We start from the raw sequence: 115343 nt of genomic DNA, 5'->3' as shown, positions 1-115343 counted from the left end.
TCCCTTATTGGAATCGGTAATTCAAAAAGTCCACTTTGATCACGTGCAGCAAAAATAAAGGGATATTCTTGAGCGTACGTAACGCCCCAAGAATATCCCTTTTGTTGTTATCGTGTCAGTTGTATCGTCTCATTGAGTAACAACTCTCGCCGATTATCGTTGACCACTCGTTGCCGCTTCTGGCTGTCTGACGAATAAGGAGCAAAGTAAACTAATGAGAAATAAGCCGGCAAATATATGGTACACCGATAGGCTCCACTCTTGTTCAATTACAGCGATTGCTGTAATGGGGCCAAGGGATGCGCCAATAAACAAGATAAAGGTATACAGCGATGTTGCGAGTGCTCGTTTACTGCCGCCTAGCTCACCAATTAGAGCGATTAATGATGGAACGATGAGTGCAATGCCTGAAACAAAAAATACACTTACAACCGCATATGCAAGCTCCTGCTTCACAGAGCCTAGCAGTATTAAGCTCAGCACACTAGTTGCGAGTCCTGTCCGCAGAATGGCTGGCATTCCGAAGCGTCTGCATAGCCTTCCTGCAAAAGGACAGAGCAGCATCCCAACAATCCCTACCGCTCTTATCGTAACAATTTCAGAAAACTGGAGAGAAAACGGCGGCTCGCTGAGATGAAACTCGAGCGCGCTATATGTTCCGACAAAGCATAACAGCACGGTAATCGTTACGACGTAGCAAAGCAATAAGCTTCGATTGCTCAATAGTGAACCAGTTGCTTTCTGCTGTGCTCGAACGGATGCCTTGGGTGCCTCAGGTAAAAACATGACAAAGCATAGAGCCAGTAATGCATATAAGCAACCAAACACTAAAAATAAGCTTTCCCAGCCACTCCAATAGGTTAATACACTAGCAGACACTTGCCCAAAGATACCGGACATTAAAAATCCAGTACTTATAAATCCAATCACCGTTACTCTCTTAGAAGGTGGAAACATCTCACCCGCATACGTTAAAGCAACAGGAGAAAACGTCGAGGCAGTAGCACCCTGTAGGCAGCGAAGAAGCAGCAGCATAGCAAAGGAATCTGTGAAAAAGGTTAGCCCCGTAGCTAGGGCCAAGCCGATTAAGCCCGCCACCATAACACGTTTTCGACCGAGACGAGTCGATAATGGACCGTAAATTAAGCAGCCTATCGCAAAAAAGGCGGAGAAGGCTGTTCCTGCCCACGCTGCAGAACTAGTCGACACACTAAACTCCTGACTTAATACTTGGATGATTGGTACAGTAAAATATAGTGCCGATAGCACGAGCAGCGCACCACTAAACAAATTTGCCGTCATCAATCGATACGAACGTTGCTGCTGGCTCAATTCTCCAGCCTCCTTCTACTCATCTCGAAAGTTATCTATTGCTTCGATTCATACGGCAAATATGCTTCAGATCCTATTGCTGATACTACATATGTTTACGATGATACGTTGGATTCTATCGGTTTTCTACCCATTATATGATGCCGCTGCTCTAGTTATTATTAAGCGAACGCTTAAGATACGGGCATACCAGCTCACGGAAAAGCTCAAGCGGTGAACGGGCTTTGTATTTTTGGTTTCGTGTAGATACAATGACAGCCTCGCTGCTCGGAACGACAATAATAAATTGACCGCCATAGCCGCGAGCATAGAAGAATGGCAGACCATCCTGCTCATCGCACCACCAATGCCAGCCATAATATCCGTGCTCAGGTGCTTCGACTTGAATATAGGGAGATGTCGCTTGCTTGCAAAGCTCTGCAGGAATGATCTGCTTATCTTCCCAGCTGCCTTGCTGGAGAAATAAGCGTCCGAATTTCAACATGTCCATGGCTGTCAGCTCCATGCCATAACCACCTGTATAGTATCCTTCAGGATCCTGCTTCCAGCGGTATTCCTCTATGCCTAACGGCTGAAACAGCTTCTCCTCAGCAAGCTCAGCCAAGCTCCTTCCGCTCGCTCGTGTAATGATCGCGGATAAAAGCTGAGAGATGCCAGAATTATAGCTCCAGCTTGTCCCTGGCTCAGCGGTAAGCGGCTGATCGAGTGTATACTTAAGCCACTTATCCGTTCGCGTCATACGCGGGAAGTTATTGCTTCCTCCAAACTCATTCCAGCTGAAGCCAGCCGTTAGCGTTAAGACATGCTCTGCGGTAATGCGAAGCTTGCGCTCATCACTGCTATGCTTTAGCTCAGGAAACCACTCTACGATAGGGGTATGTATGCTAGGCAGCCAGCCTTCAGATAATCCGATACAGTAAAGCGATGAGACGATACTCTTTGTACAAGAATTAATAGGAAGCAGCTGCTCAGAGGCTTGCTCCTGTTGTTCATATTGGAACACAATCTTATTGTGATGCTCTATAATAAAGTTGGACACATGATTGCTATGTAAATGCTTCCTGATCTCATCCTTATTCATCCCTTCAACTCTCACCTCATATCCGTCCTTTATGCTTATTATTGTTATACATAACAATAGGGGATATGCGTTTAACACCACATATCCCCTATATTATGCTGCACAATAGCAGCTTTAGCTAGTCATCACTCTGATTACTGCATACAACCTTCGTCATAACCGCTAAGCTGCAATCATCGAAGGTTTTCATCCGTATTGATTTATTCAAATTTTGCAGCAATGCATCATTTACCGTTTCCTCGTCATGCTCCTCTAGCCAGCTCGCAACCGTTGCAAGTGCTGGTGATAGAAAATCATCCGCCTTACGATACATAGACGAGCTTGTGCCATCTGACATTAGAAAGTATGCACCTACCTGCTCACACTCTCCTGATCGAATACGAAGACGAACGAGTGCATCCTTGCTCGTTGTAAAGTAGGTCGAGTTAGCATATTCACCGTTGTCAGGGTGACTATGAATCGATAATCCCTCGTTTAGCTCAGCGATCAAGCCATCTCCAAGATGACCTGAAACGTAGCTTTTTCCGTCTGAGGCTACAAATAATAGAGTCGATGCAAGCTCTTGCTTCTCGCAGTCTAATTGCTCTGCAAGCTGCTGCAGCTCTTGCATTATGACGTCTAGCAGCTGCTCAGCAGCAGCTGTGGAATCCATCTCCTTGTAAGAGCTAAACTGCTTCAGCACATGATGACTAACGGTACGTACGACAGCTTCAGCACCGAGATGTGAAAGCTTTGCAGATCCCGCTCCATCTGCCAGCGCAATCACTTGAATCCCATTCTCCTGCAACGTATACGTCCGATCCTGGCATAACGTTTGCTCCTTTTCATGAGAGCGTCCAATCACATACGCCGAAGCAGCCTTCCATTCAAAAGTTTGCAATCTGTAATCACTCCGATCTATCTAAAGGGTAAGATCTGCCCACGGGTTAATTGGCAATGCCTTTACATCCTCACCAGGTGTGGATTGAGATTTCATCGTAATACTTTGGCTAAGCCATAAGAAGAATTCGTTAAAGTTAAGCCCCTTCAATTTAACTGGCGGCAGCTTTGGTGAAAATTGCTGAAGGGTTGGCATATGCGCCTCTGCACCAATTCCGATTGGGAAAATCGTTAGCTTATTGTTTTGAATCAGCTCAGATGTGCGACGTGCCGCACCCGTAATATCATCGGTTGGTGCGCCGTCTGTCATTAGCACTAGCCAAGGCTGATAGTAGTCAACGCCCAGGGAAGCGTATGTCTTTTTGCGTGCCTCGAGCACGTCGAGCGCAAGGTTTACTGCCTCGCCCATCGGTGTACGGCCCGTTGGTGTTAAGTTTGGTACGGTTTGATTTTCGATATTGGCAAATTCAACAACCTGCTGTACCGTTCCACCAAATGTAATAATCGAGATTTCCGCAGATAAAGATGCCATCTCATCTTCACGTACTTCATTAAAGAACAGCTGAACACCGCGGTTCAACTCATCAATTTTATCACCAGACATCGATCCGCTTGTATCCAATACTAGACATACAGGGACACGTGCAGAAGGGTTATCAATAAGATCCTGATCAAAAAGTTCTAAGTTTGCCATTATCAATCGACTCCTTATTTCTTAATTTTGCTTGCAATAAATTTAATACCTTGCATCAATAAGCCCGGTGGCTTAGGTGTGAATACAACGACCGGCGTAGATGAAGATGTATGTGCAGCATTGCCCGATGCCCCCATACGAGCTGAGCTTGACGATGCTGTACTTGATCTACTGTTGGCTCGCGCCCGCGCTTGCATTGCAGCACTTGTAGCGGATCGTGTGGTTGTTTTCGCAGCGGTATTCGTGCCAAATGAGCTGGTACGACGAGTGGTCGCTTGAGATTTCCCAGTTGCGGCGCTGCTTGTTGCCGCAGCTTCATCGCGCTGTACTCTTGTCAGCTTGTTTTTCATGAGACAAGCATTGCAAATATAAAATTTGCCCTGTGCATCCAGATCGTTTTTCTTCTCCTCGTGCATCACGAATTGAGAAGAGCACTGGTTACAAGTTACCTCTACCGCATTTTCCTCACTGACTTTGTTGGACATCGGCCAAATCTCATCATTGGAATGCCCGCGCTTAATGGCATACAAATAGCTCTCGAGCATTTGAATCCAATCATCCGTTGAGAAGCGTTTGTTCTCTGCAAAGGCCTGATAGAACTTTTCCTTCAGCTTGTACGTGAAATGGCTCCATATATAACGCCATACGCCATCTGGGGCATTCCCCTTAGAATCGCCAAACGGATACGGGAATTCCATATTCTTAATATTTTCCCCTGGGGTTCCACCGCCTTGCTGCGCGTAGGGTGGTTTACCCGGCATAAGCGTCATAAACACAAGCGTGGCAACGGCAAATTGCTCATGCTCGAACGTTCGTAAATATTCATGATATCGCATGCCTTGTGCTTCAGGAGGCGTAAAGTTGATCGTTCCAACCGGACAAGGATAATTGACAATTTGGTAGCTGTCGGTATCAACGAAATATACTTCGTTATAATCCTTAATCATGATGTTGAACGGGTTAATGTCACCGATAATAATGTTGCGATCATGCAAGTATTTAATTTTATCGAGAATCGTTAGTGCTAGCTCAACGAGATGCCCACGATTCCAATGCGGAAAGTTTTTCTCAAGCAGCTTTTTATGGAACATGCTTAGCTGCATAACTTTGCCGCTTGCTGCGCTCATCATATAGCCGATGCATTCACCCTTGCTGTTGTAGGCTAGTGATTGCGGCCAGCATATCCCTTCCTTATTGAAAGGTATATCGAGCATCAGCTTCAGCTTTTCATAGCGAGCCTTCGTCATTTTGGTATAGATCTTACATACCATACCGTTGCTGGTGAGGAAAACGCTGCCTTCTCCTCCCTTGCCGAGCTCCTTCATCAGCTGCAGCTCGCCGAAAGCATCCGTTCGCACAGACTCGCCCTCACTTGGGAAATGGGATACAGGCAGCTCTGTATCAAGACCTGTTTCTACCTTCGTGCCAAGCGGCAGCGCAACGATTTTCTCCTTAGGCTTACTGCTTTTTTCGCTACGTTCACTTTTATCGTTTCTGTCGCTTCTTTCGTTCCTGTCGCCTGCTTGTCCTTGGTGTGAGCTGTGTGAGCTCTGCATGCGTTTTTCGTGCTCCTTCACACCATAGTCCCAACGCATCAGCTTGCCGAAAATATCTATGTAAAATACTAAAATTGTATTGGTAGATTGTACTGAGCCTTGCTTATTTAAGTTTTCAACGTCTAGCGCAAAGTTACGATCCTGCGTAACCATCGCTAGCGGAAACTTTGTTCTGTACTTCATGAACATCGCGAGTATGGCTTGATCCTGAAACGGATCATCCGGATCCTGATATACTTCAATAATTTCATCTTTATGATATTGGTTTAAAAGTTGGGCAGTCTGTTTAGCCTGCTTCGATAGGGCTTCATCGCCATTTTTAATATGCTTAGTAACTTCCTCTACTACTTTTCCTGAGATACGAACTCTTTTTTCACTTTCCTTCAATGCTTGCGGCAACTGTTCAGTTATCCAATCATTAGCTTCAGGATATAACCACGTGGACGTGTCGATAAACACAATATATTTGTCTAGTAATGCTTTGAGCTCCATCAACTATTACTCTCCTTTTCTTATGAATAACGTAATACGATATTAAGGAGTTTGACCTGTTAGCACCGCAATCGCCTTGTCTTGAGCCTGCTGACTAACATGCTGCTGGTTTGCTTCGATTTCAAGCAGCATCTTCTTTAGTAGCTTCGCTCCTTTTTGAGAGGTTGAGAATACCGGCACATTAGCATTTGTTATTTTTACTTCTGCTTCTTTATTCGTAAAAAACACAATTCCTTTAATCCAAACTCCGAGCTGATGCTGCTTTAGCAGATTGGACAATTGAAAGATTTGCCCATCGAGCTGACGGATAGGATTGCGCACGCGATTGCTGTAGCGACCGCCTCGTCGGCCGATCTTATGCTGAACGAGCTCTAATGAAGTGCCGCTGCCAATGATCGTACCGTTCATATTTTTTGCTTCAACAACAAATATTCCAGCAGGTCCAACGATAATCGCATCATAATGGATCGCTCTGCCATCAACGTGCAGTTCGACATTCGTTACAACAGAATAAGCGTCTGGCAGTTTACGACATATGCGCTTCATCGTGCGCTCGCCTTGAACCCCAATCTTGAAGTTTTTCGCCTTTGAAATTTGATGCATGGCAAAAGCAATACAAATAGCCATAATAAAAAAGAAAAAGCCCTTCCAATCAATTAATAGAAATGACACTATAGCAGCAAATATTGCAACTTTCGCCTTATTCATAAATCGGTCGTAGTCCTTATGTATGCCGCTATATCCTTCTAAAACTTTAGCCAAGCTATCCCTTCCCTTCCATCTATGATGACATTTTACCTACGCCTATATAATTATACAGGAAATCTATTATTTTTATAGGAATTATTTTAATTAGTAGTTAGTAATCATTAAAATAATAATTATTAACACAAAAAAAGGAAGAAATAACACATATTATAAATGAAATATAATATATGTTTTCTTCCTTCTATTTAGTATGGAACACTTCTATATAGATTCACCAAATACAATTTTCCATTTTTCATCTAGTAGTTGCACTTTAAAGGGAAGGCTTTCAAGTGGAGTACGATCTTCTATGTAAAAATCAACATACACTACATAAGTTTGATCTTTAACTATCTCTTCAATTCTTCTAATTTTATAATCTTCCAAGACCTCTAATGCAATGTTTTCAGAAAAAGATTCAAGCGTATCCGCTTTGTTTGGATCTACATAATAAATATAATTAAAGGCTTTTTCACCCTCAAGATTTTTTACTGCATTTAAGTAATCTTGCATAGTAGCTTTTACAGGGTCACTTCCAGAACAAGCAGAAAGTACAAATACTAGTAGAATCATAATAGACAATATTTTTTTCATAGTTTTCCGTCCTCAGTAATTTAATTGTTGAAATGCATATAATACATACAATAATACAATTATATACATAATAACAAAAAAACGGAAGACTTTACGAAAGGGTTATTACTATTCTCACCTTGTCACCTATTTATCTAACCGTTTTGTAGAAAGGCTTAGAAAGGGATACAAGCTTCTCGTAAGAGGTGTAAACTCTTATCTATTAAACTATTTTGAATTAGTTTATTATATATTAGCCTCAAGACGACAAAAGACACCTACTCTTTGGTTGGAGTGGTGTCCTTCTCTTTATACAACAAGGGGCAAGTCTGCCCACTTATCTAATTAGGTTTAATACGTTCATTTTGAGCAAGTCTCGCGCCTATACCGAGTCTTTAAATATTAGTTCAAAAGTTCGACTTTCAGCGCTCCGCTTACCTTCTCTACGCTCGAACCTTCCTTCGTCAGGAGGTCGCTTTAGAGATGGTATGCTCCGCTGGAGTCTTTATAAGCAAGTTCGCACGTTCGTTTATTGGTACGTGCGCACCTATAATGTTTTCGTAGAAAACATGCATCGAAAGATTAACTCTTCGCTAGCGCTCATGATTCGACGTCGAATACGCTACAACGCCATTCTTCGTCATCGAAGCAAGACTTTTGAACATCCCATTTTAATTGTAAGTTCAAAAGTTTGGCTTTCAGCGCTCCGCTTACCTTCTCTACGCTTGAACCTTCCTTCGTCAGGAGGTCGCTTTAGAGATGGTAAGCTCCGCTGGTGTCTTTATAGAAAGCAAGGAGCGCAGCGTACAGTATGGGTACGTGTGCACCGCAGTTTTCGGTTGAACCCCAGATTCGACGCCGAATACGCTACAACGCAATTCTTCGTCATCGAAGCAAGACTTTTGAACATCCCATTTTAATTGTAAGTTCAAAAGTTCGGCTTTCAGCGCTCCGCTTACCTTCTCTACGCTCGAACCTTCCTTCGTCAGGAGGTCGCTTTAGAGATGGTAAGCTCCGCTGGTGTTCTTATAGAAAGCAAGGAGCGCAGCGTACGGTATTGGTACGTGCGCACCGCAGTTTTCGGTTGAACCCCATATTCGACGTTGAATAAGCTACAACGCAATTCTTCGTCATCAAAGTCGGACTTTTTAACCTACCTCTAAATGCGGACTTCGCCGCCTATGATTACTGACTGTATTGCAAACTCCCCATCAAGCAGCAATAGGTCCGCACGTTTGCCTACAGCAATGCTTCCATACTGCTGATCCAGCCCAATCACCTTTGCTGGATTCAGGCTCGCGATTCGGCTCGCTTCAACGACTGAGATTCCTAATTCACGAATTAAGAATTGAAAGCCTCGGATCATCGTTAACGTGCTGCCAGCTAAGCTGCCGCCCTCCTTTAACCGAGCAATATTGTCTGTTACGACAACAGGCAGCTCTCCAAGCATATACTCACCGTCCGGCATGCCAGCTGCGGACATCGCATCCGTTACGAGCACGATCCCGTCAACACCCTTTGCTAACAGCATAAGTTGAACCGCAACAGGATGCACATGCTCACCATCGGCAATAATTTCAGCGGTAATGCCCGGTGTCGTTAATACCGCACCTACTGTTCCAGGCTCACGGTGATGCAGGCCACGCATCGCATTAAACGTGTGAACAGCATGAGTTAAACCACTCTTCACTGCTTCTTGTACATCCGCATAGTGCGCATCCGTGTGACCTAGTGCAGCAACGATACCTGCTTCCGTCAACGCTTTAATATAGGCAGGTGCACCATTGATCTCTGGTGCCAATGTTTGCATTTTTATGATACCTGGATAATCCTTAACCCATGCTTCCAGCCATGGCAGCTGAGGCTCGATCATGTAGCTTTCGTTCTGTGCGCCCTTCCATTTCGGATTGACGAAAGGCCCTTCCAGATGAACGCCGACTAACTGAGCATACGGCATAGGTCGTTGCTGATACTGCTGAACCGCGTCAATCACAGCTGTTAGATGCTCATTAGCACCAGTTACCGTAGTAGCCAGCATCGCCGTCGTTCCGTTTTCCATATGGAAGCGTGTTATCGTATCAAGCTCTTCCTGCTTAGCAGTCATGAAGTCCTCGCCCGCTCCACCGTGAACATGTATGTCGATAAAGCCAGGAACGAGATACGCTCCGGCTCCATCAAGTTTAACTGTATCCTCCGGCAGCTCTGGGAGTTGATCCTCAGCTGAGCCTATCGCAATAATACAATCGTTCTGTACAACTACCCACCCAAGCTCTAGCACTGATTGCTCTTGAACGACTCGTACATTGTGTATGATGGTATGTGTCATGGGAGTAAGCTACCTGCTGCTTCATCAACGAGTACAACAAGATTTGGGTGAGTTTGCAGCAGCGAAGCTGGGCATTGTGTCGTAACTGGTCCTGTAAGCGCACGTTTCACGATTTCTGCTTTGTCTGCGCCCTTTACGACGAGCATAAGCATCTTAGCTTTTAGAATCGTACCTACGCCCATTGTAATCGCTTGGCTAGGAACCTCTTCTGTTTCCGTGAAGAAGCGTGCATTGGCTTGCTTCGTTTCTTCAGCAAGGTTAACGACATGTGTGCTGCTGGACAGCTCATCTTCTGGCTCATTGAATCCAATGTGACCGTTATGCCCTAGACCAAGCAGTTGAATATCAATTCGCCCTGCTGCTTCGATGCGCTCGTCATATTGACGGCATTCTTCTTCAAGCTGATCAGCTAAGCCAAAAGGAATATTTGTACGCTCAGCCGCGATATCGACATGATTGAACAAATTCTCTTTCATATAATGGCTGTAGCTTTGGTGGTGATCTGGTGAAAGACCAACATATTCATCCAGATTAAACGTCGTTACGCGGCTAAAGCTAACAAGCCCTTCATTATAATCCTTCACAAGCTCTTTATAAATGCCTATCGGCGTTCCACCTGTTGCTAATCCAAGCACCGCGGAAGGGTTTACCTGTACTGTAGAAGTAATAATACGAGCAGCAGCCTCATTAAGCTTTGCTTCAGAGTTAAACTTTAAAATATTCATGTCAATCTCCTCTCTTTTGTTTCACAAATCGTTTTACGTTTTGATACGAGCGTTCTAGACGTGGAACATACGTATCGAAGTACTCACTTACTAATCCAACAAATAAGATGTCTACTAAATGCAGTTGTGCCATTCTTGAAGCCATATCCCCGCGTCTCATCCCTGCTTCTGAGGATGATATAAATAGACTGATGTCCGCTATACTCGCTAATGTGCTTGCACCATGCTTCGTGACCGATATGGTTGTCGCTCCTTGCTCGGCTGCACTGCTAAGAGCGCTGATCGTTTCAATCGTTTCTCCCGAATAAGAGAAGCCGATCGCTACGTCACCTGGCATAAGAGATGCAGCAGAGGTTTGCTGCATATGCGGATCAGAAAATACAGCTGTTGATTTACCGATACGAATTAGCTTCTGATAGAAGTCATTCGCGACCACACCAGAGGTTGCAGTTCCATATAAATCGATGCGGTTCGCATGATGAAGTACATCTATCGTCTCTCTTAGCTTACCATAATCTAGAAGCTTTGTAGTATCAGATACAGATCGAAGGTGATTTGCCGTAATCGCAGCGACAATATGATCAAGAGATTGACCCGCTACAATATCCTGATAGGTACTGCCAGCAGGCTCCTCGACAAGCTCCATCGCCAGCCTCATCTTAAACTCACTAAAATTGTCCACCTGAAATGCTCTACAAAATCTTGAAATCGTAGCTGTGCTGCTCCCTGAGAGCCTTGCCAGCTCCGTAATTGTTAAATGTACCGCTTCTCTTGGATGCTGAAGAATATATTCTGCGAGCTTTCTCTCTTGAGGTGTTAAGCTACCAACACTATCTTTCATCGCTTGCATTAAACTCAAGTAGGCATCCTCCTTAGCGAGTTGCAGCGTCATCCATAAAGAATTGTCCTGCTGCTCCTAAAACTCCAATCTCTTTACCAAGCTCCGTTCTTCGAATCGTAACCTCTTTATACATGCTTGGCAAGCAGCGCTCCTCGACTATGCGCTTCGTCTCTTCATATAATCGATGCTCGGCGCTCATCACTCCACCACCAAAAATAATTTGTGATGGGTTAAATAAATGTATTAATGAAACTATTCCGTTGCCGAGATAAAAGGCAGCCTCGTCTATAATAGCACATGCCGCTTCGTCACCCCGATGTGCGGCATCCAGCACGGCTTTACTTGTCCAAGCATCGCCTTGCTCTGTTAGAGCTAACCGCTCATTCGCAATACGCGCAATTGCAGTACCAGAGCAATAATTTTCTAAACATCCTACGTTACCGCAGGAGCATGGCTCACCCTTGAGATCTATGGATATATGTCCGAATTCTCCTGCACTGTCTGAAGCACCCTTCACCAGTCGGCCCTCGCTCACAATTCCTGCGCCAATACCTGTGCTGACAGTAACATAGATTAAATCATTGATTTCTTTTTCTGTTCCCCATACATATTCGGCAACTGCAGCCAAATTAGCATCATTGCCTAGCTTAACAGGCACCTGGAAGCTTTGCTCAAGCTCTGTGCCAACATCAACATGATCCCATCCCAAATTGGATGCATATACAATCACCTTGCGAGCGGAGTCAATAACACCTGCTGTCGCAATGCCTATCCCAATCAGCTGTCCATCACTCGGCAGACTTTTTAATAAGGATGAAACGGATTCGCGAATCCGTTTCATCATATGATCAGAGCCAGTCTCGGGCATGGAGGGAAATTCGATTTTATCGAGTATGCTGCCTTTGGAATCGATAAGTGCTACAAGCGTTTTCGTACCTCCAATATCAATACCGACTGCACATGAATTCGTACTTTGTGTAGATATCACGGGCTGCAACCTCCTCTATAGGAAAATTATTTTCATAATTAGTTTACCAATTTAGATAATTATTTTCAACTCCGACTATTATCATTCCATATTTTCTACATTTGCATGCTATAATAGATAAAGATCTATAAAAGAATCGAGATGACAAAACAATATGTTCACTATGGCTATGTCCTATTTTCAAAAGCAATTTACAGGGAAAACAATGAATGCGAAGCAAATTTTTTCATTGATTATCCCTATTTTTATAGATTCAGCGTTCATCGTTCTAATCAGCATATTAAACACTGCCATGATCAGCTCTTCTGGTGTGGCGGCTGTCAGTGCGGTTAGTGTCGTTGACTCGCTGAATATTTTTATTGTCAGTGTATTTATTGCGATTGCAACAGGCGGTACTGTCATTGTTGCGCAATATTTTGGCGGCAGAAATCCGGAGCAGGCATCAAGAGCCGCATCACAAGCTATCTCGGCCATTGCTGTCATATCTATTTCCTTATGTATACTTATTATTTTGTTTCATTCTCAGCTGCTGCAGCTGCTGTTCGGCAGCGCTGATGCTGACGTGCTTGCAAACGCGAAGCTGTTTTTAATTGGCAGCAGTATTTCTTATCCGTTTTTTGCAATTTATCAATCGATCGTTGGTGTTTTGCGTGGTGTGTCTGAGACGAAGGCTTGTCTATTTCTATCTGTCATATTGAATTTAACATACTTTGTCTTGAATATCTTATTCATTACGGTGATGGATCTCGGCGTGCTGGGCCTTGCTATCTCATATATAGTCTCCCGTGTTCTTGGTGCCTCGATTGCAGTCTTTTACCTATTCAAAATGTGCCACACCTTAAACGTTAAGCTCAAGGATGTATTCAAGCCCCAATTAGCTTTGCTAAAAAAGATTATGTTTATTGGTTTGCCCTTTGCGGCGGAGCAGCTGTTCTTTAATGGTGGGAAGCTGCTTACACAAACGTTTATTGTCCAGCTTGGTACACTGTCTATTACAGTCAATGCGATCAGTAATTCTCTTTCTCTACTGTTTCAGGTTGGCGGCAGTACGTTAAGCGTAGCTATCGTCACTGTTGTTGGGCAGTGCATAGGACGTCGAGAGATTGATGACGCTCGTAAATTTATTCGTTCCTTCTTATGGATGTCGTGTGCTTTCTTCGTTGTGATTACAGCTGTCTTGCTCGCGATATTCCCTTCGCTAGTCGGACTATATAATCCACCTAGTGAGATTGTGCCTGATATATTCCAGCTCATTATTATAATTTCGGTTGCACAGCCGCTCTTCTGGTCGCTCAGCTTCATTCTGCCTTCGGCTATGCGTGCAGCTGGTGATTCAACCTTTATCTCCATCGTTTCATTGCTTACGATGTGGCTGTTCCGCGTCATTCTTGGTTATATTCTTGGCATTACATTGCAGTTTGGTCTCGTTGGTGTATGGATAGCGATGGTCGCTGAATGGGGAATTCGTGGGGCTGTGTTCTACATGCGCTTCAGAGGAGATAAGTGGTATCGGCATAAGCTTGTATAATGAAGCTTAGCTGTCAAAATAATATTAATCTGTGGATAGACAAATATAGAAACAATGCAAACAGTAAGATAAATAACCAACCGCTTACCTTTTTATTATTTTGGTATTCATGTATTCCCGTTACCAACATCGTTAAGCCTAAAGATAGAGTCATGTATGCTTGATATTCATAATCACCTGTTATTAATGAATATCCGGCTATTGCTATTGTAACTATTGAAAATAGAACCCGCAAAAATATTAACAAGGCTTATCTACCTCCTTGCACTAAACTTAACTTTGTTATTCTCATACTTCAGGCTGCAAGCTTTCAACCCTGAGCCTTGTTTCAACTTTAAGGAGGCATCTCCTCATCACGAATAAAAGATGAGGAGATGCCTCCTTGTTCATGAATGCTTACCTAGTGATATTGAAGCTATATTGACCAATCGGAATGCTGTTGCTCGAAATGTTACTTACATTACTTTACATTACTTGACTTTACATCACTAGCAGCCTCATAGCGCAATGCCAGGCCTGAAACTCTCCTCACAGCTGTACTGGCAGCTTTCCTTGAAACGGGATGCTGCCAACTAAAGCAAGGCTTAATGCTTGCAGCATCTGAGGTCTATTTTCATAGGCACATATATAGGTATCGCTGCTACTTAATAGTGAGCGATCATAAGGATTGCGCAGCGATATAAAAATGACTTTCGCCTTCTGCTGCTCAGACAGCTTAGACAGCAGCTGTACAATATGAACTTGACCTGATGAGGATGAGGCATTATACATGCCCATCACGATCTGACCAAAGCGCTCTTGCTTCAGCATATGCTCTACCTGTTCGAGCTCCTCTTGTGTCGGTTCTGTACCGATAACGAGCTCGACAGTAGACAGCCCGAGCTGATTAAGCTGCTTGCCTAGCGTTAGCTCCTGCTCGATTACCTCGTCAACCTGAGTAGACTCTCGCACCTCAGGCCATAGAACAAGCGTCTGCTCCGTTCTATCAAGCGGCAAATACTCCGCTTGATCCTGAACAAGTGTTACAGCCTGTTCCATCATACGCTGGCAGCGCTCGATCGACTCTGCTGCACCGATCGGGAGGAAATCGCTACTAGCCTTAGCCTGCTGCAGCTTATGCTGCTGCCTCTGCTTCATGCTCAGCATACGCTTAACGGATTCATTTAGACGCTCCTCGCTAATCTCACCTGCAAGCACTGCTTGCTCCAGCGCAGCATAAGCCTCAAGCTGTCGATCCAATCGATGGCTTACTAATATGAGGTCTGCTCCTGCCTTGAATGCTTCGACTGCTCCCTCTCCTACGCCTACACCTTCAGATATTGCCTTCATCTCTAAGCAATCTGTTACAATAACGCCTTCAAATCCAAGTTCCTCACGCAGCAGCTCTGTTAATACACGATGCGATAGCGTAGCTGGCTTACCACCAGGCTCTAAAGCTGGAAATTGAACATGTGCAGTCATAATTAGCTCGACTCCAGCTGCAACGGCAGCTTTGAAAGGGACAAGCTCGATTCGATGGAGCCGATCAAGCGAGTGCATGACAGCAGGCAGCTCCTCATGAGAATCAGCCGTCGTGTCACCATGACCAGGAAAATGCTTGGCACAGGCTGCTACACCCATCTCCTGATAGCCGTCTATCATCGACACACCGAGCTCGGCAACCTGCTCTGGCTGCTCGCCAAAGGATCGTATGCCGATGACAGGGTTAAGCGGATTATTGTTCACATCGAGCACAGGTGCAAAATTGATCGTTATGCCGAGCTGGGCAAGCTCCATGCCGGATATCTTTCCTGCATCATAGGTATACTTCGCACTCCCCGCTGCACCTAGCGTCATCTGACCGGGCATAACGGTAACGTCACGGTCAATCCGAGCGACCATTCCGCCCTCTTGATCGATCGCAATAGACAAAGGTATACTGTTCCATCGTGCAGACTGCTGCTGCAGCTCCTGAGACAACGCAATAATCTGCTCGCTATGTGATACATTACGCCTGAAATAAATGATATTGCCCAGCCTATAATCCCGCAGCAAGTCCTGTACATGCGGCGGCACATGATGTCCGTCAAAGCCAAACATAAAGATTTGGCCTAGCTTCTGCCTTAGCGTTAATTCACTCAGCTCACCATACATCAATCATCCCACACTCCCATTCTGCTCGCGATATTCCGAAGGGAGCATCCCCACTCTCTTCTGGAACACTTTATTAAAATATCTTCGCTCCGTATAACCAACAGACTTCGCTACATCGGAGATGCTCTTCTTCGTGATAGAAAGCAGCGATTTCGCTCGTTCAATGCGAGCCTGAGTTACAAATTCAATGAACGTCATGCCATATTGCTGCTTAAATATGGTGCTAAAGTAGCTCACACTAATGTTTAAATATTGCGCAACCTCCTCAGCAGCAATATCCTCTGACAAATGCGATTCGATAAAGTCCTTGGCAACATGAATCGATACCTGCGGACGCTTATTGGAATGCTCAGAAAAGGCCTTCTCGACCATATGAGTGATCAATAGCGTCAGCTCTCTCAGCTTACTTGTCGCGTTTAATTGTCGCCATACCTGCTTTTCCGTTGCAGATTGAATCGCCTCATAGCGGCGAAGCTCTCTGAGCATATAGACGATAATCGAATGAATGAGCATCTCCAGCTGCTGCAGCGATTGCATGGTGCGTACACGCAGCAGCTCATTCATACGCTTCAATGAGCTTCTAGCAGCAGCCTGATCCAGATGCTTAATGGCTGCAATGCATTGATCGGCACAGTGCCATATGTGCTGCTCATTGCTTTGGCGGGTGTCCTCTAGTTCCCTCACGATCACATATGGTTGATGTGCAAACGAAAGCTCCTTGCACATCGTATTCCATACAAGATATAGCTCCTCCGCCGTCATTGCTCGTTCATAGGCTGCGATCGCAAGCTCCTCTCTGCCATCCAGCGAACGGACAATTTGCTTCATCATCTGCTCTAGCTGACTACCATTCATATGCGGCAGCTTCCCTGCTAGCACTAAAGCCCAAAACCGATCTGCTACATGCAGCAGGTGCACTTGAGAATCAGCAGCATACGCTGCCATGCCTTCCTTCACACTGGCAAGCTGATCGCTTAATAGACTGTGCGATTGCTCGGCTTGTGGAAGCTCTAGCACAAACAGCGCTAGCCTGTTATCCGACAGCACAAGTCTATCAGTTGCCCCGGATTGTCCATCTCTATGAAAGCCACGGATATATTCAAGCAATGCTTTCTCATAGGCTATATGCTTCATGCGATGCTGCGTCTCTTCGGCAAATTGATTTTGCTGCAGCTTGTCACGAATGTGCTGCGCTGTTTTCTCAAACAGCTGTATAAGTGCGTCATAATCAATTGGCTTTAGCACATAATCCATTACCTGATACCGCAGTACAGAACGCGCATATTCAAATTCCTGATAGCCAGTGAGCATAATAACCTCTGCCTCTTGGTCAATCTGTCGCAGCTCCTGCAGAAACTCAATACCATCCATTACAGGCATTCTTATATCACAGAAAATGAGCTGGGGATGATGAGCGTAAATAAGCTCCAACGCCTGCACTCCATTTTTGGCCGTTCCGACAACTTCCACCCGTTGTTCATCCCATGGCAGCACCTGCTGCAAATTGCGTATAATATTGATCTCATCATCAATCAATATCGCCTTTAGTTTCACGAGCATCCCCATCCTTTCTTCTTGGTATTGTCATCTGAATAATGGTGCCAGAGTTTGGCGCGCTGCAAATCATGAGTCCGTAGGGCTTGCCATAACGCAATCGTATACGATCGGCCACATTTCTGACGCCGATACCTCTACGCTCGCCTCGCTCAGGCGAATTATCAAAGCTGACTTGATGCTCTGACAAATACGTGAACTTCTCCAATTGAGCTTGCGGTATACCTAATCCGTTATCCTCTATTCTAAAATATATATGCTGCTCGTCAGCCGTAACAGCAATGCGAATCAAGCCTAAATATTCAATCCCTTCGAAGCCATGCTGTATACAATTTTCTACAAGCGGCTGAAGCGACAGCTTCAACGTTAGCTCATGCTGCAGGGCATCAGACACGACAATCTCGTAATCGAACAGCTCCTCGAACCGATATTTTTGTATATCGAGATAGCTGCGAACGTGAGCAAGCTCCTGCTCAATCGTGATTTCCTCCTGCTGCTGAATGCTGATTCGCAAAATATTGCCTAGCTTCGAGACCATCTGACTTACTTTCTTTCCTTGGTTCTGAATGGCGAGTATATTGATGGACTCCAGCGTATTAAACAAAAAGTGTGGCTTAATCTGCGCCTGTAGTGCTGTCATCTCGGCAGCCCGCTTCCGCTCATGCTGCTCCTGCAGCTCGGTAATTAGCTGCTCCAGTCGATAGATAAGACGATTCGTTCCTCGCGTGAGCAGACCGATTTCATCGTTGCCGCGAACCTCAACCCGTGCTTGCAAATTACCCAGCTCCACCTCACGCATCACCTTAACAGAATCTATAATTGCCATCGTAATCCGACGGGCAAAATATATAATAAAGACGCAGGCAAGCAGCATGCACAAGCCAATAAGAGATGACACAGCAACAGCTATCCATCTAATTTCTCCAGCAATGACACTCCAAGGTGTGACGGCAATTAAACGCCAGCCTTCATAATTATCAAATGCTGTAACAGATACAATCGAGTCTACACCTTGAAAATCTGTGCGCAGGCTTGCATTACGCTCACCCGCATTCACTTCTAGCTCAGACATTAGCTCGCCTAGCTGTCTCTGCTCCAGCAGACCGTTGCTGTCGTACATAATGAGCCCATCCGCATTTACGATCATATACTTCGTAAACTCTTGCTTATAGCGGAAGTATCTAAAGATCGCCTCTAAATCTGAATTGCGAATTTGTACGAGTAATATCCCTTTGTTGTCTAAGGTATCAATATCCTTTACAACTCTTGCAAGCGTAAAGACCTGATCGTTGCCTGTTAGCTCTGTATGCTCATAAGGCCCTATCCATAGCGGAAGGCCATCCCGCTTGATGACCTCTTGATAGATCGGCAGCTCGATAAATTGCTCAAATGTGAGCGGGGCAAAGCTAGCCTTAGAGAACAGCTTATGCACGTTCTGCTGCTGCAGCGTATACATAAAGGCATAGCTTACAGAAGGATGATTGACAAGCAGCTCTCTAAAATTGCGCTGAATCGCATTCAGCTCTAAGTAATTGATTTGATCGAGCTCAGTGCTCTGCAAATTGTTCAACGCCTCCTGAATAGCACGGCTCGCGATGGTGCTGTCCGTTACGTTATTCATATCGTTAAACACTTGATCGACGCTGAGCAGCAAGGCGCGCAGCGTCAGCTCCGTAGCTTCGGAATAGCCAAGTGCAGTGCGATTCGAGATATACTCATAGGAGATCGTACCTAGCACGAGCAGCGGCAATATAATTAAGCCTACAAAAGCCATGACCAGCTTTTTTTGCAGAGACATACAGCTTCACAATCCCTTCCCTTAGCCCTTCACGCTGCCAGCTGTAACACCCTCTATAATTTTTTCCTGCAGGAAAGCATATAGAATAAGCACCGGTGTCACGCTGTATACAATACCTGTGCTAATGAGCGCATAGTTCGTCTGGAACGCATCACGGAAGCCAACCATCCCCGTTGGTAGCGTTTTCAACTCATCCTTGCTAATAAAGAAATTCGCTAGCAAATACTCATTCCAGGAGCCGAGAAAATTGACAATAAATACGGTAACGAGCGCCGGCAAAGTTAACGGCAGTATAATTTTATAGAATAATCGAAACGCACCCATACCGTCGACGATTGCCGCTTCTTCCAGCTCGCCTGGAATAGATTTCATAAATGCTGCGATAAGCAATACACTTACAGGCAAGGCGCCTGCTGTATACGGGAGAAACAGCGCCCAGTGCGTGTTCAGAATTCCCATATTCATCACGAGAATATACTGTGCAATAAACAGCACATTTCCCGGAATAAGCATGCCGATCAGTACGAATTGATAGATCACTTTACTGACCTTCATAAACCTCATCCGTGTTAATGCATACGCTGTAGCCGCTGATAGCAGAACACCTGTAAACGCTGACGTCGTTGCCAAATATATACTATTAAAAAAGTATACATTAATTTTCGCCTTCACCCAAGCATCGATGTAGTTTTGAAAATAAAAACTAGTAGGAAAAGCAAAGGGGCGCTCCGCAATCTCGATATTGCTTTCCTTTAATGAAGAAAACAATACAAACACAAACGGAAACATAACGACCGCCACGTAGATAAGTAGGATCATATGTGGTGATATTCGTTTTAATATTGTCATGGCCGTCTCACTCCTTCGTTCTTCCAAATGTTCCTTGATAGATTGCAGTTAGCAGTAACGCAAAGGCAAAGATGACTAGTGAGATTGAAGTGCCCAGCCCATAGTTCGGATTGACACCCATCGCTTCATTGACCAAATAGGAAGCCATAACCTCGGTTGCTCCAACCGGCCCGCCTTGCGTCATAACGAGTACGATATCGACCACACGCATCGCTCCTGCAATCGATAGCATCACAACGACAGAGATAATGGGCTTTATAAGCGGTACGGTTAAGTACCATGCACGCTGTATGCCTGAAGCGCCATCAATCTCCGCAGCTTCATTCATTTCCTTAGGCAGCGCTAATATGGCAGCAAGCACAAGCACGATATAAAAGCCCATCCACTGCCACGCATTGACGACAAGTACAGCAGGCAGCGCCCAAGCAGAATCAGCCAGCCAATAAATCGTATCTACTCCAAAAAGGGAGAGCAGCTTATTTACAGGACCGATGTTCGGATGAAGGACAAAGCCCCACAATATCCCGATAACTGAGGTCGATAATATCGAAGGGATGAACACCATTGTTTTGTATAGACGCTGCAGCCTCCGAACATTAGCTATTAATATCGCAAAGAATATAATGAGTGGTACTTGAACCACCACCGCAAAGGCAATGAACAGCATATTGTTGCCAATCGCGTGTATAAAATCAGAATCGCGGAATATCGCGATAAAATTATCAAAGCCAATAAACTTGTATTGCGATAAGCCGTTCCAATCCGTAAATGCATAAAAGGATGAGGTAACCATCGGATAAATAAAAAACAAGCAATACAGTACTAATGTCGGTACAACCATAATTAGATAAATCCAAGGATTGCGCAGCGTTTGCTTCATCTGTCTTCCCTCATTTCTTATTAAAATAGGGGAGGCTGCCTAGCATCGGCGACTCTCCCCCATTCAAAAGCTATTATTCCTCGCTCGCTTTATCCTGCACTGCCTGCATCTTGTCGCCGACTGACTGTGGTGTTTCTCTGCCAGCAATCAGCTTCAAAATTAGATCCTCGGATTCCTTGTAGACAGAGGATGGTACGGTGGAGTCAAAGTGAGAGAATGCGCCGCCAGATTCACTCATAATCGTAATGACCTTCTTAACGATTTTATCCTCCACTTGATTCATGGCATCACTAGACAGCTTAATGGAAGGCAGAATTCCATCCTCCAGCAAGCCTCTTAGCTGCATTTCATCACTGTACAGATTTTTGATAAAGGCTTTAATCGCAACAAGCTCCTGCTCCGTTAGATCTGAAGAAAAGCCGTAGCCATTACTGTAGTTACCATTAACGAAGGTTTGATCGCCAATGCCGCCATCAACCGCTGGCATCGTGAAGAAGCCGACCTTATTTGTTAATGCGCCTGCTTGAGCCTCATCACTAAATACTGAGGATCTCCAGCTTCCATCGAACATCATCCCTGCTTTGCCTGTGACAAACTCATTTAGCATATCCGCATATTCGAAGCCAAGCTCACCCTTGGTGAAATAGCCTTTTTCTACCCATTCCCCGTACTTTTCGAAGGCAGCCACTACTTCAGGGGAATTCCATGTCGCATCACCTGAGGCTAGCCCAGCGATGGAGTCAGGTCCTGCATAGCGACCAATTAGTGTATTGACGAGCATTAACGGCACCCATGCTCCTTTAGAGCCCATTGCAAAGGCTGTGTAGCCATTGTCTGTAAGCGTTTGCGCAGCATGCTCAAGTTCATCCCAAGTTTTTGGTTCAGTTAAGCCAAGTGAAGCGAACAGCTCTTCGTTATAGTAGAAGCCTTCTGTATTACCACCGATCGGAAGACCGTAAACCTTACCATCTAAAATAAATTGATCCAGATTCAAAAACTTATCACTGAGCCCAAGCTCTTCAATGATTGGAGTCAAATCAAGCAAACGACCCGCTGCACCATATTTTAGTGCATCGCCTTCACCGCCAAACAAATCAAAAATTTTCGGCGGGTTGCCTGCAGCCATCTCTGCTGGTAGCTTCGTAAAGCGGTTGACGCTATCCTCTACGCCTTCAAGCTCAAAGGTTAAGCCTGGTACTTCTGCTTCCGTCATAGCAACGACATCATCCAGTATCGCTTTACGGAATTTTTGTGCTTCTCCGATCTGGATGTGACGAAGTGAGACGGAGAATGGTTCTGCTGGTTGCTCTGTGTTTTCAGCTGTGGGCGTTGGTGAAGGTGTACTCGTGCTGTTCGTTCCCTCGGTTGCTGAGTTTCCATTGCTACCATTGTTCCCATTGCTTCCGTTGTTTCCACTACATGCTGTTAGCACGGTAGTTAATACAAGAACTAGCATTACGACTGTCATTAACGTTTTCTTCATAACTTGACCCCCTCATAATAATGGATTGTATCATGATCATTACTAATCCCTTCTTACAGCTAGATTATAGCAACGAATATAGAATGATATAAGAACGATATTTTTTAGGTTACGGGGGAATTTTCTTTGATTTGTTTGCTGCAAACATGGTGTTGGGCAAAGGAGCTATTGTAAGCCCGCTACAAACATAGTGTTGAAGGTAGAGTCGCTCTTTGAAGGTCGCTGCAAACATAGTGCTGGCAAAGGTGCTATTGTTGGCCCGCTACAAACATAGTGTTGGCAAAGGAGCTATTGTAAGCCCGCTACAAACATAGTGTTGTTTCAATTGCTGTTGTCCTCTGATTTCTTGAATTAGTATCAATGTCGAAATCAGAGGACAAAGGCAACCGCTGCGCTTTTACACAATCACTATGTTCTCCGCTCAAGCATGGATGCAATCTGGCAAAGTTGTAATTCAACACTAAGTTTTCCGCTTAGTCATGGGTGCTCTGTGGCAAGGTGTACTTTCAACACTATGTTTTCCGCTCTGCATGGATGCACTTTGGCTTGGTTGTCTTTCAACACGATGTTTTCAGCAGCTTGGTTGGCGGGGTGTTTGTAGGTATGAACTGTGGTTTAGTAGTGAAGAGATTGGCTTGAAGCATGATAAGTTTACTTAGGTTATAGTTCGGCTGCAAACATAGTGTTGGGCAAAGGAGCTCTTGTTGGCCCGCTACAAACATAGTGTTGGCAAAGGAGCTATTGTAAGCACGCTACAAACATAGTGTTGTTTCAATTGCTGTTGTTCACGGATTTCTTAATATACTTCTAAGGTAGAAATCCGTGAACAAAGGCAACCGCTGGCGCTTTTACACAATCACTATGTTCTCCGCTCGGTCATGGATGTACCCTGCATGTCTGTAGTTCAACACTATGTTTTTCGCTTAGTCATGGGTGCACTTTGGTTTGGCTGTCTTTCAACACTATGTTTGCAACAGATTGGTTGGGGGTGGACAATAAAAAGAGCAAATGCCTGACTGAGTTAGCCGTGGAATTTGCTCTTATCTCTTACTTATTTATATGCGAGTGATGTCCATTGTTGGTTGCTTACGCCGCTACCTTCGCTTATCTAGTTGCTCTTCAGGGGCAACTATTTCTTTTGTCGTTTGTTCACTTCAATTGTAATGAACTCCGGTAAGTAGTTAGGGGTGCAGCCTTTTGATACCATTTCATTTTTGTAAAGTCCTGTTTTCTCACCAAGCTCAATACAACGTGCACGATGCTCTTCATCATAGATGCCTATCCAGCCTGCAACAAAATTCATTGCCCATTGAACTTCCGGTTCTTCCTGCGCAATATTAGCTTCAATTGCTGATAGTAATTCTTTGGTATTATCTGGCGGTGTTTGTCCAGTCCATCTCAAGCGCGCTTGATAATACCAGAAAATTCTTCTTTGAAGTGCTGACGGGCTATTCTCCCATGATTCCATCAATGCAATTGTCTTTTTGTCTTTGGTAAGCTGATTAGCCATCAACCAATCCATTAAGTTATTTCGCTCATCAAAGGTGTGAATTTGCATATCCTGATCAAGCTTATCGAGCACATCTTGTGAAAGAAGTTTCTTATCCATAATTAGGATTGCTAATAGTCTTGGCATAAACTGTTCGGTGGACCAAAGCTCCATCGCTAGCTCATGATCTTTTTTAATGTCCTTTGCGATTTTTCGTATGTCGCCTAGCTTCGTTTTACTATCGATCTGAGACAGGATGTTTTCCGCTTTTGAAGAGCGTTCTATTGTTGTAGCTTTATGTTCATTCATGTTATACAACTCCTTCCTAGCAAAGATTCTTTCATTGCCTTACATAATTATCTCGTTTCTCGTTTAACGGCCAATATATCGGCATCTGCGCCGATATCACCGCGAAGCTTCTTTCTTGCTTCTACCGGTGTTCTTGCTAATATTGTTGCAACCTTTTGTTCACCTTTAACTTCATATGTTACGAGGAAGCATTGTTCACCGCATCTCATTTTATCTCTTCCTATCCCTCGATATACTGGGCGTGCAGCTCTTCAGCTATGCTCAGCATTTTAGCGTAAATGATTTCATGCGAAACAAACACGTAGATGTCTCCATCATAATATCGAAATGGAATTTGTGTTTCTCCAACCTGCCACATAAAAAACTCGCCTTCGATGGTCATCACTGTGCCATTTTGCCGAACAGAATATTGCTGCGTATATAAGAAATCATGTTGCTCTGCAAAAAAAGCTTTGCATTCTTCAAGAGATATCGCATTTTCCACATGATTTTCGTGTAGCTTTCTTGTAATTCGAAATCTTGTATTATTCATTATTTAACCCCATTTTTTAACCTTAGTGTACTTTTTGCTGCATATAACAAATTATATTATAGCATAGCAGATAATTTTATCCTGTCTAATGCCTCATTCAAAAAATGAATAGACATCCACTCCAACACGAAATATGATTAGACTAACCTTATCCTACAAGTGAAAAATAACTTTAAGGAGACCTTTATGATCCTAGTCCTTATGCTTTTGAGTTATTTAATCGGTTCTATTCCATTTGCCCTGATTGTCGGTAAGAAACTGTTTAATATTGATGTGCGTCAATACGGCAGTGGGAATTTGGGAGCAACCAATACATTACGAATTTTGGGTAAACGAGCAGGAATCGCCGTTATGATCGGAGATATTGCAAAAGGTGCTTTAGCAACCTCATTAGTCTATGTATTCGGATATGACATTCACCCCATCTACATCGGTATATTTGCTATTGTTGGTCATTGCTTCCCAATATTTGCTGGATTTAGAGGCGGGAAGGCGATGGCGACTACTGCGGGAGTTTTTATCGTTATTAATCCGTTAATGTGCTTAGTTGGCATCGTTTCTTTTTTTGGACTTATCTTTATTACCAAATACGTCGTCTTCGGTTCATTAGGCGGAGGTTTATCTATTTTTATTTATTCTTTATTCACTGACGATGTCACCCTTATGGTGATTACAGGCTGTTTATTTCCTTTTCTTCTGTTTTTGCATAGATCGAACATTAGGAATCTCTTAAATGGAATCGAGCCTAAAACAAATGATAAACGATTGAAAAGTGAGCGAATTTATAGGAAGAAGTAACATCTAAGTAGCTGCTACAAACAAAGTGATGTTCCCATTGCTGTTGTCCTTTCAAAAAAGTATGCTACAGGGGAGAAATTAGAGGACATAGCATTTGCTTTCGATGTATAGAGGGAGCAGAAAAAACCGCTTATGCCATGGCTGTAATAGACCTGGGATAAGCGGTTTTTGTTATTTAGATGAAAGCTATTAATCCGTGTAAGAGGTACAATCTCTTTCAAGGTCTCAGTTCAATTCTGACATCCTCACTATTAGTTAGTACCTAGCGACGATCATTTTCTTTCTTGTATAGAACTCTACGCCGTCTTTTCCGTTTGCATGCAGATCACCGTAGAAGGATTTCTTGTAGCCTGAGAATGGGAAGAATGCCATGGGCGCAGGTACGCCGACATTAATGCCTAGCATGCCCGCATCGATATGGTCACGGTAATGACGAATCGCTTTTGCGCTATTCGTATACAGTACACCACCATTTGCGAATTCAGATTGATTAGCTAGTGCGATTGCTTCATCCAGCGTGTCTACTCTCACGATTGACAGCACCGGTGCGAAAACCTCATCACGCCATATCTTCATTTCGCTCGTTACATGATCAAAGATGGTTGGACCAACAAAATAGCCTTTATCCAAGCTTTTAGCTCCTTCTCTTCCGTCCAGCAGCAATGACGCTCCTTCCTCCACTGCCCCATCGATGTAGCTAATGGTGCGCTCCTTATGGCTTTGTCGGATGACAGGACCTAAGAAATAATCTCCCTCGCTACCATCTCCAATTGATAGCTCCTTCGCCGTTGCTACGAGCCTATCAATTAATGACTCGGCGACTTCCCCAACTGCAACGACAACCGAGGTCGCCATGCAGCGCTCACCTGCCGAGCCGAAGGAGGCATTGATAATTTCCTTCACCGTCAGCTCAAGATCCGCATCAGGCAGCACGATGGAATGGTTTTTAGCACCAGCTAGTGCCTGTACTCTCTTGCCATGGGCTGCTGCTGTTTTATACACATATTCCGCAACTGGCTGTGAGCCTACAAAGGATATCGCACTAACATCTTCATGCTCCAGCAATTCATTAACGACATCATGTGAGCCATGCACGACATTGAATACGCCAGCTGGAAGTCCTGCCTGCTCTAGCAGCTCAGCAAGTCTGCATGCCAAGATCGGTGTTCTCTCTGACGGCTTCAGTACAAATGTGTTGCCACAGGCAATCGCAAGAGGGAACATCCAGCATGGTACCATCATTGGGAAGTTAAATGGCGCTATCCCGCCAACAACACCGATTGGATAGCGATACATCCCTGACTCCAGACCTGTTGCTATGTCAGGCAGCACGCTGCCCATCATCAGCGTTGGAGCTCCAGTCGCAAATTCTACACATTCAATCCCACGCTGTACTTCACCATATGCCTCACTGTAGCTTTTACCGTTTTCAATCGTAATGAGCTTCGCCAGCTCCTCCCAATGCTCAACGAGCAGCTGCTGGTACTTAAATAATATTTTTACCCTTTTCGGAACCGCTGTATTTTTCCACGATGGAAATGCTGCCTTAGCTGCTTGTATCGCCTGCTTTACCTCCACTCTTGTCGAGTGCGGCACGGATGCGATCACAGCACCTGTTGCGGGATTGGGCACGTCTTCTCTGTTTTCACTGCTTGATGCTATCCATTTGCCTCCGATATAGTTCTCGATTTGCTTTACTGACATCACTTTTGCTCCTCTCCGATTGAATCAATTAGAGACCTCTGCTTACTTAACTAATGCTCTCCGCTGGCTTTCGTTTCTCTTCCGTTTACTTTAGTACTTCTCCTTGATCCCCATGCTGCTTGATCAGCTCTGTAATTTGGTCAAAGGTAGGCATCGCATCAGAGCAGCTATGGCTCGCTACGACGATGGATGCTGCAGCTGCCCCCCATTGCTGACAGGTCGGGATAGACACTCCATTCATTAATCCATATATAAATGCCCCCGCGTACGAATCTCCCGCACCGAACGTCTTTACGACGTTAGCAGGATAGATGCGTCCCGTATATTGCTCGCCCTGTGACGTATAGACGACCGAGCCATCCCCGCCGTGCTTAATAACGACAAGTGCTGCGCCTTTATCCAGCCAACGATGGGCAATTTGCTCGTCGGACGCTTCACGACCAAGCATGAGCTCCATAAGCATAAATTCGTCACGACCACCGAAGATCACATCGCTTTTTTCAGCAATTAAACTCGCGTAGATCCCCGCTTCTTCCTTCGAGCTCCATGTATAGCCGCGGTAATCAATATCAAACATCACGACAACGCCGTTCTGCTTTGCAAGCTCGACAGCTTTAAGCGCAGCCTCGCGAGAAGGGCTTTTCGCTAGCGCTGTTCCCGAGATAAGCAGTGCCTTCGCTGATGAGATATACGCCTCGTTAATATCACCTGGCTCCAGCTTAAGATCGGCAACGTTATCGCGATACATAAGGATGCTGCAATCGGTTGGCGATTTAATTTCTGTAAAGGCGAGCCCCGTTACAGAGCCAGAGCGGTCAACGATTACATTTGACGTATCGATGGCATGCTGCTCGAGATAATGCTTAATAAATCTTCCATGCTGATCATCCGAGATTCGACCGATAAAGCCTGACTTTAAGCCTAGCTTGGCAGCAGCGATCGTAATATTCGCTGGAGAACCGCCAACGTATTTGGTAAAGGTAACGGTATCCTCCATCGGACGATGAATCTCATTCGCATTCAAATCTATACATAGCCGTCCTAACGCAATAAAATCCAGTGGTTTCGAAGCATTAAACTGAAGCATCTATTGATCCTCCTTTTGTTTTGTTGCTTGCCACGATTCAAAGATCCATTCATGGTCCTTATCGTTATAGAACTTCCACGTCCGGACAGGTCCAGCCATGACATTCAAGTAATAGCTCTCATAGCCGGGAGGCGCTCCGACCGGATGATAGCCCTTCGGAACGAGCACTACATCGTTGTTCTGCACGACAATCGTCTCATCAAGTGAGCGGTCATCGGTATATACTCGTTGGATGGCAAAGCCGTGCTCAGGTAATAGCTTGTGATAGTAGGTCTCTTCCAGCAATGATTGATTAGGAAGATCAAGCTCATCATGACGATGCGGCGGGTAGCTCGACCAATGCCCATCTGGCGTAAATACTTCAACTACGAGCAAGCTGTCTGCTTCCTTAGATTCAGGCAATATATTGTGAATCAGTCGCTCGGTATTGCCTTGCCCACGCAGCTCAACACCGACGTCCTCTGGTGTAATCAATCGAGCTTCATAGCTGCCACGGCCGGGCGCTTTGCAAAAAGCAAGCTCGGCCTCTGTTTCAGCAATGACCTCTATGTGATCTTGCGCAGGTACATATACGGTATAGGGCGGGATCTTCTCGAATACGCTCATACGCTTGCCAATGCTGCTCCAAGCTGCATCATTCGTTTTTACGGAAACGATCCCTGACAGTACAACAACAGCAACCTCATTGCTCTCAGTAAGCTGCTCCAGCTTCTGAGCTGCACGCAGCTTAATAACCTCAAAGCCCACGTACTTCCAGCCTGCCGATTCAGGCGTAACCTGAACGCTTAGACCCGTCTCTTCGTTAAGCTGAGATGGAACTCTTAACTTACTCATTCTGATATACCCCCTTTGCTTTTTTTTGAACTTACCCTTCCAATAAAGGTTCAATATTTCGGCTTTCAGGACCAAGAAGCTGGACCGCTAGTAGAAAACAAGTAGCGCAGCGTACGCTATTGGTACGTGAGCAACGCAGTTTTCGCTAGCGTTTCAGATTCGACGTCGACTATGCTACAGCGCAGAGCGTCGTCATCAAAGTCGGAATATTGAACTTACCTCTAATTGATTTCGTTCATGTGTATGACTTTTCCCTGTAGCAATGACTCCCTCGCCGCATAAGCGATACGCTCCGCCTCATAGCCGTCAACAACGGTGACAGGAGATGGAGCTCCGTTCATTATGCTTTGTATAAATTGTTCTACCTCGACCTCGTAGGATTCAATGTATCGATCAAGGAAAAAGTATTTCGGATGATCCGTTTCGATTGATTGCTCCGTACTAATTTTCACCGTTGTGGGCACATCGTTCTCTACACTGATGCTTCCCTTTTCCCCTAATACCTCGACACGCTGATCGTACCCGTAGGCTGCTTTGCGGCTATTGTCGATAACACCAAGCGCACCATTGGCAAAGCGCAGTGTAATAATGGCTGTATCAATATCACCAAGCTCTCCAATGCTCGGATCTACGAGCACTGCACCTTCAGCAAATACCGTCTCTACCTCACTGCCGCTTATATAACGTGCCATATCAAAATCATGAATGCTCATATCCATAAACATACCGCCAGATGCCTCAATATAGCTCGCAGGGGGAGGTGCTGGATCGCGTGAAGTAATTTTAATGATGTGCGGCTGTCCAATTTTGTTATTATCCATGAGCTGTCTTACTTTATAGAAATTATGATCAAAGCGACGATTGAAGCCTACCTGAAAGATGATGCCAGACTGCTGTACAAGCTCTAGCAGCTGCTTCGTATCTTGATAGTGAAAGCTGATTGGCTTCTCGCAAAAAATATGCTTGTTATGTGCAACGGCTGCCTTAATAATGTCGATATGTGTATTCGTTGGCGAGCATATAAAAATCGCTTTAACTCGCTCGTCCTGAATGAGCTCCATATAATTGTCCGTAACGATCGATAGGTTAAACGGTTCGCTCCACTTTAAAAGCTCCTTTGTAACCTGCACATCCGACACACCAATTAATTCAATGTTGCTGTGCTTTTTCATATGCTCGGCATGCAGCCTTCCAATTCTTCCTACGCCAACAATTCCAATTCCAATCTTCGTTGTCATACAACGACCTCACTTTGCCTCAGTGTCAATTGCTTTGATTGTTAACTGGGTATCTTCTATGCTGTCGTTAGTCCGATTGCTTTCAAATACGTCAGCGCTTGACGTGCGTATATAACCGGATCGGCTATCCCGGGGTCCTGCTCTGCTTCAATAATGATCCAGCCTTCATAGCCACGATCAAGCAATTGCTGAATGATAGGAGCAAAATCGATGCAGCCGTCACCCGGTACGGTGAATACACCATTCTGTACACCAGTTCTAAAGCGCAAACCTGACTGGATTAGCTCCGTCAGCTGGGCTTGGCGAATATCCTTCAGATGGATATAAGCAATCCGATCGTAATAACGGTTAAGCAGCTCGAGCGGATCGTAGCCGCCGTAATAGGCATGCCCAGTGTCGTACAACAGATGAACAAGCTCGGGATTGGTCGATGCCATAAGTCGATCGATCTGCTCTGGCTTTTCAATAACCGTTTCCCCGTGGTAGTGATAGATGAGCTTCATTCCCTTATCCTTGCAATATTGTCCAGCCTGATGCAGCCCATCGATAAGTGAAGCCCACTGCTCCTCAGACAACTCCTCGATGCTAACTTTGTTTTTCGTTAAGTCCTCGAACGTGTTGCCGCTCTCACAGGTTACGACATGCTTGCAGCCCATCTCCGCTAAAAAATCAACACGCTGCTTATACTTCTCAAGCTCATCGTCTTTTCTCGCTGGGTCGCTAAAATGTACCGAATTCCATTGCGAGCTCATTACCATGTTGTACTGTGCCAACAGCGCCTTAAGCGAGGCCGCATCTCTCGGAAATTTGCGACAAAACTCCGTACCAGCAAAGCCTAGCTGACTCATGTCTGACAGCACCTGCTCCGCGGTATAATGATCGCCTAACGATAAAATATCTTCATTGACCCAGTTAATTGCTGAAATTCCCAATGATATCGTCATATGAACCTCCCATTACAATGGTTTAATGTACTCCTGTGCTCCTTGCTAAGACTAGATGTGCTCTCAAAGTTGCTTGATGCGCTTCACATTGTCGGTATAGCTTTTATATGCGGATTGGACGGACGGCTGTGTGGACACCTCTGCAACGCCAACCTGCCACCACGATTGATAGCCTGATGTATTCGTGCCTGGCAATACTGGTATCGAAATAAGTGTTGTCTTCGTATGCTGTTTCGCCTGAGCTAATGCTTCTCTCAGCTCTTCCTTCGTCGTTGCCGTGTAGGCATGCGCTCCCATGCTTCTTGCGTGTGCTGCAAAGTCTATGGCTAGATACGCTCCATCAAGCTGACCATTATCTGCTCTTGCTCTAAATTCATTACCGAAGCTACCGCTCCCCTGCTCTCTCTGCAAGTTATGAATGCATTGATAACCGTGATTATCGAGCAGTAGAATTGTAATTTTCTTCTGTTCCTGCAAGCTGGTCAGCAGCTCAGAATGCAGCATTAAGTAGCTCCCATCCCCTACGAGTGCATAAACCTCCTGATCTGGCTGAGCGAGCTTCACACCGAAGGCACCGCTAACCTCATAGCCCATACAGGAAAAGCCATACTCCATGTGGTACGTTTTAGGCAATGTCGTTCTCCACATTCGGTGCAGATCACCAGGCATGCTACCCGCTGCACAGACAACAATCGCATCTTCGTCAATAAAACGATTAATCTCGCCCAGCACACTCGTCTGCACAAGTCCCGCTTCCGATTCAGCATCGTATAATCGATTAACCTCTGCATCCCAGGCCTGCTTTAAATGCTGCAGCCTCTCTGGTGCATGAGAGGAACGATAGGAAATCGCTTTCAATTCGGTTAGCAGCTGATCTAGAGCAAGCTTTGCATCCGCGATAATTCGATCACCGCTTGTTTTGTACGCATCGAGACTTGATACATTCACATTTAGAAATTTTACATTGGGATTCTTGAAGGCTGTTTTAGATGCTGTAGAAAAATCAGACAATCTTGTTCCGACTGCAATGATGAGATCTGCTTCTGCTGCGAGGAGGTTAGCTGGCTCCGTCCCTGTTACTCCAACACCGCCAAAGGACATGGGATGTAGCCAAGAGATTGCGCTCTTACCAGCCTGTGTCTCAGTGACTGGAATGTGACATTGCTCAGCTAGCTGTTGTAGTTCGGCAAGTGCACCCGAGTAATGAACGCCGCCGCCAGCAATAATGAGCGGATGCTTTGCTTCTGCTATAAGCTCTACTGCATCCTTGATCGCTGCTGGTGATGGCATTTGCCTCTCAATGCGGTGAACTCGCTTTTCGAAGAATGAAGCAGGGTAATCGTAGGCTTCACATTGCACATCCTGAGGGAGACTAAGTGTGACAGCACCCGTTTCTGCTGGATCAACTAGCACGCGCATTGCATGCAGAGCCGATGGTATGAGCTGCTCAGGTCTGCTGATTCGATCCCAAAACTTACTCACCGGTTTAAAGGCATCATTCGCGGATATCGTATAATCCATCGGGTATTCAATCTGCTGAAGTACAGGGTCCGGCAAACGACTAGCAAATATATCGCCAGGTAGCAGGAGGAGCGGAATCCGATTCACCGTAGCAACACCTGCTGCGGTAACCATATTTAATGCCCCGGGACCAATAGACGACGTGCAAGCGTAGGTTGCCAATCGGTTCTTCTGCTTGGCGAAGGCAATCGCTGCATGAGCCATGCCTTGCTCGTTCTTCCCCTGAATAAATGGTAGTCCTTCACGATTCTGCTCAAGCGCTTGACCAATTCCTGTTACGTTTCCATGCCCAAAAATACCGATAATGCCCTGAAAAAACTTGTGTTCGACTCCGTCAAGCTCAACATATTGCTGATCTAAAAACTGGATTAATGCCTGTGCCATCGTCAATCGTACCGTTTCCAATCGTAGCACCTCACATTCTTATTTAAGGGTAAAGTGGTTAAAGGGTAAACAAGGTTAAGCGCTTACCTTTAATGCGAATTATACTCGTATTGTAATAAATGTCAATATCAATCTGAACACAATCTTCGCTAAGAACTTTGACCATTATATAGCCACCAACATGAATTCCAACGAATGATTATAAGGCTGAGCTTCAATGTCCAAGCGAAAAAGGCCTCGCATCTGTTATGCGAAGCCTTTCTAATTTTTTCTCATGAAAATACATCCATTTGTCTGAATGTATGAAGTGAGTACCATTTCATAATTATTATAATTATAGATCATGTAAAATTCCGTTTTTTACATTTTTAGAGGCAACAACCTATTCTGAAATCTCACAAGTCGATTGCACAAGTCGATTGCCGTACGACTAAATCCGGCATAAGCACGACACGCTGTCTAAGCGATTCCTTGCTTTGGATTTGCTCGACTAGCAGTGCCACAGCTCGCTCTCCAATCTCCTTGATCGGCTGCGCGACAGTCGTTAGCGGCGGGTCAACAATGGTTGCTAATATCGTATTGTCATAGCCTACGATAGAGATGTCTTCAGGCACACGCAGTCCACTTTCTCTTACCGCTTGTATCGCACCGATCGCCAATATATCATTGCAGGCAAATACTGCTGTTGGTCGCTGTTCAAGCATAAGCAGCTGCTTCATTGCTGCTTTGCCACTATCAAGAGTATACCCACCTTCAATTACATAGCTCTCTGGAATAGCAATATCGGCCTCCTTCGCAGCATCGCTAGCCCCACGAAGCCTTTCCTTGCTTCCTAGCTCCGTTAAGTTTTCAACGATAACGGCTATACGCTGATGTCCTTGCTCCAGCAAATGCTGACCTGCCTGCATCCCGCCATAATAATCATCCACCATTACAGATGTGACGGGTACGGCGAAGAACTCACGAGCAATCATCACGAGCGGCACCTTTTCATTTAATATCTTCTTTACAATCACATTTTCCTTATCACGGGAAACCATAATAATGCCATCGACGCGCTTTTTCATAAAGAGCTGATAATACTCCTCTTCCTTGCTTGCATCATTATCGGTGCTGCACATAAACACATTGAAGCCATGCTTCCTTCCCTGATCCTCTATCGCTCTGGCGATCTCAGCAAAGTACGGATTGGCTAGATCCGGTAAGGTGAGACCAATCGTAAAGGTGCTTTTACCTGATAATGCTGATGCAACTGCACTTGGCTGATAATCAAGCTCCTCCATGATGCTCCAAACTTTTTTTCTTGTTTTATCGCTAATTCTTCCTGTGTTGTTTATGACCTTTGAAACCGTGGCAATGGACACGCCTGCTTTCTCCGCCACATCATAGATCGTTATCTTCATTCCGTTACTCCCCACAATCTAAAAGATAAATAGAATGCATAAGTAAAATTTAATTATTTCTATCACGAACAGGTAGCTCTCTTACTCTTATATTACCTCATCCTAGTAAAATATTGAAATTATGTATTGCATAACTTCAGGTTAACTTTTACAATAGAAGGGAAAACGCTTACCCTTTACTATATAGTACCATGTTTTTGTGCCTGTAACTAGAGAGGAAAGGTGCGTGACCGCATTGGAATTTGATGTGAAAGAAAGTGCTTATTATAGCTTTGGTTCAGAGGACAGCCGCGTCGTTGAGGTTGTCGCTAATCGTTATATTGGGGCTAACCCACCTCTTCCCTTTATCCATCGCGCTTTCTCCACTTCGGGTATTATGCAAAACAGTGAGGGCTTGTACCTTCTAGATTTTACGGAACGATATGCAGCAAGTCCGAACGGCTCATATGTTTATGCGATGGCGCTAGTGTGGAGTGATGAGGAGCGCTCGATTGATGCCGTAATGGAGCCGCTTGGCCCGATCTCACTATATCTAAACGAACAGAGGCTGTATCGCTCTACTGTCATCGAAGAGTTAAAGCCGAATGGAAGCGCTTCGATTCCACTGCTCTTCCGAAAGGGCTGGAACAGCCTCTTAATCGAAGCTCGAAAAACAGTTGCGGGCTTTGGCTGCCGCTTCGGTGCTGAGGAAGGAAAGGTCCGTATCCTTCAGGTGCTGTCCCCCTTCTCTAACCGCTTTGGCCAGGCTGGTTGGCTCTATTCCGAGCCTTGCTCACAGTCCATCTACGGTGAAGCTCAGCAGCACTTCCCAGCTTACACGGAGCATGAAAAGCAAACGGAGCTCACTTGGCATCCACGTTGTGAATGGTCAGAGCAGGAGCTGCTTCAACATCATATGGAGCGACTATTCGGGTATCAGCCCAATGCATCAGCCATTGCCAGAACAATGTTAGATGTCCCTAGCAACAGCACTGCTGTAACGATGAGCCTTCACACAGATGGGGCGACAACGATATGGATTGAGGAGCAGCTGGTATTCAGCTCGACTACAGCTGGCTCGTATACGGAGCAGCTGCAGCTTGCATCGAGCAAGCAGCTACAGCATGTTCAGGTATGGACAGCTAGTGGTGAGCAGCATTGGGGCTTTGAGCTTACCTTTCATATGAACGGCAAAGAGCTAATCTATACGCCTCCGATGCTTATTCATGGATATAGCGGAGCATGGATCTATGCTGGACCGTTAGCTGCCGACGCTATGTCAGCTCTAAGCAATGAATCATTCAATCCCAGTGCACTCATACAAGGGATGAACGGTAAACTGCTTTATTGGCAGCTCGATGCACCTAACTATGTTGTTCGACCTTTCTATGAGAACGCCATGCTAAGCAATAAATGGACCGTTGGTACGATGAGCAATTATGCTCGATGGGATTATCCGCTTGGCGTAACGATGTACGGTCTGCTGCGCAGCGGTAAGCTGCTTGGACGCGAGGATATGGTGCAATACGCATTGCAGCATATTTCTACATGTACAGACTGGTATGAGTATTCGCTTTGGGACTATGAGCAATATGGCTTCCCGTCTATTAACCATCAGCTTGTCCTAATCAAAATGCTCGATAACTGCGGTTCATTCGGTTCAGCTATGCTTGAAGCTTACAGTATTACAGGAGACGCAGGCTATGCGCGAATCGCAGACGTAATTGCTGATTTTATACTTCATAAGCTCGAAAGACGAGCAGATGGTGCATTTTATCGCTTATGCGAGGGTGAATACTCAGCAGACACGATGTGGGCCGACGACTTATATATGAGCACCCCATTTCTCATTCGCTACGCTGCGTTATTTCATAAACAAGCTGCATTAGATGAGGCTGCCAAGCAATTTATACTATATAAATCTTATCTGTTCATGGAAGATCAGCGATTGATGAGCCATGTATATGACTTCAAATATAACCGTGCGACTCGTGTACCTTGGGGACGTGGCAACGGCTGGGTGCTGTTCTCACTGTCTGAACTGCTAGAGCGACTCCCTACAGAGCATGCGTTATACGAGGAGCTTCTATCATTCTATCGAGAGTTTGTACAAGGAATTGTCTCCTATCAAAGTGACAACGGCCTATGGCATCAGGTCGTTAATGAGCCTACTAGCTACAAGGAGGCTTCCTGTACGGCGATGTTCGTATATGGCATTGCAAGAGGTCTTCGCTTTGGCTGGTTAGATGATGCTGTAGACTATAAAACGGTCGTATCGCACGGCTGGAATGCATTAACGAAATATGCGATTACCCGGCAGGGGCATGTGCATGGCGTGTGCAGCGGCTCCAGATATTCCTTCGCACCTGATTACTACATGTACGATCTCCGAACCGTAGTGAATGACAATCACGGGATTGGCATTATGATGCTAGCCGGCGTCGAGGTCGAGCTACTGCGTGCTTGATCATTTAATAAGGAGGGTGATTGCATGTGTTGTATACGGATGAGCTCATTGTAGCTTGGCTGGGTGAGTTTGAGTGGCTGTTTCGAATATTAGTCAGCTGTATACTTGGCTTTATCATTGGTCTAAACCGTACACATAAGCAAAAACCAGCTGGCGTTAAAACATACATGTATGTAGCTGCCGCCTCTACTTTAATTACAATCGTTTCAATTCAAAGTGTAACGCTATATGCTGGATTGCGTCAGCAAACGATGATGGATCCGATGCGTCTCGCCGCTCAGATCGTGACGGGTCTTGGCTTTATCGGTGCTGGTGTCATCCTTAAGGACGGTGTGAAAATTAGCGGTCTTACCTCAGCTGCCATGATTTTTTTTGCTGGTGGAGCAGGGATTGGAATCGGTGCAGGGTTCTATACAATCGTCATATTTGCCTTGCTTGTCACAACGTTGTTCTTAAAGCTTGGCGAATGGGTTGAAGGTCGTGAGCAGCAGCTTGAATATAAGCGCATGTACCGTGATGCTATACCTAAGCAGCACAATGGTTAAGTATCATTAGCCTTATCAATACGATGCAGATGGAGGATGAAAGGATGAAAAAGCAACTTATTATTTTTCTAGATAGTGGCGATACCATTATTGATGAGAGTACGGAGATACGTGATGAGAACGAAGTCGTGCTTACAGCGGATGTTATTCCTGGTGCCGACAAAATGGTTCAGGAGCTTCATGCTCGCGGGTTTACGTTAGCTATCGTAGCAGATGGATTGGCACAATCGTTCAAAAACATATTAACGCAAAACGGCGTATACGATTGCTTCACAACGTTAACCTACTCTGAGCAGGTTAGAATTTACAAGCCTAGTCCACGTATGTTTAAAGCAGCAATGGGTTCTCTTGACCTGGAGCCAGAGGATGTAAAGCGAATTATTATGGTTGGGAACAACCTAAGTCGTGACGTTAAAGGCGCCAATCAGCTTGGTATTACGAGTGTACATCTTAGCTGGACGCCGCGATATCCAAAAACGCCTGCCGACGTGCTTGAGACTCCAGACTACACAATCGAAACTCCAATGGAGCTCGTTGAGCTAGCTGAACGATTAAATGAACGACTGGAGCAGGGTCTGCCGATCAAGCCAGATAAGATCTAATATGTCCTTTCCTAGTTTATCGTTAATTTGACGGTAATCTATAGCTAATAAGCACAAAATGGCCTCCCTGCCACATACCTGGCTGAGAGGCCTGCTTCTTGTTATTAACGATGCTGCCATTATGCAATCATTGTATAAAGCGCAGCCTCCACTTCTTTCTTCACATCATCCTTGGAAGCACCGAGTGCAACCGAAAGCTCTGTAAACAATAAATCTTCGGCTGTTTTAAGATATTTCTGATCTGTGCCACCCATTTTTCGAAGCTCGCTCGTCACATTATTTTTTGAATAAATCACTTTAATGAGTTGAACGAGATCACGACAGTCATGGGTATTAAGCAGTGATTCATAAAACTGATGGGCGTGTACCTTTTTCGTATCTAGGCTAGGCATATCGTCTTGACCGATTGCCTGTATTAACTGAACAGCCTCTTCACGAGGAATAATAGGCCGCATAAATACTTTCGTATCTACAGGGCAATATATCACTTCTGTCCCGTGCACAGGCAACAATTTGTAGTAGCTCTTGCTTTCATCAGCAACAGGTATATCTGGCTTGCCTATCGCATCAACCTGACAGACGCCACTACTACCATATACAACATAATCTCCATGTTCAAACATTACAATCTCCTCCTGATTATGAAAAACATATTTAGCAGAATGAGGTTAGGTAAGGAACCAGAGCTTAAAAATAAATGTGATTTTTTTCACCATGTAGTATACTACCAACAGATTGAAACGGTCTTTTATTGCATCACAATTTGCTCATCATTCACTGCCATTAGCTACATTTGTTACTACCTATATATATTATACCATATATATGTCAAGTCTATTTTAAAGCATATTCACGACGGATGCGTTTCATGCGGCTTGCCTGCTTTTTTTCTATGTACACCCTCTTTTTTATTTGTGCTCCCACTTAATATGAGCGTTTAGTTATTATATATACAGCAAAACCTCTCCTCACTTAGTAGTGGGAGAGGCTTGAATCTTCTAATATCGTAATGGAGCTTCCTGTAGATCAGCTCGAGACTGTAAATATCGGAAGAATGCAGTTGCTGCTTCTGCACGCTGCACCTTTTTACTCGGCTGGAATTTCCCGTCTGCGTTAGCACTCATAATGTTGAGACCAACAACGATTGCTGCTTGACCTTTGTTCTTTATATGCTGTGAATCGTTGAATTTATCCGCAAAGATATGCTCGTGCTGTGCAAGCGTATTGTAGCCTAATGCACGTACAATGAGCTCTGCCATTTCTTCTCGTGTGACGGTTCCTTCCGGGTTAAAAGACCCATCCCCTATATCTATCAAATTTTGCTGGAGCGCATCTTCAACATAAGCGAAATATTCTGAACCGACACTGATATCCTTAAAGGAGCTCGAATTCTGTGCAGAAGAATCATTAGCGGTAGCATAGTATCGATTTCCGCCGTTTCTTGCGATGACGAGCATTTTAATTAACTCTCCACGCTTAATGAGCTCATTCGGCCTTACCTTTCCATCCACTACGTCAAGCGCTTTGTAAGCAACCATAAGCTCTAACTGACGCTGAGCCCAGTGCCCCTCGATGTCTAGCACCTGAGGACGCTCCAGCTGAGTCACTTCTCCCGTCTCCATATTCCGCCATTGTCCTGACACAGCATCGAGAAACACTCGCTCATCAAGTGGCTTCGCTTCAAGACGATAGACGAGGTTAACCGTGGATTCAATCGTTACTTTCTCAATAGAGTCACTATCGCCAGATGCAAGCATGACATTATACTTCTCAATTGGAATCGGCTGACCATCTAAGGAGTATTCACTCGCAACCTTATACGTTAGCTGTACCTGATAATAATCCATAAAGCGAGCTATGGCCTCAGATGTTGCAATCGTTTTAGGCGCTTGCTTCGAATAGTCGAACGGATGAATATTGGATTCAAATCCAGTAATTTCTCCTGTTTTTGCATCAATCGTTACATTAACATGATCATATTCAATGCTGGCTCCATGCACTTTATGAACGAAGCGAATATAGTAGCTAGATAGATCAGAGGCGCTCAGATTCTCATATTGCTTCGGATCGGGCTTAATGAGATGCAGCTCATGTGACAGCCACGGCAGCTGCTTTTTAATGGTTTCTTCAGCAGCCTTGGTCGCATCAGCTAATGCGAATAGCTCCTTGCCTTCAGGGGCATCACTGTTACGCCAATATAGATTATAGCTTTGCACCGCTCCGGTCTGTCCATCCACTGCCGCCCAGATCGATCCTGCTTCCTTCCCATCCTTCTTAACGTTCCAGCTAAAATTCCAGCTTGAGCTTAATTGTTCCGTTACATCATCTGTATATTCGTTATAGCTGGAATGATTCAGCTCAGCACCCTCAGGCAGCCCAAATGCAGATGTAACGAATTCGATCGCTTGCTCTTCTTTAATATTAGTCAGCTGAGGCTTGGAGGATAATGGCTTGTCAGTGACCGGCTTGTCAGACACTTCGCCTGCGTATCTATAGTGTCTATAGATCGCCTCATCCCACTTACTACCGGTAACTGCATGAATAGAAAAAGGAGCTAGCTCATAGGTTAGCGCGGGAATACGCTTACCATTCTCTCCAGCCGTCATTATATATTTTAATTCTGGGGTAGCGGTATCATGAAGCTTCTTCGTCGCTTGCTCTAGCGTTAAATAGCTCTCGACTCGTGGAAAAACAATGGTATCATCCCAGACGAAGTTGTACTCCACAACATAGCCTTCGCTGTCGACAACGACATCAATATAATTATCTAGAAATGGAAGTTCATTTACATAGCGGTCAAATCTGAAATGATGTCGTACATCGCCGGTTAGTGCTGGCAGCACAGCGGCGCCATAGCTTTCATTCAGCTTAACTTTCCCCGCATAATCAGCTGCAACCTCGGAGATAAACGCTTCGGCCACAGTTTCGGCTGCATCACGCTCTACTTTAAGCGGATAGCTCGGCTTTGTATCGACTGCAATATGGAAGCTGTAGTTGATGAGCTGACCATTGTCAGCATGAATGCCAACGTAAATACTCCCTGTCTGCTTGTTATTGACACGCTTAACAAAGCTCAATCCCCAAATATTGCGAATTCCTTTGATCAGTCGGTCCGAGGATAAATTCGCCCCTTGCAGCACGTATTCCTCTGGTATATTGACATACTTACGTGCCAGCTCCTCGGCTTTCGCCTTCGTTATGGATGCTGACTTTGCTTCATTGGATTGTGAGTCTTGAGCAGACGATGATGTGCTTTGACTTGCTTGTCCGGATGACGCTTGACTCATTAAGCTTTTCACTCCTTCTCCTGCAGTTTCAGCATATGCAGCTGAAGAAAGCATAGCTGTTAACATCGCTGCCGTTATGAGAATCGCTGATGCCTTACCAATTCTTTTCCTCACCTTATCAACCCCTTAATTGTCAATATCTTCATCTATTAGACTTATCTACCTTACAAAAGGTTGCATTAACAACAGCCATAAGACAGAAGTATGCAACGCATTACAGCAATATTTAGTCAGCTAGCGTTCCAAACATAGCAAGAAGCCTCATTGAAGTTGTCAATGAGGCTTCACTAATTCATATAGAGCTAATGCCGGTTTAATTCTTCAACCTGCTTCACAGGAGATATTCTCCAGTAAGCCATACCTACAAACAATATGCCACCTACCATATTGCCAAGCGTAACGGGTATCATATTGTGCAGCCAGCCTGCAAGATCAATAACCTCTGGATGATTCGGTAAAAACATCGCGACACTTAGCAAGGTCATGTTCGCTACGCTATGCTCATAGCCGCTTCCAATAAAGGCGAATAAGCACCACCAAATAGCGAACATCTTCGCTCCCTCGCTCTTCAGCCTCATACTCATCCAAACTGCAAGGCAGACTAACCAGTTACATAGAATACCTCGGAAAAATAAATCAGAGAATGGCAAGGTCATCTTTTTAGCTGCGGCTGTAAAGATCAAATGATCAGCAGTGATCGAGTTGAACAGCCCTGTTTGTCTAATTAAATACGCTAACATGATTGCGCCTAGCAGATTGCCAATAAATACGATAAGCCAATTCGTCCCTGTATCCTTAAGCGTAGTTTTGCGGGAGAGCGTACTGATGGTAAACACCATGTTATTGCCTGTAAACAGCTCTGCACCCGCTATAATGACTAAGGTCAATGCAATACCAAAGCTCGCTCCCATCACTAATGACTGGTAAGGGGAGCCCGCTTGTGCAAGCGGTGCTCCTATAGAAAATATGAGTATAATCCCAAGCCCCACATAAGCGCCTGCCAGCAGCGTGGAGATGAAATAGCCCAATTTATGCTGCTTCATATAATCGCGCTTCGCGGCTCCGGCTTCGGCGAGGGTTTGGACTGTTGGTCTATACATGCTAAGCCTCCTTCCAACGTTCGAGATGTTGTTTAAAAAGTCCGACTTTGATCACGATGTGTCACTGAATGTTAATCGACATCGAATCTTGAATTCAGCCAGGCCTTCGAATGCTCACGTACCCATTACGTACGCTGTGCTTCTCAGTCCTTAGCTTCATCCAACCTTCTCGGTGCTGAAAGCCGAACTTTTTAAACTTTGATTTTAGTAGTAGCTAAAAAAAGGTCGAAATGATCACGATGTATCACTGAATGTTTATTCGACATCGAATCTTGTACTCAGCCGGGCTTTCCGGTGCTCACGTACCCATTACGTACGCTGCGCTCCTCAGTTCGCTCATCGATTTTTGATTTCCTTCGGTGTTCCTTTGGAACAAGGTCGTCAATCAAAAACGTTTCGCGGGTCATAATTTCAAGCAAACGTAATTTTTAGAACTGAACGCTTATTCGACATCGAATCTTGAACTCAGCCGGGATTTCCGGTGCTCACGTACCAAATACGTACGCTGTGCTTCTCAGTTCGCTCATTGATTTTTGATTTCCTTCGGTGTTCCTTTGGAACAAGGTCGTCAATCAAAAACGATTCGCGGGTCATATTTTCGAACAAACGCAAGATGTATCACTGATTGTTTATTCAATGTCGAATAGTGAGTTTATAACAAGATATATACACTGTCGTCCTCGATCACTACCTCATAGGTTGCGACGCTGCCATCGTCTGGCTCCTGGACCTTGCCATCAATCAGAGAAACCTTATAATCACGCAGTGGACAATATACATAATCTCCAGATACGATGCCTTCGGCTAATGGCCCGTGACTGTGCGGGCATACGCCGCCAATTGCCCTTACACGATCATCAGATAGACGGAATACGGCAATTTTATTCTCATCGACAATGACTTCTCGGCCGATGCGCATCGGCAGCTCTTGCAGCTTAGCTACGAATACCTTTTGTTTTTGCTCGATCATCCTTACACTCTCCCTACCGTATAAAGCTCTTTTTCATTGTTTTCGTTGTTGCGAACCTCAGTCCATGGATCCTTGCGTTTACCAGCTACCGCTTCATCTAGCTCAGCGTTTAATGCTTGACGTTGAGCCGGATCTAGCAATATTGCTTTCACATGATCAAAGCCTAAACGCTCGATCCAAGGCGCTGTACGCTCTGCATATTCCCCTGTTTTACGGTAATATTGGAGCATAGCACCGCAAATATCGATAACCTCTTGCTCAGTTTCAACTGTTGTCAGCAGCTGTGCTTCCTTCACCTCTGTACCACCATTACCGCCAATATAGATTTGGAAGCCATTCTCTACGCCGATGACACCAAAGTCCTTCACTCCACTCTCTGCACAGCTACGTGGACAAGCAGATACACCCATTTTGAATTTATGCGGAGTATCGATATACTCGAAACGCTCCTCGAGCTTGATGCCGAGGCCCATAGAATCTTGCGTTCCAAATCTACAGAAGGCTGCACCGACGCATGTTTTTACGGAACGAACAGCTTTCGCATAAGCCGAAGCTGATGTCATATCTAGCTCTTCCCAGATATCAGGCAAGTCTTCTTTATTGACACCATACAAGCCGATTCGCTGGCTGCCTGTTACTTTTACAAGCGGTACATTATATTTCTCTGCCACCTGTGCAATTTTCAGCAGCTGTTGTGGTGTTGTCTGACCTCCACGCATTCTTGGTATAACTGAGAATTGACCGCTCTTCTGAATGTTGCCGTGCATCCGCTCATTGACGAAGCGAGATTCTTTTTCATCCTCATGTTCTTTAGGGAACGCGACATTAAGGTAGAAGTTTATAGCTGGGCGGCACTTCGAGCAGCCTTCCTCGTTCCGAAATTGCAGCTCCTTAAATACCTCTTTCGAGGTCATTAGGCCTTTCTCATGAATTTGCAATACGATCTCATCTCTAGTCAGATCAGTACAGCCGCAAATTCCTGTTGGTGCTTGAGCCACTTTATCGCCAAGGACATGAGCAAGCAGCTCACCAATATCTCCCTTACATTTACCACAAGAGTTACCAGCCTTCGTGCAGCGAGAAACCTCTGCAACAGATGTAAGTCCTTGCGTCTGAATGGCACCCACAATCGTTCCTTTGGTTACGCCATTACAGCCGCACACTGTATCCGCATCGTCCCAGTTCACTACACTATCGCTTACGCCTCCATCCTCTGCAGAAGCGAGCAACGTAACAGGATTCAGCTCAGAAATATCCTTCTTATCGCGCAGCATTTTATGATAGCGATTCTCTTCAGAAACATCCCCGTACAACACAATACCGACGATATGATTATCTTTAATGAATAGCTTTTTGTAGCTGTTTGCAAGCCCATTGAAAGCCTCGATGCTCTTTACCTCATCACTCTCACGAATGATTCCTGCAGAGAACAGATCACAGCCCGATACCTTCAGAGAGGTCGATACGGTGCTTCCTTTGTAGCCCTCGACAGGTCGATCCGTTAGTAGATCCGCAAGCACTTTCCCTTGCTCATACAATGGAGCAACGAGTCCATACACCATATTGTTATGCTGTGCACATTCCCCAACCGCATAAACATCAGCTGCACTTGTTTCCATAAAATCATTCACAACGATCCCGCGCTCGACCGTTAAGCCTGCATCCTTCGCAAGCTGCGTCACAGGGCGAATACCAACTGACATAATGACGACATCTGCTTCCAGCGTCGTCCCATCACTAAATTCAAGTCCTTCTACTCTCGTTGTGCCGATAATGCGCGTTGTTTTCTTCTCCATTAGAAACTGAATGCCTTGCTTCTCTAGATCCTTTTTCAGCAGGTTACCCGCAGGCTCATTCAATTGTGTTTCCATTAGCCATTTTTCCAAATGAATAACGGTAACCTCCATGCCTTGATCAACGAGACCTTTCGCAGCCTCAAGACCAAGCAAGCCACCGCCAATAACAGCAGCACGCTTATACTTTTTCGCTTGCTCAAGCATGAGAAGTGTATCATCGATCGTTCTGAAGCCGATAACCCCTTCGAGCTGTGAGCCTTCAATCGGTAATATAAAGGCACGTGAGCCTGTTGCAATAATACATTTATCATAAGCGAGCTTTAAGCCGCTTTCTGTCGTTACTTCTTTCCGTTCAGTATCCATCGCTACTGCTGGATCATGATTGACAAGCTTAATATTGTTCTCTTCATACCATTGCATCGGATTCGTAATGATTTCATCTACCGTCATTTTGTTTTGCAGCACGTTGGACAGCATAATCCGATTGTAGTTCGTATATTTTTCTTCACCGATAATGGTGATTTCATATTTTGAGGAGTCTCGCTCCAATATTTCCTCAATCGTTCTTACACCAGCCATCCCATTGCCAATAAGTAATAGTCTCTCTTTCATCATTGCGTACCTCCTATTAGTGAAAAATATCACTTACTTATTGTGAATCTTTTCACATTTCATGTTTTAATGATAGCATTCCTTTTTGCGTTCGTATATTAGGGAACTCCCTAATTGTTGATTATGACAAATCCCTATCCTGATGAAATAGAATTTGGTGCTAAAAGGTGCTAAAAGACTAGTTCTTTATACTAAATTAGTAAAAGTTCTTGACAGGAAAAAAATTTGCATAGCAAAATAACATAGACTAGAGAATCTATTGAGCAGATAGGATGATTCGACATGCTGAAACTACTAGGGAGAAGTCTGCAAGACTTTCGATCCTCTTATAAGAAACTACTTGTATTTGAATACTTTTTTATGCTGCTTACAAGCTTTGTCATTATTCCAGTCATCACCTTACTCTTTAATAGAATATTGATGGTAGTAGGATCAGGCTCCTTGCTCAATGGGGAAGTATACCGAATTGGCATGAGTTATGAGGGTGTGGCCGGGTTAGTTTTGATTGGTCTAGTCTCTTCCTTTGCCTTATTTATTGAGCTATGTGTAATTGTTATCATCGTCCAGCAAGCATACTTTAGCAAAGAAATTACGATTACTGATGCTTTGTTGACGACGCTGCGCAGAACACCGCGGCTGCTTGGATTTGGTTTTGTACAGTTATTGTTTTTTCTTCTTTTACTGATACCGTTTATTGATTCTCCATTTTCAGAATCATTTTATGCATTATTTAATCTACCTATCTTCTTCCAAAATCAAGTGATCGATGCTTCAACTACGATGACTTTTATATACGTCGCACTCGTTTTAATATTGTTGTATATTGTACTGCGCTGGGTGTTTGTGCTGCATTTTATTATGTTGGAGGGTAAGACCATTACGGAAGCCATTCGCAGCAGTCAGGCGTTGACGCGGGGAAGACGCTTGCGGCTGTTTGTCGCTCTGGCCTTGCTGAACGGAGCTGTAGTTGGGGGCAGCTTTTTCGTTATTACTACACTCTCTTATTTGCCGGTGTGGTTAAATATTGATATATTTAAAGCCTTCTCCAATCATTACTCCTTAACGCTATCGACAATTTTGACGTATATGTTCACGTTGCTAGTCATTCCTATTAATATCATCGTGTTGACCCGTTTATTTTATTATTTCGGCTACAGCCAAGGAAAGAAGCCGCAAGATATCGCCTATGTTTATCGCAGCAAGTTAGGTCGTTTGGAAAAACGATTCTTCGCTTCCTTGAAAAGGATAAATCGTCCACACTTATGGTTTGTAGTAATAGCCATTGTGTACCTAAGCTTAGCTCTTTATATCGGTTTCAGAGCGAATGACAATCTCGTTTATGCTAAATGGACTGTGGTGATTTCAGCACACCGAGGAGATACTGAACATGCGCCAGAAAATTCGTTGCCTTCCATTATCGATGCGATCGAAAAAGGCTATCAGTCCGTTGAGATTGATGTGCAAATGACAAAGGATGGAATTGCTGTGCTTCATCATGATCAAACTTTGCTACGCATGACGGGGACACCGGTACGAATCGCTGATCTTACATTTGAGGAATTAAGCAATTTTGTTATTGGCTATGATGCCAATATGGAGCCTGTCTATATTCCTACATTTACAGAAGCATTAGCGGTAGCTCAAGGGCGTACGAAGCTGTTGATTGATTTAAAGCCATATGGTCCAAGCGATGCTTTAGTCAATGAAATCGTTCGGCAGATTCAAGCCTTTGACATGGGCCAGGAGGTTTATATTCAGTCGTTCGATCAAAGCGCGCTGCTACAAATTCGCATGCTTGAGCCAAATATTAAAATCGGACAAGTGCTCTATTTTGCATTAGGTTCATTAAACACTTTGGATGTTGATTTTTATACGATTGAACAAACGATGCTAACTAAACAATTAGTCGAGGAGGCTCATGCGGCAGGCCGTGAGGTTTGGGTGTGGACTGTCAACAGCTCTAAAAATATGAAGGAAGTATTGAAATTCCGTATCGACGGCATGATTACCGATTATCCTGGACGCGCACAATCGATGATTGAATTGAATCTGTAACAAAAGTCGTCAATGTTAAGATAGTCCTCTGTATTGAAAAATACTCAATAAAGCTTAAGAGCCAGGTGGTCTGTATATATACAGACCACCTGGCTCTTATGTGTTCACTGTGCATTCACTTTTTGCATGAGCAACGAGATTACTTGTGCACTTTCAGCGCGAGTTACATTGGCGTTCGGCATAAACAATTGCTTGTCACGCCCCTGGACTAAGCCAAGCTGCTTTAAAGCAGCAACCTCGTGCTTGGCCCAGTCGCTGATCGTTTCCGCATCACTAAAAACATTAACCTCTTCTGTTGCAACGCTTAATCCCGTTTCATGTTCATATGCTCTGTAGAGCATAACCGCCATTTCTTGACGACACAAGCCTTCATCGGGAGCAAATGTGCTACTGCTTTTTCCACTTACTATGCCAGCATCAAAGGCTGCAGCAATAGCAGATGCATACCATTTCGTCTGCTCAACATCCTCGAAGGTCATCGGCTTTGTTGCTTTCCATGACAATGACCGCTCAAGCAAAGAGACAAATTCTGCTCTAGTTATGCTTTGCTCCGGTGCAAATGATGTTGCGTTCACACCGTGAATGATTTGCCTAGCTGACATCTTTTTAATGACTTGATAAGCCCAATGAGACTCACTAACGTCTTCGAACGATTTGTCATATATCATAACAGCGAATTTGCCGAGATGGTTTACTTTTGTAGTCGCCTTATCACGCTCATATGCTCCCATATACTCCAAACTTCCGTTATCTGTAATAGAGTAAATGCCGATCAGGTCCTGATAAGCATAATCAGCATCACTTGCACCAGTTAGCTTAATTGTAACAAGTTGTGCGAAGTTCTCAAGCTGCAATGCTGTTTCATCTGCCTTTACAATAGACAGTTTAAAATCATATATTTCCCCGAAGACAGAGATATCCGCTTGATGCATTCGTTCAGCACGTTTAATCAACTCTTGTTTTTGATCTGGAGTTAGCGTAATGATTTCTAACGAAATCTGTGCTTGATCGAGCTCATCATCCGCCACGAGCAGCTGTAGTTGCTTCAACACTTCTGCAGGAACTTCAACCTCTACATCCGAATGTTTAACCTTCAAAGCATTCTTGCCATCATTCGCTTTCATATTTACTGGAAACGCCAGTTTCTGCTCGCCCTCAGCCATCTCAAAGGACAGACTAATTGGATCAGTCGATTGGCTGGAGTTCTCTGGAATGGATGGATTGCTTGGATTATTAGGAGTCGTTGAATCTGCCTTCACTTGAACAGGTACATTGAAATCATCGACATTAATATGGCCAAAGCCCCCAGTAGCCTGATCAACTACTTTAATATAAAGCTCCTCACCGATATAAGGCGATGCATCCCATATTTTCCTCTGATATTCCTCATAATTGGTTGCAGTCGCTTTAAACAGCTCCTTGTCGTCTGCTGCTCGAACCAGCGCAACATACAAGCGCTCGATATCGCGTCCTCCACTGATTAGAAAGTCTATTTTTCCGTTGCCGCCAAGAACAAAGTTTTGTGATCTTAGCGTTCCTGTTAAGCTATCGCCACCTGCTGACTCGTTAAAGCCCCATAAATGATAGCCCCCCGGAATTTTGTGAGAAGGATTAAAATAAATCGTATCCCAGAAAAACTGTTGATTCGTTACATGTATATCCTGGAATGCTTCACCCTCTGCAATCCACCCTGTCAAATCTCCACTTGCAAAATCATGGTTAGGCAGCTCTGTAATATTAGTGAATTGTGTGTTATCCCAGTTTTCCGGGATATAAACAGGTGCGGCTGGCTCTCCCGTTAAAGCGTTCATCTCCCATACTTCCATTGACTTCACCGTAATATCATCATCGGCCCAGAACTGCAAGCCTAAAGAATCATAACGTCCTACATAGACACGTGTGGTCAACTTTTTCTTGTAGTTGGCAAAAGCTTCAATAACGGAGCGATCCAAATAAATGTGCAGCTTTAAATTCTCTCCGTCTAGCTCTACATAACCGCCTTGTATACCGTCGACTCGAACATCCGGATCAATGCTGCTCTTCGTACGATCTACATTAAAGCTTTGATCTGCTTTATCATAATAGATGAATGTCTCTTCTTGCCCATTTGCGGAACGACGAACTTTCAAGCCAAATTGTTGTGCATCGCCAGGATCAATTTCAGCAATAATCTCTAGCATGTCTCCCTGAACATTCTCGATTAAGCTATTAGCAGAATTAAGACTTTGATCCGTAAAATCTATGAGCTTGCTGCCACGAAGTCCGCTAAGCTCCTCAATTGGCTCAATTCGCAGCTCATCCTGTTCATCCAAGCTTAGGCTAACTGGCAAAGCCAAGTTGTGCGCCCAACCCGCTTCGTATTCAGCCTGTGGTGTTCTTACATTTTGCACCATTGAGAATACAACCGTTCTTCCATCTGGTGTAACAAGCCCGCTTTCTGCAGTTAAATATCCTTTGCCTACATCCAATGTTGTTGGAGCTTCCTGATCAGGAATAAATCTAAAGTTGTCACGATCCCATGTCCCGATCCAATAAAAAACCTCTACCTCTCTTAGCACATCATTGGCTGAAGGCACATGCTCGGGCTTTTCGTGAGGATTGATCATAAAAATATGCTTGCTATTTCCCTTACTGTCCGTGCCGAGCGGCAATAATACCGGCAGTTCCCATACAGTGCCAAGCTCTGGATATACGCTTCTGTCACTTACATAGAGCGGCCCCTTATACTCCCAATTGTACATATCATCCGATACATACACGAGAGCTGTACCACTGCTCATATCGGGTAGTCCTGAAGTGACAAGCTGATACCACTTGTCAACCTCCTCATCGTACCAAACGAATGGATCACGGAACTCGTTATGGATGCCGATTCCATTCTGCTCCGTTACGGGTACTGGATGCTTTACCCATTGCTGCAAATACGGATCAGATAAATCAGCAGGAGTGGCGACTGCTGTTCTCTGATTCGGTGATTCTGCATCATTGCCAGCAGTATAGAACAAGACCGGATTGCTGTTTCGATCATATGCGGCGCTTCCTGACCATACGCCATCTGGAACAAGCGTACCAGCTTCAGGTGCAAGCGCAGGTCTTACATTCTCCCAATGAACCATATCATCACTGACCCAATGTCCCCAGTGGATTTGATGCCAGAAAGGCCCTTGTGGATTATGCTGATAAAACAAATGATACTTCCCATTGTAGTAAATTGGTGCATGTGCTTCATTCATCCAGTTTTGCGGAGGAATAGCATGATATTGCGGACGATGCTGATCTCCGTCAAATACACTTGGATCCTCATCGATAGCATAATTGGGTATATCTGGGATCGTCCCGTTATGAAGCGCTTTCATAGCGGCGTATTCATTCCTTATCATTTCTGGTGCAAGCGCAGTATTGTGCAGCTTCACTTCGTCTATAAGCCCACTGAACATATTAAACGAGAATACTCCTGCCAGTTCAACCGGCTTATTATTTTTACCGATAATTAGGCTTTCAGTTGAAGGTGTTAGCGACATGCCGACAGGCGTCACTTGTGAGGCTACCTCCTCACCATTAAGATATAATGTAATACGTCCGTCATCTTTATCGAATGTAGCTACTACATAGTTCCACTTATACTTTTCCAGTGGATGATCATTCACCCATACTTGAATCCATTGTCCGCCAATGCCAACCTGCATGGACCATGCTCCGTGCCGATACATGCCTAACGCAAAGCCTTCTGCTTTATCTTGATTGGATTGGTTGACAATTGCCGACAGCTTGCCGCCGTCTCCCCACTCATAGCTGCGCGGTGAAACCCACGCTTCAATGGTTAATGCATCCCTTACAGGCACTACCTCGTCTGCATTGATCTCGATATAATTCGAATATCCATCGAACAGAAGAGCGCCACCCTTTACGCCGTATGAAGTCCAGCGCGGATCTTTGGCTGCCATATATCTTGCTTCATTGAATACATAGTTAACATCATGCTGCAGGTTGCTCACTTGCTCCATTGCTAGCATTCCAGATCCTTCATCAAGGTTAAGATAGGATACAACACCTAGATGATTCGCTTGAAAACCATCAACTGCAATGCTTGCAACTGCAGATTGATCGACAACTTTTATGTAAAGATTGTCATTGTAATACTTCTGCACATTCCAGGAGATATGCTCATTAGCGCTTACGTTTTCCGTCTTCATCAGCATAGTATCACTGCTCGCATCATAAAGTGCCACATAGGCATCCTGTGGATTTACTATATCCAAAATTGTGAACTGAATCATTCCACTACCTTGAAGCGTGAAGATACTTGAAGCAATCGAACCCCGCTGTTCTAAGTCTGATTGAGCGAAATAAGTTCCTGCTTTGAGAGCATGATCTTCATCTGTAACATGAAAAGCGTCGCCCGTTACTATCCAGCCTTGAAAATCTCCGCTTTCAAAGCTTCCATTAACCATTTCCGTTGGATTAATATTGCGCGCAATTATTCCATCTTCAGGAGCAATTTCATAGTAAGTTTGGAAATCATCAGAGAAAACCAAGCCCCAATCCGAGGTAGCATGGTCTACGATTTCCACATAAAGCGTTTTGCCTAGATGCTCTGACAGATCCGCCTTATACTGCACCATATTGGCTAGCTTCATGCCTTGTGCTGGATCTGGAAACCCTTGCTCGCTAAATTCATCATTGCCATAGCGTGCGATTACTTTCCCGCTGTCTGCTTCAACGATACGTACATACACTTGATCCTTTTGCTTACCACCACCCAGCCTGAACGTAATCCAGCCTGTTCCGCCTAGCTCGAAGCTGCTGGAGCGTAATATCCCTGTCGCGGATTCGTCATACCTCCAACCGTTTAGGTGATAGTTGCCTTCCTGATTGTACGGGATTTCCTCGGCCCACCATGTCGTCTCATCAGAAACGCTGTTCTCACCAAATGCACTGCCTTCAACAACCGACCAGCCCGTCAAATCTCCTGTTTCAAAGCCCGGATTGATCAGCTGATGGCGTGCAAAATCCGGCTTAATATCGATAGCAATAATGCCCTCAGGCGGCTCCGCCTCATGATACATATAGAGCGCATCCGCAAAAATCAAGCCCCAGTCTGAGGTAGCATTGTCGATGATTTCTAAGTAGAGCTTCTTCCCCAAATGCTCAGATAAATCGGCCTTATACTGTGTCAAATTGGCCAGCCGCATTCCGTTAGCGGGATCTGGGAAGCCAGAATCGCTAAAAGCTTGATTGCTGTATCTAGCAACCACTCGCCCTGTATCCGCTTCCAAAATATTGATGTATACTTTATCCGAATTTTTAGCTCCGCCAAGCTTAAAGCTGATCCAGCCGCTTCCACCAAGCTCAAAAGTACTGGAGCGGAGTATACCTGTTGCGGATTCATCATATCTCCAGCCGTTTAAATGATAAGTGCCCTCCTGGCTATAAGGGATCTGCTCCGCCCACCAGGTTGTTTCATCGGATACACTGTTCTCACCGAACGCACTGCCTTGCACAACTGTCCAGCCCGTCAAGTCCCCGCTTTCAAATCCGGGATTGATGATGTGATAAACACTTTCTGCCGTCTCTTCCAGCACTTCTTCCGTTAATTCTGTGGATACGGATAGATCTGTTTCAGAATACGCTGCAATTGAAGCTGTGGGAATAAACAGCTGAAATACTAAGGCCCCAATTACCGCCACTGTAAGCAAATTTCTTGCTTTACTCACTCTACTCATCCATGCTCCTCCTTCATATTTCTTCATTCAACAACAGAAGAACTCAAAAGTGAAACGTTTCCAAAATTTCTGACTATTTAATTTAGCGTTAAGTTTTTTTGGACATTTACTCCCGATACAACTGGCAAGGAGCGTATTAACGCTCCCTATACCAAAACCTTTGTACTTCCATATCGAGCGTTAACGGTGATTTTCCCATCACCCCAGAGCTCAAGTCCGCTCCTCGATTCTCACATCGCTAAATTGGCCGTGGCCTTGGCTGACGAACATACCAAGCTTCCCTCGTGGAATATCGTACATTCTAGCACTCATCGCAATGTCATTATTGATGTAAATTTCACAAATCGAGCCGTCAATCAACACTTTGATTTCGTAAGAACGATCTGGAATAAGCTCAATCGGACGCTCAAGCTCGACCTCGTAAGGGAATGTCTTTCCTCCCTCTTCCGACTGCATAATCTTTCCTCGAAAGGTAAGGCGATTCCGTTGCGGCTCTAGGGTAACGTAATAGGCCTCATCCAGCGTATCTTGCATGCGCAGCATAAACCCTACACCTTGCGTATATTCGGAGAATGAAACACTAGCCGAAATCTTACATTGATTAGGCAGTTCCTCTAGGCTCAGGCAACCAGCGAAGCTATACGGTGACATACAGGAAAGCTTTCGATCAGTAATATGCCAATCCCCTGTAATGCTCTCATAATGTACCGATAACGGATGCGAAAACGCCTGATCAACCGTATCCGGTACTTTAACACCAAGAGTGCCGTCAGCACGCTGAACGATTTCATGGACGATTAGGTTTCCTCCCCAATCCCATGAGTTATAGTCCTTACCTCTAGAGTTAGGTGGATTCCAGCCGAATAAATCATCGTTTTTTGTTGGGTTCCAACCGAATAGATAGCGACTTTGACCGTCAGACACTGATTTTGCTGCATAGAATGCTCGCCCGTCGAAGGTATCCTCCCCAGGAGTCAACCATGGACCATCCAAGGAACGACTCATTCGGTAAAAGGTCGCAAATCGTCCGGTGTAGGAGGAGTAGATTAGATACCACCAATCCCCGATTCGAAATAAATCAGGACATTCATGTGCTCCTACGTGTAGATTTGGCGCATACAACGGCTCTCGGTACTCCCACGTTTTAAGGTCTTTAGATGAGAGAAGCGCGGTACATCCTTTTCGGTTGGTCGGACCTTTCGCCAGTGCGGCAAGCAGCATCCAGTATTGTCCTTCCTCCTCATTCCAGAAAACGTAAGGATCACGCCAATCGGACAGCTCATAGATGCGATCGTCAGCGGCAAAGGTATCCTCGGGAGTGGATTCCCAGACTTTCAAGTCGTTGCTGATCGCATGGCAGACAAGCTGCTCGCCTGGTGGAAATATGCAATAAAACATATGATAAATACCATCCACCCTCAGGATATGGCCAGTACCGCCTTCAATTTTACAGGCCCCTCTTTCCTGATAAGCAACGAAATCCTTCGTTTCAATCAGATACCAGCCATGGTCAAGACCCTCCCGATCATTCTCCCTCCAGCCATGCAGATAAAACAGTTTAAATACACCGTCTTCAAAATAGGGAATAACGTCTCCTACATAGGCATTCTCTGGCCGATAAAAAAACTCCCCCATCCACTGAATCCCCCTTACAGATTGAAGTAGCTTACGCGTTCAGCTATTAGCTTTATTGCTAGATTCCCTTCATCTCCCATATATCCAGAGCTTTTACCGTCAGCTTTTTATCTCCCCAGATTTCAAGCCCTAGGGCATCTAGACGGCTCGGATATACGCGTGTTGTCAGGCTCTTCAAGCCGTTTGCATAAGCCTCGACCATCGAACGATCCAAGTATAAGTGCAGCTTTAAGTTTTCTCCCGATAGCCCCAGCTTGCCGCCTTGGACTCCTCTGCATTTTTCACCGGGATGAAGTGTCGTTTTTGTACGGTCAACTAGCAGCTTATCTTGCTTAGCATCATAATAGAGCAACGTTTCTTCCTCTCCATCTGGTGTGCAGCGAACCTTGATCCCATATTCCATGGCAGCTTTAGATTCAATTTCCAATTGAATTTCAAGCATATCTCCTCGTACATCTTGAAGCAATTGATTTGCCTCGGACAAAGATTTATCACGAATGGAAAGCCTCTTCTCTCCACGGAGCGATTGAAGCTCTTCAATCGGTTCAATTCCAAGCCTTCCATCCTGACGCAAGTATACGCTTAGTGGCAAACCGCCATTATGAGCCCAGCCTGATTTAAATTCCAATTCGGATGTTCGATCTCCCTGTGCAATTGTAAATACGATCCTTCTGCCTGTTTTTGGATCGACCATGCCGCTCGGACCTGTAAAATGGAAATCACCAACGTCGATCAATTGCGGTTCTTCTTGATCAGGGATGAAGGTTACATTGTTCTTGTCGAACTGACCAATCCAATAGAACACCTCAACATCCGCCCCCTTCCCAACAGGACTAACTAGCAGAAGATGCTTCTCTACCCCGTGCTGGTCAGTACCTAGCCGTAGAAACACCGGAAGCTCCCATATCGGTCCAAGATATGGGTATTTTTGAATATCGGCCTCAAAAAATGAACCCTTATAGTGCCAGTTGAGCATATCCTGTGACTCAAATGCAAGCGCTGCTCCACCTTCACCTTCGATTCCCGAGCCAACCAAAGCAAACCAGCGATCTTCATCCTTCCATACGAACGGATCACGGAAATCACCGAATGCCCCCATTCCCTTCTTCTGCACAATTAACGGCTGGGGATGTTTAACCCATGTTACTAGATTAAGGTCTTGATCCTTAGCATAAGTGCTTCTTGCAAGCGCCACACTTTGATTAGGTGAAGCACTATCATTGCCCGCTGTAAAAAACAGGACAGGCAGCCCAACCGCATCGTAGGTCGCGCTTCCTGACCACATCCCATCTGGTGCAAGCTGATCCTTTTCAGGTGCTAAAGCTATAGGAAGATCGCGCCAATGCACCAAATCCTCGCTTACCCAATGTCCCCAGTGGATATGGTGAAAATATGGCCCAAGCGGATTATGCTGATAGAACAAATGATATTTTCCGCCGAAGTAGATCGGCGCATGCGGTTCATTCATCCAATGTGCTGGCGGACTGACATGATATTGTGGTCTATGGCGATCCAGTAGTAGAGGTGTACGATCCAGCTTAATCTCCTCTATATTTAAACGTGGGTGAACGCCTCCGCTTGTCGCTTCTACAATCCGGCGATATGAATCGGCCACCTCTTCTGTACTTAATGCACGATTATAGATTTTAAGCTCATCCATAATGCCGCTAAACATATGAAGGCTGAACACATCAGCCAGCAGGCTGCTGTGATTGTTTTTGGCGATTAGCAGATCCGTATCTCTTGCTACAGAGATACGTGAGCCTTGTGGTAAAGAGGATGAGGCGATCTCAACACCATTTAAATACAGCTTGATCTCCCCTTGATCCCCATCAAACACCGCATTGATATAAGACCATTCATTTTTAGGCAATTCACATCCATCTGGAGACCAGATTTCTTCCCAGCTTCCTCCCTCAAGTCCAACCTGAAAGGACCATGAACCGTGGCGGAACATACCAAGCAAAAAGCCCTGTTTACGCTCCTGATCATACTGGTTCACAATAGCTGCTAATTTGCCTTCATGTCCCCACTCATAGGAGCGCGGGGCTACCCATACGCCAACACTGAGCGCTGATACAACCTGCTGATCGCCTGCACTGTCCTTCTGGTAGGAGTGTGTGATATACGTAGAATATCCATCGAATAGAAGTCCGCTTCCGCTTACTCCTTGTCTCCACTGCGGATCACAAGATTCGGTAAACTCCGCTTGATTGAACACGTAATGAATCTCATTCCGAACTTGGGATACATGCTCCAATGCAGCTTTACCTGCACCTTCATCGAAGGGCCAATACAATACTAGCCCCTTATTTTCGGGTATGTGGTTCATGTGTGATCGCTCCTTATGATTACTGATGATTAGAATGATGAATGGAGTTAAGATAATGAATGTTAAGCGAATTCAATTCACTTTGTCCCGCAGCTGCATCGATGACAACTTCTTCAATTGGAGCATCAGGGAAAATTTGATCCGTTATTACAGTTACCCCATCATTGGCAAACACTTCAACAGAACTACGATCGAGCCAAATATTCAGCTTAACGATGCCACTTTGCGCAATAACTTTCACACCGTGTTTAGCTGGAAAAGCTGGATGGAAATCCGTTGCGCTGCATTTCGAACGGTCAATATATAGCCATTGCTGCTCTGGGTTATATCCAATAACTGCTTCACTCTGCTCTGAGGCTTTTAATCTGATGCTGACTTCTTCTCCTGAGGTGGTATCAATCTCCATCTCAATCTCCAAAAGCTCACCGTTTGTTTTTATCTTAAACGGAGCCGTTGGCGTCACAGTCAATGCGTTCCAGCTCATGGAGGATTTACGTAGCTGCTCTACTTCTTTAACTGGCATCTGTACTAAAACTAAGTCATCGTTCCAGCTTTTCAATGAGAGCGCTCGTGGTAAAGTCATGGCGCCTCTCCATTCTCCCGTAGGTGTTTCATTCGCATATTTCCAGTTGCTCATCCACCCGATCATGACTCTTCGTCCATCCTGCTTAGGAATATCCGACCAGGTTACCCCTGCGTAATTATCGCGTCCATAATCAACCCATTTCACGTGGTCAGCTGGATAATCGTTGATGAATGTAGAACCATCGAACTTGCCTATAAAATACTGCGTGCGTGATCCTTCTGGGCAGTTAGGATTATCCCCAATGCTTATAATTAACACCCACTTTGACTGTCCGTTACCATCAATCGGCAACTCAAAAAGATCTGGACATTCCCACACTCCATCATGCGATCCTTGCCCAACGCCAAATTCACCGGTAAACGACCATTCACGCAAATTATTTGAACCATAAAATCTCACTCGATCACCAGCAACGATTACCATTACCCACTTTTGGCTCTGTTCATGCCAAAATACTTTTGGATCTCTAAAGTCAATTAGCTCACTCTCAGCCAGCATAGGATTACCCTCGTACTTGTTCCACGTATTTCCTTTATCGCTGCTGTATGCTAAGCTTTGTCGCTGTCTTGGATTTCCGGTTTCTGGGCATGTATCCGCATGAGTAAATAGCGCAACTAGCCCATGAGTACCATCGAACAGACCGCTGCTATTATTCCAATCGACGACACAGCAGCCGGAAAATATAGCTCCGTGCTCGTCTGGAAACAATGCGATCGGTTTATGCTGCCAATGGATTAAATCTTGACTTACCGCATGCCCCCAATGCATCGGTCCCCATTTGTTACCATGTGGATGATGCTGATAAAAGAGATGATACGCGCCTTCATAATATACTAATCCATTAGGATCATTCAGCCAGTTAGAAGGCGGTGAAAAATGAAACTCCGGCCTGTAGTTTATATTACGTACTTGAGTTGATTCAATCAGCTTGTTAATCTCGCTTGCTGTAGGCATAGATTGAAGAGCTCCCTTCCTTGTTGTTACTAACGCACCGCTGGCGTTGGCGAATGTCAGCATGCTGATCATTTGCTCTTTTTCCAGCTGCTGCAAAGAACTTTCAAGTTGTAGTATTTTATATAACAAGCTACCCATAAAAGCATCACCGGCACCTGTCGTATCTATGGCTTGAACAGTGAACCCTGGTACATAGCCATCATCATCTGACAACCGATAATAGCAGCCTTTTGCACCTAATGTGACTACGATTAATGTAGTGTTGAATTGTTTTTGTAATGTCAAAGCTCCTTCTTGTATATCCGTGGTCCCTGTTACAAAGAAAAGCTCTTCTTCTGAAATTTTCACAATATCAGCATAGTTCAAGCCCCAACGTATGCATTGCTTTGCGTCCTCTTGGTTCTCCCACAAATCAATGCGAATGTTCGGATCGAACGAAATTAAAACTCCTGCTGCTTTTGCTCTTTCCACTGTCTCTTTCGTTGCCGTACGTGCCGGCTCATGGGTCATCGATACCGAGCCAAAATGCAGTATTCGGCAGCTTTCAATTCTATCAAACGGGATATCCTTTGATTGCAAGAAGGTATCTGCTCCCGGCTTTCTATAAAAGCTGAACGATCGATCTCCATCATCATTCAAATGAACAAACGCCAGAGTTGTACCCGCTTCATCCGTAAACGAAAGCATCGAGCCATCAACCCCACATTTAAGTAAAGCTTGATGCAGCAATGAACCAAAATGATCATTGCCAACCTTGCTAACCAATGCTGCCCTGCTGCCTAATCGTGCTAGTATAGCTGCTACATTAGCTGGAGCTCCCCCAGGGTTGCATATAAACTGCTCGTTTTCCTCCTTCGATCGGTCTGCCGGAGTAAAATCTATTAGTACTTCTCCAATCGCGATTACATCAAGCACAGTTTCTCCCCACCTATAACATTCTTATTTATCTATTAGCTGTTCAAGTTTGCGTTGTAACGGTCAAGAGCTGTTTGATAGATTTCCATCAATTCGTTCAGCCCCATCTTCTCCAGCGTTGAAACATAGCTGTCCCATTGCTCTTCTACACCGCCATCAACGATGAACTTACCTCTTTGCGTATTTACATACTTAATCAATTCTGGTTCGATCTTGTTGATTCTGTTGAGCTCTTCAGGCTCGAAGAAAATACTTGGATAGTTTTCCTTCTCCATATAAGCTTCATAGTACTGCTCTAGATCTTTAGCACGCTGTTGTGCTCGAGGCTCCAAATCTACCACTTTTCCTAAGTCTTCGATTGTAATGACACCAGGCGCACCTGCCCCAGGTGAAACTTGTTGACGGAACTCGCCCGCAGAGACGCCTTCAGGTAGAGGTAGATTCACTAATTTTCCATTCTCATCCTTCTCATATACGACATCTATTGGTCCCCAATGAATTTGTGCTGCCATATACGGCTCGTATTGTTGATCAATCCAACGCATCGTAATTTCAGGATTTTTATTCGCTTTTGTAATAATGAATGCGCCGCGTCCTGGACCACCACCATTGGCACGTCCGATGGTTTGATCTCCATTCGGTCCTTTAAGTGGAGAAAGTAATGCATAGTCTTGGCTGCGGTCTGTACCTACCACTTCCTCAACCTCCCACCAAATGTAGGATCCGAGTGTAACATCCTGTGTCTTACCCTTAGCAAGGTACTGAGCAGCGTCCTGTGTAAATGATTCAGGATCAATTAGCCCTTGCTTATACCATTTCTCATGAAAATAGTTCAATGCTTCTTTATATTCGGGCTGTATCGCAGTAAAGATCACTTTACCGTCACGTACGATTCGATGCTCTAAGTTATCAGGCATCCCGAAAGCGCCAAACAGGCCAGCAATGTCCATACACCACTGCATGTGCATAAAGCTTAATGGAATTTCGTCTGGCTTGCCGTTGCCATTAGGATCCTGTGTTTTAAAGGCAACCAAAGCTTCTGTGTATTCATCCAATGTTTGAGGCATACTCAGTCCAAGCTCATCCAACCACTTTTTGTTGATGACGTGGAAGAATGGATTACTTCCAAGATTATTTTCTTCCCAAGATGGCAAGCCGTAAATATGTCCATCTGGCGCTGTAATTGATGATTTGATATCAGGTCTACGTTCCAATAGTGCCTTAAGATTAGGGGCATATTGATCGATCAAATCTTCAAGGGGAATAATTGTACCGTCTTTTCCATACGTAATAAGCTCATAATCCGAGAAGCCAGCAGCGTAAAATGCATCTGGCAGCGTTGAACTAGCGAGCAATAAGTTTTTCTTTTCTGCAAAATCTGTATCAGGGATATTTTCCCACTCTATTTTCACATTGGTTTGCTCTTCAAGCCGTTTGAAAATTTCCATTTCTGAAAACTCTGGTGATAGTGCGGATTTGGGGGACAGCATTTTTAACGTTACTGCTTCATTAACAATTGGCAAGCCCGTTACGTTGAAATTAGCCTCCTGATTTGCTTGGTTTGAGTTTTTTTCACCATTTTTAGCATTGTTGTCTCCACAACCGCTTAAAATTAATGATCCTACCAATACGAGAGTCGTTGCGCCTTTAATAATAGATTTCATACTTATAGAACCTCCCTTTAATTCGTTCCATACTTCTGAATGACTCGTTATCCCTTTTCTATATTAATAAGCAGAGCCTATGCAACCCTTAGACATCCCCCCTCTCAAAGCATTGTCACTTGTCGCATTTAACCTTTAATCGAGCCGATGAGCACACCTTTGACAAAATACTTCTGCAAGAAAGGATATAAGATCAACAACGGTAAGCTCGATACGATAATGACTCCATACTTGATTAATTCGGTTACACGCATTTTCGCAGCATAAGATTCAACATCCACCATCATGCCAGCGTTTACCTGGTTTTGAACAAGAATATTGCGCAGCACCAATTGAAGTGGATACTTGTTCCCGTCATTTAGATAAATCAAAGCATCAAAAAATCCATTCCAAAACCCTACGACATGATAAAGCACCATTACAGCAATAATTGGTTTAGATAAAGGAAGTACAATGCTCCAGAAAAATCTGGTGTTGGAGCAACCGTCCATTGAAGCAGCCTCCCACATCTCATCAGGAATTGAGGATTGAAAAAACGTTCTCACAATAATGACATTGAATACGGCTCCAGCTCCTGGAATAACAAGTGCCCACATCGTATTCAGCATGTTCAAATCTTTAATTAATAGATAAGTAGGGATCAGCCCGCCACTAAAAAACATCGTAATCAGCAAGAACCACATGATGACCGATTTCCCAACTAGATTTTTGCGAGCTAATGGATAAGCCGCAAATACAGTTACGGCTACACCGATGAACGTTCCTACACCCGCATATAGAATCGAATTAAGGTAACCAAGCCAAATAGAAGAGTCATTGAAAATCCGCTCATAGCCATCAAGTGTAAAGCCTTTCGGATAAAACCAAACTTCACCTGAATAAATAAGATTAGGATCACTGAAGGAAGCAATGAAAACGAAGTAAAGCGGAAGCAACACAATGAGCATAATAACAGTCAGCAGAAAATAATTGATTACATCAAACCACATGTCTCCTCTGCTTTTTCTTTTCAATAAATGATTCATGATGGTTTCCCCCTACCACAAGCTAGTTTCCGTCATTTTTTTGGCAATTCTGTTAACAGTTACAATGAGAATAATGTTAATAACCGAATTAAACAGTCCGACTGCTGTTGAGAAGCTGTACTGTGCTTTTTGTATCCCTAGTTCATAGACATAGGTCGGAATAATGTTGGACGTTGCATAGTTCAGATCATTTTGCATCAAAAACGCTTTTTCAAAACCGATGCTCATGATGTTTCCAAGAGCTAGAATTAACAAAATGACGATTGTAGGTAATATACCAGGGATCTCTACATGCCATATTCGTTTCCACTTGTTGGCACCGTCCATCGTTGCCGCTTCATGTAGCTCGGGATTAACCCCCGCAAGAGCTGCCAAATAAATAATCGTTGCAAAGCCAGTTTCTTGCCAAACTCCTGATAATATATACAGCGGACGGAACCAATCCTCATCTGCCATAAATAGTATCGGTTCGCCTCCAAACCAAGTAATTATATGGTTGATGATCCCGCTGTTCGGTGATAAAAAGACATTCATCATACCAACTAATACAACAATCGATATAAAGTGCGGGGCATAAATGACGGTTTGGATAAACTTTTTGAATCTTTTGCTCATCATTTGGTTCAGCATAATGGCAATAATGATTGGTGCAGGAAAACTAAATACGAGTGAAAGAAAACTGAGTGAAAGTGTATTCTTTATAATCGTCCAAAAATTATAAGCGTTAAAAAAGTCAATAAAATGCTGAAACCCTACCCAGCTACTGCCCCAAATACCTTGACTAGGTGAGAAATCTTTAAAGGCAATTTGCACACCGTACATCGGATAGTACCTAAACAGTACGTAAATCAAAACGATAGGTAATAGAAACAGATATAACTCATAATCTCGTTTAACTCGACTCCAAGCTTTTCTCTTTGATTTCATCATCAGTGGGTCTATCCCGGAATCTTTTGATTTCACATTTATACTCCCCTTTATCATTTGAATGTCATGTTTGAAACGTTTCCAAATTAATTGAAACGTTTCCAATCCATTGCAAGAAAAACGCCACTATGTAAGTGGATATTCGTGTTTTTCTTGCAACAAAGAAAGCTACATCAAGTCGTTTCACCTTGCCTGAATATGACTGGAAGCCGATATACATCCTTCTCTAATGTCTCACCTTCAATCTTTTTGAAAAGCAATTTAATCGTCATCCGTGCCATATCCTCGACAGGTTGCCTGATTGTAGATAGGATTGGATGAAAAAATGAATGATTCTGAATGCCGTCGTATCCGATAACCTTCACATCTTGCGGTACTCGTATTCCTAATTTGCTTGCTCTCTCAATAAACTGAGCGGCAAACATATCAGTAATAGCGAAAACACCATCAATATCACGATAGTCATTTAGAAACTCCGTAAAATAAGCTTCTTCGTCTAATACAGGATCAGGCTTTTCGAATATCGTATAATTTATCCCCAGTGATTTCGCTTCATCAATGAAGCCTTCTTTCCGCTTCATCGTTTCACTAAAGACTGAGGTCACACTTCCTAAAAAAGCAGGTTTACGCGACCCAGCTTTAACAAGTTCCCTTAAAGCTAATCGTCCACCTTCATAGTTATCAGACGTGACGCATGTGATATTTTTAGTAAAATGCCTGTCGATACTGACAATCGGGATATTATTGCTAATATTATTTTCGATATCGTTGTACGTGATGCCAACAATACCGGCTACCTTGTTTTGCTGAAGCATATCCAGATAATACAATTCTTTTTCAGGCTTGCCCCCGCTGTTACACAGCATTAGCTTAAACCCTTCACGATCCAGCTCATCTTCAATGTAGTAAGCAAGTTCAGAGAAAAAAGGATTCCAAATGCTTGGGAGCAGCAAGGCAACCATCTTGGACTTACGCATTTTAAAGTTTCTAGCAATTTCATTGGGAATGTAATTTAGCTGCTGTATAGCTTCCTCTACTTTTCTACGTGTCGCAGGCTTTACAGAGCCTGAATTATTTATAACGCGTGAAACAGTCCCGACAGCTACACCAGCCAGATTAGCAACATCTCTGATACTTGGCATCGGTTCCTCCTGCTTAAGCTTAACAATGTACTCATTATAGCACTGGATTGGAAACGTTTCAATAATGTATAAAAAATTTTTTCTAACAATAAAATTAATCCTAATTACGTTAGATTTAAGTATAAATTTTACAGCCGGCTATCGAATAATCTCAACAGCCGACTGCATCTTTATAATTTGTACTCACTAAGCTATAACTGTTAATCATGCTTTTATTACGCGGTGCTTATTATGAATACGTCCATCTTCTACACATCATACTCCATCGTCCGCTTTGCCTGAGCAATCAGCTCGAGCGGTGATACAGGCTGCAGCTTATCATACTGCGCAGCACCAATTTTCAGCTGAAGCTCGACAGTAAACTTTTGCTTAAATTCTTCATCGTTTAGTGTGTCGATCTGATCCTTCAAGCGCTTAATAACGATGGATGAGCCTTCAAGGTCAGTAAACAGCACTAGCCCCCAGGTTGGGTTTTCCTTATTAAGCAAATACATCGAATCATTGCTGCGTACAAGTGATTGGCTCATATCGGAGACCTCCATCAGCACACTAGAAAATTGCTCAGTGTTCATAATCCGCTTAATCTCATCCCAATATTTCACCTTTATAACGAGCAGCGTCAAAGGAATATCATAGCGTTCTGACAGTGCCATAAACGTCGTCACGTCCTGCTGATAGGACAATGTATTTTTTAATTGTGTCGCTTCATCTATCATCGCAAGCGAGGAGTTTTGATTGCGCAGCCGCAAATTCTCCTCCTGTAGCATACGATTCGTCTGTGTATACAGCCATATGAATATCGTGAAAATAGGTGTAATGATTAGCCAGTAGTAATTGGCAGCACTTACGAGCTCACCTGTCGTGGCCGCTTGATATAGCGTAAACGAACCATACCCGAATATAAAAAGCAGATTAAGAATTAAGCCGGTCATTATTGTCGTAAAATAGGTGATGATTGCAATTAGAAACGTCGTGTTCAAGAAAAACATGTTCGTTACATAGGAGCTAGGATCACTCGCAATAAAAATCATCGTTACAATACAAGCACCGATAAACAATAAAAACGCGACATCAGATACTAAGCTGTTTTGAATTCGTTTCATCGTTTTTCCTCCGTCTACGCCAATGTTTACGAGTTAATAACAGCAGGGCTACGATGGCTATGATGATCGTAAGCATCGCAGAAAGCACAAAGCTCTGTACATCATCCCGCTCAAATATAGGGAGCATTCCTCCCGATTGCTGCAGCTCTTCCTTAAAGCGATACGCAGACAGATGACCATCCTTATCTACGACAATGCTGTCTCCATATAGCTTCCACAGCGTGCTTTCCGAAGCAATCGCTTGAGATGCGAGCTCATAATATTGCGGCTCTGCCCCTGTAACAAGCATCATGCCGTAGCCATCACTGTATGGAGATGGAAGCAGCTGAAGCGATCCGATGCGTTTGCCATATTCGGTTTCGATGCTTTTCTTCTCGTTCGAGATAAAGCCCGCTCCACGCTCATCGAATTTGAAGTAAAGCTGTTCATTATTCTTACGAATGAGTGCATTATTCTGGTACGAGCCAATCGCGATAATATGCTTATTGTCCAGCGCAGTTTCATCTACAGAGTCTTGATATACATGGATTTCGCCATGGTTTGTCTGTGCGTAGCGTCCGAGCAAATGGAAGATGTTCGCGACAGAGCGATAATCAGCCTCAGTCAGCTGTTCGGGCATTACGATGGCAATCGCATTAAAGCCTCCGCCCCGCATAAAGTTTGCCGGATAGTAATTGAACAGCAGATCACTGCGATCTACCGTATTCAATTGCAGCATTGATGTAGAATCAATGTATGCCCATGGCATTTGATCCTGAGTTACAGTGCATGGCGTATGATCAATCTCTAAATCAAAAGCAGCCTTAACGGTGAAATTTCCGTTCACATCGAGATTTTTCGGGATAGGAAGCTCAAGCATATCCTGATTCGCCATTACCTCTGACAGCTTCTTGCTGCCAATCGGCTTATTATTGATTAATACCGTCACTAACGAACGATCAAAATTAAGATTTTGAGCATATCGCAAATCTAGACGAATCTTGCTCGCTTCAGCAATCGATTGATTCGCTGGCAAGGCGATATAATATTCTTTTTCTTGATGCATCGGACCGGTAAGCTTGTCCCCCGTTTCTGTTAGCTTAATAAATTGGCTAACCTGGACAGCTGGTGTCAACACATCCGTATCCTCATCAATATATTTCTCAGCTAACGTCGTTTGCTCCATGAGCTCTTGGTTAGCAACATATCGTCCAGCTTTTACAAGCAGCTCATCGTTATTAGAGGCTACGAGCAGCATCGTTTGACCACCGAGCTGTACATGCTTAATGATGGCGCGATCTGCAAGCTCTGTATCTCCTAGCTGAGCTTTGATAGAAGCTGGCAAATGCACTAATTTGCTAATATAGAGCACTACTTGCTTGCTTGCAATCTCTTGATCTCCCTCTATAAGCAATGGAATCTGCTTATCGCCGCTAGATTTTGCTTTAGACAATCCAGCAATGCTATAAAGTGCAGCCTCCAGCTCAGCGGCTGATTGCTCATCGCTAACGACTACTGCATGGGATGAGGCTTTCGATGTGTCGAGGCCGATAAAGCGCTCATAGCCATCACTAATATGCTGCTGAGATGGCTTGCTCACATAGTGAATGGATATCGTCGAGCTATCCTTAACCGTCATCCAATTATCACGCTCATCATTGACGGTGCACACATTATACAGCTGCTCATCTGTACTCGTTGTACGATTCCCCTGCAGCGACAACGTATTAACACCTTCAACGAGCAATTTACTTGGGATCGCAACAGTCAGCTCTTGATGGTTCTCGGCAGCAGGCCGAAAGGAGTGAAAGGGCGTCCCGTTCACGTAAAGTGTCATGCTGGACAGCTGCTCGTCCACTAATGGCGATGCATCATACTGCAGCTGCAATAGCACCTTAGTAATCTCCCAATAGCTTTCCAGCTCAAAATATTGGTCATTCATAGATTGATAGCCTGACATCGACTGCGTGGAAAGGCTATGCACAATCTTCTGTTCTGCCTCTTCAGCTGACGCGGCTTGTACCGCGCAACAGAACAATAAAACGAAAAACAAAAGTCGGGTCCAACGCAATTTTGTTATCATCATAAGCACGCTTCCTTTTAGTAAGTCATTCTTGTTGTTATGCTAAAACAATGCTAAAATCGTTCAGTTTTATACCATTTCACTTCGCGCTTGAATATCGTATCCTTTACGTACTGATATAGACCGTATGCCGCTACGACCATCCACATCTGACAGTACGTGACGTACATGAGCATAATGATCCATACATTAGAGAGTCGCATTTCCCCTTTTTCTGTAACGAGAGAAACGAATGTCCCGACAATGAACAGCACGATGGCTAATAGCCATAAAAATGAGCTAAAGCCTGCTATGGTCGTCTCTACATACCCAAGTGCATTCATAATTAATATCGTATCGGATAATAGTAGAGAGGTAAGCAGTAGAAAATAGATCGATAGAAAATATATAATGTCAAAACGCACACGTTTCGCTGATCGGTCAAACAATAGCGGAATGTTTTTAATAATGACGTAAATATTTCCTTTGGCCCATCTTGTACGCTGCTTGAACCAAACCCTCAATGACTGCGGCTCTTGCTCCCACGTTACTGATTTTGGTTGAAACTTGATACGATAGCCGAGTCGATAGATTTGAAAGCTAATCTCTGTATCCTCGGCAATTGCTTTCGTATCCCAGCCGCCGATCGCCTCAATAATGCTTCGTCTTAATATAAAATTCGTGCCTGGTATCGTACATAGCTTAAACAGATTCCATCTTCCTGCCTGGGCCATCCATTGAAACGACAGCGTCTCAATATTAATAAAACGTGTAAGCAAATTAACGTCGCGATTGCGTGTTCTGAATTTGCCAATTACCGCCCCTAACGAGGAATCATGAACGATTTCTGCGACAAGATAACGCAGCGCTGTCTTCTCTGGTGTGTTATCTGCATCATAGATCGCGATTAGCTCCCCTTTGCTTCGCTGGAAGCCAATATTGAGCGCATTCGACTTTCCTTTTCCTCCCGTCACTGCATCCGTATTGATAATGATCAATTGCCTGTCTGCATGCTGCTGTTGCAGCTGCTCAAGCAGCTCCTTGCTGTTGTCCGAGGAGTTGTCATTAATGACGATAATCTCATAGCGATCATGCGGATAATCTAGAGCCAGCAGTGATCGAACCGTCTGCACAATTACCTTCCCTTCATTATGCGCAGGCACCATAATGGATACGAACGGTGCTTCTCCTTCAATGTCTGGTATGTCTCGCTTATCATTTTTCATGTAATAGCCGTAGCCCGCGATAATAAGAACGACATTGACGAGCAGCAATGACCAAATACTAAATACTGAAAAGAGCATCATGATGTCTGCTGTGGTCATTTGCACCCTCCTATCTCATATATTTTTTTTGTACATGCGATAGCCAATCATAATAAATACGAAAAAGATGACGAGCACCACAGCAATCAATACGATAAAAATTCTGTTCTGAACGGTGAATAGCTGCTTAAGGCTTTCCTCCTGCTTCTCGATGTAAACATGCTCAGAGCTAATCGAATCGTATGCCTCCTGCAGTACAACCGCCTCTCCATTGATTCTCAACCGGCCCTGCTTGGCAACAATCTCGTCCTTGTCCGTTATTACACGATGGTTGCCTGCCTTATAGTCGCTATAGGCAGTCCATGACTTCGTTAGCCATGTGAGCTGCTGCTCCAGCACATCAAGCTCCTCCTGCATGTCCAAGGTTAGTGCAATATTGAACGGCATAGTAGATATGACCTGTTGACTCCTCGCATAGGTTTGCCATTCGTCTACGTTGATGCTATAGAGCGAGGAGGAATAGGCTGATAGTGTATCGGTCGGCATATTGCTCATCACTTTTACATTAGGCAGCATAATGACCGAATCGTAGAAGTCGAGCCCTTCAGCCGTGTAGTATTGATCCTGAAACCAGTACATTTCCGCCGTTGCTCCAAGCGGTGCAACGTCATGCTCAGCTAAAAAGTGAATATAGGATGTTATATTATCTGTTAGCACGGACAGATCCGCACTAATCGTATCCGCAACCGCAGGTGCATCAATGAGGATGCTGCCATTGCGAGCTTGCAGGTATCTCAGCGTTTCGACATATCGCTTGGCTGCAGGGTAATCAAAGTTACTGAACAGCGGCTTCGTGCTAACGATAAATGGAATACCCGCTTCATACAGTCGATCACTAAGCTCCCTAAGCATGTCCAAGTCGGAGAAAGGGTACACCTCTGTTAGCAGCACATATACATGTCCTTGCTGCTCTATATTAAGCCAATCGTTAAGTACATAACCCGCCGCCCACTCGCTCATATCTCCTTTATAGTAGAAGGGGATATAGGCAAATCTACCTTGTCTTGCTCCATATGAAGTGTCCGTACTTTCATCGCCGTACTGTAGGCTACCATAGGTGTGCGCCTTGGTAGCACTTGAAGCTACGAATAGCTTATCGTTGTCTAGTGTAATCGTGTCGCTAAAGGCATCCATCTTCATCCTGATTGTAATAGGCAGCTGCGCCTTCAGCTCAAGATTGAGCGCCGTAGCCAGCTGCTCGGTTGGGCCTGGGCCGATATGCAGGTAGCCCCCCTCATACTGCGCCAGCTCCTGCATGAGTTCTTCTGTGTCATAGCTCCAAGCTGCATGATTGCGCAGGAGGATGACATGCGAGTATGACTCCATCGTGCCTGACACGTATCGCTCTGCGTCAACGATCTTCACCGCTGCTCCCATGCCACCGAGCAGGCGCTTAAGCGCATCAACATTGCCTTCCTTCGCACTGCCAACTGCAAGACTGTCATATACAAGCAGCACATTCGGTGCTTGCTGCTCCATAGCTTCGGTTACTTGCGTCCTAGAATCTGCTGCATAGAATACTTGCTCATTTTGCTCTGTAGCTTCGTTAACGATTGTCTGAAGCTCTGCCGCATAGGAAACTAGCGCGCTGCCGTGCCAAAGGACGATGATGCTGAATATTATGAGAAACCAAAAATTTTTGTGGCTCATGCTGTACATCACCTCTTCTCTGCTACCACAATTGACGCCCTATCCAGCTAGTTACTGCGATATAGGTAACGACATCAAAGCATGCCGTAAACAAAAACTGGTGCTTCGCTAGATCCGCATCTCCCGCTCCAATAATGGATACGAGTATAGCTGATAATCCGATAAAGATAAGTGTCACGATTAACGGCAGACGGATCATCGCCTTGCGGTCCTTCGTTTTTAACGCTGCAATAAAGGATGGCGAGAATAATCCAACGATGACAATGATCCATAGTACAATGAAACCGAATGTTTTAGGCGCGATCGCCTGCTTTAGATCGCTATATAGCGAGAAAAAAGATGTCTGAGCACCGAAGGGCTTGCCAACGGACTGCTCATAATTCCCCATCGCTTGCGGACGAATAGCAAAGCCATTTTTCGCTGCCATATTCAGCATCTCTACCGCTTGGTCGGGGTGCTTTACATAATAGAATAGAATCGAAAAATAACCATATTTATCGTAAAAGTTGTCTACCAAAAAGCCAGAGTTTACATCTATCGTCGTATACGGCAAATAATAGATATCACCGTTAAGGACAGCGAATTGCTTATCAATGGCAAACGATTCTAGTGCAGCCTCTGGATCTGATGAATGCAGCAGAACGCCACGATTCATCGCATGGTACTTGTTAATGTTTTTAAATTCATCGCTTATGAGTACATAGGAGCCTACGCCAGCACCTAGGATGATGACAAGTGATGCTACCGTTAACACTTTATGAAGCTTGTTGCGCTTTATAAAAATTAATAGAATGCCCATTACCGCTATAATGACACCAACGGGTGCATTTTGCTGCTTGCTTGTCGTCAGCAGTATACTCGCAGCGGTAAATATGGCGAGCATGACGTAATCGTTATACCTGCTCCGATAAATCAGCAGGCCTGCTGCTACAGCATAGATCAATGCGATAAATACGACGCTTTCGCTAAAAAACGAATTGAAGTATGCGGTATAAGCGGTATCTGCGAACAAAAATATCGTAACGAGGCTAACGATATAAGCACGGGTCTTCTCAATCTTCCACGTCAATGCTTCTACTAGTAAATAAATCCCTATAACATATAGCATTAAGTAAATGGCAGCCTGAAACCGTATATCGAAGATTTCAGTGCTGAATAGCCATGTATTGATATGAAGAGCAAGCTTAATAAATAGCGATTGTGATGAAAATATCGTTGCTCCGTTTTCGTTAAAATATTGCAATATGCCATATTGCTTCACGAAGTAGCCGAGGTACTGACTCTCATAGCTCGGATCATGAAAATACAATCCATTACTGTACAGTATCCGAAAATAGTCACCATTGTCTGCCATCCCGATATAGGGCGGAACAAATAACGCAAAAAACGTAATAAGGAACACACCCATCGCGCTTACCGTGGCAGGCGTTACATAACGGCTTTGCTCTATATTCAGAAGATGCTGCTTCAGCTTCATAATTATCCAGCCTTTTCTTAGTAGTTAATATGCATATGCCAGTAAGGCCATTAAATTATCGAAGGAAAATGCTTGCAGCGATTCGATATCACCATAAGCCCCATATAGCTCGCTTTGCTGCTGAAGCACCTGAAACTGCTCCATTCTGCTCATGCTATCCTCATAGAGGCTTTGATCACCAAGCATTGATCCGATCATAGCAGTAATCGCATAGATCGCAGTGGATTGAATCGTCGTTAAAGGCTGCCCATCGCGGGTATATCGGCCATACAGCGTTCCTTGCTGCACCTGCTTCTTGATGAAGTCGATGCTTTTCGGATGATGCTGTCCTACCTCTACTAATGATAGAATCGTAAGCAGTGACTCGACCGTACGAATTTCATCCGATTCATATTGCTCAGAGCTATAATCGTATCTCGTTTCATAGAACGGGAAATCATCAGATAAATATCCGCCCTGTATGATGGAATGCATCGATTGTGCGAGCACATCCTTCTTGTCTCCTTCTGGCGTCAGCTGTAGTGTACGCAGATCGATATAGCACAGCGTAATGAATGCGTTCGTCATGTTATGCTCGTTGTCGTAAAAGTCAAACAGCTTGCCATCGCGAACATTGTGCTTCATAAAGCGAGCGCTAAGCTTATCAGCTAATTCTCCGTAACGTTTATTGGCAAAGGCTTCCTCGGCCTCATAAAGTGCTCTTATCATTCTGAGGTCATCGACCGCCGCATTGACGGAGTACAATTTATTCAGCTTAGGACTGAAGCGATAGCTAAATCCGCTCTCCATCGCAAAGGTCTGCTCGGCAAGCTCCCATGCTTTATCAAACTGAATCTGGTCGCGAGTCAGTGCATAAACCCTCATTAATAACCCCATCGATTCACTTAGCACCTCATGCCCGGTTGCGGCAAGCTCATTTTGCGCTGTATCTATGTAATTGGTATAGATGCCATGACTACCAGTAAGCTTATTGGCAACAAATTGCTGCAGCAGCTGCTTTCTATCGTCGCGCTGGCTATCGCTGTTAACACTATATTGATATGGAGGCAGTGCAGCTTGCTTCACCGACACATTACTTCCACATGCAGCAAGCAGTAAGACGCTGAGGACCAGAATAGAACAAAGAATAATATTTATGGTTAGACGCAAATCCAATCGCTCCTTTCTCAGAAGCTCTTACTATGAATCGACAAAGATCGACATATTCTGATACCATTTATACCATACTATGAATGTATTTGAAATGAAACTGGAGATATTTGAGAATTGTAGTATTACCATATAAGGGTACGAATTGAGGGGGGATTATCATGTAATATTATTGTATGTTTTCTAGTCAGTATAACGCTTTTTAATATGTTCGATCTCTTCTAGTAGTGCGTCCTTTAGTTCAGGAGGCGACAGTACCATTACCTTTGATCCGTAGCTAAGGATAACAGATAAGGCATAATTTAAATGATAAAAGGTTGTTCTTACCTCAATTCGATCGTCAAATCTTTGGCATTCGTCTCGAAATTGTTCATACACCCGAGGCTGAGCGGTAAGCTCAAAGCGTAAATGCGCTTGATAGCCCTTGCTTGGAAAGATATGTCCTATAGCTTGCTCCTCTCTTACACGAAAGCTTTCCTCCGTCAGCCACAGATTGGACATTCGTGAAACCCGAAACATACGGTTAGCATTTCTGTTTAAGCAATAGCCTTCCACATACCATGCTCCACCTTCCCAGAAGAGATGGTTAGGTTCGACCCTTCTCTCTGTCTCGTCTCCCGTTGCATTGACATAGGTGAAAGTTATTACTAAGCTCCGCTTTACAGCCTGATTGATCTTGCGCACAAGCTCGGCTTCTTCCTTCGTTGAAGTGATACGAATGAGATTATCATTCAGCTGGTTAGGCATTGCCACGTTCGGGTGCAAGCTGGCAAGCTTATGCTTTACTTGCGTATATTGATTGCCCATTGCTTCCTCTAGGCTTTGTAGTAGCTGATAAATGACGGAGAAATCCTCAACTGTAAAGTGCTGCTTGGACATGAAAAAACCGTCCATAAGCTCAAAGCCTCCGTCCGCACCTGTAAATGAAGTAACAGGAATTCCCGCCTGGTTAATTAATTCTATGTCACGGTATATCGTACGAGTCGAAACCTCGAATCTCGATGCGATCTCAGATGCTCTAATCCGTTTCTTTGTCATTAGCTCTAGCGTAATCGCAAGCATACGGTCTAGTCTCATTGTCCTCACCACCATACAGTTTTATCATCTATTACTAGCATACTAAACTCTTCGCTAATTTGCCGCATCAAATATCGAAGCTCCCGTTGCGTGACCGCTCGGGAGCTTCAACTTCATCATACAATGATGAAAGCAAGCACTTGTTTACTTACATACGCGAGTGAAAAATTGTCGCACATCCTCTACAAAAAGCTGCGGCTGCTCCAGCGCGAAGAAATGTCCTCCTTCGGAGTATTCCACCCAGTGTACGATGTTAAAATCCCTTGCTGCGAAGCTTCTAATGGAGGTATCATGCGAACGAGATACGAGTACTCCTGTTGGAACAGATACTGGGTCTTTTGGAATCCATGCCATCGGATCATTCATTGATTCATAATAAACCTGCGCGGATGAACCCGATGTGCAGCTGAACCAATACAAGCTGATATTGGTCAATAGTAGGTCTCGATCAATAGACTGTTCTGCAAGCGCATCGACTGGATAGCTCCACTTTTTGAATATTTCTGCAATCCACGCCAATTGGCCCACTGGTGAATCATGCAGCGCATATGCGAGCGTATTCGGGCTTTTCGATTGAATTTGCAGATAGCCATCGTTAAAGCTCTCCATTCGCGCCAGCCGCTGCTGCTCTTCTTCCGTCAAGCCATTCAACTCACCTTCCTCTCCAGAAGGAAAGGTTAATAGTGCATTGAGGTGGATTCCAAGTAAACGATCAGGCGCCTGTCGTGCCATTTCTGGGGCGATGAAGGCTCCTGTGTCTCCTCCTTGTACACCGTAGTGAGTATAGCCAAGTCGATCCATAAGCTGGATAAATGCTGAAGCTATTCGAGCAGGTGTCCAGCCAGTAGCACGTAAAGGAATAGAGTAGCCAAATCCTGGTATCGATGGAATAACGAGATGATAAGCTTGCTTAGGCTCCCCACCGTGCGCTCGAGGATTCGTTAGCGGGCCAATGGCGTCAAGAAATTCTACAAAGGATCCTGGCCAGCCGTGAATAAGCATTAATGGCTTGGCATCCGCTTCAGACGATCGGATGTGTAAGAAGTGAATAGGTTGCCCATCAACCTCCGTGATGAACTGTGGCCATTGATTCAATCGACTTTCGTATTTGCGCCAATCGAAATGATTCTGCCAATCATTCTTTAGTTCTGTGACATACGATAGTGGTACACCTCGCTCCCACCCTGTATCCGGTAGCTCAGATAAACGAGTGCGACCAAGACGCTCACGCAAATCTGCAATCTCTTCGTCGGTAACGTGAATACGAAATGGACGAATTTCTTCTGCATGACTATTGTTTTCTTTCAGATCCTTCAATATAGACATCATAAAGCTCCCTTCGATTAGTTTGTCATCCAAGAATAACAAACCAATCATGACAGCATGGATGTCATAATTATAAGCTTTACTATTTTACATAATTTGCATCAAAATCAATCGTTTTGTATATCCTGTAGATATACAAATGTGGAGGGGTGCGATATAATTGACTAAAGATAACAGAAAGGACGTGATGATTGTGACTACAGTAACACTTAGTAAGTGGGGAAACAGTAACGGCGTTCGTATTCCTAATCAATTTATTAAGCGCCTGAATCTAACCGAAGGATCAGAGCTCGAGGCCATACTCACACCAGAAAATCATATTTTACTTAGACCCATTGCTGTGCAAGAAACATCTGAGGAGTTACGCTCACATCTTAAACAACTTCTGTCTAAGGTCCAAACAAATTCACAAAGGCATGATGAAATAGATTTGGATATCGAAGGAGACGAGTTAATTTGAACGTTCCTTCACGAGGCGATTTAATTTGGTTGTACTTCGATCCACAAGCTGGACGAGAACAGGCTGGTCGACGTCCAGCTATTGTACTTTCAGAATACGATTTTAATGAAATAACTGGTTTCGCCGTGGTCTGCCCTATTACTAACCAATCGAAAGACTATGCTTTTGAAGTCATTATTCCTGATGGACATGCTTTTTCAGGTGTTGTACTTACCGATCAATTTAAGAGTCTAGATGTACGACGTCGTAAAATCAAAATTGTTGATCATATTTCTACTGAGTCTGAATTTTTTATTCGTATTCTTCGTAATGTACGCTCAATCCTTGCTTGATATGGAATTAAGTATAAAAAGGCGGAGCAAAAATGCTCCGCCTTTCTATATAAATCATTAACTCTTATCTGTTGTAAGATTCATTTAAACTGGACTTAGTTAACTGGGCAGATTACACTTAAACTCTAAACTCCTCTGAATCCATTTAAGGTAAGCTCTTTGCAGCCTCAATTAGCGTTTCCTTCGATATGTCTGGCGAATCAGATTCTATGGTATACATAATTGACTTTCCGTCCTTTTCTGCCAACCACATTACACTCTGCAGCACACCACTCTCAGCTAACAGAGATTGGTTGTTTTTAGTGTAGTGAGCTTTTTTACCATTTAGATTAAGCTCTTCAACATCGTTGGTAGGCAAGGTATAAGCATCGATTTTAAAGACGGATTGATCAAAAATTTGACAAGAAAGATAAATAGCTTTTCCATTTTCAGCTTTATATATTGAACTGTAGGAAGACATGCTGAGATTAGTCGTAAGATCAGTTAATCGCCATATTGGCTGTTCGTTGTTACTTGTCTTTTTCTCAGCTTCCATCTCTGCTAACAGTTCATCTTGATCCCAACCAATCAAGGGATAAAACAGATTGTTTAATGCACCTCCTTCAAATTGATAAACACCATCAAGTAATGAGGCAGGAAGTTTCTCTGTTACTCCTTGCTCCTCTAAAACCTGCTGCCACTCGTGTATATCAGTGTTGTAATCAGGATTAAAAACACCATATAGCGGGACGTCTTTTATTATTTCAGGCAGGTAAACAACTGCCGTTTCACCTGGTAACAGCTGAGATCGCACTTCTTTAAGAGTTGCTCTAGCATTCTGGAAAGTCTCTTCATTCAGATGGAACGCATCACTAGAATATAATTGATAGCTAAGCTTATCCGTAGCATTTGAAAATAAAAGTTTGCTTCCATAGGCAAATCCGCATAATAAAACGACAATGATAGCAATTAGTGCGACTTTCGGTAAACGTCCTTTTTTCATCATCTTTACATTTCTCCCCTTATCCATTGCCGCCTGTTCATATTCCGCCATAATACGATTATCCAATGAAGGTGGGCATTGCAGGGAAGCCTCATTATGCTTGAATACTTCACTTAGTTGCTTCTCGATAGACATAATCATTCTGCTCCTTTCTACCTTGGATTTGTTCAAAATATCGGCGCAGCTGCTTCAGGGCATGATGATGCCTAGACTTAACTGTGCCTAAAGGAATATTTAATAAGGCGGCAATTTCTTCTAATGAACAATCCTGATAATACCGTAGAACAATCACTTCTCTTGTTTTAAGAGGAAGCTTTCTCAGGATGGGATACAGCTCCAGCTGATCACTAATCGCGGAAAACTGGGCTTCTGATGCTCGATCATGCGAAGTGTCTGTCATAAGCTTTACCTTCTCTACAATGCGATAAAGCCGCCAGCTCTTACGGTTCCAATTTCTCACCTGCCTGACAATTAATCCGTTGAACCACGCCTTAAAAGACTGCTCTGGTCGGTAATTGCCTGCACTTTTCAGCAATTCTATGTATACCTCGCTCATAATGTCCGGGGCATCTTCCTTGCTGGAAGTAAGATAGTAGATTAACCGATAGGCATGATCTCGCGTCTCCTCATATACCATCCGAAAAGCTTCCTTATCACCCTGGCTCATCCGGATAAGCCAAGGGCTCCAATCAATGTTTTTCATAGGACCGGCCCTCCAATTAGGTGTTACATATACTATTGGCTCGTTTTATTAAAAAGGTTCAAAACAAAAAATTCATATACAATCTTCTTCATGCTAGCCTTTTTTCTCTTGAAATAGAAATAACGATATGATATTCTGTTTTTAGCTACTTGGCATTGCAAGGTAGTGACTGCTATTCATTTTACTTTATTATAGTACTTTATACGCAGCATTTTTTTTGCATCACTATATTGTTATACAAGGTAGGTGAGGATATTGTCAGTAAGAAGCGAGCTGTTGAAAGGAATATTAGAAGGATGTATCCTCGCAATTATATCAAACGAGACCACCTATGGCTATGAGCTGACGATGAAGCTCCACGCGATGCGTATTGAGGTTAGCGAGGGTTCGATCTATCCTATTCTACTTCGACTTCAGAAGGAAAAAATGATTGTCGGTGAAATGAGAAAATCGCCAAGCGGTCCAAACAGGAAATACTACACCCTTACAACCAAGGGAGAGGAAGGGCTTCAGGAATTCATTAAGCATTGGAATAATCTAAAGGGTCCTGTCGATGAATTATTAGCTAAGGAGGACAACACGCATGGAACTAAAAGAACTGATTGAAGCGAACAATCAAAAACGTGAGCTGCTGAACAAGGAAAACGAAGCGTATTATAGTGGTTTGTTGATTTATATTCGTACGTCCTTTAATAAATCGGAGCGTGAAACTGAGGAAATATTAATAGAGGTGCTTGATCATCTGCTAGACGCTCAAACCGAAGGACGCACTGCCGAGGAAGTATTCGGAAACGATCCGAAGGCCTACGCCCGCGAAATTATCGGCGAGCTGCCAAGGGCTTTGCCCAAAGCAGTAACTAAGCTTTTGCTTATGATGGGTTGTATCTTTCTTGGTACTTTTGCTTTTGCTTCTGGTGTATTAGCGACGATTTTAAGCTATGGCTTCAATGTAGGAGAATCGGTTTATCATTTCTATGCAGGAAGCATAATTCTTGGAGTGATTGCTTCACTTCTTGCTGTATATTTCACTGTATATGTAATTTTAGGCTATCTTCGCTGGTCAGCTTTTCGTGTAGTCAATAAAAGGAATGAAATGATACTATCGTTTCTAATTGGAGCTGGCTTATGTGGACTATTCATAGCTGGTCTTTACTTCATGCCTTCGTTCGGGGCTTCCATCGACATTCCAGTCTATTGGTTAATCGTTATTGGAGCAGTCCTGTATGGTGCTGGGAAATGGCTGGAGAAGAAAGATTAATGGCTACTAACTTTACGTTTACCTATATATAGATAAGCGCATGACCATAAGAAATGCTAGGCCCCCGGCATAATTGCCGGGGGCCTAGTTTTACTAATCAATTGCAAATTTATAGGCTTGCGTACTCTAGCGCTCTAAGCAGAATCACTACCGACTCGGCTCTTGTTGCCGTTTGATTCGGAGCGAACTTGTTGCCGCCGATGCCTTGAATGAGCCCATTCTCAACAGCCGCTGCAACCGCTGATTTCGCCCATGCAGGGATCTCTTCGTCATCCGCAAATACAGTGGATGCCCCTGTGTTGTTGGCTAAACCAAACGCGTTCACGATCATCGTCACCATCTCCGTGCGGCTGATCTTCGCATTCGGTCTGAAGCTGCCATCGGAGTAGCCGTTCACGATTCCAGCTTCCACAGCTTGAGCGATGCCTTGCTTCGCCCACTCGCCGATGCCTGCCTCATCGTTAAACTCCAGCGCGGCTCCGTTTCCTTGCAAGTTCAGCATGCGAGCCAGCATCACTGCAAACTCGGCGCGGGTAACCTCGCTCTGCGGCTTGAATGTGCCGTCAGCATAGCCACTAATAATCCCCTTAGCCGCTGCAAGTTTAATGCTTGCTTCCGCCCAGTGGCCTGGAATGTCACTAAATTCGACTTCAGCGTCCTCTTCAGGCTTCGTTTCCTCATCTTCTATTACCGGAGCACTTACATGTACAACGCAGGTTGCAGTTATATTTCCATCTGTCGTTGTTACTGTAATGATGGCTGTGCCGCTGCCTTTTGCTACAACTCTACCTGTACTATCGACAATTGCAACATCTTCGTTGCTGGATTTCCATGTCACCTGCATATTATCAGCATTATTTGGCCAAATAGCTGCTGTCAGACGAGATTCATCGCCAATAATCAGCTCCAATGTCTGCTTATCAAGGCTTACACCTGTAACATGTGTAACTTTATGTTCTAGTTGTGGTATTTTTGCAGCTATAAATCTTGCTACAGCAACTTTTAAGCTTACAGTTGCATGATCGATGTCTTCCTGAGTCCGTGCATCTACTTTGGCAGTTAATGCAGCTGTTATTGCGGCTTCCAGCGCATCTTTCGCACTTTGCGGATACTGTCCAGGATTTGTTCCGATTCCTGCCATGTCTCTTGAATCTGTAGCAATTTTTATTTGATTATCCAATTCCGTTGTATCAACTGTCTCTGATGGTGCACTTACCGTTACAACAGAGGTTGCCGTTTTATTGCCATCCTCAGTTGTCACTGTAATTACAGCTGTACCTTCTGCAATTGCTGTAACCTTACCAGTGTGATCAACTGCTGCAATTCCATCATCGCTTGATGTCCATGTTACATTCTTATTAGCTGCTTCTGATGGAGTAATCGTCGCTGTTAATTGGAATACAGCGCCAACGACTAATTGAAGCGTTTCTCTATCAAGGCTCACTTCCTCGACTTTAACATTCGGATCCACTATTAGTGCAGCCTTAAAGCTTTCTACTGCGACTTTCAAGTCCTCCACTGCACGATCAATCTCTTCTTGGGTCTGTGCATCCACTTTGGCAGTTAATGCAGCTGTTATTGCAGCTTCCAACGCATCGATTGCCTCTTGTGGATACTGCCCAGCTTCTGTACCAACCTCTGCATGATCCAGTAGTTCCTCGGCTGCTTCTATTTCACTTTCCAATGCCGTTGTATCAACTGTCTCTGATGGTGCACTTACCGTTACAACAGAGGCTGCCGTTTTATTGCCATCCTCAGTTGTCACTGTAATCACAGCTGTACCCTCTGCAATTGCTGTTACCTTACCGGTGTGATCAACTACTGCAATTCCATCATCGCTTGATGTCCATGTTACATTTTTATTAGCTGCTTCTGATGGAGTAATCGTCGCCGTTAATTGGTAAGCATCGCCAATGTTTAATTGAAGCGTTTCTCTATCAAGGCTCACTTCCTCGACTTTAACATTCGGATCCACTATTAGTGCAGCCTTAAAGCTTTCTACTGCGACTTTCAAGGCTTCCACTGCACGATCAATCTCTTCTTGAGTCTGTGCATCCACTTTGATAGTTATTGCAGCTGTTATTGCAGCTTCCAACGCATCGATTGCCTCTTGTGGATACTGCCCCGCTTCTGTACCAACCTCAGCAAGAACCAGTAGTTCCTCTGCTGCTTCTATTTCGCTTTCCAAAGCAGATGTATCAACTGTCTCTGATGGTGCACTTACCGTTACAACAGAGGCTGCCGTTTTATTGCCATCCTCAGTTGTCACTGTAATCACAGCTGTACCTTCTGCAATTGCTGTAACCTTACCGGTGTGATCAACTGCTGCAATTCCATCATCGCTTGATGTCCATGTTACATTTTTATTAGCTGCTTCTGATGGAGTAATCGTCGCTGTTAATTGGAATACAGCGCCAACGACTAATTGAAGCGTTTCTCTATCAAGGCTTACTTCCTCGACTTTAACATTCGGATCCACTATTTGTGCAGCCTTAAAGCTTTCTACTGCGACTTTCAAGTCCTCCACTGCACGATCAATCTCTTCTTGGGTCTGTGCATCCACTTTGGTAGTTAATGCAGCTGTTATTGCAGCTTCCAATGCATCGAGTGCCTCTTGTGGATACTGCCCAGCTTCTGTACCAACCTCTGCATGATCCAGTAGTTCCTCGGCTGCTTCGATTTCACTTTCCAATGCAGATGTATCAATTAGTTGTAATTGAGTGCTTGGATTTGACGGAAGACTTTCATCACTAAGCCTGTTTAATGCAGTCACAACATATAGACTTGATGGTTTTCCTGTATTATCCGTAAAGCTGTGCAGATCCGTCTCAATCTTACGAACTTTAGCAATCAATTTAACAGGATTGTCAATGTTTACAGCCTCATCATCTTCAAATCGATAAACTGCGTAGTATGCTGTGTTATCATCATTATCCTGCCAACGAATTGTATTGCTTCCCTCTTCATATGCTGCACTTACAATTACCGGAGCTTCAGGTGCAACTCCACCCTTCCACGGCATTGCAGGCACAAGGGCTTGATTTGCCCATAAGTCATTCTTTATAAGTGATGCAGCAGAATTCGCATTAGGTGAATTAGCTTTAAATGAGTTATACGTAAAGATCATCGTACCGTCTATATTTGGATTTGCAGCATTAAACTTAAGCTGACGTGCAATTTCCTGATCCCCAACACCCAGCGTAGTCCAATATTTATCAGTAGCTGATTCCTTAGGATCTAGCCAGTACAAACCTACGCCAATATATAGCTGTGTTTGTACATGAGGGTTGTTTTCAATCAAGTCTGACCACCATGATGACACAACGCCATACCCTGCAGCTGAATTAGCAAATGTCCAGTACACCTGTGGAGTAATATAATCGATTATTCCTTCTAGAACCCACTTCTTCGTATCTGCATAAGCACGGTCATAGTTTGGTATTCCTGCCGAAGTTTCGGAACCATCCGGATGCCCGTCTTTCATATTGCCCCATACACCTGCTGGGCTAATCCCAAATTTAACCCACGGCTTTGCTGCATTTATTTTTTCATGCAGATTTTTAACCAGTGTATAGGTGTTATTTCTACGCCAATCCTCAATTTTCGGAAACTGAGCTTTGTCAGCATAGGTATCATATGTGCTCTGATCACTATATCCGGCATCAAAACCACCAATGCTGCCAACATAGAAATAATCGTCAAAGTGTATGCCGTCTATATCGTAATTCATTACGATTTCCATCACGGCATCTTCAACATATTGCGCAGCTTCTGGAATGCCTGGGTCAAGGACAAAGCGGTTTGTGCCCACCTTTATCCATTCCGGATGCTTCGCATAGATACTATCAGGAACCTTGCTCAACATTTCAGCTACTGCATCTAAATCCTTTAGAGGATTTCCTGATTCATCCTTATACATTGCCGCTGGCATGGAAACACGGTATGGGTTAGCCCATGCATGCAGTTCAAGATTTCTCTTGTGTGCTTCTTCAATTGCAAACTGCAGCGGGTCATATCCCGGATCAACATCCTGCTTCCCTGTTAGCCAATATGACCATGGTGCAAGCTCTGATTTATAAAATGCATCTGATGTCGGCCTTACCTGGAACATAACTGCATTCGCGCCTGTATCTGCAAGATCATCAAGAATTTTTATAAGGTCTGCTTTTTGCACCGCCATACGAGCTTCTGTATCTTCAATCTCCCATGAGTCTGTTGACGGCCAGTCAATATTCACAACAGTGCTTATCCAGGCAGCTCGCATCTCACGTTTATTTACCGGCGTTACCTCTGGAACATTATACTTATCCCATGGTGCTGCTATTCGTGCTGCAAGATACTTTGTTACTTCTGTATTTAATGTTGTTGCAGCAGCATCAATCGCATCCTGCTCAGCACGAATATCGTCTAAAACGATTTGTGCTGCTGAGATGGCATTTGCAACTGCTGTTCTTGCACTTTCTGGATATTGTCCTCCAAGTGTCCCTACTACTGTTGAATTAACCTTAGCCTGAGCATCTGCTATAGCCTCAATCAGTTCAGTTTTATCAACATTTAATGGAACCATTGTGTCCTCAAAAGCGTTAATTGCAGCATTGAGATCGTTTAATATAAGATCAATATCTGTCTGGGTTTCTGCCTCAGCTTTACCATTTGTTGCAGCTGCTATTGCCAATGCCAGATCATCAATTGATTTTTGTGGATATTGTCCAGGTTCTGTTCCTGCATTTGCATCATCATGCAGAGCAATTGCCTTTGCTATGGCAGTATCCAAATCAGTTGTTACTAGAGGTGGAACCACCATTGCGTCAAAATCAGCAACAGCTTGTGCTAATGCAGTTTTTGCCCCCTCAACATCTCCTTGTGTTGCATCCACATTGTCATATACGATGTTTGCTGCATCTAATGCAGCTTGTAGCGCTTCCTTAGCTCCGCTTTGATATTGTCCTGGCAATGCTCCTTCAACTGCAGCATCATGCTTTGCCTTTGCGGCATCTATCGCAGCTTTTAGACCCGGTTTATCTATTAGCGGAATTTGTGATGACTTAAACGTATCAACTGCCTCATTTAGTATTTCTGCTGCAAGATCAACATCTGACTGTTCTGTGCTGCTTACCATTGATTGTGCGGCAATGAGAGCAGCATTCAAATTAGCTATTGAGCCAATAGGGTACTGACCTCCCTGTGTACCTTCCTCTGCACCAAGAAGCAGAGAATTTGCAGTTGCAATAGCTCCGATTAGTGCTGTTTTATTTAATGTTGCAGCCGGAGTAATATTATAAATCGCAGTAAGATCGTCAATGTAGATCGTACTATTTACTCTACCACTATCAGAAATTTCAACTAATCCAGGCATAATGTTTAATAAAAGACCAGTTGATGCATTAAAAGTTGCTGATGGTATCTCATAGGTTACAAAATTCCAGCCTGATTTCATCACTGAATTGGATGGTAAGAAATTGGCAGTAGTGGCTGAAGTACCGTCTGCCTTTCTTATTTCTGCACGTAAGCTGAATATCGTCTCATCATTACCATACAGCCAAAAACCAATTTTGTTTGGTGTATTGTCTCCAGTAAATTTTAATTTTGGGTTAGGGTAGGATGCGCCTTTTACATAAGCACTAGCTGTACCAGTCGTTCCCGCAAAATTATAGTCAATCTTGAATGATCGATCTCCGTTTTTCACATAATCGGGATCACTGCTATATGAAATCGTAGGCTTAGTGCTTCCTCCATCATTAATCCAGTCAATCATGCTTTTTCCGCTGCCATGGTCTTCATAATCCTCTATGATCTCATGTCGCTCACTTACAATCTCCGCAGCAATATATGCATCAACTGCTGAGTTAAGCAAATCGGTAGCATGATAAACATCTGCCATAACGGCCGCAGGATTGTTCATAACACTAGCTGCAGCATCAATAGCAGCCTTAAGGCCCTCGCGCTCTGATAAAGGATATTGACCGTTGCCTGTACCAGCAGTTGTGCTGTCATAGAAGCTCTGTGCAGCTGCAATGGCCTCACTTATTTCTGCTGTATCCATTGTTTCGCTTCCATAAACAGCCACAAGATCATCTATATAAATTGTGCTGTCCACCTTATCATTGGATGATGTGGCAACAATACCTGGCATAAGTGTTATAGTAAGGCCCGTCGTTTGATAGGAGGGATCCACAGGGTACTCAAGGTACTTCCATCCACTAAAATCCAGTGCACCAAATATGTCTTGATTTTTATTAGCGGAGCCTGCCGTAATTCCTGAACGGAATTCTGCCCTTAGCGTATACGTTTTAACATTATTTCCATATACATAGAAACCTATCTTTTGCGGTACTTCCCCGGGGTTAAACACAATGCCCGTACCTTGGTTCGGACGAACATAGGCGCTTGCAGTACCTGCAACTTTGGATAATTTATAGTCAACCTTCAAAGAACTATCTCCACTACGCTTTATAGCGGTATCATAGGACAAAGTTGGTGGTGTGCTGCTGACGCTGTCGCCAGTCCACTTAATCATGCTTTGGGCAGCACTACCGCTAACAACCCCATTTTCAAAGTCGTCAAGCACGATAACTGCAGCAACTTCAACGGTAGCTGTAACATTAGTGGATGTGCCGTTTATTGTCCCTGTAACAGTAAATCTGCGAGTTGATGAGCTCTCAGCTGGATCCACAGTTGGCCAGGTTATTAAAACAGTGTCTGTTGTATCATCATCATAGGTTACATTAACGGTAGCTGGAAGCTTTGGTGCTACGCCAATACCTGTCTTTACATATACTGGTTCAATGCTAACTATGTTTACAGCGCTTTCAACAGTTACCGCAGCTTCTACCTTCTTTGCGGCACCTGCCACCGTACCCTCTACAGTAAACGTATGAATACTAGCGTAGTTTTCTGCCGGAATATCGTCCCATACTACTGCTACACTTTCGTTTGTACCATCAGAGTATGTGGCATTTACAGTAGTAGGAAGGATTGGAGGTATTCCCACCCGAGTATTGACAGCTATCGGTTCATATAAAGTAATTTCTGGATAAACAATATAATTGCCTTCTGCTTTTAATGAAGTTCCCTCTACTGTTCCCTTTATGCCCTTCACACTTGGATTTCTAAATTCACCGAAAGGTGCGGCATCTTGATAATCTGCAGGATCTGGTGTTTCCCATATAACAGGAAGTGACGAAACGGTATTATCTGTAAAAATCACATCAACAGTAGCTGGAAATACCGGAGCTGTCTTTTCTTCTGTTTTTACAATAACAGGATTAATATATTTTATAGTTGGTGCAACAACGGAAACACGTGCGGTTACAGTCATTTCTGTTAGTGTTCCGTTAGTATTAATAATTGTCCCGGTTACATCAAAGCTATTTCCGGCAGTGGAATAAAGATTAGGGTCAGTTATTTCGTCCCATTTTACCATCATATTAGCCGGAGAACCTGATGTCATGTTAACCTTTACGGATGCCGGAAGAACCGGGGCTGTGCCGGCTGCAGTAGTAATGTCTACATCGATTGCACTTACCGGTGTCGGTGCATCTGGCTTGCTCTCATTATGGAGGCGGTCAAGTGCAGTGACAACATATTGTACCTTGCTTGGATCAGATACAGCTGTGTCGGTATAGCTTGTTATGTCTTTACCGTCACGATCAACAATCTTACCGATAACTGCAATTATTTTTGTCGAATCTGATGTATCAATACTTTCATCTTCTGCAAATCTATAAATTGCATAATATTCTGTGCTGCCTATTTCATCATTAGATGTCCATGTAACCTGTGTAACGCCATCTACAGCCTCGGCAGTAACGTCTGTGGGCATCGCTGGAGCAACACTGCTCTTCCAGGTTGATCTTGGAGCTATAGCCTTATTGGCCCAGACGGTTCTTACTCCATTTTCTACAGCTTCCTTTTTATAAGCTCCTGTACCTGGAACAATATTTCTACTCTGGTATAGGAATGAACCATCGATCCCGCGGCCCGTGATATCGCTTACATAATTTGTATTCAGCTGAATCTCTCTAATAATCTCATCCTTGGCATAGGGATCCAAAAATGCTGTTTCGGTTGGATTGGCTGTATCATTTACCCTATACAATCCCATACCCATATATAGCTTTGTATTAGGATTTGTGAGGTGATCCGCCCACCATGAAGCTATTACACCGTAAGGTGCCACATCACGGCCAAAGGGCCAGTAAACCTGTGGGGTCAAGTAGTCAATTAATCCCTCGTTCCCCCATCTTAATGTATCTGCAAAAGCTCTATCATAGTTTGGTCCACCGCCTGCAGTTGGAGAACCGTTAACATGGCCGTCTTTAATATTGCCCCACATACCAGCAGGGCTAATTCCAAACTGGACCCAAGGTTTTGCTGAACGAATTTCTTGGGAAAGAGTGCTAATTAGCGTGTATGTATTATTTCTGCGCCAATCTCCTCTATCAGTAAAACCACCCTTATACTTTTCAAATGTAGCTGTGTCATCATAATCAAACGCTTTTCCTTCATGGTAGAAATAGTCATCGAAATGAACGCCGTCAATATCATACTTATTAACAACTTCCATAACGGAATCTACTATCCACTCTTGAGCTTCAGGTATACCTGGATCTACGACATACACACCATCATAGGCTCTTTTAATCCATTCAGGATGAGTGTTGAAAATACTCTTTGGCAGTGCCTTAAGTTGATCAACCATGGCATCATTTACTGCAGTGGCAGCACGATATGGATTAAACCATGCATGCAGCTCTATGCCACGCTTGTGTGCTTCATCTATTGCATATTGAAGCGGATCATAGCCTGGATCACCGCCTGGTGTCCCTGTCATAACTGTAGACCAAGGAACTAGATCAGATTCATAAAGCGCATCGGAAGATGGGCGAACCTGAAACATAACTGCATTCAAATTGCTTGCAGCTGCCGCATCCAAAATATCACTTAGTTCCTGCTTTTGCTTTTCCATTCTCGCTACAGGATCAGAGATAGCTAATGATGCTGAGGATGGCCAGTCTGAGTTGTAAACGGTTACAATCCAAGTCGCACGCATATCTTCCTTCTTAGAAACATCCGAGTTTAAGTACTGTTGATATGGTGTCCATGCATCTGGATCTGGAGGAGTAACTGCCGCTGAAACATGAATTGCAGGTAACATGGATGCTAGCATAACGACGATAAGCATCATGCTGCACAATGCTTTACTACGCACAAATATTCGCTTCATTTTCACTGCCCCTTTTATTATTTTTAGTATTCCGCTCCAAGCCACTGAACAGTTTCGCCTTTTTTCCGTCCCTCCCTATAGAGTAATTTTTTCTCCCTGTTTTCTCTTTGTTTATCAGGCTCTCAACTTCGACAGCTTAAATTCGTACAGTATGATCTAACTGAATATTAAACAATTTCCATTATTTCGTCAATAAATTTCACAAACATATTTTATTATGAAATTTTATTTCGAAATAAAATTGTAAAATAACAAAGATAAATGTCGTTTAGGCATGTCAGATATGGACGGTATGATGTAATAGGGGGTGAAGTCCCTCAAAGATCGATAATTAAAAATCCATAGAATATAATAGCCTTTCCTCCTCTGAGATTTATGGTGTTTTGCTAGAATGAGTTCAGATCGTATTGATTTAACTATACGGATTAAAAACAAAAAAAAGTTGTTCCCCATGGTTAATAGGGAACAACGTTTACAAAATTTATATATTATTTAGGTTTTAATTTGGATTTAATTTGTACCAATATGGTCTACGATCCTTAGAAGTAAGGTTACCGCTTCAGCTCTAGTCGAGTTACTGCTTGGAGCAAACTTATTTTGACCCTTCCCTTTAACTATACCCATTTCCGTACCTGCTGCAATCGCTGGGTAAGCCCAAGCGGGAATTTGGTCTGCATCATCATAGGCTAGCGCTGGACTCACTTCCATCTCATCTTCGTACCCTATCGCGCGCATCACCATCACTGTGATCTCAGAACGTGTAATCCACTGAGAAGGTCTAAACGTTTCGTCACCGTAGCCTTTTACCAAGCCGGCTGCAACAGATTGTGATACGTGAGCTTTTGCGAACTGTGGAATTTGCGCATCATCCTTAAACGTATGATCTTGATCAGAGGAAGCTGTCAATGCTAGTGCGCGCGCGAGCATAGTAATGAATTCTGCTCGAGTAACCTCTTTGTCTGGTGCGAATCTCCCATCTGGGTAGCCCTTCACCCATCCCTTCTCGGTTGCTCTGCTAATGCTTTCCTCGGCCCAGTGACCTGCCGTATCTATATAGCTCGTCGTCGATATACTAAGCTTCGATATCAGAGCTGGCTCAGAGGTGATGCTGCTGCCGTCGTTGTCTACCAGCTTGACGCGCGTTAATTGAACGGAAGCATCTCCCTTTCCGATGGCCTCAAAGCGCAATGTAGCTAAGTGCATATCCCCGTTTTCACCGACGGCATTGCCCACCTTAGAATGTGCAAATATAATACTCCCATCTTCAACAATCGGTGGGACCGTGAAGCCCTCCCAAGCTGTGGATGCTTTACGGAACTCCAGCATTTTAGGATCATAGGATAGACGAAGCTCATATCCATAAACGTTCTTCGCGCTATGGCCTTCGACCGTAAATATTACTTCATCTCCAACATTTGCTTCATTGATGGAGGTAGTTAATATAAAGGATGGCTTGTCCTCTGCGTACGCCATAATCGGCATCATCGCAAATAACAGAAGCATGGACAGCAGCAACGGGATTTTTTTTATCTTCAATTGCAATCGTCTCCCTTTTCTTAGAAATGGCTGGGCAAGAAACAGCTCCAAGGGTACCAGCTGCAATAAGCATAGGTGATACCCTTGGACTGCCTTTTAATGATTAATTCATCAGAATAAGACGAGCTAATCCAACTAGATCTTCAATATCGATGGTGCCATCATTATTCAGGTCATACTTCTTCACTTGATCCCAATCTGGGCTGTCGGAAGTTTTGCCGTATGCTTTTGCAAGTAGAGCCAAGTCGCCAACGCTTACTCTGTCGTCGTTGTTGAAGTCACCTGGAACTGTTGGTTTATTGATCTGAACGATATGTGTGTCCCCGTCCACTTCCACCTCTACACCTTCGCCATCGGCTAGTAGTAGCTGTGTCACCTCAATATTGGCAATGCCTGCAGTAGCTTTTGCTGTGAAGCTTAGTTTAATGAGATCTTGATTCGGGTCATTCACGCTATCATTCAAGTGAATACCTAGAATGCGAATTGATCCCTCCTGCTCATCCGTCTCTACGATGACAAACTTGTCAGCATCTACCGATACTACATCTCCGTTAAGCTCTAGTTTGTCAGCATCGTACTCGATTGTTATGTCTTGTGCATACACCTCTTGATTCAAGCCTTGCAGACCGTAGATTACATCAAAATCTTGACCCGTTTGCACAGCTTCTGGGCCAGATAGCTTTGCAGAGCTCGTTGCAACAGAGCCGACTGTTACAGTAGCGGTTGCTTTCTCCACCATACCTTCAATCGTACCCTCTACTACAAATACACCTGGTGCACTATAAAGCTGTGGATCAATCGCATTCCACACAACTGAACGCTCTTCCGTAACAACGCCATCAGCGCTGCGATTGACTTCGACAGCCACCGTTGCAGGTAATACTGGAGCAACTCCTGCATCTGTATTAACCTCTACATCAGCAATTCCTTTAATTTTGCTTTTTGAGAACAACCAGTCGATAAGCATGCCACGCTCCGGATGCACGTATTCGTTGTAAACCGGTAGCCAAACAGCATGCCCGTCAAATCTATGGCCATTATAAGGAGGATCATTCAATTGGTTAAAAGGAATAATCGTCAACAAGGAGTCGTTCCAATAAGGTGAATACGTTCTGTCTGTATTGACGACAGAGTTGTATAGGAAATCTTCTTCATCAACGAAGGTCCACAGCGGCAGATTAGCAACCTTCATTGCATTTTCCACGCTGCCAGGACCACCAGCAGGGCAGAGAGGCGCTGCTGCTGCTGCGACATCAGGGTATGTTTGTAGGAAGGTCCAAGTGGAGCCTCCACCCATAGAGAAGCCAGTAATATAGATCCGGTTTGGATCGACCTTGCCGTCCTCAATCATCCCATCAATGATAGCTTTTACTTTGTGCATGCTTGAAACCGTGGTTGCGTTGCGAGGCGCTAGAACATGAGTTGGATACTTCTCTTGATTTTCAGGGTTAGCCCATACTGTACCACCATTACTGAATCTTATCGGCGTATAGATATCGTTCCCCTGTCCGCCCCCATGGAAGAAGACGACTAGAGGCAGCGGACCGTCAGCCTCCTCATTAAGGAAATAGCTGTAATCTAGCCCATCATGGTTTGCATATTGGTATTGGTCTAGAACAGGGCTCACTACATCTGTCTGCACCAATGCTTCAGGTACAATTGAAGTACCATCAACGTACTCAATCTGTGTTCCTTTATAAGTAACCGTGTATTGTAAATCAAAGGTATAACCACCGTCATTTGTCGCTCCGCCATCGCCGAAGCCGTTATCGTTAAAATCAATAACAATATAACGGCCCGTATCAGATGGATTCTCGGAATCATTGACCTGACTTGTATATACATCCATAATTTCGCGTGTATCGTCATATGCCACGAAGCTTGGATCGACCTTTCTTGTAGCTTTTACATGGACGTCAAAATCTGAAGCAGAAATTGAGGAACCGCTTACATCTTTTCCCGCATCAATAATGACGGCATCCGTACGTTCAATAAACGCAAAGTTCTTGTTGAGTAAAATAAACGGCAGCGTGTTTTCATCCGATGTCGTCTCTGATGCAAAAGCCGTAGGTATGCAGAATACCAGAGCCAATAGAGTCAGATAAATCGTTACGAACCTCTTCTTAAACATGTTCACATCATTACTCCCTTCAACTTTAACGTTTTAGCTTCTGTACATAAACTACATTCACAATACCGTTAAAACCATCTCCTTTGTCTCATTCTATGTGCTATTTCGTTTTAGCATAAATTGAGTTTAACAAATTCATTTTGAAAAAACTGTAGTTTAGTGGCTGTCCAATCTTGACTATTTTTCATTGAAAACGTACTTATTTTCGTTAATCATGTCACGTAATCGAAGGTGACAATGTTGTAAGCTACAACATTGCAATATTGACACCTAGATCACACGACTAACCAAATCAATCAACGATACAATGAACCTACATTCAAAGCTATGCGTTACGCTAATTAGAGAGGAAGGTATATATGAAAAAACTACGATATGTCAAAGATGAAGGCATGAAGAAGAAACGATGGTTAAGAGGTGGAGTTGCTATCTGTCTATCAGCCGCTGTACTTTCAGGCTGTGCCACAGGACAAGATAAACAAGGTAGCCAAAAGGATCTCGCAAATTCACTTAAAGTAATGTATAGCGGTAGTGAGGATTACTTTTATCAGGAGTTCGGCATGTTATTTAGCGCGGTGTATCCTAATATTGAGCTTGAAGTTGTCAATACACTGTCTCTAGAAAATACGTTACTCGATCAATACAATCAAGATATGAACAAAGCACTCGATGCGTTTATTGAGCAAGAGCAGCCTGATGTGGTATTACTTGATCCGACTACGATCACTCCGTTGATTGAAAACGGTAAGCTATATAATCTGGATACATATGTCGCTGAGGAAAGCTATAATGTGGGTGGATTTAACCCTGGTCTGCATGATTATATGAAGGATATTGGCGGAGGCCAAGTGTACGCAATCCCTTCCACCTTCCGCTCACAGGCTTTATTCTATAACAAGGATTTGTTTGACCAATACGGCGTTCCTTATCCAACGGACCAGATGACGTGGGATGAGATCGTTGCCCTCGCCAATCATTTTCCAACAGATGGAGCTCCAAGTGATCGCATATATGGACTGGAAATGGCCTGGAGTAAGGAATTAACTGAGGTTGTTAACGTGTTGGCTACTGCAGAGGGACTTAATTATTTTAATAGCGACACGATGCAAATGTCTATTGATACGCCAGCTTGGGAATCTATTGTAGAGCAAAGCAATCAAGTGCTTACTTCGGATGCTATATTCTATTATGACTACATCTATAGTGGTGATTACGAAGCTAGTTCCGAGTCTTCACTTGGAGACCCTTTCCTTGAAGGAAGGCTTGCTATGAAGCTTGAAAGCAACTATTACATTGATACCATTGAGATTGCACAGAATAACGCTCAGGATCCTGAAGACATTGTTCAGCAGTGGGACATGGTAACCGCTCCTGTCGGATTGCAAAATCCCGATTCAACAGGCTATTCGATGTTCTATAATTTATTTGCCATCAATGCTGCCTCAACGAATAAAGAAGCTGCTTGGACATTTATTTCTTACATTACTGGCGATGAATTTGCTCGTGTGCAATCTAAACAAAGCTACGGAAATATTCCTTTGCGTGCTCAGTATTTCGATAAAGGTGACGGTCGTAACTACGCTGCTTTTTACAAGCTGAAGCCGATCAACAATGTACCGGCCTATCATCAAGTACCTCAGCGCTTCGTCTACGAATTTCCTAGCATGCTGCAGCAGGAATTTGCGAGCATAAGTGATGGTCAATTGACGATAGAGCACGCTTTATCTGAGCTCCAAATCAAAGGAAACGAATTGCTTGCTACCGAGATAATGTCGCAAGAAGAGCTGAAGCTTTATTTGCAAGAGCAACAGGATGTTCTCGGTCCCGGTGTTATTACCAGATAGAGATAGACGCTCGTAAAGCCGTGAAATCTTTTGTAGTTAGTAAAGTAAGGGCCGCTCAATATCGCTAGTGATGACTAACGATTGAGCGGTCCCTTTATGTATCTACTCATTAATTTTCAAACTGCATCTATTTACAAAGGATGATCCTCCATGCTAATATATATCGTGTACGATATAATCGTAAGCGATTCAATTGCAGGCGATTAAAAATATAACATTAACATTCTCAATGAAGCACCAATTCATGCGTATTATTTATTATTTCACTGGAGGGATATAATGATGACAACTGTACATGATTTCACAGTAACGAAAACAAATGGTGAAAAGAAAGCATTGAAGGATTACGCTGGAAAGGTTATTCTAATCGTAAACACGGCGAGCAAGTGTGGCCTCACCCCGCAATTCGCTGGACTTCAAAAGCTATATGAACAGTACAACGACCAAGGTCTTGAAATTCTTGGCTTTCCCTGTGATCAATTTAATAATCAAGAATTTGATTCCATCGAAGAAACTACTGAGTTTTGTCAGGTAAACTATGGCGTCACATTCCCTATGTTCGCGAAGATCGATGTTAATGGCGAGCAAGAAGACCCGCTATTTACATTTTTGAAGGATCAACAAAAAGGACTGTTATCTAAGCAAGTAAAGTGGAACTTCACAAAGTTTCTAGTAGATCAACAAGGGAATGTAGTCGAGCGCTTTGCCCCAACCACAGAGCCTGAAAAAATCGAACAAAAAATAAAACAATTGCTCTAGGAGATAAATGGACATATGGATGATTTTCTTACTTTAGATAAGCAGCTCTGCTTTGCCATATACGAGACCTCTAGTCAATTTTCAAAATTATATAGCACCGTCTTAGCAGACTTTGAGCTCACCTATCCGCAATACCTCGTGCTACTGGCTTTGTGGGAAAAGGATGGCATTGGCGTCACAGCAATAGGTGAGAAGATCAATCTCGGAACAGGTACGCTCACGCCAATCCTCTCTCGCATGGAGAAAAGCGGTTGGCTTAGAAAGGAACGCTCTAAGGAGGACGAGCGCAAAGTACTTGTCCATCTGGAAGCTAAAGCATACGAGCAGAAGCAAAGCATCACCAAGGCCGTGCAGGAAAGAATCATTAACTGCAATATATCCATTGATGAATATGTGCAGCTGATGACACAGCTGCAGCAATTACAGAAAAAGCTTGAGCAGGCTAAGCAGTAGTAAAGCTCAAGTGAAAAAAAGAGAGTCAGTCCCCCCGCTATTGTGGAGGAGACTGGCTCTCTTTTATTTGTTACGGATAAGACTTAAAAAATTCTCTTGTAAACTCAAGAAAAATCTGAAAGCTACCGTCCGTATAATCTTCATTATAAGCGATATAGGTATCACGATAAGGAAATGGATTATGCACTAGCGGTACAGCGATGAGCTCTCCAAGTTCTATATCCTTTTGAGTGTAGAGGTTTGGCAAAAACGTAATGCCATGTCCTTCCTTCACTAAGCTTTTAATCAGCTCACTATGATTAATTTCGATCGGGTGAAGCACACGGGCATTGTAAGGGTGAAGAGAGTTTTCAATCAATTCACGAAAAAACGTACCTTGAGGGTATGTTATGACTTGCTCCTCACATGCCTCATGTATATCAATATACTCGTGCCTACTAAAGCGATGGTTAGGAGACACTAGCACTTGAACAGCATCTTGATGAATCAATTCATACTGCAAATTAGCATCACTCGAGCGATGGCGTGTTAAGCCAAACGAAACCTTTCGTTCTCTTATATTATGAATAACAACCTCGGAGGGCTGCGCGTTAATATTAATGTGAAAGTGGGGATGCAGCTTAAGAAACTGCCCCAGCAAATGAGGTAGCACGTATTGAGCTAAAGCAAATGATACTCCGAATGAAAGCATACCAGAGATGCCTTTGCTGGCAAATTCAATCTGCTTCTTCCCTTTATTCACTGCATCATAAATTTGTCTCGCGTAAGGAAGAAATAGCTTTCCTGCTGACGTTAGCATGATTCCTTTTGAACTACGATAAATCAACATTTCCCCTAATTCATCCTCTAATTGCTTAATACGATGGGTCAATGTAGGCTGTGGGACGAATATTTCCTGCGATGCCTTAGAAAAGCTGTTGTGACGTAGCACTTCTAGAAACGCTTCAATTTGTAAATCATTCACCTCAATCACCTCTTACACGTCATGTTAGATTAATTTACACATAAAAGCATTTACATTCGAAATTTGAATAAGTCCATTCAAGAAACACGCTTGTTATGTTACTGATTATACTATAACATACTAATTAACCGGCCGGATACATCAAAATAAGCTTAATTAATGTTAGTTTATATAACATTAAACTCACTTGAGTGTAGCTTATAGTTTGGAAGTGTCAATATGAATAAAAATAGTAGGCTATTCTGGGCAGGGACTTACGCAGCAACCTTATACTGGTTCTTATCAGAAATGTTTACACCAATGTTGTCTCTCTACGTATCGGGATTAAATTTTTCGATTATTCAAATTTCTATCATTTTTGCTGCTCAAACCTTTGTTCCTTTTCTGTTTACTATCCAGATTGGCTACATCGCCGACAGAATCGGTCAGCAAAATATGCTTGTCCTAGGTGCAGCCTTTATGATCTTAGGAAGCTTGCTGTTACTGTTCTATGATAGTTTTTTCATATTCATAATCGTTCAAACACTCGTCGGAATCGGTCATATCGCCGTCTGGCTTTCAAGCCAAACCATCGTTACCTTCGTTGGTGGTGGATCTCGTGAAAAGGCCATTGCGAGGATGTCTTTCTTTACCGCATTCGGACAATTAGCAGGTCCTCTGTTTGGCAGTTTGATTTACGGAGCTTTTAATTTCACTTTTGTATTTATTAGCTACATGGCTCTCTCCTTTGCTTTATTAGCCGTCTTTCTTATCATGCCGAAGAATGCGAAGGAACCATCAGACACTACACCTTCAAGTGCTGGCGATACAAGTAATGTGAATTCAAGTGCTGCGAATACAACCACTGCGAATGTAAGCATTACGCAGGAAGAGAAGCCCCGCTTCTCCTTTATTGGAAGCTACAAGGTAGGAGGTCAACTCTATCTAAGCAATAGCGGCATTCAAGCTGCGACGATGATCAGCTTTAGTCTTGCATTTATACTGTTTATCCGTGTTACGTATCTACCTATCTATCTAAAGGAGCTAAGTTATACTCCAGATCAAATTAGCTTGCTCATTGCGTTATGGTCTCTTGCCTCCATTATTATAAGACCGTTTGCTGCACGATTAATTGAAGGGTACGGAAGAACGCGGACGACAGGCGCAGCTTTATTGATTAGCTTGGTCGGGTTACTGGGATTCACCATACTCCCCAATCAAATGGGCATCATCCTCTCTATTATATTCGTGGGTATCGGTACTGGGTTAAACCAACCTTTAGCCATCTCGTTACTATCAAAATCAACTAGTAAACAAAATCGCGGCTTAGGAATGGGCTTGCGACTCATGTCTAATCGAATGGCAAATTGGGTATGTCCACTAGCTCTTGGTGCTACTAGTCAAATTGTCGGTCTAACCTTATCATTTGCCGTCGTTACTTTGCCTTTAGCTCTCGTCAGTCTCTATTCAATGAAGCTTCTAGGTAAATTAAAGGATCCTCAAGTGAACTATACAAAGGAGTGAGAAGAAATGGTCAAAACGGAATCATTTATTAAGATTAACGATGTAACAGTAAATTTCAGCAATAACAAAAACGTTCATACGGTACTCAATCATATGAACCTATCGATCGAAGAAGGTGAGTTCGTCTGTGTCCTTGGACCAAGTGGCTGTGGGAAAACAACCCTGCTGAATTGTATTGCTGGATTTCAAAAGTATGAGGGTAAGATTCTGCTGCAGGATCAGCTTGTGAGCAAGCCTGGTAAAGAGCGTGGCGTAATGTTTCAAGAATATGCGTTATTCCCTTGGTTCACCGTCGAGCAGAATGTTGCGTTTGGACTTAAGATGAGTGGCATGAACAAGCAGCAATACCTTGAGTTGGCCCGCTCCTTTATTCGTATGGTTGGGCTCGAGGGCTTTGAAAAGCACTATCCTAGTAGACTTTCTGGAGGAATGAAGCAACGTGTCAGCCTCGCAAGAGTTCTGGCGAATAACCCTTCCATTCTGCTCATGGATGAACCATTCGCTGCACTTGATGAACAAACAAGACAGCATATGCAAAGTGAGCTTCTAAAAATATGGGAGCAAAATAAAATCACTTGCCTGTTCATCACACACAGTATTCATGAAGCCATCTACTTGGCAGATCGAATTATTGTTCTTATGCCTAATCCAGGACGCGTCGCCCTAGATATAAAGGTTGATCTACCGAGAATTCGTGACAGAAACGATGATCGTATGTTTCATTATCAAAAGCTCATTAGTGCAATTTTAGAAGGGGAGGTTGCCTAGTATGGGAGTCGTTAACCAAAAAGGAGTCATAACATCTACACTTGTTCAGCAACGAACGAACAAATTATCATTCGGAGTTCCAGCGCTAAAGAACATCAGCATCAAATCAATCGGTATTCTTGCCGCCATTGCTCTATGGGCATTCGTATCCGCCTTGGGGATATTCTCAACCTCGCTATTGCCTAGTCCATGGACTGTTTTCAGCTCATTCCTGAGGCTCATTCAGAATGGCGTACTAATCGATCATACCCTCTCTAGTCTTGGACGGGTGTTCTCCGGCTTCTTTCTAGCTATCGCCATCGCTGTTCCAACGGGACTTGTGCTAGGCATGTGGGACAATGTTCGTAAAGCCGTTGATCCCGTAATTGAGGTGCTGCGACCTATTCCCCCCATCGCGATCATTCCATTAGCGATTCTATGGTTCGGTATCGGTGAATCCTCGAAGATCTTCATCATTACGTACGCAGCATTTTTCCCTATCGTGCTTAATGTTATGGGAGGTATTCAGCAGGTAGATCCCGTTCATATTAAAGCAGCTAAAACTTTAGGAGCCAATAGCTTGCAGATTTTCTACTATGTTGTTCTGCGATCTGCTATTCCCAATATCATTATCGGTATGCGAGCTGGTGTAAGTATGGCTTTTATCTCATTAGTTGCTGCTGAGCTCATTGCCTCTAACGCAGGATTAGGCTTCCTCATTCAAGAGGCAAGATACCTATTCAAGACGGATGAAGTCATGGTTGGCATGATTACGATTGGATTAGTAGGCTTCGCTATTAATCGAATACTGCTTAGTGCAGAAAAGGCATTGGTTCGTTGGAAGTAAAAATAAATAGAAAAGTGGAGGAACTTACTATGAGGTCAAAAAAATTCGCCCTTCTAACTACAACCGTATTATCGCTTGTCATCTTAGCAGCATGCGGTAACAACAATGCTGCGAATACCGCGAACACGAGCACGAATGCAGCATCTGGCACCAATCAAGCAAGTAATGCAGAGCAAGATGAAGCTAAGCAGCCTAGCCTAGAAGTCAGCAGCCTCTCAATTGGCACCGCTCGGGATTTGCAGCTTGCTTCTGAAATCATCGTAGCCATCGAGGAAGGTTATTTCTCCGAGGAAGGCTTAGATATTAACTTAGAGCTATTTCAATCTGGTGCCGATGTAACAGCTGCTCTTGCAGGCGGAAGCATTCCCATTGGTAGTGTCGGAGATTCGCCGGCAACCATCTTAAAAGGATCTGGAAGCGCAGTACAAATTATCGCCCAGCAATCTGATATTTCTGGCGCTCAATCTATGGTCGTTAATCCGAACACCATTAAAACACCGGAGGACTTGAATGGTAAGAAGATTGCCTACTCCCCTGGCAACACGTCAGAGGCACTATTTTTACAAATCGTCGAGCACTATGGCTTAGATACATCCTCTATGGATATCTACAAGATGGGCGGTACTGAGATGACCATCGCTTACGAAAAAGGTGATATTGATGCCTTTGTCGTATGGGAGCCAGTTATATTGAATACAACTAAAATCGGAGCTATGCGCTTCATCTCTGCCTCACAATCTTATGTACCTGGCGAAGAAGGTCCTCAAAAGCTAGCTGGTTTTCATTCTGTATTGCTTACTGATACTAAATTTGCCGAGAAGCACCCGAATACCGTTAAGGCCGTGCTTCGAGCTTTAAGCAAGGCTGTAGCCTTTATTCACGAAAGCCCTGACCAAGCAGCAGCTCATGCAGCAGAAACACTACAGCTTGACCTGGCTGATGCCATTGAAATTATGTCTCTAAATGAGTACTCTCTAGCGATCACGCCTGAGCTTATTGAAGACATAGAGAACACCTCTAGCTTCCTATTGGCCAACGAAAAAATTAAAGAACTACCTGACTTCAGCGAGTTTGTAAATCCAGGCTTCCTATTGGAGGTCGACCCTACTTTAGTAACTTGGACACCTTAACATTCTACTAAATAGCTTTTAATAACGAAGGGAGCAATACCTATGCCAACAATTATCGATTTAACTACAGAGCTTGGACCGAATGTATCACTTGTACCTGGACATCCACCGGTTACCTATGAAATGATCCATACACATGAGGAGCATCACCGAACTAATGCAGTCCTTTCCTTTAGCATTCATGTAGGAACACATATCGACCCTCCATTCCACTTTGTGAAGGATGGTTGGACCATCGATCAGGTTCCATTAGAGCGTCTGATGGGAAAAGCTCATGTACTAAGACTTAAGGATAAAATCCAGCCAGGTGAGCCTGTAACGATTCAGCATTTTCTCGATCAGGGGTTGACTCAGGATAAACTAAAGAATTGCTTTGTTATCTTCTATTCCGGATGGTCAGAGAAAAGCTTTGGCAATGACGATTACTATCGCATGGGTCACTATATTGAAACCTCGCTAGCTCAGTGGCTTGTAGAGGCTGGTATTAAGGCAGTAGCACTAGATCATCCACCAGATGAACCTAGCGTCAATGATTCATTCAACGGAACTGAGGCTCCTGTTCATCGTACATTGCTTGGCAACAATGTCTGCATTATTGAGAACATTACAAACCTATCTGCGATCAATGGTGATGTGGTCGATTTCTATGCAATTCCAATAAAAATTGAAAATGGCTGCGGTGGTCCTGCACGCGTCTTTGTTATCGAATAATTGAGAGGAGTTGCACTATGAAATTAACGATTGGCGCTGCGCAAATGGCTCCTAATGATGAAGATATACAGGTAAATCTAGAACGCATTGTTCGCATGATGGAGACGGCTAAGGATCAAGGAGTACAGGTAGTCGCATTTCCAGAGCTGGCACTCACTCCTTTCTTTCCTGTAATCTATCTAAGGCAGTTCCGACATTACTTTATGGAGGACAATTGTGAGGAGATTACAACGATTCGAAATAAAGCTAAGGAGCTTAAGCTAACCACGATTTTTGGATATGCAGAGGTAGATAAAGGACATTATTACAATACAGCGATGGTCGTTGACTCCAATGGGGCAATTGCAGGCAAGTACCGCAAGGTTCATATTCCCGCGCCGATGATTAATAACGCCATGGGCAATTATGAGAAAATATACTTTGAACCTGGCAATCTTGGCTATCCAGTCATTCCAGCGGATCATGTGAAGATCGGCTTGCAAATATGCTACGATCGCCATTTTCCGGAAGGCTTTCGAGAGCTGGCACTGCATGACGCCGACATCATTTTCAACCTTACAGCAACGAGCTCCTTCGCAAGCGACTGGCGCTCCGACACATGGAAGCTAATGCTGCGTGCCCGCGCCTTCGAGAACAATGTATTCGTTGTAGGCGTTAATAAAACTGGAATGGAGTATGGTAAGGAGTATTATGGTCATTGCATGATCGTCTCTCCACTTGGTGGTGAAATATTAGCCTTTGCAGATACGTCGCAGGATGATGTTCTGCTCACACACACTATAGATCTTGAGGATCGCTGGGAAGCTCATCTGCGTCTACCGTTCAAAAGAGATATGATGCTAACTTAATGCTAACTTAATGCTAGCTACCGTTTTTACTAGCTTTAGCAGCAAGCAGTATAAGATAACTATGCAGTACTGAAGATAAGAATTAAAAATAAACGCAAAAGCACCGTAGAAGATTCAGTCAGAGCTACTGAATCTTCTATGGTGCTTTTTATATAGCTTACTTAGCTTAGACCTTTGGCATAACGCGATGGCGTTACAGACATAATCTTCTTAAACACCTTGCTAAAGTAATTCAAATCATTATAGCCCACCAAAAAAGCAGCCTCTGTCACCGATATATTTCCTCTTCTTAAATATACCGCCGCCTCTTCTACCCGTTTACGGTTAATGAAGTCGATGATCGTCTCCCCTGTCTCCTGTTTAAACCTTCTAGATAGATAAGTAGGAGTAATATGAATTTGCTCAGCGATTTGCTCTAAAAATAACGGGTGACTTAGATTGAGCAAAATATAATCAATCGCTCTCTTGACAATCAAGCTATATTGCCCTGTAGCAACCGTAGTTACGAGCTCACAATAATCCTGCCCCATCGTCAGAAACAATGCATTCAACTGTGGTATTGTAAACGTCTTTTCTATTAAAATCGCAAATCGTTCCGATATATTATGCAAATAAACAGGATGTACACCACTTCGTTCAGCTGCAATTCTACACATCGTGTTCAGCACGAACCCAATATTTTTAGAGGATCGAATCGGACTTTCTGGTACGCGATCTGTGAACGCCACCAATTCTGCACTGAGCTGAACAAGCACTTTCGTGATTTCTTCCTTATCTCCTCTAGAGATGGCATCCATCACGTTATTTTGAATTTCATATCTACGTTCAATCGTTTCCTTCTGCTCCTCCAGCATCACCTTATGCACACTCGTATTTCGAGTTGGCCTGCGGGTATTAGCTGTAATTTGCTTCGAACGAATATGGTTATGCATACATAGATGACCGATCAGCTCACCGATATGCTGTAGCTCACTCTCACCGACAACAGGCAAGGATTTATAAAAATGCTCTAACTGATTACGTTCTCCTACGGGCAGTTGATTGTTTACGATGACATCTTTAACAAAATCGAGGACGGCTATACTCGAAATGAATGGCCCAACGATGATGCTACAATCTAAACTTTGATGCTTCCAGATGCCAGCTGCAACATATTCCAAGCCAGATGAATTGACAAAATGATAATAATGTCCATGTTCATTCGCTCTTAGCACATCATTGATATAACGATGCTCATCATTTGGCTGATGAAGTACAGCCGGAATTGTATGATTACTAATCTGATCAATGATCGTACTGCTATGATCCATTAATCGGATATCCATTTTTGTTAATGAATGGATGATTTGAATGATTTTTATATATTCCCGATAATCGTGCTTGACCATCAGCTGCCCCTCTCTTCAGCAAAAAAAGCTAATATTGTACGAATTAAGTAATAATATTACTAATATTAACACCCATCATTATTTATAATCAAATAAAGCACTTACATTAAACGCTTTCATTTCCATAAGAAGCATAGATGACAAACTATAAATTGACTGGAGGAATGAACAACATGTTATACCCAATTTCAACTGAAAGTCGAATCGTCATGGATCTTAGCGGTGTGTGGAGATTCATGATCGATCATGAAGAGCAAGAGCTGGACTTGAATCAACCACTGCCAACACAGGAGCTTATGGCTGTACCCGCTTCATTCAACGATCAGGCTGTATTAGCTGAAATAAGACAGCATAACGGATATGTATGGTATGAGACAGACTTCACGGTCGCTAAAGCGCTGCACGACCAGAGATTAGTTCTCCGCTTCGGATCTGCAACACATGAAGCGTGGGTGTATGTAAATGGAAAATTCGTCGTTCACCATAAGGGCGGCTTTACTCCATTTGAAGCTGAGATCAACGATCACCTTGTGTCAGGCTCAAATCGCCTAACCGTGCGCATTAGTAATTTGCTGGACTACTCAACACTTCCAGTTGGTAACTATCGTGAAACGACAGATGAAAACGGTAAACTGGTACGTAAGGTAGATGAAAACTTCGACTTCTTTAACTATGCCGGCCTACATCGCCCAGTTAAGATCTATTCTACACCTAAGAGCTATATTGAAGACATCGTCATCATTCCAGATGTCGATCTTGTAAAGAGCGAAGCAGATGTGCAGGTTAAAGTGAAGACTGCAGGCGCATTTGATGAAGTAAAGGTAACGATCGTTGATGAGCAAGGGCAAGCCGTTGCTACTGCTTCAGGCGCAGACGTTCAGCTTAAAATCAATGATGTTAACCTATGGCAGCCACTTGCGGCGTATCTTTATACTGCTAAGGTTGAAGGCTATCAAAACGGTGCACTCGTTGATGTATACGAGGAGCCATTTGGTGTTCGTAAAATCGAGGTAACTGGCGGAAAGTTCTTGCTTAACGGTGAATCCTTCTACTTTAAAGGATTTGGTAAGCATGAGGATACGTATATCCGTGGTCGCGGACTGGACGAAGCCTATAACGTGCACGATATTAAGCTAATGAAAAAGATGGGTGCAAACTCTCTCCGCACTTCACATTATCCTTATTCCGAGGAAATGATGCGTTTATGTGATCGTGAAGGGATCGTCGTCATTGATGAAACTCCTGCTGTCGGACTTTTCTCAAACTTTAACTTTGACATCTCCATATTGGAAAAAGGCGGAGATATCGAAGACGATACTTGGGTAAAAATGAACACAACGGAAGCTCATGAGCAAGTCATTAAAGAGCTGATTGCTCGTGACAAAAACCATGCCTGTGTTGTCATGTGGTCGATTGCTAATGAACCTGCAAGCTTCGCTAAAGGTTCGTATGAGTATTTTGCTCCATTGTTCGCATTAGCACGCGAGTTAGATCCGCAAAATCGCCCATGCACCTTCGTTAATATCATGATGGCCTTGCCTAAGGCTGATAAATGCACAGAGCTCGTGGATGTCATTGCACTGAACCGCTATTATGGCTGGTATGTACAGCTTGGGGATTTGAAAACAGCTGAGAATAAAACGCGCCAAGAGCTGTTAGAATGGCAAACGATGTATCCTGAGAAGCCAATTATGTACACTGAATATGGCGCAGATACCGTTGCAGGCTTCCATAGCGTTTACGGTGAGCCATTTAGCGAGGAGTATCAAGAGGATTACTATCGCATGAATAGTAAAGTGTTCGATGAAATTCCAAACTTTATCGGCGAGCAGCTGTGGAATTTCGCAGATTTCCAAACGAAATTTGGCATCGTACGAGTTCAAGGTAATAAAAAAGGTATCTTTACTCGAGCTAGAGAGCCGAAAATGGTTGTACGCTATCTCAGCGAACGCTGGAATAGCATCCCCCACCAAGGCTATAAAAATTAATGACGAATAACTGATTCAAAAATCGATGCATAGTAGTACCAATGCGCACGAAGAAATAAGCCATTCAAGTGTAGCCCTTGCCCTCTTAATGAACAAGAGGGCAATTGCTCCTTGATGTAAAGCAAAGCATCCAAATTAATATTTCATATACATGCTTTTCATTCAACAAAGGGGGACAATACGATGAGTCCATCTACAAGTAAACTAGAAAATAAGACAAACCGCCCATTTGGGATGAGAGATAAACTCGGATATTTATTCGGTGACTTCGGTAATGATTTCTTTTTCATTTTAGTAAGCGCATTCTTAATGGTTTATTATACTGATATTTTTCATATTAGTGCTGAGCTTGTCGGTACCCTATTCTTCATAGCTAGACTATGGGATGCATTCGCTGATTTTGCATGGGGAAGATTTATCGATACGAGAAAAGCGACTAAGCATGGGAAGTTTAAGCCTTGGATACTTCGAATGTCCTTCCCACTTGTCTTATCGGGTGTGCTCATGTTTGTCAAAATCCCTGGTATGAGTGATGGGTTCTACCTAGCTTGGGCATTCGTTACTTATATCGTTTGGGGAACGTTATACAGTACAGTCAATATCCCTTACGGGTCTATGGCTTCTGTGATTACAGCGGATCCTGTCGAACGTACAACATTATCTACATGGAGAACGATGGGCGCTATGCTCGCTAGCTTAATTATTAACGTACTGGGTCCACTAATTGTGTTCGTAGATAACAAAATGGATGCTGACCGTATGTTCATGGCAGCTGTATTATTTGGTGTGCTAGCAATTGCTTGTTATATTGGATGCTATAAACTCTCTACAGAACGAATTGTCGATCAACCTGATACGAAACAGAATAAAAATCTCGGTAAAACAATGAAGGGTCTAGTTAAGAACAAGCCGTTGATCTGGATTCTTATCGCTTCGTTAATCTTTATGATCAATATGATGTTGATTGGTACAGTTAACGCCTACCTCTTCAAGGATTTCTTTAACAACACAGCAATGTTAAGTGCGATCGGCTTTGTTCAAGCAGCGGTTGTATTATTGGCAACACCTCTAATCAAGCCATTAGTTGCAAGATTCGGCAAGAAAGAACTGGCAGCTGCTGGCATGGCATTAGCAGGGGCAACTTATCTTTTGCTTTACTTCTTAAATGATATTAGCAGTTTGCAGTTTGTTATCATCTCTGCAATCGGAATGTTCGCGATGGGCTTGTTCAACCTAGTAGTTTGGGCATTTGTCACCGATGTTATTGATTATCACGAGTTTTTAACTGATATGCGTGAAGATGCAACCGTTTACTCCATCTATTCTATGGCTCTCAAAATCGGTCAAGCCATCGCCGGAGGCATAGGTGGTTATGCACTCGGTGCAGTTGGCTACAACTCCACACTAGATGTACAAGCGGAAAGTACATTGAATGGAATTTATGGACTAGCAACCTTGGTTCCAGCTATTATCTATATTGTTATCTTCTTCATTCTGATGTTCCTATATCCATTGAATAAGAAACGCACGATGCAGCTCTCAGCTGAGCTCGCAGAAAGAAGAAAGAAGTAACATAAACTATACGCCTTGCCTCTTACCAATGCTGCGAATTGGTAAGAGGCTTTTCTTTGATTTTATAGTGTATTCACTGTTGGTGTACATTCGATATACCGTTTGCTTAACAGTTGCTGTGAAATCGCACCTTTGTTCATTTAGGCGAATAGGATGTGGTAATACGTCTAATAAAGGGATGATTGATGTTGGGAATTATAGAAGAAACACAGATTTTATATACCGTCCAGCCTGGGGACACTTTATACTCTATTGCATCGAGATTTAACAGCACGGTAGACCTTATTCAAGAGGCTAATGCCATCTATCCGCCTATTACCGATCCATATCTCATTTATCCTGGCTGGCTGCTGGTCGTGCCTGCACCAGCGGTGCAGCCTTATCGAAGCATTTATATCGTACAGCCAGGCGATACGTTATTCTCCATTGGCCGCAGGTTCTCCGCTCACTATGATTTACTAGCGGGGGTGAATCAACTAGCAGATGCGAACGCTATATTAATTAACCACCCTCTTTGGGTGCCTGCTTTTCAATACGAGATTCACCCAGGAGACACCTTAACACAAATCGCTAGTCAGTTAGGAATTTCTGTTCAGTCGATTCTGCAAGCAAACGAAGGCAGACCTGGATTCTCTCGAGATCTGCTTTATCCAGCATTTCGTCTAATCATTCCAGCACCGTCAACGCGTAATATAACCGTTGTACGTCCACCTGTTGGAGAATATATTGCTAGCGGTGTTCACGTTGAAGGGTTTGCACGCGTATTCGAGGCTAATGTTCTGATGCAGATAAGAGATGGTAACCATATGATCGTAACGAATGAACGCTTTACAACCGCACAAAAGGGAGCTCCTGCCTATGGTTATTTTTCACTTGAGCTCCCTTTTGATCAGCACCCAACGACCGAGGAAGGCGAGTTGTGGGTTTATGACCGCAGTGCTGAGGATGGTCGAATTGTTGATTTAGTTAGAGTCAGAGTCTACTTTTCCTAATCAGGGTGGTATGGGTATGTAAAAAAAAAAAGCATTACCATTAGCATGCCCTAAGGTAATGCGATTGATTAAGTTGAACGAAGCTCAGCTAGCTAGTCTTTCTAATGAGGGGATATCAATTTTAGCTGAGAATAGAAGTGAGTTTTTTGTGGAATGAGATATTAATTAAACATTGGCATGTTGTTAAGAGGAATCGTTATGAGATCCGTTTTTCAATGCGTTCATGGTTGTTTCATCGTCAAAAGCTTAGCTTTCTCATATGCGACAATAGCCATTAACGTATGCATCATATCTTTTCTACTACCTATACGGTTGCTAGCTTGTTTCTCTCGATCATCTAAAGGCCCGTTAGGCTTATTCCTATAATCTTCTGATTGCATATACTCGTACTGTGCATCAGCTATCTGCGCTGCACGTACGATGCGCTCTTCCGTGCTAGGGTGCTTTGCGACTTGCTGAAGAGAAAGCAGGACAACATTCTGCACATCCATTTTCGAGGGTGCAACGCTCATCCTATGTTCGACGATTTCACGCTCACGAGAAATTCGCTCGATATGATCGACTATACCTTTCGCATGCTGACTTAGATAAGCTATCTCAGCTGACGTTAGCTTCTTACCATTGCGAAATTTATCATTGATAAGCTTAACCTTCGGGTTATCGTGCCCTTGTTCGGTTACCAATGCTTGCAGCTCAGATAGCTTTCGCAGTATTTGCTCCTTCAGTGCTTGCTTAACATTCAATTGTTGCTGGTTACCATCGAACGGTTGCACGTTCACTTTACTAGCAGCATCAACAGCTTCAGTTGCATGCCCTTTGTTCGCATTCGGCAGAATAGATAAGAATGGAACGGTCATAATCTTCAATCGACTCACCTCTCATCTTCTATGAGCTACGAAATCGTACTGATTCTTTATTCATATTTTATCATGGCAGGCTATCTCACATAAGAAACTTAAAGGAAACTTTAAACTGTTAAATGAATAATAGCGGAGACAGGGATAACCCCTACTCCGCTATTTTTATTGACTCTATAAGTGACTATTCCGGCAGCTATGTTTACCTACTTAAGCTCGTGTATGCTTAGCAACTAGCATATACCCTTCTCCTCGAACCGTAATAATTCGCTCGGGGTTAACAGGATCATTCTCTATTTTTTTCCGCAGATTGCTAATGTGGACAGCAACCGTTCTCGTGTCCTCCAGACTCTCCATCCCCCATATAAGCTGAAACAGCGCATTGACACTAACGACACGATTCACATGTTGCGCCATATAGGACAGTAGAGAAAACTCTTTTTTGGATAAATAAACGGTTTTACTAACCATGTTGACGGACTGCGAGTAGAAATCAAGCGTCAATCCCGGTAGTTCCAGTAGCTGCTCTCTTTTACCTGTCGATACTCTGCGAAGATGAGCCTTGATCTTAGCCATAAGCACCCCTGGACTAAATGGCTTCGTTACATAATCATCCCCACCATAGTTTAATGCATTGATTTTAACCTCGTCTTCCTCACGGCTGCTTAGAAATACAATCGGTGCATCCGTATGATTACGAGCGTCCTTACACCAATCTATTCCATTCTCATTTGCTAGTAAAACATCGAGCACAATTAAATCAGGCTCGAACGATGTCAGCAGCTTCATCGCATCTCTGCCGTTATGGCTATAGGAGGTACTAAAGCCGTCCTTCTCACAATATGCTTGAACAATTTCACATATATGCGGATCATCATCAACGATCATAATTTTATAATTGTCCATCATTCCGTCCCCTTCCCTCTTCGCGAATAAATGGAAGCGATATATAAAAAATTGAACCAGTTATTCCATCACTTTCTGCCCAAACCGTCCCACCATGTGCTTGCACGATTTCTCGACAAATGGCCAGTCCAAGTCCGCTTCCCTCAACTTCTAAATCCATGCCCGGTCGAGCATATCTATAGTTGCGATCAAAAATTTGTTCTAACTGTTCGGGAGGAATCCCTATCCCTGAGTCTTGTACGCTAATTACCGCATGGCGGGTATCGTTCGCCTTGTCCACAGTTATTGCTAGACGTACGACTCCACCTTTCGGCGTAAACTTCATCGCATTCGACACTAGATTAAACAACGCCTGCTCTAGCCGTTGCGTATCCATTGTAACAATGGGCATATTTCGCAGATCATCTACAGCTCTAGTATCTAGTCTGAACTCTAAACCTGCATCACGCACAACTAGCTCATATTGTTCATAAAACTGCTGTATGAATTGAGTCACATAAACGGCCTCCATCTGGTACGCGACTTGCCCCGTCTCCAGATGCGACAAAAAGGATAACTCCTCGATCATACGGTTAATTCTTATTGTGTTATCACGAATATACTTGAGGTATTGCTCATTGCGTTCTGGCTTGACCCCATCGTGAACAGCCTCGACATAGCCTAGCATATTGGCTAGTGGCATACGCAAATCATGGGTAATATAGGCGAGAAGCTTCTTCCTTCCCTGCTCAGAGAGAAGTAATTGATCATAGGATAGGCGAAGCTCAGCATGAGCCACAGTTAGAGCATTCGTACGCTCTAGTACAAGCTGCTCCAAATTCGTATTCATTTCAGTCAGCTTATTGTTAGCATCCTGTAGCTGAAGCGTAACTCTCTCCTCGTTTGCAGCCGTTCTCGTAAACCTTGCAGAAAGCAATATCATCTGTGCAATGGTAAAGACCAACAGAGCGAGTGAAAACGAATTTTCAATCGGTGACCATTCACTGTAATATAAGAAATCGTTGACCGTCGCAATAAAGGCTACCATCGACACTAGTAGAAAGAGCAACGCTCCCTCCACACGCTGAAGAGCTGCCCGAACTAGCCCTATAATCAGATAAATGGCATGAACAACAACAACCAAACCAATCAATAGCAATAGTTTTGTATAGACTATGGCTGGTGTCACCAGAACAACGATACAAAGCGCCCCTGTTGCAAGCCGTGTACCAAGATGAAACCAACGTGCAATATAATTCGGATATATGCAATCAGAGTACATCGTGATGAGATAAGCACTGCTACAAAGAACGAGATACTCTATTTTAAACTGTAGCTCCCATGGCATGTTTGGCCACACTTGTGTCATTAGATGTTCCCCGACTAACAAGGAGCGAATACCGAATAATGTGGTAAACAGACCATAATAGAGCGTAGCCCTGTCTTTTCGCCTTAGTACAAACAGCAGCAGATGATATATACCAATGACTAGCAAGCTTGCGGTGATGAACATTTCAGCAGCGATTTTTAGATTTGTTCTAACTGCTAATTGATCACTACCACCTAGCTCTATGTACTTGGTGATACCTCCTCGGTTATGATGAAAATTGGCAACCTGCATGACTAGCTCAACCCTATCATTTTCCGGTTGAAAGAATACTAGCTTCGTTGCCAAATTTGGCGTGACACTGCTCTTGTCCCGCCCTACTTCACCTACTTCTGCTAACCGTTCACCATTAACCCATAATTTATATGAATGAAAAATCGTAGGCAACCGTAGAGCTAGCCGCCCGTTGCTATCCTGCTCACTAAGCTGGATGACCATCCGATAGGTTGCAAAGCCTGTCCCATCGAGCTTCTGATCGTCTACCGAATAGCCGTTCCAAGAGCTAGGGATATTAATTAAGCGATCGGTGTTACCTTCTTGGGCTATACGGTCGTGTATATCTTCAGGCAGCAGCAGCTCCTGCCAGTAAAATTCCCATTCACCTTTTAGCTTTATCGGTTCTTCACTAATATGTATCTGGCTTATATCAAGAATACCTTGCTTACTTTCGATTTTTGGGAGGTGTGGTACTGACATGAGGATAAAGCTTACTACCAAACCAAGAATAACGGCAGTAACAATCTGAATTACATTTGTGTTAGAGCTCAATCCTAGCATTCTCCTCATGATGAATTGACCTCCATCTGCAATATCTATCAACATCGATTTTTGTAGGAATTTATTTAAATAATAACATCCCTAATAAAATCTGTCGTTAGCAAATGTAAGAGATCATGAGGTTTTGCTTCTATATTTGGGTAAGTTAAAGAAAACTTTAAGTTACTTATATAAATGATATAAAAAATAAGGGAGCCGGTCTAAGCGATTATGTATCGCTTAGACCAGCTCCTTGTTTAAAGGTTACAACGTATTATTTCTGATATATGTGATGTACCATCCTATTAGAGTAGCATTATCTTTCTTAAAGGATAAATTATAAATTTTCAAATCATCAAAGATTATACCCGCGAAGACGGCTCTTCTTCATTACCTGGATTATTCGAATTTTCCCATTACCCATTATACTAATATTTTTTTAGATCATTATCCCAATAAAAAACGATAAAAGACCGTCCCTTGATGTATTACCAAGGAACGGTCTGCTACGTCACAAAACTCTTACTTTGCTACATACCCATTAATCAATTAGCTCAGAGTATTGTAGCAATCTTTGAATAATAACAGCTACTTCGGCTCTGGAGATATTTGCTTTTGGCGCTAACTGTTGATTAGTTCTTCCAGATATTACTCCCGAAGATATCGTGTCAGCTACTCCAGACAGTGCCCACTTAGATACTGTTCCTGCATCTGCAAAGCCATTAATTGTTGCTTCGACAGATTCACCAGCACCTACCCCTTTTAATCCTGTAAGCTTCATTGCTTTTGAGATGATAAGCATTACTTGCTCTCTACTTATCTTTTCATTTGGACGGAAAGAACCATCCTCGTAACCTGTTATCAAATCATAATATTTGGCCGTTTGGATAACTTGTGCATACCATGCATTTTTGGATACATCGCTAAAGACCGTACCATCATTCATTGCCGGTAAGCCTAACCCTCTAACCAATACTGCTGCAAACTCTGCTCTCGTTATGTCTTGATCTGGTTTATATTGTCCTTCTCCAAGACCATTAATAATTAAGCGAGATGCCATGTCTTCAATAACTTGCTTCGCCCAATGATTTTTAACATCCTCAAATTCTACTTCATTTCTTATCAATACATAAGTACTATTTGTTAAACTATTTATTACTACACTATACCCTGACTCATTCTTAGTTACCATTGTTGGTACATGTCGCATCGTACCATCAGGATCAACAACCACGCCTGTTGTAATTTTGTCGAATTTTTTTGTCATAATTGTTCGTCCAACGTAACTTGTATAGTGTCCGACTTCTACACTCTTATTGCCTAACTGAATAGTTACCTTGAAATTAATCGGATCCGAATCAAGTGTTACCCCAGCTTTACTTGCAGATTGGTTAACAAGAGCAACTGTTGCGGAAGATGGCTTTTCAATTTCAATATTCACTATGACATCATCCAGGTTAACATCTCCACCGAATTGCTTAGTTAATTCTGAAAGATCAATTTCATTAGCTGGAATCGTATACGAACCATAATTCGTTCGTAATTCAATATCTGCTGACTTTTTCTGTAGCTTACTCACGATTGTTCCTGTTAATTGACCTACAACAACATCAGAATTCGTACTTACTGAAATCGTAATTAAGCTATTAGCTTGTTCCTTTTCCATTAATTCCTCTAATTTATCTTCATCAACAATAGTAGTTAATACCTGCTTACCATTTACTGTTGAGGTGATAACGGAACCAATCGCTACCGCTCTACCATTAATCAGTACATTCACTTCTGAATGCACTGGTTCAATGGATGATAGAGCATAATTCACTGTAACCGATATAACTTCTTCATCCGTTAATTCGCCATCACTTACTTGTATGGTGAAGGTATTGGTTTTCCCAGCAAATCGAGAATCTGGTCTCCATCTAAATTCCCCTGTGCTTTCATCAATAACTGCACCCACTGGAGCATCAATGAGTCTATACTCTAATGTTTGGGTAGGAATATCTTGATCCACTGACGTTACATAAAACGAAAGTAGGGATCCTTCGGTTACTTTTTGATTACCAATCTCCTGCAACACAGGAGCTGTATTTACCTCAAGGACGCTTACCGTAATCTCTTCTTCTGCCGTTACTACCCCATCACTGACGATCACCGTAAATGTATATTCACCTGGACCTTGTTCTTCTGTCGGTGTCCAGCTAAATACACCTGTTTCTTCATCTATATTCGCTCCTGATGGCTCATCTAGCAAGCTGAATGTCAACGTATTTGCTGGTAAATCTGCATCCGTCGCACTTGCTGTAAATGTTAATGCTTCTCCTTCATTTACGGTCTTAGCTCCAATTGTATTTAACACGGGGGCAACATTTACCTCGTTGATCGTGACTTCGATCTCTTCCTCATCCTCTAGCTCTCCATCACTCACAATCACCGTAAATTTGATCGTGTCTGGACCATCCACTTCACCCGGCGTCCAACTGAATACACCACTTGTTTCTCCGATTGTTGCAGTTGCTGGTGCATCCTTCAAGCGATATGTCAACGTATTTGCTGGTAAATCTGCATCCGTCGCACTTGCTGTAAATGTTAATGCTTCTCCTTCATTTACGGTTTTAGCTCCAATTGTATTTAACACGGGGGCAACATTTACCTCGTTGATCGTGACTTCGATCTCTTCCTCATCCTCTAGCTCTCCATCACTCACAATCACCGTAAATTTGACCGTATCTGGACCATCTACTTCACCCGGCGTCCAACTGAATACACCACTTGTTTCTCCGATTGTTGCAGTTGCTGGTGCATCCTTCAGACGATAAGTCAACGTATTTGCTGGTAAATCTGCATCCGTCGCACTTGCTGTAAATGTTAATGCTTCTCCTTCATTTACGGTCTTAGCTCCAATTGTATTTAACACTGGG

Annotated in this window: 82 protein-coding genes; 22 read left to right on the top strand and 60 right to left on the bottom strand. The window is 43.6% G+C overall.

Features of this window, described 5'->3' with window-relative positions; genetic code table 11:
* Positions 1 to 153: 153 nt before the first annotated feature.
* The 11 genes from M3180_RS11260 to M3180_RS11210 form a co-directional block, all read right to left on the bottom strand.
* Complete coding sequence (locus M3180_RS11260) at positions 154 to 1332, bottom strand: MFS transporter (protein WP_251667560.1); 1179 nt, start codon at positions 1330 to 1332, stop codon at positions 154 to 156.
* Between the two features lie 151 nt (positions 1333 to 1483).
* A complete protein-coding gene (locus M3180_RS11255) occupies positions 1484 to 2428 on the bottom strand; it encodes a serine hydrolase domain-containing protein (RefSeq protein WP_251667559.1) in 945 nt (314 codons plus the stop codon).
* A 103-nt stretch (positions 2429 to 2531) separates the two neighbouring features.
* The gene (locus M3180_RS11250) at positions 2532 to 3293 is read right to left on the bottom strand and encodes a PP2C family serine/threonine-protein phosphatase (RefSeq protein WP_251667558.1); all 762 of its coding nucleotides are present in this window, start codon (positions 3291 to 3293) and stop codon (positions 2532 to 2534) included.
* A 21-nt stretch (positions 3294 to 3314) separates the two neighbouring features.
* Positions 3315 to 3986 (bottom strand): vWA domain-containing protein, encoded by a 672-nt coding sequence (locus M3180_RS11245; RefSeq protein WP_251667557.1) that lies wholly within the window; start codon positions 3984 to 3986, stop codon positions 3315 to 3317.
* A 14-nt stretch (positions 3987 to 4000) separates the two neighbouring features.
* On the bottom strand, positions 4001 to 6037 hold the full coding sequence (locus tag M3180_RS11240; RefSeq protein WP_349774481.1) for a hypothetical protein: 2037 nt from the start codon (positions 6035 to 6037) through the stop codon (positions 4001 to 4003).
* Positions 6038 to 6076: 39 nt separating this feature from the next.
* The gene (locus M3180_RS11235) at positions 6077 to 6796 is read right to left on the bottom strand and encodes a nuclease-related domain-containing protein (RefSeq protein ID WP_251667556.1); all 720 of its coding nucleotides are present in this window, start codon (positions 6794 to 6796) and stop codon (positions 6077 to 6079) included.
* Positions 6797 to 7003: 207 nt separating this feature from the next.
* Positions 7004 to 7375 (bottom strand): hypothetical protein, encoded by a 372-nt coding sequence (locus M3180_RS11230; protein ID WP_251667555.1) that lies wholly within the window; start codon positions 7373 to 7375, stop codon positions 7004 to 7006.
* Between the two features lie 1138 nt (positions 7376 to 8513).
* Positions 8514 to 9680: an N-acetylglucosamine-6-phosphate deacetylase gene (gene nagA / locus M3180_RS11225; RefSeq protein ID WP_251667554.1), complete on the bottom strand. Its 1167-nt coding sequence runs from the start codon at positions 9678 to 9680 to the stop codon at positions 8514 to 8516.
* The gene (gene nagB, locus M3180_RS11220) at positions 9677 to 10405 is read right to left on the bottom strand and encodes a glucosamine-6-phosphate deaminase (RefSeq protein ID WP_251667553.1); all 729 of its coding nucleotides are present in this window, start codon (positions 10403 to 10405) and stop codon (positions 9677 to 9679) included. The genes nagA and nagB overlap by 4 nt, the downstream gene beginning before the upstream one ends.
* A 1-nt stretch (position 10406) precedes the next feature.
* Positions 10407 to 11255, bottom strand: a complete 849-nt coding sequence (locus M3180_RS11215; RefSeq protein WP_251667680.1) for a MurR/RpiR family transcriptional regulator — start codon at positions 11253 to 11255, stop codon at positions 10407 to 10409.
* Positions 11256 to 11277: 22 nt separating this feature from the next.
* Entirely contained in the window at positions 11278 to 12234 is a 957-nt protein-coding gene (locus M3180_RS11210; protein WP_251667552.1) for an ROK family protein, read from the bottom strand.
* Positions 12235 to 12403: 169 nt separating this feature from the next.
* On the opposite strand from M3180_RS11210, the gene M3180_RS11205 reads away from it, so the two are divergent.
* On the top strand, positions 12404 to 13762 hold the full coding sequence (locus M3180_RS11205; protein ID WP_251667551.1) for an MATE family efflux transporter: 1359 nt from the start codon (positions 12404 to 12406) through the stop codon (positions 13760 to 13762).
* A gap of 13 nt (positions 13763 to 13775) precedes the next feature.
* Here the strand turns inward: M3180_RS11205 and M3180_RS11200 are convergent, their stop codons facing one another.
* The 10 genes from M3180_RS11200 to M3180_RS11155 form a co-directional block, all read right to left on the bottom strand.
* Positions 13776 to 13916, bottom strand: a complete 141-nt coding sequence (locus M3180_RS11200) for a DUF3953 domain-containing protein (RefSeq protein ID WP_285855705.1) — start codon at positions 13914 to 13916, stop codon at positions 13776 to 13778.
* A 374-nt stretch (positions 13917 to 14290) separates the two neighbouring features.
* On the bottom strand, positions 14291 to 15895 hold the full coding sequence (nagZ, locus tag M3180_RS11195; protein WP_251667550.1) for a beta-N-acetylhexosaminidase: 1605 nt from the start codon (positions 15893 to 15895) through the stop codon (positions 14291 to 14293).
* Positions 15896 to 15898: 3 nt separating this feature from the next.
* Positions 15899 to 17449 (bottom strand): response regulator, encoded by a 1551-nt coding sequence (locus M3180_RS11190; RefSeq protein WP_251667549.1) that lies wholly within the window; start codon positions 17447 to 17449, stop codon positions 15899 to 15901.
* Positions 17424 to 19247 (bottom strand): cache domain-containing sensor histidine kinase, encoded by a 1824-nt coding sequence (locus tag M3180_RS11185; protein ID WP_251667548.1) that lies wholly within the window; start codon positions 19245 to 19247, stop codon positions 17424 to 17426. Before M3180_RS11185 ends, M3180_RS11190 begins: the two co-directional genes overlap by 26 nt.
* Before the next feature lie 21 nt (positions 19248 to 19268).
* Complete coding sequence (locus M3180_RS11180; protein ID WP_251667547.1) at positions 19269 to 20096, bottom strand: carbohydrate ABC transporter permease; 828 nt, start codon at positions 20094 to 20096, stop codon at positions 19269 to 19271.
* A gap of 7 nt (positions 20097 to 20103) precedes the next feature.
* A complete protein-coding gene (locus M3180_RS11175; RefSeq protein WP_251667546.1) occupies positions 20104 to 20976 on the bottom strand; it encodes a carbohydrate ABC transporter permease in 873 nt (290 codons plus the stop codon).
* A 73-nt stretch (positions 20977 to 21049) separates the two neighbouring features.
* A complete protein-coding gene (locus M3180_RS11170; RefSeq protein ID WP_251667545.1) occupies positions 21050 to 22459 on the bottom strand; it encodes an extracellular solute-binding protein in 1410 nt (469 codons plus the stop codon).
* A 1129-nt stretch (positions 22460 to 23588) separates the two neighbouring features.
* Entirely contained in the window at positions 23589 to 24257 is a 669-nt protein-coding gene (locus M3180_RS11165; protein WP_251667544.1) for a DNA alkylation repair protein, read from the bottom strand.
* A gap of 47 nt (positions 24258 to 24304) precedes the next feature.
* Complete coding sequence (locus tag M3180_RS11160) at positions 24305 to 24466, bottom strand: hypothetical protein (RefSeq protein ID WP_251667543.1); 162 nt, start codon at positions 24464 to 24466, stop codon at positions 24305 to 24307.
* An 11-nt stretch (positions 24467 to 24477) separates the two neighbouring features.
* Entirely contained in the window at positions 24478 to 24789 is a 312-nt protein-coding gene (locus M3180_RS11155) for a hypothetical protein (protein WP_251667542.1), read from the bottom strand.
* Positions 24790 to 24975: 186 nt separating this feature from the next.
* Between M3180_RS11155 and plsY the strand changes: the two genes are divergently transcribed.
* Positions 24976 to 25587, top strand: a complete 612-nt coding sequence (gene plsY / locus M3180_RS11150) for a glycerol-3-phosphate 1-O-acyltransferase PlsY (RefSeq protein ID WP_251667541.1) — start codon at positions 24976 to 24978, stop codon at positions 25585 to 25587.
* A 255-nt stretch (positions 25588 to 25842) separates the two neighbouring features.
* Here plsY and M3180_RS11145 read toward each other — a convergent pair whose 3' ends face one another.
* The 7 genes from M3180_RS11145 to M3180_RS11115 form a co-directional block, all read right to left on the bottom strand.
* The gene (locus M3180_RS11145) at positions 25843 to 27291 is read right to left on the bottom strand and encodes a CoA-acylating methylmalonate-semialdehyde dehydrogenase (RefSeq protein ID WP_285855691.1); all 1449 of its coding nucleotides are present in this window, start codon (positions 27289 to 27291) and stop codon (positions 25843 to 25845) included.
* A gap of 85 nt (positions 27292 to 27376) precedes the next feature.
* The gene (iolC, locus tag M3180_RS11140) at positions 27377 to 28378 is read right to left on the bottom strand and encodes a 5-dehydro-2-deoxygluconokinase (protein ID WP_251667539.1); all 1002 of its coding nucleotides are present in this window, start codon (positions 28376 to 28378) and stop codon (positions 27377 to 27379) included.
* The gene (gene iolB / locus M3180_RS11135) at positions 28379 to 29212 is read right to left on the bottom strand and encodes a 5-deoxy-glucuronate isomerase (protein ID WP_251667538.1); all 834 of its coding nucleotides are present in this window, start codon (positions 29210 to 29212) and stop codon (positions 28379 to 28381) included.
* A gap of 221 nt (positions 29213 to 29433) precedes the next feature.
* Positions 29434 to 30450 carry an inositol 2-dehydrogenase gene (iolG, locus tag M3180_RS11130; RefSeq protein WP_251667537.1) on the bottom strand — a complete coding sequence of 339 codons (1017 nt, stop codon included), beginning with the start codon at positions 30448 to 30450 and terminating at the stop codon, positions 29434 to 29436.
* Between the two features lie 56 nt (positions 30451 to 30506).
* Positions 30507 to 31394, bottom strand: a complete 888-nt coding sequence (gene iolE, locus M3180_RS11125; RefSeq protein ID WP_251667536.1) for a myo-inosose-2 dehydratase — start codon at positions 31392 to 31394, stop codon at positions 30507 to 30509.
* Positions 31395 to 31457: 63 nt separating this feature from the next.
* Positions 31458 to 33320 carry a 3D-(3,5/4)-trihydroxycyclohexane-1,2-dione acylhydrolase (decyclizing) gene (gene iolD / locus M3180_RS11120; RefSeq protein ID WP_251667535.1) on the bottom strand — a complete coding sequence of 621 codons (1863 nt, stop codon included), beginning with the start codon at positions 33318 to 33320 and terminating at the stop codon, positions 31458 to 31460.
* A 374-nt stretch (positions 33321 to 33694) separates the two neighbouring features.
* Positions 33695 to 34702, bottom strand: a complete 1008-nt coding sequence (locus M3180_RS11115) for a LacI family DNA-binding transcriptional regulator (RefSeq protein WP_251667534.1) — start codon at positions 34700 to 34702, stop codon at positions 33695 to 33697.
* 226 nt (positions 34703 to 34928) lie between these two features.
* Here M3180_RS11115 and M3180_RS11110 point away from each other — a divergent pair, with 226 nt between their 5' ends.
* Genes M3180_RS11110 through M3180_RS11100 form a run of 3 tightly spaced genes read left to right on the top strand, consistent with a single transcriptional unit; the run spans position 34929 to position 38295 of the window.
* The gene (locus M3180_RS11110; RefSeq protein WP_251667533.1) at positions 34929 to 37148 is read left to right on the top strand and encodes a glycoside hydrolase family 88/105 protein; all 2220 of its coding nucleotides are present in this window, start codon (positions 34929 to 34931) and stop codon (positions 37146 to 37148) included.
* Positions 37149 to 37174: 26 nt separating this feature from the next.
* Positions 37175 to 37693, top strand: a complete 519-nt coding sequence (locus M3180_RS11105) for an MgtC/SapB family protein (RefSeq protein ID WP_251667532.1) — start codon at positions 37175 to 37177, stop codon at positions 37691 to 37693.
* A gap of 44 nt (positions 37694 to 37737) precedes the next feature.
* Positions 37738 to 38295, top strand: coding sequence for an HAD family hydrolase (locus M3180_RS11100; RefSeq protein ID WP_251667531.1), 558 nt, complete (start codon positions 37738 to 37740; stop codon positions 38293 to 38295).
* Positions 38296 to 38414: 119 nt separating this feature from the next.
* Here the strand turns inward: M3180_RS11100 and M3180_RS11095 are convergent, their stop codons facing one another.
* From M3180_RS11095 to nirB, 5 genes are all read right to left on the bottom strand, one after another.
* Positions 38415 to 38918 (bottom strand): CarD family transcriptional regulator, encoded by a 504-nt coding sequence (locus M3180_RS11095; protein ID WP_251667530.1) that lies wholly within the window; start codon positions 38916 to 38918, stop codon positions 38415 to 38417.
* 375 nt (positions 38919 to 39293) lie between these two features.
* Positions 39294 to 41696 (bottom strand): YcdB/YcdC domain-containing protein, encoded by a 2403-nt coding sequence (locus tag M3180_RS22905; protein WP_251667529.1) that lies wholly within the window; start codon positions 41694 to 41696, stop codon positions 39294 to 39296.
* Between the two features lie 188 nt (positions 41697 to 41884).
* Positions 41885 to 42682 (bottom strand): formate/nitrite transporter family protein, encoded by a 798-nt coding sequence (locus M3180_RS11085; protein ID WP_251667528.1) that lies wholly within the window; start codon positions 42680 to 42682, stop codon positions 41885 to 41887.
* A 652-nt stretch (positions 42683 to 43334) separates the two neighbouring features.
* Positions 43335 to 43652: a nitrite reductase small subunit NirD gene (gene nirD / locus M3180_RS11080; protein WP_251667527.1), complete on the bottom strand. Its 318-nt coding sequence runs from the start codon at positions 43650 to 43652 to the stop codon at positions 43335 to 43337.
* Positions 43653 to 43654: 2 nt separating this feature from the next.
* On the bottom strand, positions 43655 to 46063 hold the full coding sequence (gene nirB / locus M3180_RS11075) for a nitrite reductase large subunit NirB (protein ID WP_251667526.1): 2409 nt from the start codon (positions 46061 to 46063) through the stop codon (positions 43655 to 43657).
* A gap of 279 nt (positions 46064 to 46342) precedes the next feature.
* On the opposite strand from nirB, the gene M3180_RS11070 reads away from it, so the two are divergent.
* Positions 46343 to 48115, top strand: a complete 1773-nt coding sequence (locus M3180_RS11070) for a glycerophosphodiester phosphodiesterase (protein ID WP_251667525.1) — start codon at positions 46343 to 46345, stop codon at positions 48113 to 48115.
* Between the two features lie 104 nt (positions 48116 to 48219).
* Here M3180_RS11070 and M3180_RS11065 read toward each other — a convergent pair whose 3' ends face one another.
* The 16 genes from M3180_RS11065 to M3180_RS10990 all read right to left on the bottom strand — a co-directional run bounded on the left by M3180_RS11065 (position 48220) and on the right by M3180_RS10990 (position 76169).
* Positions 48220 to 53838: an S-layer homology domain-containing protein gene (locus tag M3180_RS11065; protein ID WP_251667524.1), complete on the bottom strand. Its 5619-nt coding sequence runs from the start codon at positions 53836 to 53838 to the stop codon at positions 48220 to 48222.
* A 210-nt stretch (positions 53839 to 54048) separates the two neighbouring features.
* Positions 54049 to 55473, bottom strand: a complete 1425-nt coding sequence (locus M3180_RS11060; RefSeq protein ID WP_251667523.1) for a glycoside hydrolase family 32 protein — start codon at positions 55471 to 55473, stop codon at positions 54049 to 54051.
* A 58-nt stretch (positions 55474 to 55531) separates the two neighbouring features.
* Complete coding sequence (locus tag M3180_RS11055; protein ID WP_251667522.1) at positions 55532 to 57805, bottom strand: GH32 C-terminal domain-containing protein; 2274 nt, start codon at positions 57803 to 57805, stop codon at positions 55532 to 55534.
* Positions 57806 to 57824: 19 nt separating this feature from the next.
* On the bottom strand, positions 57825 to 60260 hold the full coding sequence (locus tag M3180_RS11050; RefSeq protein WP_251667521.1) for a PfkB family carbohydrate kinase: 2436 nt from the start codon (positions 60258 to 60260) through the stop codon (positions 57825 to 57827).
* Between the two features lie 35 nt (positions 60261 to 60295).
* Positions 60296 to 61924 carry an ABC transporter substrate-binding protein gene (locus M3180_RS11045; protein WP_251667520.1) on the bottom strand — a complete coding sequence of 543 codons (1629 nt, stop codon included), beginning with the start codon at positions 61922 to 61924 and terminating at the stop codon, positions 60296 to 60298.
* Between the two features lie 128 nt (positions 61925 to 62052).
* A complete protein-coding gene (locus M3180_RS11040) occupies positions 62053 to 62949 on the bottom strand; it encodes a carbohydrate ABC transporter permease (protein WP_251667519.1) in 897 nt (298 codons plus the stop codon).
* 12 nt (positions 62950 to 62961) lie between these two features.
* Positions 62962 to 63879, bottom strand: a complete 918-nt coding sequence (locus M3180_RS11035) for an ABC transporter permease (RefSeq protein WP_251667678.1) — start codon at positions 63877 to 63879, stop codon at positions 62962 to 62964.
* 170 nt (positions 63880 to 64049) lie between these two features.
* Positions 64050 to 65018 (bottom strand): LacI family DNA-binding transcriptional regulator, encoded by a 969-nt coding sequence (locus tag M3180_RS11030; RefSeq protein WP_251667518.1) that lies wholly within the window; start codon positions 65016 to 65018, stop codon positions 64050 to 64052.
* 248 nt (positions 65019 to 65266) lie between these two features.
* Positions 65267 to 66121 (bottom strand): diguanylate cyclase domain-containing protein, encoded by an 855-nt coding sequence (locus M3180_RS11025; RefSeq protein ID WP_251667517.1) that lies wholly within the window; start codon positions 66119 to 66121, stop codon positions 65267 to 65269.
* The gene (locus M3180_RS11020; protein WP_251667516.1) at positions 66090 to 68186 is read right to left on the bottom strand and encodes a cellulose biosynthesis cyclic di-GMP-binding regulatory protein BcsB; all 2097 of its coding nucleotides are present in this window, start codon (positions 68184 to 68186) and stop codon (positions 66090 to 66092) included. Before M3180_RS11020 ends, M3180_RS11025 begins: the two co-directional genes overlap by 32 nt.
* A 50-nt stretch (positions 68187 to 68236) precedes the next feature.
* Entirely contained in the window at positions 68237 to 69487 is a 1251-nt protein-coding gene (locus M3180_RS11015; RefSeq protein ID WP_251667515.1) for a glycosyltransferase family 2 protein, read from the bottom strand.
* Positions 69488 to 69502: 15 nt separating this feature from the next.
* Complete coding sequence (locus M3180_RS11010; protein ID WP_251667514.1) at positions 69503 to 71137, bottom strand: hypothetical protein; 1635 nt, start codon at positions 71135 to 71137, stop codon at positions 69503 to 69505.
* Between the two features lie 22 nt (positions 71138 to 71159).
* A complete protein-coding gene (wsfD, locus tag M3180_RS11005) occupies positions 71160 to 72614 on the bottom strand; it encodes a glycan biosynthesis hexose transferase WsfD (RefSeq protein ID WP_251667513.1) in 1455 nt (484 codons plus the stop codon).
* A 24-nt stretch (positions 72615 to 72638) separates the two neighbouring features.
* Positions 72639 to 73763, bottom strand: a complete 1125-nt coding sequence (locus M3180_RS11000) for a glycosyl hydrolase family 8 (RefSeq protein ID WP_251667512.1) — start codon at positions 73761 to 73763, stop codon at positions 72639 to 72641.
* 183 nt (positions 73764 to 73946) lie between these two features.
* Complete coding sequence (locus tag M3180_RS10995) at positions 73947 to 74840, bottom strand: helix-turn-helix transcriptional regulator (protein WP_251667511.1); 894 nt, start codon at positions 74838 to 74840, stop codon at positions 73947 to 73949.
* A gap of 144 nt (positions 74841 to 74984) precedes the next feature.
* A complete protein-coding gene (locus M3180_RS10990) occupies positions 74985 to 76169 on the bottom strand; it encodes an epoxide hydrolase family protein (RefSeq protein WP_251667510.1) in 1185 nt (394 codons plus the stop codon).
* Between the two features lie 157 nt (positions 76170 to 76326).
* Between M3180_RS10990 and M3180_RS10985 the strand changes: the two genes are divergently transcribed.
* Together M3180_RS10985 and M3180_RS10980 are read left to right on the top strand one after the other, a co-directional pair.
* Complete coding sequence (locus tag M3180_RS10985) at positions 76327 to 76626, top strand: AbrB/MazE/SpoVT family DNA-binding domain-containing protein (protein ID WP_251667509.1); 300 nt, start codon at positions 76327 to 76329, stop codon at positions 76624 to 76626.
* Positions 76623 to 76958, top strand: coding sequence for a type II toxin-antitoxin system PemK/MazF family toxin (locus M3180_RS10980; protein WP_251667508.1), 336 nt, complete (start codon positions 76623 to 76625; stop codon positions 76956 to 76958). The genes M3180_RS10985 and M3180_RS10980 overlap by 4 nt, the downstream gene beginning before the upstream one ends.
* A gap of 145 nt (positions 76959 to 77103) precedes the next feature.
* On the opposite strand, the gene M3180_RS10975 is transcribed toward M3180_RS10980, so the two are convergent.
* A complete protein-coding gene (locus M3180_RS10975) occupies positions 77104 to 78075 on the bottom strand; it encodes a DUF4367 domain-containing protein (protein ID WP_251667507.1) in 972 nt (323 codons plus the stop codon).
* Positions 78050 to 78643, bottom strand: a complete 594-nt coding sequence (locus M3180_RS10970) for a sigma-70 family RNA polymerase sigma factor (protein WP_251667506.1) — start codon at positions 78641 to 78643, stop codon at positions 78050 to 78052. Before M3180_RS10970 ends, M3180_RS10975 begins: the two co-directional genes overlap by 26 nt.
* A gap of 255 nt (positions 78644 to 78898) precedes the next feature.
* Between M3180_RS10970 and M3180_RS10965 the strand changes: the two genes are divergently transcribed.
* Both M3180_RS10965 and M3180_RS10960 read left to right on the top strand, forming a co-directional pair.
* Complete coding sequence (locus M3180_RS10965; protein WP_251667505.1) at positions 78899 to 79249, top strand: PadR family transcriptional regulator; 351 nt, start codon at positions 78899 to 78901, stop codon at positions 79247 to 79249.
* A complete protein-coding gene (locus M3180_RS10960) occupies positions 79227 to 79901 on the top strand; it encodes a DUF1129 family protein (protein WP_251667504.1) in 675 nt (224 codons plus the stop codon). Before M3180_RS10965 ends, M3180_RS10960 begins: the two co-directional genes overlap by 23 nt.
* A gap of 109 nt (positions 79902 to 80010) precedes the next feature.
* Here M3180_RS10960 and M3180_RS10955 read toward each other — a convergent pair whose 3' ends face one another.
* The 3 genes from M3180_RS10955 to M3180_RS10945 all read right to left on the bottom strand — a co-directional run bounded on the left by M3180_RS10955 (position 80011) and on the right by M3180_RS10945 (position 92794).
* On the bottom strand, positions 80011 to 89127 hold the full coding sequence (locus M3180_RS10955; protein WP_251667503.1) for a family 10 glycosylhydrolase: 9117 nt from the start codon (positions 89125 to 89127) through the stop codon (positions 80011 to 80013).
* A 510-nt stretch (positions 89128 to 89637) separates the two neighbouring features.
* Positions 89638 to 90663, bottom strand: a complete 1026-nt coding sequence (locus tag M3180_RS10950; RefSeq protein ID WP_251667502.1) for an S-layer homology domain-containing protein — start codon at positions 90661 to 90663, stop codon at positions 89638 to 89640.
* Positions 90664 to 90766: 103 nt separating this feature from the next.
* Entirely contained in the window at positions 90767 to 92794 is a 2028-nt protein-coding gene (locus tag M3180_RS10945) for a cohesin domain-containing protein (protein ID WP_251667677.1), read from the bottom strand.
* A 359-nt stretch (positions 92795 to 93153) separates the two neighbouring features.
* Here M3180_RS10945 and M3180_RS10940 point away from each other — a divergent pair, with 359 nt between their 5' ends.
* The 3 genes from M3180_RS10940 to M3180_RS10930 all read left to right on the top strand — a co-directional run bounded on the left by M3180_RS10940 (position 93154) and on the right by M3180_RS10930 (position 95850).
* On the top strand, positions 93154 to 94638 hold the full coding sequence (locus M3180_RS10940; RefSeq protein WP_251667501.1) for an ABC transporter substrate-binding protein: 1485 nt from the start codon (positions 93154 to 93156) through the stop codon (positions 94636 to 94638).
* A gap of 282 nt (positions 94639 to 94920) precedes the next feature.
* Positions 94921 to 95397, top strand: coding sequence for a glutathione peroxidase (locus tag M3180_RS10935; protein WP_251667676.1), 477 nt, complete (start codon positions 94921 to 94923; stop codon positions 95395 to 95397).
* A gap of 15 nt (positions 95398 to 95412) precedes the next feature.
* Positions 95413 to 95850, top strand: a complete 438-nt coding sequence (locus tag M3180_RS10930) for a MarR family winged helix-turn-helix transcriptional regulator (RefSeq protein ID WP_251667500.1) — start codon at positions 95413 to 95415, stop codon at positions 95848 to 95850.
* A gap of 70 nt (positions 95851 to 95920) precedes the next feature.
* Here the strand turns inward: M3180_RS10930 and M3180_RS10925 are convergent, their stop codons facing one another.
* The gene (locus tag M3180_RS10925) at positions 95921 to 96814 is read right to left on the bottom strand and encodes a LysR family transcriptional regulator (RefSeq protein WP_251667499.1); all 894 of its coding nucleotides are present in this window, start codon (positions 96812 to 96814) and stop codon (positions 95921 to 95923) included.
* Between the two features lie 219 nt (positions 96815 to 97033).
* Here M3180_RS10925 and M3180_RS10920 point away from each other — a divergent pair, with 219 nt between their 5' ends.
* From M3180_RS10920 to M3180_RS10895, 6 genes are read left to right on the top strand one after another with little or no spacing between them, the layout of a single operon-like run.
* Positions 97034 to 98317, top strand: a complete 1284-nt coding sequence (locus M3180_RS10920; protein WP_251667498.1) for an MFS transporter — start codon at positions 97034 to 97036, stop codon at positions 98315 to 98317.
* Between the two features lie 6 nt (positions 98318 to 98323).
* The gene (locus M3180_RS10915) at positions 98324 to 99085 is read left to right on the top strand and encodes an ABC transporter ATP-binding protein (protein WP_251667497.1); all 762 of its coding nucleotides are present in this window, start codon (positions 98324 to 98326) and stop codon (positions 99083 to 99085) included.
* Between the two features lies 1 nt (position 99086).
* On the top strand, positions 99087 to 99911 hold the full coding sequence (locus M3180_RS10910; protein WP_251667496.1) for an ABC transporter permease: 825 nt from the start codon (positions 99087 to 99089) through the stop codon (positions 99909 to 99911).
* A 29-nt stretch (positions 99912 to 99940) separates the two neighbouring features.
* Positions 99941 to 101041, top strand: coding sequence for an ABC transporter substrate-binding protein (locus tag M3180_RS10905; protein ID WP_251667495.1), 1101 nt, complete (start codon positions 99941 to 99943; stop codon positions 101039 to 101041).
* A 42-nt stretch (positions 101042 to 101083) separates the two neighbouring features.
* A complete protein-coding gene (locus M3180_RS10900; RefSeq protein ID WP_251667494.1) occupies positions 101084 to 101752 on the top strand; it encodes a cyclase family protein in 669 nt (222 codons plus the stop codon).
* A 17-nt stretch (positions 101753 to 101769) separates the two neighbouring features.
* Entirely contained in the window at positions 101770 to 102600 is an 831-nt protein-coding gene (locus M3180_RS10895; protein ID WP_251667493.1) for a carbon-nitrogen hydrolase family protein, read from the top strand.
* A 161-nt stretch (positions 102601 to 102761) separates the two neighbouring features.
* Here M3180_RS10895 and M3180_RS10890 read toward each other — a convergent pair whose 3' ends face one another.
* The gene (locus M3180_RS10890; protein WP_251667492.1) at positions 102762 to 103988 is read right to left on the bottom strand and encodes a helix-turn-helix transcriptional regulator; all 1227 of its coding nucleotides are present in this window, start codon (positions 103986 to 103988) and stop codon (positions 102762 to 102764) included.
* Positions 103989 to 104161: 173 nt separating this feature from the next.
* Between M3180_RS10890 and uidA the strand changes: the two genes are divergently transcribed.
* From uidA to M3180_RS10875, 3 genes are all read left to right on the top strand, one after another.
* Positions 104162 to 105976 carry a beta-glucuronidase gene (uidA, locus tag M3180_RS10885; RefSeq protein WP_251667491.1) on the top strand — a complete coding sequence of 605 codons (1815 nt, stop codon included), beginning with the start codon at positions 104162 to 104164 and terminating at the stop codon, positions 105974 to 105976.
* A gap of 183 nt (positions 105977 to 106159) precedes the next feature.
* Positions 106160 to 107548 carry an MFS transporter gene (locus M3180_RS10880; RefSeq protein WP_251667490.1) on the top strand — a complete coding sequence of 463 codons (1389 nt, stop codon included), beginning with the start codon at positions 106160 to 106162 and terminating at the stop codon, positions 107546 to 107548.
* A 185-nt stretch (positions 107549 to 107733) separates the two neighbouring features.
* Positions 107734 to 108540, top strand: coding sequence for a LysM peptidoglycan-binding domain-containing protein (locus tag M3180_RS10875; protein ID WP_251667489.1), 807 nt, complete (start codon positions 107734 to 107736; stop codon positions 108538 to 108540).
* 221 nt (positions 108541 to 108761) lie between these two features.
* On the opposite strand, the gene M3180_RS10870 is transcribed toward M3180_RS10875, so the two are convergent.
* The 4 genes from M3180_RS10870 to M3180_RS10855 all read right to left on the bottom strand — a co-directional run.
* Entirely contained in the window at positions 108762 to 109415 is a 654-nt protein-coding gene (locus M3180_RS10870; protein ID WP_251667488.1) for a hypothetical protein, read from the bottom strand.
* Positions 109416 to 109607: 192 nt separating this feature from the next.
* Positions 109608 to 110306: a response regulator transcription factor gene (locus tag M3180_RS10865; RefSeq protein ID WP_251667487.1), complete on the bottom strand. Its 699-nt coding sequence runs from the start codon at positions 110304 to 110306 to the stop codon at positions 109608 to 109610.
* On the bottom strand, positions 110290 to 112455 hold the full coding sequence (locus M3180_RS10860) for an ATP-binding protein (protein WP_251667486.1): 2166 nt from the start codon (positions 112453 to 112455) through the stop codon (positions 110290 to 110292). Before M3180_RS10860 ends, M3180_RS10865 begins: the two co-directional genes overlap by 17 nt.
* A gap of 511 nt (positions 112456 to 112966) precedes the next feature.
* The coding region (locus M3180_RS10855) for a putative Ig domain-containing protein (RefSeq protein WP_251667485.1) at positions 112967 to 115343 on the bottom strand (2377 nt) is incomplete at its 5' end.

Source organism: Paenibacillus camelliae (assembly GCF_023715345.1).
Lineage (GTDB): Bacteria > Bacillota > Bacilli > Paenibacillales > Paenibacillaceae > Pristimantibacillus > Pristimantibacillus camelliae.
The sequence above is the reverse complement of the archived record's forward strand: the minus strand, read 5'-3'. Positions and strand labels throughout refer to the sequence as shown.

Excerpts from the sequence above, each read along its gene's own strand:
- M3180_RS11245 (WP_251667557.1), bottom strand. The coding sequence starts at position 3,986 with ATGGCAAACTTAGAACTTTTTGATCAGGATCTTATTGATAACCCTTCT.
- M3180_RS11230 (WP_251667555.1), bottom strand. The coding sequence starts at position 7,375 with ATGAAAAAAATATTGTCTATTATGATTCTACTAGTATTTGTACTTTCT.
- nagA (WP_251667554.1), bottom strand. The coding sequence starts at position 9,680 with ATGACACATACCATCATACACAATGTACGAGTCGTTCAAGAGCAATCA.
- nagB (WP_251667553.1), bottom strand. The coding sequence starts at position 10,405 with ATGAATATTTTAAAGTTTAACTCTGAAGCAAAGCTTAATGAGGCTGCT.
- M3180_RS11215 (WP_251667680.1), bottom strand. The coding sequence starts at position 11,255 with ATGCAAGCGATGAAAGATAGTGTTGGTAGCTTAACACCTCAAGAGAGA.
- M3180_RS11205 (WP_251667551.1), top strand. The coding sequence starts at position 12,404 with ATGTCCTATTTTCAAAAGCAATTTACAGGGAAAACAATGAATGCGAAG.
- M3180_RS11200 (WP_285855705.1), bottom strand. The coding sequence starts at position 13,916 with ATGACTCTATCTTTAGGCTTAACGATGTTGGTAACGGGAATACATGAA.
- nagZ (WP_251667550.1), bottom strand. The coding sequence starts at position 15,895 with ATGTATGGTGAGCTGAGTGAATTAACGCTAAGGCAGAAGCTAGGCCAA.
- M3180_RS11185 (WP_251667548.1), bottom strand. The coding sequence starts at position 19,247 with ATGTCTCTGCAAAAAAAGCTGGTCATGGCTTTTGTAGGCTTAATTATA.
- M3180_RS11180 (WP_251667547.1), bottom strand. The coding sequence starts at position 20,096 with ATGACAATATTAAAACGAATATCACCACATATGATCCTACTTATCTAC.
- M3180_RS11175 (WP_251667546.1), bottom strand. The coding sequence starts at position 20,976 with ATGAAGCAAACGCTGCGCAATCCTTGGATTTATCTAATTATGGTTGTA.
- M3180_RS11170 (WP_251667545.1), bottom strand. The coding sequence starts at position 22,459 with ATGAAGAAAACGTTAATGACAGTCGTAATGCTAGTTCTTGTATTAACT.
- M3180_RS11165 (WP_251667544.1), bottom strand. The coding sequence starts at position 24,257 with ATGAATGAACATAAAGCTACAACAATAGAACGCTCTTCAAAAGCGGAA.
- M3180_RS11160 (WP_251667543.1), bottom strand. The coding sequence starts at position 24,466 with ATGAGATGCGGTGAACAATGCTTCCTCGTAACATATGAAGTTAAAGGT.
- M3180_RS11155 (WP_251667542.1), bottom strand. The coding sequence starts at position 24,789 with ATGAATAATACAAGATTTCGAATTACAAGAAAGCTACACGAAAATCAT.
- plsY (WP_251667541.1), top strand. The coding sequence starts at position 24,976 with ATGATCCTAGTCCTTATGCTTTTGAGTTATTTAATCGGTTCTATTCCA.
- M3180_RS11145 (WP_285855691.1), bottom strand. The coding sequence starts at position 27,291 with ATGTCAGTAAAGCAAATCGAGAACTATATCGGAGGCAAATGGATAGCA.
- iolC (WP_251667539.1), bottom strand. The coding sequence starts at position 28,378 with ATGCTTCAGTTTAATGCTTCGAAACCACTGGATTTTATTGCGTTAGGA.
- iolB (WP_251667538.1), bottom strand. The coding sequence starts at position 29,212 with ATGAGTAAGTTAAGAGTTCCATCTCAGCTTAACGAAGAGACGGGTCTA.
- iolG (WP_251667537.1), bottom strand. The coding sequence starts at position 30,450 with ATGACAACGAAGATTGGAATTGGAATTGTTGGCGTAGGAAGAATTGGA.
- iolE (WP_251667536.1), bottom strand. The coding sequence starts at position 31,394 with ATGACGATATCATTGGGAATTTCAGCAATTAACTGGGTCAATGAAGAT.
- M3180_RS11115 (WP_251667534.1), bottom strand. The coding sequence starts at position 34,702 with ATGAAGATAACGATCTATGATGTGGCGGAGAAAGCAGGCGTGTCCATT.
- M3180_RS11100 (WP_251667531.1), top strand. The coding sequence starts at position 37,738 with ATGAAAAAGCAACTTATTATTTTTCTAGATAGTGGCGATACCATTATT.
- M3180_RS11095 (WP_251667530.1), bottom strand. The coding sequence starts at position 38,918 with ATGTTTGAACATGGAGATTATGTTGTATATGGTAGTAGTGGCGTCTGT.
- M3180_RS11085 (WP_251667528.1), bottom strand. The coding sequence starts at position 42,682 with ATGTATAGACCAACAGTCCAAACCCTCGCCGAAGCCGGAGCCGCGAAG.
- nirD (WP_251667527.1), bottom strand. The coding sequence starts at position 43,652 with ATGATCGAGCAAAAACAAAAGGTATTCGTAGCTAAGCTGCAAGAGCTG.
- nirB (WP_251667526.1), bottom strand. The coding sequence starts at position 46,063 with ATGATGAAAGAGAGACTATTACTTATTGGCAATGGGATGGCTGGTGTA.
- M3180_RS11070 (WP_251667525.1), top strand. The coding sequence starts at position 46,343 with ATGCTGAAACTACTAGGGAGAAGTCTGCAAGACTTTCGATCCTCTTAT.
- M3180_RS11065 (WP_251667524.1), bottom strand. The coding sequence starts at position 53,838 with ATGAGTAGAGTGAGTAAAGCAAGAAATTTGCTTACAGTGGCGGTAATT.
- M3180_RS11060 (WP_251667523.1), bottom strand. The coding sequence starts at position 55,473 with ATGGGGGAGTTTTTTTATCGGCCAGAGAATGCCTATGTAGGAGACGTT.
- M3180_RS11055 (WP_251667522.1), bottom strand. The coding sequence starts at position 57,805 with ATGAACCACATACCCGAAAATAAGGGGCTAGTATTGTATTGGCCCTTC.
- M3180_RS11045 (WP_251667520.1), bottom strand. The coding sequence starts at position 61,924 with ATGAAATCTATTATTAAAGGCGCAACGACTCTCGTATTGGTAGGATCA.
- M3180_RS11040 (WP_251667519.1), bottom strand. The coding sequence starts at position 62,949 with ATGAATCATTTATTGAAAAGAAAAAGCAGAGGAGACATGTGGTTTGAT.
- M3180_RS11035 (WP_251667678.1), bottom strand. The coding sequence starts at position 63,879 with ATGATGAAATCAAAGAGAAAAGCTTGGAGTCGAGTTAAACGAGATTAT.
- M3180_RS11030 (WP_251667518.1), bottom strand. The coding sequence starts at position 65,018 with ATGCCAAGTATCAGAGATGTTGCTAATCTGGCTGGTGTAGCTGTCGGG.
- M3180_RS11025 (WP_251667517.1), bottom strand. The coding sequence starts at position 66,121 with ATGAAACGAATTCAAAACAGCTTAGTATCTGATGTCGCGTTTTTATTG.
- M3180_RS11020 (WP_251667516.1), bottom strand. The coding sequence starts at position 68,186 with ATGATGATAACAAAATTGCGTTGGACCCGACTTTTGTTTTTCGTTTTA.
- M3180_RS11015 (WP_251667515.1), bottom strand. The coding sequence starts at position 69,487 with ATGACCACAGCAGACATCATGATGCTCTTTTCAGTATTTAGTATTTGG.
- M3180_RS11010 (WP_251667514.1), bottom strand. The coding sequence starts at position 71,137 with ATGAGCCACAAAAATTTTTGGTTTCTCATAATATTCAGCATCATCGTC.
- wsfD (WP_251667513.1), bottom strand. The coding sequence starts at position 72,614 with ATGAAGCTGAAGCAGCATCTTCTGAATATAGAGCAAAGCCGTTATGTA.
- M3180_RS10995 (WP_251667511.1), bottom strand. The coding sequence starts at position 74,840 with ATGAGACTAGACCGTATGCTTGCGATTACGCTAGAGCTAATGACAAAG.
- M3180_RS10990 (WP_251667510.1), bottom strand. The coding sequence starts at position 76,169 with ATGATGTCTATATTGAAGGATCTGAAAGAAAACAATAGTCATGCAGAA.
- M3180_RS10975 (WP_251667507.1), bottom strand. The coding sequence starts at position 78,075 with ATGTCTATCGAGAAGCAACTAAGTGAAGTATTCAAGCATAATGAGGCT.
- M3180_RS10970 (WP_251667506.1), bottom strand. The coding sequence starts at position 78,643 with ATGAAAAACATTGATTGGAGCCCTTGGCTTATCCGGATGAGCCAGGGT.
- M3180_RS10960 (WP_251667504.1), top strand. The coding sequence starts at position 79,227 with ATGGAACTAAAAGAACTGATTGAAGCGAACAATCAAAAACGTGAGCTG.
- M3180_RS10955 (WP_251667503.1), bottom strand. The coding sequence starts at position 89,127 with ATGAAGCGAATATTTGTGCGTAGTAAAGCATTGTGCAGCATGATGCTT.
- M3180_RS10945 (WP_251667677.1), bottom strand. The coding sequence starts at position 92,794 with ATGTTTAAGAAGAGGTTCGTAACGATTTATCTGACTCTATTGGCTCTG.
- M3180_RS10940 (WP_251667501.1), top strand. The coding sequence starts at position 93,154 with ATGAAAAAACTACGATATGTCAAAGATGAAGGCATGAAGAAGAAACGA.
- M3180_RS10935 (WP_251667676.1), top strand. The coding sequence starts at position 94,921 with ATGACAACTGTACATGATTTCACAGTAACGAAAACAAATGGTGAAAAG.
- M3180_RS10930 (WP_251667500.1), top strand. The coding sequence starts at position 95,413 with ATGGATGATTTTCTTACTTTAGATAAGCAGCTCTGCTTTGCCATATAC.
- M3180_RS10920 (WP_251667498.1), top strand. The coding sequence starts at position 97,034 with ATGAATAAAAATAGTAGGCTATTCTGGGCAGGGACTTACGCAGCAACC.
- M3180_RS10915 (WP_251667497.1), top strand. The coding sequence starts at position 98,324 with ATGGTCAAAACGGAATCATTTATTAAGATTAACGATGTAACAGTAAAT.
- M3180_RS10910 (WP_251667496.1), top strand. The coding sequence starts at position 99,087 with ATGGGAGTCGTTAACCAAAAAGGAGTCATAACATCTACACTTGTTCAG.
- M3180_RS10905 (WP_251667495.1), top strand. The coding sequence starts at position 99,941 with ATGAGGTCAAAAAAATTCGCCCTTCTAACTACAACCGTATTATCGCTT.
- M3180_RS10900 (WP_251667494.1), top strand. The coding sequence starts at position 101,084 with ATGCCAACAATTATCGATTTAACTACAGAGCTTGGACCGAATGTATCA.
- M3180_RS10895 (WP_251667493.1), top strand. The coding sequence starts at position 101,770 with ATGAAATTAACGATTGGCGCTGCGCAAATGGCTCCTAATGATGAAGAT.
- M3180_RS10890 (WP_251667492.1), bottom strand. The coding sequence starts at position 103,988 with ATGGTCAAGCACGATTATCGGGAATATATAAAAATCATTCAAATCATC.
- uidA (WP_251667491.1), top strand. The coding sequence starts at position 104,162 with ATGTTATACCCAATTTCAACTGAAAGTCGAATCGTCATGGATCTTAGC.
- M3180_RS10880 (WP_251667490.1), top strand. The coding sequence starts at position 106,160 with ATGAGTCCATCTACAAGTAAACTAGAAAATAAGACAAACCGCCCATTT.
- M3180_RS10875 (WP_251667489.1), top strand. The coding sequence starts at position 107,734 with ATGTTGGGAATTATAGAAGAAACACAGATTTTATATACCGTCCAGCCT.
- M3180_RS10865 (WP_251667487.1), bottom strand. The coding sequence starts at position 110,306 with ATGATGGACAATTATAAAATTATGATCGTTGATGATGATCCGCATATA.
- M3180_RS10860 (WP_251667486.1), bottom strand. The coding sequence starts at position 112,455 with ATGAGGAGAATGCTAGGATTGAGCTCTAACACAAATGTAATTCAGATT.